The sequence below is a fragment of the Streptomyces sp. NPDC050509 genome (assembly GCF_044457965.1).
Lineage (GTDB): Bacteria > Actinomycetota > Actinomycetes > Streptomycetales > Streptomycetaceae > Streptomyces.
In genome coordinates this window covers 340,750-454,775 of sequence record NZ_JBITHL010000007.1, presented here as the reverse complement: position 1 = coordinate 454,775, position 114,026 = coordinate 340,750, and the positions used below count along the sequence as shown (strand labels likewise).

96 protein-coding genes (1 of these 96 running past the window's edge) are annotated in these 114,026 nt (G+C 71.5%); 54 read left to right on the top strand and 42 right to left on the bottom strand.

Annotation, left to right across the window (positions count from 1 at the left end):
- Positions 1-61 precede the first annotated feature (61 nt).
- Complete coding sequence (locus tag ACIBJC_RS22400; protein WP_399295074.1) at positions 62-1,273, top strand: acyl-CoA dehydrogenase family protein; 1,212 nt, start codon at positions 62-64, stop codon at positions 1,271-1,273.
- Between the two features lie 10 nt (positions 1,274-1,283).
- Here ACIBJC_RS22400 and ACIBJC_RS22395 read toward each other — a convergent pair whose 3' ends face one another.
- Positions 1,284-1,721, bottom strand: coding sequence for a cell division protein SepF (locus ACIBJC_RS22395; protein WP_329824618.1), 438 nt, complete (start codon positions 1,719-1,721; stop codon positions 1,284-1,286).
- Between the two features lie 276 nt (positions 1,722-1,997).
- Here ACIBJC_RS22395 and ACIBJC_RS22390 point away from each other — a divergent pair, with 276 nt between their 5' ends.
- From ACIBJC_RS22390 to ACIBJC_RS22360, 7 genes are all read left to right on the top strand, one after another.
- A complete protein-coding gene (locus ACIBJC_RS22390) occupies positions 1,998-3,191 on the top strand; it encodes a DUF5685 family protein (protein ID WP_399295072.1) in 1,194 nt (397 codons plus the stop codon).
- Between the two features lie 423 nt (positions 3,192-3,614).
- Positions 3,615-5,651, top strand: coding sequence for an FAD/NAD(P)-binding protein (locus ACIBJC_RS22385; RefSeq protein WP_399295070.1), 2,037 nt, complete (start codon positions 3,615-3,617; stop codon positions 5,649-5,651).
- 7 nt (positions 5,652-5,658) lie between these two features.
- Positions 5,659-6,741, top strand: coding sequence for an LLM class flavin-dependent oxidoreductase (locus tag ACIBJC_RS22380; RefSeq protein WP_399295068.1), 1,083 nt, complete (start codon positions 5,659-5,661; stop codon positions 6,739-6,741).
- Positions 6,738-8,111 carry an NtaA/DmoA family FMN-dependent monooxygenase gene (locus tag ACIBJC_RS22375; protein ID WP_399295066.1) on the top strand — a complete coding sequence of 458 codons (1,374 nt, stop codon included), beginning with the start codon at positions 6,738-6,740 and terminating at the stop codon, positions 8,109-8,111. Before ACIBJC_RS22380 ends, ACIBJC_RS22375 begins: the two co-directional genes overlap by 4 nt.
- Entirely contained in the window at positions 8,108-8,911 is an 804-nt protein-coding gene (locus ACIBJC_RS22370) for a DUF1684 domain-containing protein (protein ID WP_399295064.1), read from the top strand. Before ACIBJC_RS22375 ends, ACIBJC_RS22370 begins: the two co-directional genes overlap by 4 nt.
- Before the next feature lie 249 nt (positions 8,912-9,160).
- Complete coding sequence (locus ACIBJC_RS22365) at positions 9,161-10,060, top strand: S1 family peptidase (RefSeq protein ID WP_399295062.1); 900 nt, start codon at positions 9,161-9,163, stop codon at positions 10,058-10,060.
- Positions 10,061-10,212: 152 nt separating this feature from the next.
- Positions 10,213-10,692, top strand: coding sequence for a hypothetical protein (locus ACIBJC_RS22360; protein ID WP_399295060.1), 480 nt, complete (start codon positions 10,213-10,215; stop codon positions 10,690-10,692).
- Positions 10,693-10,743: 51 nt separating this feature from the next.
- Here the strand turns inward: ACIBJC_RS22360 and ACIBJC_RS22355 are convergent, their stop codons facing one another.
- Positions 10,744-11,664 (bottom strand): DUF4231 domain-containing protein, encoded by a 921-nt coding sequence (locus tag ACIBJC_RS22355; RefSeq protein ID WP_399295058.1) that lies wholly within the window; start codon positions 11,662-11,664, stop codon positions 10,744-10,746.
- Positions 11,665-11,894: 230 nt separating this feature from the next.
- On the opposite strand from ACIBJC_RS22355, the gene ACIBJC_RS22350 reads away from it, so the two are divergent.
- The 5 genes from ACIBJC_RS22350 to fxsT all read left to right on the top strand — a co-directional run bounded on the left by ACIBJC_RS22350 (position 11,895) and on the right by fxsT (position 20,490).
- Positions 11,895-12,059 (top strand): FXSXX-COOH protein, encoded by a 165-nt coding sequence (locus ACIBJC_RS22350; protein WP_329824610.1) that lies wholly within the window; start codon positions 11,895-11,897, stop codon positions 12,057-12,059.
- Positions 12,060-12,120: 61 nt separating this feature from the next.
- The gene (gene fxsBH, locus ACIBJC_RS22345; RefSeq protein ID WP_399295055.1) at positions 12,121-14,394 is read left to right on the top strand and encodes a radical SAM/SPASM protein FxsBH, inactivated beta-hydroxylase extension form; all 2,274 of its coding nucleotides are present in this window, start codon (positions 12,121-12,123) and stop codon (positions 14,392-14,394) included.
- Entirely contained in the window at positions 14,387-15,184 is a 798-nt protein-coding gene (locus tag ACIBJC_RS22340) for an aminoglycoside N(3)-acetyltransferase (protein WP_399295053.1), read from the top strand. Before fxsBH ends, ACIBJC_RS22340 begins: the two co-directional genes overlap by 8 nt.
- A 34-nt stretch (positions 15,185-15,218) precedes the next feature.
- Positions 15,219-16,550 (top strand): FxsC protein, encoded by a 1,332-nt coding sequence (gene fsxC / locus ACIBJC_RS22335; protein ID WP_399295051.1) that lies wholly within the window; start codon positions 15,219-15,221, stop codon positions 16,548-16,550.
- Entirely contained in the window at positions 16,534-20,490 is a 3,957-nt protein-coding gene (fxsT, locus tag ACIBJC_RS22330; RefSeq protein ID WP_399295049.1) for an FxSxx-COOH system tetratricopeptide repeat protein, read from the top strand. The genes fsxC and fxsT overlap by 17 nt, the downstream gene beginning before the upstream one ends.
- A gap of 56 nt (positions 20,491-20,546) precedes the next feature.
- Here the strand turns inward: fxsT and ACIBJC_RS22325 are convergent, their stop codons facing one another.
- Positions 20,547-21,413, bottom strand: a complete 867-nt coding sequence (locus ACIBJC_RS22325; RefSeq protein WP_399295047.1) for an alpha/beta fold hydrolase — start codon at positions 21,411-21,413, stop codon at positions 20,547-20,549.
- Between the two features lie 508 nt (positions 21,414-21,921).
- On the opposite strand from ACIBJC_RS22325, the gene ACIBJC_RS22320 reads away from it, so the two are divergent.
- The gene (locus ACIBJC_RS22320) at positions 21,922-23,037 is read left to right on the top strand and encodes a S1 family peptidase (RefSeq protein ID WP_399295045.1); all 1,116 of its coding nucleotides are present in this window, start codon (positions 21,922-21,924) and stop codon (positions 23,035-23,037) included.
- A 68-nt stretch (positions 23,038-23,105) separates the two neighbouring features.
- Here the strand turns inward: ACIBJC_RS22320 and ACIBJC_RS22315 are convergent, their stop codons facing one another.
- Positions 23,106-24,248 (bottom strand): DUF3533 domain-containing protein, encoded by a 1,143-nt coding sequence (locus ACIBJC_RS22315; RefSeq protein ID WP_399295043.1) that lies wholly within the window; start codon positions 24,246-24,248, stop codon positions 23,106-23,108.
- Between the two features lie 296 nt (positions 24,249-24,544).
- Here ACIBJC_RS22315 and ACIBJC_RS22310 point away from each other — a divergent pair, with 296 nt between their 5' ends.
- Positions 24,545-25,423: an esterase/lipase family protein gene (locus ACIBJC_RS22310; RefSeq protein WP_399295041.1), complete on the top strand. Its 879-nt coding sequence runs from the start codon at positions 24,545-24,547 to the stop codon at positions 25,421-25,423.
- A 41-nt stretch (positions 25,424-25,464) separates the two neighbouring features.
- On the opposite strand, the gene ACIBJC_RS22305 is transcribed toward ACIBJC_RS22310, so the two are convergent.
- Entirely contained in the window at positions 25,465-26,523 is a 1,059-nt protein-coding gene (locus tag ACIBJC_RS22305) for a lytic polysaccharide monooxygenase (protein ID WP_399295039.1), read from the bottom strand.
- Positions 26,524-26,920: 397 nt separating this feature from the next.
- Here ACIBJC_RS22305 and ACIBJC_RS22300 point away from each other — a divergent pair, with 397 nt between their 5' ends.
- Complete coding sequence (locus tag ACIBJC_RS22300) at positions 26,921-27,736, top strand: putative protein N(5)-glutamine methyltransferase (protein WP_399295037.1); 816 nt, start codon at positions 26,921-26,923, stop codon at positions 27,734-27,736.
- Between the two features lie 170 nt (positions 27,737-27,906).
- Here ACIBJC_RS22300 and ACIBJC_RS22295 read toward each other — a convergent pair whose 3' ends face one another.
- The 12 genes from ACIBJC_RS22295 to ACIBJC_RS22240 all read right to left on the bottom strand — a co-directional run bounded on the left by ACIBJC_RS22295 (position 27,907) and on the right by ACIBJC_RS22240 (position 43,055).
- Positions 27,907-29,244 (bottom strand): polysaccharide lyase family 1 protein, encoded by a 1,338-nt coding sequence (locus ACIBJC_RS22295; protein WP_399295035.1) that lies wholly within the window; start codon positions 29,242-29,244, stop codon positions 27,907-27,909.
- A gap of 76 nt (positions 29,245-29,320) precedes the next feature.
- The gene (locus tag ACIBJC_RS22290; RefSeq protein ID WP_399295033.1) at positions 29,321-30,184 is read right to left on the bottom strand and encodes a rhamnogalacturonan acetylesterase; all 864 of its coding nucleotides are present in this window, start codon (positions 30,182-30,184) and stop codon (positions 29,321-29,323) included.
- Positions 30,185-30,311: 127 nt separating this feature from the next.
- Positions 30,312-31,649, bottom strand: coding sequence for an ABC transporter substrate-binding protein (locus tag ACIBJC_RS22285; protein WP_399295031.1), 1,338 nt, complete (start codon positions 31,647-31,649; stop codon positions 30,312-30,314).
- 56 nt (positions 31,650-31,705) lie between these two features.
- Positions 31,706-33,748 (bottom strand): pectinesterase family protein, encoded by a 2,043-nt coding sequence (locus ACIBJC_RS22280; protein WP_399295029.1) that lies wholly within the window; start codon positions 33,746-33,748, stop codon positions 31,706-31,708.
- A gap of 154 nt (positions 33,749-33,902) precedes the next feature.
- A complete protein-coding gene (locus ACIBJC_RS22275; RefSeq protein ID WP_399295027.1) occupies positions 33,903-35,450 on the bottom strand; it encodes a family 43 glycosylhydrolase in 1,548 nt (515 codons plus the stop codon).
- Positions 35,447-36,322 carry a PmoA family protein gene (locus tag ACIBJC_RS22270; protein ID WP_399295025.1) on the bottom strand — a complete coding sequence of 292 codons (876 nt, stop codon included), beginning with the start codon at positions 36,320-36,322 and terminating at the stop codon, positions 35,447-35,449. The genes ACIBJC_RS22275 and ACIBJC_RS22270 overlap by 4 nt, the downstream gene beginning before the upstream one ends.
- Positions 36,319-37,572, bottom strand: a complete 1,254-nt coding sequence (locus tag ACIBJC_RS22265) for a Gfo/Idh/MocA family protein (RefSeq protein ID WP_399295023.1) — start codon at positions 37,570-37,572, stop codon at positions 36,319-36,321. Before ACIBJC_RS22265 ends, ACIBJC_RS22270 begins: the two co-directional genes overlap by 4 nt.
- Positions 37,569-38,474: a carbohydrate ABC transporter permease gene (locus ACIBJC_RS22260; protein WP_399295021.1), complete on the bottom strand. Its 906-nt coding sequence runs from the start codon at positions 38,472-38,474 to the stop codon at positions 37,569-37,571. The genes ACIBJC_RS22265 and ACIBJC_RS22260 overlap by 4 nt, the downstream gene beginning before the upstream one ends.
- Positions 38,471-39,424: a carbohydrate ABC transporter permease gene (locus ACIBJC_RS22255; protein WP_399295019.1), complete on the bottom strand. Its 954-nt coding sequence runs from the start codon at positions 39,422-39,424 to the stop codon at positions 38,471-38,473. Before ACIBJC_RS22255 ends, ACIBJC_RS22260 begins: the two co-directional genes overlap by 4 nt.
- Positions 39,425-39,722: 298 nt before the next feature.
- Positions 39,723-41,504 carry an L-arabinonate dehydratase gene (gene araD, locus ACIBJC_RS22250; RefSeq protein WP_399295017.1) on the bottom strand — a complete coding sequence of 594 codons (1,782 nt, stop codon included), beginning with the start codon at positions 41,502-41,504 and terminating at the stop codon, positions 39,723-39,725.
- A complete protein-coding gene (locus tag ACIBJC_RS22245; RefSeq protein ID WP_399295015.1) occupies positions 41,501-42,412 on the bottom strand; it encodes a dihydrodipicolinate synthase family protein in 912 nt (303 codons plus the stop codon). The genes araD and ACIBJC_RS22245 overlap by 4 nt, the downstream gene beginning before the upstream one ends.
- Positions 42,399-43,055, bottom strand: coding sequence for a GntR family transcriptional regulator (locus ACIBJC_RS22240; protein ID WP_399295013.1), 657 nt, complete (start codon positions 43,053-43,055; stop codon positions 42,399-42,401). Before ACIBJC_RS22240 ends, ACIBJC_RS22245 begins: the two co-directional genes overlap by 14 nt.
- Positions 43,056-43,269: 214 nt before the next feature.
- Between ACIBJC_RS22240 and ACIBJC_RS22235 the strand changes: the two genes are divergently transcribed.
- The 7 genes from ACIBJC_RS22235 to ACIBJC_RS22205 all read left to right on the top strand — a co-directional run bounded on the left by ACIBJC_RS22235 (position 43,270) and on the right by ACIBJC_RS22205 (position 52,183).
- Entirely contained in the window at positions 43,270-44,553 is a 1,284-nt protein-coding gene (locus ACIBJC_RS22235) for an ABC transporter substrate-binding protein (protein WP_399295011.1), read from the top strand.
- Positions 44,553-45,554 (top strand): carbohydrate ABC transporter permease, encoded by a 1,002-nt coding sequence (locus ACIBJC_RS22230; protein WP_399295009.1) that lies wholly within the window; start codon positions 44,553-44,555, stop codon positions 45,552-45,554. The genes ACIBJC_RS22235 and ACIBJC_RS22230 overlap by 1 nt, the downstream gene beginning before the upstream one ends.
- The gene (locus ACIBJC_RS22225; protein ID WP_399295007.1) at positions 45,551-46,498 is read left to right on the top strand and encodes a carbohydrate ABC transporter permease; all 948 of its coding nucleotides are present in this window, start codon (positions 45,551-45,553) and stop codon (positions 46,496-46,498) included. The genes ACIBJC_RS22230 and ACIBJC_RS22225 overlap by 4 nt, the downstream gene beginning before the upstream one ends.
- A 9-nt stretch (positions 46,499-46,507) precedes the next feature.
- Positions 46,508-47,128: a hypothetical protein gene (locus ACIBJC_RS22220; protein ID WP_399295005.1), complete on the top strand. Its 621-nt coding sequence runs from the start codon at positions 46,508-46,510 to the stop codon at positions 47,126-47,128.
- 133 nt (positions 47,129-47,261) lie between these two features.
- The gene (locus ACIBJC_RS22215) at positions 47,262-50,036 is read left to right on the top strand and encodes a Tat pathway signal sequence domain protein (protein WP_399295003.1); all 2,775 of its coding nucleotides are present in this window, start codon (positions 47,262-47,264) and stop codon (positions 50,034-50,036) included.
- A 13-nt stretch (positions 50,037-50,049) separates the two neighbouring features.
- Complete coding sequence (locus tag ACIBJC_RS22210; RefSeq protein WP_399295002.1) at positions 50,050-51,132, top strand: rhamnogalacturonan acetylesterase; 1,083 nt, start codon at positions 50,050-50,052, stop codon at positions 51,130-51,132.
- A gap of 136 nt (positions 51,133-51,268) precedes the next feature.
- On the top strand, positions 51,269-52,183 hold the full coding sequence (locus ACIBJC_RS22205) for an SDR family oxidoreductase (RefSeq protein WP_399295000.1): 915 nt from the start codon (positions 51,269-51,271) through the stop codon (positions 52,181-52,183).
- Between the two features lie 38 nt (positions 52,184-52,221).
- On the opposite strand, the gene ACIBJC_RS22200 is transcribed toward ACIBJC_RS22205, so the two are convergent.
- Positions 52,222-52,905 (bottom strand): response regulator, encoded by a 684-nt coding sequence (locus tag ACIBJC_RS22200; RefSeq protein ID WP_399295189.1) that lies wholly within the window; start codon positions 52,903-52,905, stop codon positions 52,222-52,224.
- A 289-nt stretch (positions 52,906-53,194) separates the two neighbouring features.
- On the opposite strand from ACIBJC_RS22200, the gene ACIBJC_RS22195 reads away from it, so the two are divergent.
- The 3 genes from ACIBJC_RS22195 to ACIBJC_RS22185 all read left to right on the top strand — a co-directional run bounded on the left by ACIBJC_RS22195 (position 53,195) and on the right by ACIBJC_RS22185 (position 56,271).
- Entirely contained in the window at positions 53,195-54,178 is a 984-nt protein-coding gene (locus tag ACIBJC_RS22195) for a Bug family tripartite tricarboxylate transporter substrate binding protein (RefSeq protein ID WP_399294998.1), read from the top strand.
- Between the two features lie 110 nt (positions 54,179-54,288).
- Positions 54,289-54,771 (top strand): tripartite tricarboxylate transporter TctB family protein, encoded by a 483-nt coding sequence (locus ACIBJC_RS22190; RefSeq protein ID WP_399295187.1) that lies wholly within the window; start codon positions 54,289-54,291, stop codon positions 54,769-54,771.
- A gap of 3 nt (positions 54,772-54,774) precedes the next feature.
- Positions 54,775-56,271 carry a tripartite tricarboxylate transporter permease gene (locus ACIBJC_RS22185; RefSeq protein WP_399294996.1) on the top strand — a complete coding sequence of 499 codons (1,497 nt, stop codon included), beginning with the start codon at positions 54,775-54,777 and terminating at the stop codon, positions 56,269-56,271.
- A 150-nt stretch (positions 56,272-56,421) separates the two neighbouring features.
- On the opposite strand, the gene ACIBJC_RS22180 is transcribed toward ACIBJC_RS22185, so the two are convergent.
- Complete coding sequence (locus tag ACIBJC_RS22180) at positions 56,422-57,102, bottom strand: HAD family hydrolase (protein ID WP_399294994.1); 681 nt, start codon at positions 57,100-57,102, stop codon at positions 56,422-56,424.
- Between the two features lie 106 nt (positions 57,103-57,208).
- On the opposite strand from ACIBJC_RS22180, the gene ACIBJC_RS22175 reads away from it, so the two are divergent.
- The 7 genes from ACIBJC_RS22175 to ACIBJC_RS22145 all read left to right on the top strand — a co-directional run bounded on the left by ACIBJC_RS22175 (position 57,209) and on the right by ACIBJC_RS22145 (position 67,041).
- The gene (locus ACIBJC_RS22175) at positions 57,209-58,420 is read left to right on the top strand and encodes a helix-turn-helix domain-containing protein (RefSeq protein WP_399294992.1); all 1,212 of its coding nucleotides are present in this window, start codon (positions 57,209-57,211) and stop codon (positions 58,418-58,420) included.
- 550 nt (positions 58,421-58,970) lie between these two features.
- Positions 58,971-59,393 (top strand): ATP-binding protein, encoded by a 423-nt coding sequence (locus tag ACIBJC_RS22170; RefSeq protein ID WP_399294990.1) that lies wholly within the window; start codon positions 58,971-58,973, stop codon positions 59,391-59,393.
- 181 nt (positions 59,394-59,574) lie between these two features.
- Positions 59,575-60,774, top strand: coding sequence for a hypothetical protein (locus ACIBJC_RS22165; RefSeq protein ID WP_399294988.1), 1,200 nt, complete (start codon positions 59,575-59,577; stop codon positions 60,772-60,774).
- Entirely contained in the window at positions 60,771-61,676 is a 906-nt protein-coding gene (locus ACIBJC_RS22160) for an NAD-binding protein (protein WP_399294986.1), read from the top strand. Before ACIBJC_RS22165 ends, ACIBJC_RS22160 begins: the two co-directional genes overlap by 4 nt.
- On the top strand, positions 61,673-62,806 hold the full coding sequence (locus ACIBJC_RS22155) for a hypothetical protein (RefSeq protein ID WP_399294984.1): 1,134 nt from the start codon (positions 61,673-61,675) through the stop codon (positions 62,804-62,806). The genes ACIBJC_RS22160 and ACIBJC_RS22155 overlap by 4 nt, the downstream gene beginning before the upstream one ends.
- A 504-nt stretch (positions 62,807-63,310) precedes the next feature.
- Positions 63,311-64,555, top strand: a complete 1,245-nt coding sequence (locus tag ACIBJC_RS22150) for a tyrosine-type recombinase/integrase (protein WP_399294982.1) — start codon at positions 63,311-63,313, stop codon at positions 64,553-64,555.
- Positions 64,552-67,041: a tyrosine-type recombinase/integrase gene (locus ACIBJC_RS22145; protein WP_399294980.1), complete on the top strand. Its 2,490-nt coding sequence runs from the start codon at positions 64,552-64,554 to the stop codon at positions 67,039-67,041. Before ACIBJC_RS22150 ends, ACIBJC_RS22145 begins: the two co-directional genes overlap by 4 nt.
- A gap of 13 nt (positions 67,042-67,054) precedes the next feature.
- Here the strand turns inward: ACIBJC_RS22145 and ACIBJC_RS22140 are convergent, their stop codons facing one another.
- Positions 67,055-68,416: a hypothetical protein gene (locus ACIBJC_RS22140; protein WP_399294978.1), complete on the bottom strand. Its 1,362-nt coding sequence runs from the start codon at positions 68,414-68,416 to the stop codon at positions 67,055-67,057.
- A gap of 64 nt (positions 68,417-68,480) precedes the next feature.
- On the opposite strand from ACIBJC_RS22140, the gene ACIBJC_RS22135 reads away from it, so the two are divergent.
- Positions 68,481-69,596: a methyltransferase domain-containing protein gene (locus tag ACIBJC_RS22135; RefSeq protein ID WP_399294976.1), complete on the top strand. Its 1,116-nt coding sequence runs from the start codon at positions 68,481-68,483 to the stop codon at positions 69,594-69,596.
- Here ACIBJC_RS22135 and ACIBJC_RS22130 read toward each other — a convergent pair.
- Positions 69,575-70,498, bottom strand: a complete 924-nt coding sequence (locus tag ACIBJC_RS22130) for a GNAT family N-acetyltransferase (protein WP_399294974.1) — start codon at positions 70,496-70,498, stop codon at positions 69,575-69,577. The genes ACIBJC_RS22135 and ACIBJC_RS22130 overlap by 22 nt on opposite strands.
- A 116-nt stretch (positions 70,499-70,614) precedes the next feature.
- Here ACIBJC_RS22130 and ACIBJC_RS22125 point away from each other — a divergent pair, with 116 nt between their 5' ends.
- Positions 70,615-70,989: a GntR family transcriptional regulator gene (locus tag ACIBJC_RS22125; RefSeq protein WP_329824572.1), complete on the top strand. Its 375-nt coding sequence runs from the start codon at positions 70,615-70,617 to the stop codon at positions 70,987-70,989.
- A gap of 113 nt (positions 70,990-71,102) precedes the next feature.
- On the opposite strand, the gene ACIBJC_RS22120 is transcribed toward ACIBJC_RS22125, so the two are convergent.
- The 4 genes from ACIBJC_RS22120 to ACIBJC_RS22105 all read right to left on the bottom strand — a co-directional run bounded on the left by ACIBJC_RS22120 (position 71,103) and on the right by ACIBJC_RS22105 (position 75,167).
- On the bottom strand, positions 71,103-72,212 hold the full coding sequence (locus tag ACIBJC_RS22120; protein ID WP_399294972.1) for a DUF5925 domain-containing protein: 1,110 nt from the start codon (positions 72,210-72,212) through the stop codon (positions 71,103-71,105).
- A 68-nt stretch (positions 72,213-72,280) separates the two neighbouring features.
- Complete coding sequence (locus ACIBJC_RS22115) at positions 72,281-73,063, bottom strand: polysaccharide deacetylase family protein (RefSeq protein WP_399295185.1); 783 nt, start codon at positions 73,061-73,063, stop codon at positions 72,281-72,283.
- A gap of 104 nt (positions 73,064-73,167) precedes the next feature.
- Complete coding sequence (locus tag ACIBJC_RS22110) at positions 73,168-74,244, bottom strand: glycosyltransferase family 2 protein (RefSeq protein WP_399294970.1); 1,077 nt, start codon at positions 74,242-74,244, stop codon at positions 73,168-73,170.
- A complete protein-coding gene (locus ACIBJC_RS22105) occupies positions 74,241-75,167 on the bottom strand; it encodes a glycosyltransferase family 2 protein (RefSeq protein WP_399294968.1) in 927 nt (308 codons plus the stop codon). Before ACIBJC_RS22105 ends, ACIBJC_RS22110 begins: the two co-directional genes overlap by 4 nt.
- A 534-nt stretch (positions 75,168-75,701) precedes the next feature.
- On the opposite strand from ACIBJC_RS22105, the gene ACIBJC_RS22100 reads away from it, so the two are divergent.
- Both ACIBJC_RS22100 and ACIBJC_RS22095 read left to right on the top strand, forming a co-directional pair.
- Positions 75,702-76,514 (top strand): SGNH/GDSL hydrolase family protein, encoded by an 813-nt coding sequence (locus tag ACIBJC_RS22100; protein ID WP_399294966.1) that lies wholly within the window; start codon positions 75,702-75,704, stop codon positions 76,512-76,514.
- A gap of 175 nt (positions 76,515-76,689) precedes the next feature.
- Positions 76,690-76,953, top strand: coding sequence for a hypothetical protein (locus tag ACIBJC_RS22095; RefSeq protein ID WP_399294964.1), 264 nt, complete (start codon positions 76,690-76,692; stop codon positions 76,951-76,953).
- A gap of 206 nt (positions 76,954-77,159) precedes the next feature.
- On the opposite strand, the gene ACIBJC_RS22090 is transcribed toward ACIBJC_RS22095, so the two are convergent.
- Together ACIBJC_RS22090 and ACIBJC_RS22085 are read right to left on the bottom strand one after the other, a co-directional pair.
- Positions 77,160-77,942, bottom strand: a complete 783-nt coding sequence (locus ACIBJC_RS22090; RefSeq protein WP_399294962.1) for an ABC transporter permease — start codon at positions 77,940-77,942, stop codon at positions 77,160-77,162.
- On the bottom strand, positions 77,939-78,982 hold the full coding sequence (locus tag ACIBJC_RS22085) for an ATP-binding cassette domain-containing protein (RefSeq protein WP_399294960.1): 1,044 nt from the start codon (positions 78,980-78,982) through the stop codon (positions 77,939-77,941). The genes ACIBJC_RS22090 and ACIBJC_RS22085 overlap by 4 nt, the downstream gene beginning before the upstream one ends.
- A gap of 63 nt (positions 78,983-79,045) precedes the next feature.
- On the opposite strand from ACIBJC_RS22085, the gene ACIBJC_RS22080 reads away from it, so the two are divergent.
- Positions 79,046-79,783, top strand: a complete 738-nt coding sequence (locus ACIBJC_RS22080) for a TetR/AcrR family transcriptional regulator (protein ID WP_399294958.1) — start codon at positions 79,046-79,048, stop codon at positions 79,781-79,783.
- Between the two features lie 11 nt (positions 79,784-79,794).
- On the opposite strand, the gene ACIBJC_RS22075 is transcribed toward ACIBJC_RS22080, so the two are convergent.
- The 3 genes from ACIBJC_RS22075 to hmgA are packed head-to-tail and all read right to left on the bottom strand — an operon-like array spanning position 79,795 to position 83,220.
- On the bottom strand, positions 79,795-81,030 hold the full coding sequence (locus tag ACIBJC_RS22075) for a type ISP restriction/modification enzyme (RefSeq protein ID WP_399294956.1): 1,236 nt from the start codon (positions 81,028-81,030) through the stop codon (positions 79,795-79,797).
- Between the two features lie 49 nt (positions 81,031-81,079).
- A complete protein-coding gene (locus tag ACIBJC_RS22070; protein ID WP_399294954.1) occupies positions 81,080-81,871 on the bottom strand; it encodes a GntR family transcriptional regulator in 792 nt (263 codons plus the stop codon).
- Between the two features lie 20 nt (positions 81,872-81,891).
- Positions 81,892-83,220, bottom strand: coding sequence for a homogentisate 1,2-dioxygenase (gene hmgA, locus ACIBJC_RS22065; protein WP_399294952.1), 1,329 nt, complete (start codon positions 83,218-83,220; stop codon positions 81,892-81,894).
- Between the two features lie 136 nt (positions 83,221-83,356).
- Here hmgA and ACIBJC_RS22060 point away from each other — a divergent pair, with 136 nt between their 5' ends.
- The 5 genes from ACIBJC_RS22060 (at position 83,357) to ACIBJC_RS22040 (ending at position 91,031) form a co-directional block, all read left to right on the top strand.
- Positions 83,357-84,061 (top strand): TetR family transcriptional regulator, encoded by a 705-nt coding sequence (locus ACIBJC_RS22060; protein WP_399294950.1) that lies wholly within the window; start codon positions 83,357-83,359, stop codon positions 84,059-84,061.
- A 204-nt stretch (positions 84,062-84,265) separates the two neighbouring features.
- The gene (locus ACIBJC_RS22055) at positions 84,266-86,593 is read left to right on the top strand and encodes a molybdopterin oxidoreductase family protein (RefSeq protein WP_399294948.1); all 2,328 of its coding nucleotides are present in this window, start codon (positions 84,266-84,268) and stop codon (positions 86,591-86,593) included.
- 151 nt (positions 86,594-86,744) lie between these two features.
- Complete coding sequence (locus tag ACIBJC_RS22050) at positions 86,745-88,277, top strand: CitMHS family transporter (protein WP_399294946.1); 1,533 nt, start codon at positions 86,745-86,747, stop codon at positions 88,275-88,277.
- Positions 88,277-89,620, top strand: coding sequence for an MFS transporter (locus ACIBJC_RS22045; RefSeq protein ID WP_399294944.1), 1,344 nt, complete (start codon positions 88,277-88,279; stop codon positions 89,618-89,620). Before ACIBJC_RS22050 ends, ACIBJC_RS22045 begins: the two co-directional genes overlap by 1 nt.
- Before the next feature lie 58 nt (positions 89,621-89,678).
- A complete protein-coding gene (locus tag ACIBJC_RS22040; protein ID WP_399294942.1) occupies positions 89,679-91,031 on the top strand; it encodes an ABC transporter ATP-binding protein in 1,353 nt (450 codons plus the stop codon).
- Between the two features lie 196 nt (positions 91,032-91,227).
- On the opposite strand, the gene ACIBJC_RS22035 is transcribed toward ACIBJC_RS22040, so the two are convergent.
- Together ACIBJC_RS22035 and ACIBJC_RS22030 are read right to left on the bottom strand one after the other, a co-directional pair.
- The gene (locus tag ACIBJC_RS22035; protein ID WP_399294940.1) at positions 91,228-92,265 is read right to left on the bottom strand and encodes a DMT family transporter; all 1,038 of its coding nucleotides are present in this window, start codon (positions 92,263-92,265) and stop codon (positions 91,228-91,230) included.
- Positions 92,266-92,354: 89 nt separating this feature from the next.
- Positions 92,355-93,479, bottom strand: a complete 1,125-nt coding sequence (locus ACIBJC_RS22030; protein ID WP_399294938.1) for an asparaginase — start codon at positions 93,477-93,479, stop codon at positions 92,355-92,357.
- A gap of 213 nt (positions 93,480-93,692) precedes the next feature.
- Between ACIBJC_RS22030 and ACIBJC_RS22025 the strand changes: the two genes are divergently transcribed.
- Both ACIBJC_RS22025 and ACIBJC_RS22020 read left to right on the top strand, forming a co-directional pair.
- Positions 93,693-93,980, top strand: a complete 288-nt coding sequence (locus tag ACIBJC_RS22025) for a YiaA/YiaB family inner membrane protein (protein WP_399294936.1) — start codon at positions 93,693-93,695, stop codon at positions 93,978-93,980.
- 68 nt (positions 93,981-94,048) lie between these two features.
- A complete protein-coding gene (locus ACIBJC_RS22020; protein ID WP_399294934.1) occupies positions 94,049-94,681 on the top strand; it encodes a TetR/AcrR family transcriptional regulator in 633 nt (210 codons plus the stop codon).
- Positions 94,682-94,767: 86 nt separating this feature from the next.
- Here ACIBJC_RS22020 and ACIBJC_RS22015 read toward each other — a convergent pair whose 3' ends face one another.
- Positions 94,768-95,229: a MaoC family dehydratase gene (locus ACIBJC_RS22015; RefSeq protein WP_399294932.1), complete on the bottom strand. Its 462-nt coding sequence runs from the start codon at positions 95,227-95,229 to the stop codon at positions 94,768-94,770.
- 161 nt (positions 95,230-95,390) lie between these two features.
- Between ACIBJC_RS22015 and soxR the strand changes: the two genes are divergently transcribed.
- Positions 95,391-95,894: a redox-sensitive transcriptional activator SoxR gene (soxR, locus tag ACIBJC_RS22010; protein WP_399294930.1), complete on the top strand. Its 504-nt coding sequence runs from the start codon at positions 95,391-95,393 to the stop codon at positions 95,892-95,894.
- 106 nt (positions 95,895-96,000) lie between these two features.
- Here the strand turns inward: soxR and ACIBJC_RS22005 are convergent, their stop codons facing one another.
- Positions 96,001-96,612 carry a hypothetical protein gene (locus tag ACIBJC_RS22005; protein WP_329824547.1) on the bottom strand — a complete coding sequence of 204 codons (612 nt, stop codon included), beginning with the start codon at positions 96,610-96,612 and terminating at the stop codon, positions 96,001-96,003.
- Positions 96,613-96,864: 252 nt separating this feature from the next.
- Here ACIBJC_RS22005 and ACIBJC_RS22000 point away from each other — a divergent pair, with 252 nt between their 5' ends.
- Positions 96,865-99,711 (top strand): penicillin acylase family protein, encoded by a 2,847-nt coding sequence (locus tag ACIBJC_RS22000; RefSeq protein WP_399294925.1) that lies wholly within the window; start codon positions 96,865-96,867, stop codon positions 99,709-99,711.
- A gap of 92 nt (positions 99,712-99,803) precedes the next feature.
- On the opposite strand, the gene ACIBJC_RS21995 is transcribed toward ACIBJC_RS22000, so the two are convergent.
- Together ACIBJC_RS21995 and ACIBJC_RS21990 are read right to left on the bottom strand one after the other, a co-directional pair.
- A complete protein-coding gene (locus ACIBJC_RS21995) occupies positions 99,804-101,120 on the bottom strand; it encodes an MFS transporter (RefSeq protein ID WP_399295183.1) in 1,317 nt (438 codons plus the stop codon).
- Positions 101,121-101,311: 191 nt separating this feature from the next.
- Positions 101,312-102,667: an exo-beta-N-acetylmuramidase NamZ domain-containing protein gene (locus tag ACIBJC_RS21990; RefSeq protein WP_399294923.1), complete on the bottom strand. Its 1,356-nt coding sequence runs from the start codon at positions 102,665-102,667 to the stop codon at positions 101,312-101,314.
- Between the two features lie 196 nt (positions 102,668-102,863).
- Here ACIBJC_RS21990 and ACIBJC_RS21985 point away from each other — a divergent pair, with 196 nt between their 5' ends.
- The 5 genes from ACIBJC_RS21985 to ACIBJC_RS21965 all read left to right on the top strand — a co-directional run bounded on the left by ACIBJC_RS21985 (position 102,864) and on the right by ACIBJC_RS21965 (position 107,870).
- Positions 102,864-103,628: an SDR family oxidoreductase gene (locus tag ACIBJC_RS21985; protein WP_399294921.1), complete on the top strand. Its 765-nt coding sequence runs from the start codon at positions 102,864-102,866 to the stop codon at positions 103,626-103,628.
- A complete protein-coding gene (locus tag ACIBJC_RS21980; protein WP_399294919.1) occupies positions 103,625-105,283 on the top strand; it encodes a class I adenylate-forming enzyme family protein in 1,659 nt (552 codons plus the stop codon). Before ACIBJC_RS21985 ends, ACIBJC_RS21980 begins: the two co-directional genes overlap by 4 nt.
- Before the next feature lie 82 nt (positions 105,284-105,365).
- Positions 105,366-105,959, top strand: a complete 594-nt coding sequence (locus ACIBJC_RS21975) for a TetR/AcrR family transcriptional regulator (RefSeq protein WP_399294917.1) — start codon at positions 105,366-105,368, stop codon at positions 105,957-105,959.
- A 258-nt stretch (positions 105,960-106,217) separates the two neighbouring features.
- The gene (locus ACIBJC_RS21970; RefSeq protein ID WP_399294915.1) at positions 106,218-106,787 is read left to right on the top strand and encodes a hypothetical protein; all 570 of its coding nucleotides are present in this window, start codon (positions 106,218-106,220) and stop codon (positions 106,785-106,787) included.
- Positions 106,788-106,967: 180 nt separating this feature from the next.
- On the top strand, positions 106,968-107,870 hold the full coding sequence (locus tag ACIBJC_RS21965; protein ID WP_399294913.1) for a response regulator transcription factor: 903 nt from the start codon (positions 106,968-106,970) through the stop codon (positions 107,868-107,870).
- Between the two features lie 8 nt (positions 107,871-107,878).
- Here ACIBJC_RS21965 and ACIBJC_RS21960 read toward each other — a convergent pair whose 3' ends face one another.
- From ACIBJC_RS21960 to ACIBJC_RS21950, 3 genes are all read right to left on the bottom strand, one after another.
- On the bottom strand, positions 107,879-109,111 hold the full coding sequence (locus ACIBJC_RS21960) for an acyl-CoA dehydrogenase family protein (protein ID WP_399294911.1): 1,233 nt from the start codon (positions 109,109-109,111) through the stop codon (positions 107,879-107,881).
- Positions 109,112-109,120: 9 nt separating this feature from the next.
- Entirely contained in the window at positions 109,121-110,143 is a 1,023-nt protein-coding gene (locus tag ACIBJC_RS21955; protein ID WP_399294909.1) for a phosphotransferase family protein, read from the bottom strand.
- Between the two features lie 177 nt (positions 110,144-110,320).
- Positions 110,321-111,232, bottom strand: coding sequence for an MBL fold metallo-hydrolase (locus ACIBJC_RS21950; RefSeq protein WP_399294907.1), 912 nt, complete (start codon positions 111,230-111,232; stop codon positions 110,321-110,323).
- 90 nt (positions 111,233-111,322) lie between these two features.
- Here ACIBJC_RS21950 and ACIBJC_RS21945 point away from each other — a divergent pair, with 90 nt between their 5' ends.
- Positions 111,323-112,021 carry an NADPH-dependent F420 reductase gene (locus ACIBJC_RS21945; protein WP_399294905.1) on the top strand — a complete coding sequence of 233 codons (699 nt, stop codon included), beginning with the start codon at positions 111,323-111,325 and terminating at the stop codon, positions 112,019-112,021.
- A 21-nt stretch (positions 112,022-112,042) separates the two neighbouring features.
- Positions 112,043-112,969 (top strand): NADP-dependent oxidoreductase, encoded by a 927-nt coding sequence (locus ACIBJC_RS21940; protein ID WP_399294903.1) that lies wholly within the window; start codon positions 112,043-112,045, stop codon positions 112,967-112,969.
- 184 nt (positions 112,970-113,153) lie between these two features.
- Here the strand turns inward: ACIBJC_RS21940 and ACIBJC_RS21935 are convergent, their stop codons facing one another.
- The 3 genes in view from ACIBJC_RS21935 to ACIBJC_RS21925 are tightly spaced (at most 10 nt apart) and all read right to left on the bottom strand, a layout consistent with a single transcriptional unit that may run on beyond the window.
- Positions 113,154-113,477, bottom strand: coding sequence for a DUF202 domain-containing protein (locus ACIBJC_RS21935; RefSeq protein ID WP_399294901.1), 324 nt, complete (start codon positions 113,475-113,477; stop codon positions 113,154-113,156).
- Complete coding sequence (locus ACIBJC_RS21930; protein ID WP_384924835.1) at positions 113,474-113,866, bottom strand: YidH family protein; 393 nt, start codon at positions 113,864-113,866, stop codon at positions 113,474-113,476. The genes ACIBJC_RS21935 and ACIBJC_RS21930 overlap by 4 nt, the downstream gene beginning before the upstream one ends.
- A 10-nt stretch (positions 113,867-113,876) precedes the next feature.
- Positions 113,877-114,026, bottom strand: the 3' portion of a protein-coding gene (locus tag ACIBJC_RS21925; RefSeq protein ID WP_399294899.1) for an NUDIX domain-containing protein. It continues 423 nt past the right edge of the window; only the last 150 of its 573 coding nucleotides appear in the window; its start codon lies beyond the right edge, outside the window; its stop codon occupies positions 113,877-113,879.

Here is a 114,026-nt window from a genome sequence, read left to right as displayed (position 1 = left end):
CGGCTCACCGTCCGTTCCCGTCCGTTCCCGTCCGTTCCGTGCGAGCCGCCGGAGGCGTGCCGTGTCCGTACCCTCAGCCGCCAAGCCGCCGCCCTTCGACCCGGGCGACCCTCTCGGGCTCGACGACCTGCTCGACCCGGAGGAGCTGGCGATCCGGGACACCGTGCGCGCCTGGGCCGCCGACCGGGTGCTGCCGTACGTCGCCGAGTGGTACGAACGCGGCGAACTGCCCGGCATCCGCGAACTGGCCAAGGAACTCGGCTCCCTCGGCGCGCTCGGCATGTCCCTGACGGGGTACGGCTGCGCGGGCGCGAGCGCCGTCCAGTACGGACTGGCCTGTCTGGAGCTGGAGGCCGCCGACTCCGGCATCCGCTCCCTGGTCTCCGTACAGGGCTCGCTCGCCATGTACGCGATCCACCGGTACGGCTCCGAGGAGCAGAAGGAGCGGTGGCTGCCCGGGATGGCGGCGGGCGACACCCTCGGCTGCTTCGGTCTCACCGAGCCCGACCACGGCTCCGACCCGTCGGGCATGCGGACGTACGCCCGGCGCGACGGCGCCGACTGGGTGCTCGACGGACGCAAGATGTGGATCACCAACGGCTCGGTGGCGGGCGTCGCCGTCGTCTGGGCGCAGACCGACCGCGACGGCGGCGGCGCCGGGATCAGGGGCTTCCTCGTGCCGGCCGGGACCCCCGGCTTCTCCGCCCCCGAGATCCGTCACAAGTGGTCGCTGCGCGCCTCGGTCACCAGCGAACTGGTCCTGGACGGCGTACGGCTGCCCGCCGACGCCGCACTCCCCGGGGTCACCGGGTTGCGCGGACCGCTGAGCTGTCTGAGCCACGCGCGCTACGGCATCGTCTGGGGCTCGATGGGCGCCGCGCGCGCCAGTTTCGAGGCGGCGCTCGGCTACGCGCGGACGCGGGAGCAGTTCGGCCGGCCGATCGGCGGCTTCCAGCTCACCCAGGCCAAACTCGCCGACATGGCGCTCGAACTGCACAAGGGGATCCTGCTCGCCCACCATCTGGGGCGGCGGATGGACGCGGGCCGGCTCCGCGCCGAACAGGTCAGCTTCGGCAAGCTGAACAACGTGCGGGAGGCGATCGAGATCTGCCGGACCGCGCGGACGATTCTCGGCGCCAACGGGATCTCGCTGGAGTATCCCGTGATGCGCCATGCGACCAACCTCGAATCGGTGCTCACCTACGAGGGCACCGTCGAGATGCATCAGCTCGTGCTGGGCAAGGCGCTCACCGGGCTCGACGCGTTCCGGTGAGCCGCCCCGCTCAGCTCTGGTTGAAGAAGCCGTCCTGCGGGCGGCCGACGGCGTCACCGGTGACGATCTCGGTGTCGGCCGGGCTGAGCAGGAAGACCCGGGTGGCGACCCGGTCGATCGAACCGCGCAGGCCGAAGATCAGCCCGGCGGCGAAGTCCACCACACGCTTGGCGTCGGCGGGCTCCATGGCCGTGAGGTTCATGATGACGGGGGTGCCGGCCCGGAAGAGTTCGCCGATGGCACGGGCGTCCCGGAAGGACTCCGGGGAGACCGTGGCGATTCTGCGGTCCTGCTCCTGGGCGGTGGACTCGGGGGCGACCCGCATGCGGGGCTCGCTCCGCCAGGTCTCGCCGCTCTCAGCACCCTCGGCGTACTCGTCGTCGTAGTAACGCTCGTCGTTGTCCTCGACGAGGCCCAGCCAGGCACTCGCCTTGCGCACCGATCCCATGGACGCCTCCTTTCACCGCGGTCACTTGACGTTCCCTATCCCTATCGTCGTCCATCATGCGGATCGCGCGCCAAGGGGATAGTCGGCGCGCAGGCGATTCGTGACGGTACTGGTGCAGAAGATGTGGCGATTCGTCAAGGTTCTTCCAGGATACGGGCCCTGAGATGGTGCAAAATATTACGTTCCGGCCAGATGGGTGACGTTGACGTCGTCCGAGTGAATGGATCACTCGATACGATGCGTCGCCCACCAACGAACGACACTCGGGGGAACGTCGTGTTCGGAATCGTCAGACCCTGCACACATCGGCTCGGCAGCGGACTCAAGGCCGAGTGGACGGCCCATCTCTGCGGGCTCTGCCTGGCACTTCGCTCCGATCACGGGCAGCTCGCCCGGATCGTCACCAACTACGACGGCCTGATCGTCTCGGTCCTGACGGAGGCTCAGGCCGGCCGCACCCCGGAGCTGCGCCGCACCGCCGGGCCCTGCCCGCTGCGCGGCATGCGGACCGCGCCGGTCGCGCGCGGCGAGGGCGCGCGGCTCGCCGCCGCCGTCTCGCTCGTGCTGGCCTCGGCGAAGGTACGGGACCACGTCGCCGACGGGGACGGGCTGTTGCGGCGCAGGCCGCTGGCCGCCGCCGCGCGCCGGGTCGCCACCGGCTGGGACCGGGCGGGCGCGCGGACCGGCGCGGAGCTGGGCTTCGACACCGCAGTCCTGGTCGACGCCGTCGACCGGCAGCCGGGGATCGAGGCGCTCGCCGGGCCCGGCACCCCGCTGCTCACCGTCACGGAACCGACCGAGACCGCCACCGCCGCGGCCTTCGCGTACACCGCCGTACTGGCCGGGCGGCCGGGGAACCGGGCGCCGCTGGCCGAGGCGGGGCGGCTCTTCGGACGGCTCGCCCATCTGCTGGACGCCGTGGAGGACCAGGGAACTGACGCCGCCTCAGGCGCGTGGAACCCGCTCACCGCGACGGGCACCTCCCGGGCGGAGGCCCGCCGTCTCGCCGACGACGCGGTGCACGGCATCCGGCTCGCGCTGCGCGACGCGGAGTTCACCGACGACCGCCTGGCGCATGTACTGCTCGCCCACGAACTGGGCGCCTCGGTCGACCGCGCCTTCGGCACGCCGGCGTGCGCGCACACCACCGGAGGAGGCAACCCGTACGGGGCTCCGGGCGGGCTCCCGCCGGGCTTCCCGGGGGACTTCCCCGGGGGCCCGGGGAGGCCGCCCGAGAAGCGCGGGTTCCTGGCCGGCTGTGCGGTCTTCACCGGGCTGTGCTGCACCTGCCAAATGTGCTGTGCGAAGGAGTACGAGGGCCCCTGGTCGCGGGAGAAACACGAGGGTCTCTGCCGCGACGGCGACTGCTGCGAGGCGTGCGGTGATTGCTGTGACGGCTGCGGTAATTGCTGTAGCTGCGGCGAGAGCTGTGGCAACTGCTGTAGCTGCTGCGACTGCGGGGGTGTCTGACAGCGCCTGAAGGCGCGCGTCGGACGACGGTACGAAGGGGCGGTACGAGGGGAGGGGGAAGAGCCTGGAGCGCTGCGTGTGAAGGCACGCGGGGAACGGCGCGGCGAGCGCCGGGAGAACAGGGGCGGAGCAGGGCGTCAGCTCAACAGGAAGAGGACCACACGCGACCGAAGTCGATGTGGGAGCGCGTGACGAGCCACTGCTTCGCATGCATGAATCAAGTGGAACAGGCATCCGTTTCTGAGTCAACCGGCCCCGCGTCACGCTGAGACGGACGGCTCACAGTACGGACAAGCTTGACAACAGGCCGTACACCCCGCATAGCCTCATCCCCGCAGACGGACCCCGCTGAGGGGCTCGGTCCGTCCGCGTTCCGCGTGAAGGCACCCCCGTGTTCGATCTCTGCATCCACGGAGCCTTCCCATGCCCCCGTCACCGGATCCGGTCACCCTCCGCACGCCCCCCGTCACCCCGTCCGTCGTCGTGGTCGGCGCGGGCCCGCGCGGCACCGGCTTCCTGGAGCGGATCGCCGCCAACGCGCCGTCCCTGTACGACGGTCTGCCGCTGGACATCCACCTCGTCGACCCGTTCCCGCCCGGCGCGGGCCGGATATGGCGCCGCGACCAGTCCCCGCTGCTCTGGATGAACTCCATGGCCGAGGACGTGACGATGTTCACCGACGACTCGGTCGTGCTGGAGGGCCCCGTACGCGCCGGGCCCGCGCTCGACGCCTGGGCCCGCGACATCACGGCGGGCCGCACCCACCTCGCCGCCGGGACCGGAGCCTCCCCCGCCGGGGCGGCCGATTCCCCCGCCGAGTCAGCGGCGGACCGGGCCGGGCTCCTGGCCGAGATCGCCGCCCTCACCGGACAGAGCTTCCCCAGCCGCCGGGTCCAGAGCGCCTATCTGAGCTGGGTGTACGAGCGGACGGTGGCCGCCCTGCCGTCCGGCGTCCGGGTCCATCTCCACCCCACCCACGCGCTGCGCGTCTCCGGGTCGCGCGAAGGCCGCCAGCGCGTGCTGCTCGCCGGCCGCGCCGCACCGCTGGAGGCCGATCTCGTTGTCCTGACCCTCGGCCATCTCGACGCCGAACCCGACCGGGAACAGGTGGAGCTGGCCGGATTCGCGCGCCGCCACGGGCTGCGCCACCTGCCGCCGGACTTCACCGCCGACAGCGACCTCTCCGCCCTGCCCGCCGGTGACCCCGTCATCGTGCGCGGCTTCGGGCTCGCCTTCGTCGACCTGATGGTGCTGCTCACCGAAGGGCGCGGCGGCCACTACACCGGGGGCGGGGACCCCTCCGACGAGCTGGTCTACCATCCGTCGGGGCGCGAGCCCGTCCTCCACGTCGGCTCGCGGCGCGGTGTCCCGTACCACTCCAAGATCGGTTACGGGCTGGCCGGTGAACGGCCCCCGCTGCCGCGCTTCCTCGGGCCCGCGCAGATCGACGCCCTGCTGGCGCGGGCCGAGCGGCCCGACTACGCCCGCGACATCCGGCCACTGGTCGAGAAGGAGCTGGGCTTCGCCCACTACCACCGGCTCTTCACCGCCCACCCCGGGCGCACCCGCGTCGCCTGGGCGGACTTCGAGGAGGCGTACGCGGCGGCCGACCCCGGGGGCCCCGAACTGGACGCCCTGGTGAGCGCCGCCGTACCCGACCCCGCCGACCGGCTCGACCTCGCCGTGCTCGACCGGCCGCTGGACGGGGCGCGCTTCACCTCGTACGACGCGCTCCAGGGCGGTCTGCGTGCCTACATCACCCATGACCTGGCCCGCCGGCACGATCCGGCCCACAGCGCGGACCTCGGGGTCTTCCTCGGGCTGCTCTCCGTCTACGGCCAGCTCGTCCGCCTCGGCGACCTCGGTGACCCCGGCGGGCGGTGGCACGGCTTCTTCAGCTATCTCGCCTCCGGCCCGCCGGGCCCCCGGCTGCGGCAGCTCCTCGCGCTCTCCCGGGCCGGTGTCGTCCGCTTCCTCGGCGCGGGCACCACCGTCGAGGCCGACGAACGCTGGGGTGTCTTCAGGGCCGGCAGCGCCTCCGTACCGGGGGAGTACGTCGAGGCCCGCGCCCTGGTCGAGGCCCGGCTCCCCGACCCCTCGCCGGAGCGCACCCTCAGTCCGCTGCTGCGCTCCCTGTACGACGAGGGGGCCGTCGCGATCTCCGCCGCCGGGCTGGTCCGGGTCGACCCCGGGGACGGCAGGCTCGTGGAACGCGACGGCCGCCCGCACCCGCGCCGCTTCTCGCTCGGCCCGTACACCACCGCGCGCTCCAGCGGGGCGTTCACCCGGCCGCGTACCGGCGGACCCGCGTTCCGCCAGAACGACGCCACCGCGCGGACCGCCCTCACCCTGCTCGCCGAGGCGTCCGCCCGCACGGTCCGCGCGCCGTCCCCGGACGCCGCGCGCCGTCTCCTCACTCGACGAACGGGCCCGACCAGCCCGTCGGAAGCCGGAAGGTAGGCCCGTCATGTCCGCCACCCGTCCTCTCCACCTCGCCGCCGAGATCGGCGGCCCGCCCCGGTACGACGCCGCGTCGTACGGGGACCTCGCCCGGCTCGCCGAGCGCGGCTCCCTCGACTTCGTGACGCTCAGGGACTCCTTCGAGCGCCCGGGCCTCGACGCGCTCGCCGTGCTCGCGCGGGTCGCCCCCGCCACCGAACGCGTCGGCCTCGTCCCGACCGTCACCACCACCCACACCGAGCCGTTCCACCTCTCCACTGCCGTCGCCACCCTGGACTGGGTGAGCCACGGCCGGGCGGGATGGCTTGTCGATGTGTCGACCACCGCCGCACAGGCCCGGCTCTTCGGCCGCCGCCCCGCCGCGCCCGCGTCCGCGCTCTGGCGGGAGGCGGGCGAGGTCGCCGACGTCTCCGCCCGGCTCTGGGACAGTTGGGAGGACGACGCCGAGATCCGCGACACATCGACAGGGCGCTTCATCGACCGCGACAAGCTCCACCATGTCGACTTCCAGGGCACCACGTTCAGCGTGCGCGGCCCGTCCATCGTGCCGAGGCCGCCCCAGGGGCACCCCGTCACCGTGGTCGACATAGCGACCGGACGCACCCCCGCCCTCACCGATGCCGCCGCCCGGCACGCCGATGTCGTCCTGGTCAGGGCGGGCCGGCCCGAGGAGGCGGCGGCCCTCCGTGAGCGGCTGCGGGCCCGCGCCGCCGCCCACGGCCGCGCCCCCGGCACCCTGCGGGTGCTGGCCGCGCTCACCCTCGACTTCCACGACGGCGAACGCCCGCCGGAAGCGGGCCCGGTGAACGGGGCGCACACCGCCGCCGGCGCGGCGGGCGCGTACTACCGGGGCGGCCCCGTAGACCTCGCCGACCTCATCACCCGCTGGCACGCCGGCGGCGCCGTCGACGGCTTCCACCTCACCCCCGTCGAGCCCCACCGCGACCTCGAACGCCTGGTCAACGGCACCGTCGCACTCCTCCAGCACCGCAGCCTCTTCCGCACCTTCCACCCGGGCGGCACCCTCCGCGAACACCTGGGCCTCGCCCGGCCCGCCAACCAGTACACGACCACCGGGGGAGCGTCATGAGCACCGAACCGACACGGCGGACCGGGGCCACCTCGCCCGCGCGCCCCGGGGCGCGCAAGCGGATCCATCTCGCCGCGCACTTCCCCGGGGTCAACAGCACCACCGTCTGGACCGACCCCCGCTCCCGCTCCCAGATCGACTTCGCCTCCTTCGAGGCGCTGGCCAGGACCGCCGAGCGCGGCACCTTCGACTTCTTCTTCCTCGCCGAGGGGCTGCGGCTGCGCGAACACAACGGCCTCATCCACGATCTGGACGTCGTCGGCCGCCCCGAATCGCTCACCGTCCTGAACGCGCTGGCCGCCGTCACCGACCGGCTCGGCCTCGCCGCCACCGTGAACGCCACCTTCAACGAGCCGTTCGAACTGGCCCGCAGGCTCGCCACCCTCGACCACCTCAGCGCCGGCCGCGCCGCCTGGAACGTGGTCACCTCCTCCGACGCCTTCACCGGGGAGAACTTCCGGCGCGGCGGCTATCTCGACCGGGCCGACCGCTACACCCGGGCCGCCGAGTTCGTCCGTACCGCCCGCGAGCTGTGGGACTCCTGGACCCCGCCGGCACCCGGCGCCCCGCACGGCACGCCCCGGCCCTTCGCGCACTCCGGGCCGCAGTTCGACATCGCGGGCGAGTTCACCGTCCCGCGCTCCCCGCAGGGCCACCCCGTGATCATCCAGGCGGGCGACTCCGACGAGGGCCGCGAGTTCGCCGCCTCCACCGCCGATGTGATCTTCACCCGGCACGGCACGCTGGAGGCGGGCCGCGCCTTCTACGCCGACACCAAGGGGCGGCTGGCCGCGTACGGCAGGAAGCCGGACGACCTCAAGATCATGCCCGGGGTCACCGTCGTCCTCGGCGACAGCGACGCCGAGGCGCGGGAGCACGCCGCCGCGATCCGCGCACAGCAGGTCTCCCCGCAGAACGCGCTGCTCGCCCTGGAACAGGTCTGGGGCCGCGACCTCTCCGGGTACGACCCGGACGGACCGCTGCCGGCGATCGACCCCGACCCGGACTCCACGCTGGTCCAGGGCCGGGTACGGGTCGGTGACCCGCTCGCGGTGGCCGCCAGGTGGCGGGCGCTGTCCGAGGCCAAGGGGCTGTCCATCCGCCAGACCGTCATCGAGACCACGGCGCGCCAGTCCTTCGTCGGCGCCCCGGAGACCGTCGCCGAGGAGATGCACGCCTTCGTCTCCGGTGACGCGGCCGACGGCTTCATCCTTGTACCCCATCTCACCCCGGGAGGGCTCGACGACTTCGTCGACCGGGTGGTCCCGCTGCTCCGGGAGCGCGGCGCGTTCCGTACGGAATACGAGGGCACCACCCTGCGCTCCCACCTCGGGCTCCCCGACCCCGTATGGAAAGGTGCAACAGCATGACAACGGAACCATCGCCCGCTTCTTCCGCCCAGGAGTGGGCGAGCTGGCACGCACACCGCATCGTCACGGTCGCCGCCCCGTACGGACCGCTCGCCCTCACCGGCACCCACTGGCTCGCCGACCACCCCGACGGGACCCTGCCCGGGCTCCCGGGGGTGTGGCGCGAGGACGGCGACGCGATCGTGCTGAGCGCGGCGGCCGGGGACGGGCTGACCGCCGACGGCGCGCCCCTCACCGGTGCGATCGAACTCGGCGCCGACAGCGGCCCCTTCGAGGAGTCCCGGATCGCGGCCGGCCCGCGCAGGCTGGTCGTGCTGCGCCGCGAAGGGCTGTGGGCGGTACGGGACGTCGACCCGGAGTCGGCCGCGCGCCGCGCCTTCCGCGCCATCGACGCCACCCCGTACGACCCGGCCTGGACGCTGCCGGGCCGCTTCCGGCCGTACGGGGCGAGCCGCACCGTACGGGTCGGGAACGCCGACGGCCGGGAGCGGGGCCTCGGGCTCGGCGGCGAGATCGCCTTCACCGCCGGCGGTACGGAACACACCCTCCAGGTCGCGGTGGAGCCCGACGGCTCGCTGTGGGCGGTCTTCGCCGACGCCACCAGCGGTCACGGCACCTTCCCCTTCCGCTTTCTGCGCCCCGCAGCCCCGGCCCCCGACGGGACGGTGACGGTCGACTTCAACCGCTCACTGCTCCCGCCGTGCGCCTTCGCCGACCACTTCATCTGCCCGTTCCCGCCCCCGGGCAACACCCTGCCGATCGCCGTCCCGGCGGGCGAACGCGCGGTCCTCACCGACTGACCCCCGACCCGTGTCCCGCGCCGGGGCGCCACCCCACGCGGCGCCCCGGCACCGTACGCCCCACTGGTCGCCGGGGCGGCCAAATCCCGCCCTTGCGGGGGGAGTTGAGGCCGCCAATACTCCCGTGCAGCGCCGGTCGGGGCGCGGTGTCCCCGGGTGACCCCCGGGACCTCCCGCGCCGTCGGCCGCGCCTCACGGGCCCCTGAACCCCACCAACGGGCCCCCGATTCCCTTCGGGAGGAACGACCAGTGAGGATCAAGCGCACCACCCCCCTCAGCGGCGTGGCAAGACGCGTACGCCTGATCGCCGTCACCACCGGAATAGCCGCGGCGGCGGCCCTCGCGATACCCACCGCGAACGCATCCCAGCCCACCACGTTCAGCGCGAGCCAGCTCACCGCGGCGAGCGAGGCCGTGCTGGAGGCCGATGTCGCGGGCACCGCCTGGGCCGTCGACCCGGCGACCAAGTCCCTTGTCGTCCAGGCCGACTCCACCGTCACCGAAGACGACATCGACTCCATCGAGCGGGCCGCGGGCGCCAACGCGGGCGCGCTGCGCGTCGAACGCACCACGGGCACGCTCTCCAAGCTCATCTCGGGCGGCGACGCCGTCTACGCCACGAGCTGGCGCTGCTCGGCCGGGTTCAACGTGCGCAGCGGCACCACGTACTACTTCCTGACGGCGGGCCACTGCACCGAGGGCCTGCCGCCCTGGTACACCAACTCCGCGCACACCACGAGCATCGGCCCCTCGGCCGGCACCAGCTTCCCCGGCAACGACTACGGCCTCGTGCGGTACGCGAACACCGCGCTGGCCCACCCGGGCACCGTCGGCAGTGTCACCATCACGGGCGCGGCCAACGCCACCAACGGGATGTCCGTCACGCGCCGCGGCTCCACGACCGGCATCCACAGCGGTTCGGTGACGGGCCTCAACTACACGGTGAACTACGGGAGCGGCGATGTCGTCAGTGGTCTGATCCGCACCACCGTCTGCGCCGAACCGGGTGACAGCGGCGGGGCGCTCTACTCCGGCTCGCTCGCCATCGGACTCACCTCGGGCGGCAGCGGGAACTGCACCTCGGGCGGCACCACGTACTTCCAGCCGGTGACGGAGGCCCTGAGCGCCTACGGGGTCACGCTCGTCTAGGGTCCGTCGTTCGGGTCCGGCTGTCGTCCGGGTCCGGCTGGATCAGTCGCGCGGGGCGAGTCTCCGTCCGGATCGCCGGGCGGGGGCTCGCCTCCCTGTCTCTGAGACAATGCCAGGGTGTGCGCCGCAGAGGAACCGGGGGCCGTGAAGCAGTGAAACGCATCGGAGTGACCGGCCACCGCGACATCCCGGCCGAGGCGTACGCGCACATCAGGGCCGCCATCGTGGCCGTACTGCACGGCCAGAGCGGGTCGATGGAGGCGCTCTCCAGCCTCGCGGCGGGCGCCGACCAGCTCTTCGCGGTCCTCGCCCTGGACCACGGCGCGGAGCTGACCGTGGTCATCCCCAGCGGCGACTACGAGGACGGCTTCGAGGACCCGGCCGAACTCGACGGCTACTTGAGGCTCAAGGACCGGGCCACGCTGGAGGTCCGGATGGCCTACCCGCACTCCACCGACGAGGCGTACTACGCGGCGGGCACCTACATCGCCGACAAATGCGACCGGTTGCTCGCCGTCTGGGACGGCCGCCCGGCCCGCGGTCTCGGTGGAACGGGCGACATCGTGCGGTACGCGCGCGAGCGCGGGAAGCCGGTCACGGTGATCTGGTGCGAGGGCGTCGAGCGCGCCTGAGGCGGCGCGCGCGGGCGGGCGGCTCACCCGCGCCGCGCCCGGACGGGCGGCTCAACTGCCGTGCCGTACCAGCCAGTCCGTGTGCTGCGGCGAGACGATCCGCTCGGTCTCGTACACCGCGTTGGCCCACTGCTCCTCGGTCACCATCGTCTCCATCGCCGTGTGCATCGCCGCCAGGTCCTCCTCCACCAACGAGTGCGCGGAGATGAGGGGTTGGTGGCGTCGTATCTCGCTCCACGCCAGACATGCAGCCGCCGACGCCGACAACAGCCCGAGGAAAGCACCGGAGTCGGTGACCGAGAACGTCCGCAGCACGGCGAGCAACAGCGCCAGCAGGGTCAGCAGCGCGATGGTGGCCGACCAGAGGGTGGTGGCCCGGCGGGAGACGACCGTTCTGCGGTGGTACCAGTTCCGCTGCTCGATCAGCCGGTCCCTGACGTACGTCTCCTTGCGGGCGCCGAAGGGCTTGTCCCGCAGCATCCGCATCGCGGGCGTGATGAGTTCCCCGGAGGCGCCCCCTCCCGTGTCCGCCCCTTCCTGAGGGCTCTCCCGGGGGTCCTCCCACCCCACCTTCCGCAACTCCGCGAGCCCCGCCTCCATCCGGGTGGCGAACAGCTCGGCGGCTCCGGCGGCCCCGGAGTCGAAGGGCGCGCCGTGCACCGCGTAGCGCCAGGACAGTGACTTGATGAACTCCGCGGCGGAGCGGTTGAGTTGCCAGTGCGACTTTGCTCGCTGGCCCGCGGAGCGGAACGTGACCAGAAGCACACCCGCGTACGCCAACGCGCCCAGTGCGCTGAGGAGTTGGAACGATCCCCCGACCTTCCCCTGCCAGGGCAGCGAGGTCAGCAGCGCGCCCAGCACCAGCAGCAGGAGCTGGCGGCGGGTGGCGTTGACCGCCTCGCGCTGGCGGCGGACGGCGATCGCGTCCGCGTGATGGAAGAGAACCGGCAGATCGGCGTTTCGGAAGACCATGCTGTGCAGTGGTCCGCGTAAGTCGGCCATGCGCGCCCCCGTCTGCTGTTTTGTTGTCACTCGATCAGCGGAACGATCAGCTCCGCACCCGTTCGTGAACTCCCGGCAACGCTTTCGTCTCGTCCCCACGTGCCGAGTTGCCGCACGGGTTCATGAGAGTAAAGTCGAGCCGCTGACACTGCAACGGTGCGGTGTCTCCTGTACGACCGACATGATCAAGGACGGCCGCCGTGACCTCTCAGACCTCTGTCGCCTTCGCCACCGCGAAGAAGAACCGCGTCCCCCTCGCAGAGATCGATGTACGCGACGCCGGTGTCGCCAAGAAGCTCGGCCGTGTACTGCCCATGCCCAGCGGCCGTGTCGCGCGTGTGTCGAGCTTTAACTCGGCGCTCTAGTCAGGGTTCTTCCGCGCTCTTGAGCGTTCTGGACTGGCGAAACGCGTTCTAGACTGGCGGAATGACAGGACCCCTGGTCCCTTTCCGCGAGATCGTTCTGAAGGTCCACAGCAGGTGCGATCTTGCGTGTGACCACTGCTACATCTATGAACACGCTGATCAGAGCTGGCGTACCCGCCCCAAAGCGATCTCTGACGAAGCGATTTCCCGGACAGCTCTGCGACTGGCCGAGCATGCCACCACCCACGCCCTGCCCTCCGTGTCAGTGATCCTGCACGGAGGGGAGCCACTGCTCGCCGGCCCCGCCCGGCTCAGGCGCGTGTGCGAGGAACTCCACCACGCCCTCGACGGCGTCGCCGACCTCGACTTACGCATCCACACCAACGGGCTCCAGCTCTCGCCCCGCTATCTCGACCTCTTCGACGAGTTCGGCGTCCGGGTGGGCATCTCCCTCGACGGCGACCGTACGGCCAACGACCGCCACCGCCGCTTCGCGGACGGCCGCAGCAGCCACCCCCTGGTCCTCAAGGCCGTCGAACTCCTCCGGCAGGACCGCTACCGCCATCTCGACCTCGGGCTGCTCTGCACGATCGACGCCGCCAACGACCCCGTCGCCGTGTACGACGCGCTGGACGCGCTCGACCCACCGCGCATCGATTTCCTGCTGCCGCACGCCACCTGGGACGAGCCGCCGCCGCGCCCGGACGGCTCGCCCACCGCGTACGCCGACTGGCTGCTCGCCGTCTTCGACCGCTGGGACGCGCGGGGCAGGCCGATGCCCGTACGCCTCTTCGACTCGGTGCTCTCCACCCTGACCGGCGGCCCGAGCCTCACCGAATCGCTCGGCCTCGCCCCCACCGATCTCGTCGTCGTGGAGACCGACGGCACCCTGGAGCAGGTCGACTCCCTCAAGAGCGCCTACGAGGGCGCCGCCGCCACCGGGTTCGACGTCTTCGCGCACTCCCTCGACGAGGTCGCCGCCCACCCCGGCGTGCGGAGCAGACAGCTCGGGCTCGCCGGTGTGAGCGAGGAGTGCCGGCGCTGCCCGGTCGTCCGCTCCTGCGGCGGCGGGCTCTACACCCACCGCTACCGGTCGCGGCCCGGGACGTCCCCCGACGGCCCGGGCGGCCCCGGCGGATTCGACAACCCCTCCGTGTACTGCGCCGACCTGGCCGCCCTCATCGGCGGGATCGAGTCCCGGACCCGCGCCGAGACCGTCCCGCCCGCCGTCGGCCACCCCGCTGAACTCCTCGACGCCCAGCACGAGCTGACCCGCTCCATGCTGGCCGAGCTGCACGCCGCGCTCGACGGCCGGGGCGGCGAGCCCTGGCAGGAGGCGTGGGAGCTGGCGAACGCCGTCGAACGGCGCTCCGACGGGCTCGACACCCTCTTCGCCCACCCCTACACCCGCACCTGGCTGGCCGAGGCGATCGCCGCCGCCCGCGACGGGCGGCCCGAAGCGCCCGGCCTCGCGCGCCGGGTACAGGCGTACGTCGCCGCCGCCGTCCTGCGGGGCGGTCTGGACACACCCGTACGGGTCCACCACCGGGACGGCGTGCTCGTCCTGCCCACCCTCGGCGCGCTGCGGCTCGGACCGCCCGGCGGGAGCGGCGAGGCCGAGGTACGCCTCGCCGAGAAGGGGTTCGTGGTGCGCACCGGCACCACGGAGCTGCGGGTCGTACGCGCCGACGAGACCGCAGGACCCTGGCGCCCCGTGCGCCGCCTCGGCCGGGACGGGGCGCCCGACCTCGCCCTGGACGACATCGACCCGTACCGCGACACCTTCGACGCCCCCGCCCACCCGGGGCTCGGCCGGGACGAGGCCGCCGACTGGAGCGGCCGGCTCGCGGCGGCCTGGGCGCTGCTGCGCGACGCCGTCCCCGACCAGGCCGCGCAGGCCGCCGTCACCCTGTCCACGCTGACGCCCCTCGCGCCCGCGGTGGCCCCGCGGGGCTCCGCCGGACGGGGGATCCGCGCGGGGAGCCCCGCGTACGGCTACGGGGCGCTGGGCGTCCCCGTGGCGGGCGACCCCGCGGCCCTGGCGCCCGCCCTGCTGCGCGGCTTCCGCCGGGCCACCCTGCGGGCGCTGACCGAGGTCACCGATCTCTACGCGCTGGACGGCGCGTGGCAGCGCCCCGCGCCCTGGCGGGAGCGGCCGGTGCCCGTCTCCGAACTGCTCGCCGGGGCCCACGAACGCGTGGGACTCGCCGCCTACGACCGTCGCCACCGGGACCACGCCCTGCGGGCGCTGGACACCCTTCAGGACGCGGCGGAACTCACCGTCGGCGGGAAGAGCCTGCTGACCACACTGCGCGCGGAGGCCGAGCGTGTCTGACACCCCCCTTGATACGGAAACCCGGTCCACCGCCGAGGAGTTGGCCCGTGAGCTGGCCGACCTGGGGGTGACCCCCGGGACGACCCTGCTCGTCCACGCCTCGCTGCGCGGCACCGGTCTGGAGGCAGACACCCTGCGCACGGCCCTGCTGACGGCGCTGGGGGAGGACGGCACCCTGGTCGTGCCGGCCTTCACCGAGGAGAACTCCGACTCCTCCACCGCCCACCGGGCACGCATCTCCGGACTGACCCGCCGCCAGGCCGCCGCGTTCCGCGCCCGGATGCCCGCCTTCGACGCGGAGACCACCCCCTGCACGGCGATGGGCCGGCTGGCCGAGTCCGTACGCACCGCCGAGGGGGCCGTACGGAGCACCCACCCGCAGACCTCGTTCGCCGCGCTCGGGGCGCGCGCGGCCGAACTCCTGGCGGACCACCCGCTGCACAGCCACCTCGGCCCGGAATCCCCGCTCGGCGCGCTGGCCGGGGCCGACGCCCGGGTTCTGCTGGTCAATGTGGGGTACGGCGCCTGCACCGCGTTCCATCTCGCCGAGTACCGGCCCGGCGCGACCACACGTTCTTATCACTGTGTGGTGAAAGCGCCGGACGGATCACCGCGCTGGGTGGAATATGAGGATGTGCACCTCGACGACAGTGATTTCGCAGCGATTGGGGCCGCGTTCCCCTGGGGACTTGAGCAGAAGGGACGACTGGGCGGGGTGGTCGGGCGCCTCTTCCCGATGAAGGACGCGGTGGCGCACGCCACGGTGTGGATGGCCGGGAAACGGCGTTGAGCGACGTGGGTGTTCACCACAGGACGGGGGTCGTGTGCACGCGTCACCGCAGCAGCGAGCGGTCGACCATCGGCCGTACTTCTTCCTGAGCTACGCGCACACACCGAGGGACGGCGCCTCCGGGGCCGACCCGGACATGTGGGTGCAGAAGCTCTTCCGGGATCTGTCCGAGCACGTGATGGCCATGACGGATCTGCCCGCCGGGGCCCAGGCCGGATTCATCGACCGCGAGATGCGGTCGGGCGAGGGCTGGTCGGAGCGGCTCGCCGATGTGCTCGCCACCTGCCGGGTGTTCGTGCCGCTGTTCTCGCCGCGCTACTTCGCCAGCGAGATGTGCGGCAAGGAGTGGTACGCCTTCGCCCAGCGCGTCATCTACGAGCAGGCCAAGAACAACACCACGGCCGAGGCGATCGTCCCGGCCCTCTGGGTGCCCGTACCGCCCCGGCACCTGCCGGGCCCCGCCGAGCGGTTGCAGTTCAACCACCGGGACTTCGGGGACCGTTACGTCACCGACGGACTGTACGGGCTGATCAAACTCCGGATATTCGAGGACGAGTACCAGCGGGCCGTCTACGAACTCGCCAAGCGCATCGTCAGCGTCGCCGACACCGCCGCGATAGGCCCCGGGCGCCCCGTCGACTACCGCAGCGCGCCCAGCGCCTTCGGCGCCAGCGGCGGGCCCCGCCCGATGCAGGTCACCGTGGCCGCGCCCACCCGGCACGGGCTGCCGGAGGGCCGTACGGCCGACTACTACGGGGGCATGGCCCAGGACTGGAACCCCTACCACCCGGACTCGGCACGGCCGTTGGCGTATGTCGCCCGGGACCTGGTGCGCTCCCTCAACTACCAGGCGGACATCGTCTCGTTCGACGAGGTGTCGGTACCCCACGAAGGCAAACAGGCCCCCGTACGGCCGGAGATACTGCTGGTCGACCGATGGGCCCTGAACGACGAGGAACAGCGCGAGCGGCTCGCCGCGTTCGACGCCGAACACCGGCCCTGGGTGAGCGTCGTCGTCCCGTGGAACCGTGAGGACGAACAGAGCCGGGCGGCCCAGGCCGAGTTGAGCGAGAAACTCGAACGGACCATGCCCAGGAACATGGGGCAGGGGCGCGCCGCCTGCCGGGCCGCCGCCAAGGGCGTGCCCAGCATGGAGGCGTTCGGCCAGATACTGCCCCAGGTCGTCGAAGCGGCGGCCCAGCAGTACCTGCGGCACGCGGAGGTCTATCCGCCGGCCGGCGGCAGCCACACCGAACGGCCGAGACTGCGCGGCCCGATGGCCGCCGAGTACGCCACGACGCACTACGTTCCCCAGACGCACGACCTGGCGCCCGATGCGGAGGACACGGATGACAGCACGTCGTGACGGACGCATCGTCACCTTCTACTCGTACAAAGGCGGTACGGGCCGCACCATGGCCCTCGCCAACACGGCCTGGATCCTGGCCGCCAACGGAAAGCGCGTCCTCGCGGTCGACTGGGACCTCGAAGCACCGGGCCTGCACCGCTTCTTCCACCCCTTCCTCGACCCCTCGACCCTCGGCGCGACCACCGGGGTCATCGACCTGATCACCGAGTACGCCTGGGCCGCGACCAGCCCCGTGGACCGCCCCGACGACTGGCACCGCGAGTACGCGCGGATCCAGCCGCACGCCGTCTCGCTCACCCCGGAACACCTCGGCTGGGAGTTCCCCGACGGCGGCACCCTCGACTTCGTCTCCGCCGGACGGCAGAACCGCGAGTACTCCGCGACCGTCTCCACCTTCGACTGGGACAACTTCTACGACCGGCTCGGCGGCGGCCACTTCTTCGACGCGCTGCGCGAGGACATGAAGGCCCACTACGACTACGTCCTCATCGACAGCCGCACCGGGCTCAGCGACATCGCCGACATCTGCACCGTCCACCTGCCCGACGTCCTCGTCGACTGCTTCACCCTCAGCGACCAGTCCATCGACGGCGCCGCCGCCGTGGCCCGCCAGATCGACGAACGCTACGGCGGCCGGGGCATCCGGATCTTCCCCGTACCGATGCGGATCGACGAGGGCGAGAAGGAGAAGGCGGACGCCGGACGCGCCCTGGCCCGGCTGAAGTTCGACCGGTTCCCCGCCGGACTCACCGGGGAGCGCCTCACCGCCTACTGGGGCGCGGTGGAGATCCCGTACCGCCCCTACTACGCGTACGAGGAGACCCTGGCGACCTTCGGTGACGAGGCGGGGCTCTCCAACTCCCTGCTCTCCGCCTTCGAACGGCTCACCGCCTATGTCACCGAGGGCGCCGTCACCACGATGCCCGCCGTCGGCGACGAGGCCAGGCTGCGGATCAGGGACGCCTTCACCCGGCGCAGGCCCGCCCTCCCCGCCGACCTCCACCTCAGCTACGTGGCCGAGAACCGGATGTGGGCCGACTGGATCGAATCCGTCCTCACCCGGGCCGGGTTCCGCGTCGTACCGCGCGACGTCTCCGCCGAACCGCCCGCCGGGCCCAAGGGCGGCGACACCGGCTCGCTCTCGATCCACTACGACAACGCCACCCGCACGGTCGTGCTGCTCTCCGCCGCCTACCTCAAGTCCGCGCGGGCCGTGGAGGTCTTCTCGCGCTCCGCCTCCGAGGACCCCGGCGGCGCCCGGCGCCGGCTGCTCCCGGTGCGCGTCGGTGACGTACGGCTCACCGCCCCGTACATCGACCGCAACCCCGTCGACCTCTTCCGCCTGGACGAGACCCACGCCACCACCGCGCTGCTGCGCGCCCTGGAACGGCCCGTCCAGCTCGCCGACGCCGTCGCGCCGGGGCCGCGCTTCCCCGGCACCGTACCCAAGATCTGGAACGCGCCGGCCCGCAACCCCGGCTTCACCGGGCGCTCCGCCGTACTGGAGCGGATGCGCGACCAGCTCGGCGGCGGCATGGCCGTCGTCCTGCCGCAGCCGCAGACCCTGTACGGACTCGGCGGCATCGGCAAGACCCAGGTGGCGCTGGAGTACGTGCACCGCTTCATGGCCGACTACGACCTGGTCTGGTGGATCTCCTCGGAACAGACCGCCGACGTGGTCGCCTCCCTCGCGGAGCTGGCCGTACGGCTCGGCGCCCGGGGCGGCGACGACATGGCCGCCGCCTCGATGGAGGCCGTCGACCTGCTGCGGCGCGGTGTGCCGTCCACCCGCTGGCTGCTGGTGTTCGACAACGCGGACGACCCCGAGCTGGTCCAGCGCTACTTCCCGCCCGGCGGCCCCGGCCATGTCCTGGTCACCTCCCGCAACCAGACCTGGTCGCAGTACGGTGACGCGCTGCCCGTCGACGTGTTCCTGCGGGAGGAGTCCGTCGAACACCTCCAGCGGCGCGCCCCCGGGCTGAACCTCGTGGACGCCGACAAGGTGGCCACCGCCGTCGGGGACCTGCCGCTCGCCGTCGAACAGGCCGCCGCCTGGATCGCGGAGACCGCCACGCCCGTCTCGGAGTACCTGGACCAACTGGGCCAGCAGGCGGCCGGGGTGCTCTCCCTCAACCAGCCCGCCGGCTACCCGGAGCCCGTCGCCGCGACCTGGAACATCTCCATCGACCGGCTCAAGGAGCGCTCACCGGCCGCGGTACGGCTCCTCCAGCTCTGCGCCTTCTTCGCCCCCGAGCCGATCTCCGCGAACCTCCTCTACAGCAAGGAGATGATCGAGGCGCTCAAGCCGTACGACGTCTCGCTCCAGGAGACGCTGGTGCTGGGCCGGGTCATCCGGGAGATCGGCCGGTTCGCGCTGGCCAAGGTGGACCAGGTCGGCAACAGCATCCAGGTGCACCGGCTGGTCCAGGCGATCATCCGCGCCCAGCTCACCGAGGAGGAGCAGCGCGACGCCCGGCACGCCGTCCACCGGATCCTCGCGGGCGCCAGGCCCGACGGCGACGAGCCGATCGACAACCCCGGCACCTGGGACCGGTTCAACACGATCTGGCCGCATCTCATCACCTCGGAGGCGAGCCTCTGCAAGCGCCCCGAGACCCGCCGGCTGCTGATCGACCGGGTGCGCTACCTGTGGAAGCGCGGCGATCTGCCGGCCGCCTTCGAACTCGCCGGCGAACTGCGCGACCTCTGGCGCGAGACGCTCGGCAACGACGACCCGCAGTATCTGTACCTGCGCTTCCACCTCTCCAACATCCTCCGCTCGCAGGGCCGTTACGTGGAGGCGCGGGAGCTGGACGAGGAGACCCTGACCCGGCAGCGCAGGGTGCTCGGGTCGACGCATCCGCACACGTACATGACCACCAGCGGCCTCGCGATGGACCTCGGCACGCTCGGCGAGTACGCCAAGGCGATGGAGCTGGCGACCGAGGCGCACGAGGGGTTCAGCGGGATCTTCCACGAGTCCCACCCGAGGACGCTCGCCGCCGCCAACAACCGGGCGCTGAACCTGCGCATGGTCGGCCGGTACGCCCAGGCGCGCGAGATGGACCAGGAGGTCTTCGACCGGAGGACCGAGGTGCTGGGCCCCGAGCACCCGTACACGCTCTCCTCCGCCACCAGCCTCGGGCGCGACCTGCGGGAGATCGGCCGGTACGAGGACTCGGTCGCGGTGCTCAGCCGGACGTACGCCCTCTACAAGGAGCGGATGGGGCGGGCGTTCCCCGGCACCCTGGCGGCGGCCAAGAGCCTGGCCGTGTCGCTGCGCAGGGCGGGGCTGCTGGAGGACGCGCGGCGGCTGACCACGGCCACCAGGAACCGCTACCGGGCCAAGTACGGCGCGGACGTCAACCCGGACACGCTCGCCTGCGATCTCAACATGGCGGCCGACCACTTCGCCGCCGGGGAGCCGGTGGCGGCCAGGGACCTGACGCAGGAGGTCGTCGACCAGTATCTGCGGGTGCCGGGCGCCCGCCACCCGTACACCCTCGCCGCGATCAACAACCTCGGCCTCTTCCACTGGGGGTGCGGGGCACCGGAGTTGGCCCAGCAGCTTCTCCAGGGCGCGCTGCGGACGATGCGGGAGGTGCTGGGCGACGAACATCCGCACACGCTCTTCTGCACGGTCAGCCTCGCCAACGCCAAGGCGGACCTGGGCGAGTTGGACGAGGCGCTGGTGACCGAGCGGAGCGCCGTCGCCGGGCTGCGCGTCTCGCTGGGCGCGCGCCATCCGGAGACGCTGGCCGTCACCTCCAACATGTGCGTCACGCTGGGGGCGCTGGGCCGCAAGGGCGAGGCGGCGCAGCTCCGGGTGGAGACCGTGGAGGAACTGGTCAGGCTGCTCGGCGAGGAGCACGCGCTGACCCGCTTCGCACGGGACGACCGGCGGGTCTACCGCGACCTGGAGCCACTGGCGGTGTGAGACCTGCCAGGGGTACGGCGCCGGGCCCGCGCCCGGCGCCGTACTTCTCGGCCCGCTCAGTCGGCCAGGAGCCAGGTGAGGCTTCTGGGCAGGGCGTGCAGGGAGGCGAAGTGCGCCGCGGTCGGCTCCAGGACGACCGTCGCGCCCGGGATGCGCTCCCCGAGCCAGCGGGCGTGGCCGACCGGTGAGAAGACGTCCTTCTCGCCGTGCCAGAGCAGCACCGGCGTGCGGATGTCGGCGGGGTCGAACCCCCACGGGCTGGCGAAGGCCACCGCGTCGTCGATCCAGCCGTACGCCGAATCGCTCAGCCCCTCCTGGTAGTTGCGCAGCAGCATCATTCTGAGCCCGGCGTCCGAGACCACCATGCGGTCCGAGTCGGTCAGCTCTCTGCGCAGATCGTCCAGCAGTTGCACCGGGTTCTCGCGGATGGCGGCGGCGCGCGGGATGAGCCGCGCCGCCACGCCCGCCGGGTCCTTGGCCGCGGTGGTGTACGCCGCGACGTTGGACGCTGCCATGCCCTCGAACCAGTCGAGGCCGTCCGCGTCCCAGGGCGCGAGCGGCACCAGTGCGGCGGCCCGGGTCACCCGGTCCGGCATCAGCGCGGCGCACGCCAGGGCGTGCGGGGCGCCGCCGGAGCGGCCCGCGACGGCGAACCGGTCGAGGCCGAGGGCGTCGGCGATCGTCGCCACGTCCTGGGCCACATCGGCCACACTGCGCCCTTCGAGCCGGTCGGAACCGCCGTAACCCGGCCGGTCGTAGGCGATGAGCTGCATGCCCCGCTGGTACAGCACCATGCCGCGCGGCGCGGGTCCGAGCCTGCTGCCCGGCGTGCCGTGCAGCAGGAAGACCGGTCTGCCCCGCGGATCCCCCAGACGCTCCACCATCAGATGCCGCCCGTCCGCCGCGCGCACCCGACGTCGCAACCCCCTGCCCCTTTCTTCCGGCGTGCTCCGATGTACATGCCCCATGCAGGCACCGTGACCCTGCATTCCCCGCCGCCGTGGTGCTTATCCCTCGGCGCCCATGACCGGCTCGAATCCCCCGTAGGAGAGCCTGGTTCAGGACGATTGTCCCGGCTCGGAGCTGATTGCGTAAGGGCGGCCTGAGCGAACGCGCCGGTGGTACCGCCGTGAACGGTGTGCGGAAGTGGCGGGAGTTGTTTCCGGACAGGTCCAGTCCTTACCCGTGGGTGATGTGGCGGTTGCGGCAGGTGTTCGCGAAACGGAACGGAGAGTCAGGGGTACATGTCATGCCCCTGCCATGTGCGTGTCGTTGCGTCGCGCGAAGGGCGCCCCGACGGGGCTCTCGGCCGCGGCCGAATACGCCGGAGCGCAATGTGTCGGTCATGTGTGCGTCCTGAAGTCGACCTTGTGTGCGACAGCCCGATCTCGGAATAGTAGGCGCCTCGTCCTCCGTGCCGGTGCACCCCACATGGACCGGCACGGTCCCCACAGGAGGTTGACGTTGAACCATCGGCGTATGTCCAAGAAGCGCACCACGATCGCGGGCGGCGCGGCGATCGCCGTGATAGCCGCGGGTTTCACCTTGCAAAATGCGAACGCCAGTGAGGAAACCCCTCAGTTCACCGTGAAGACCCTGACGGCGACGGCGGCCGGAAAGCTCGGCTCGACCCTCGGCAAGGACCTCGGTGACGCCACGGCCGGTTCGTACTACGACGCCACGGCCAAGGCGCTCGTGGTGAATGTCGTCGACGAGCAGGCGGCCGAGAGCGTCCGTCAGGCGGGCGGCAGGGCGAGACTGGTCCAGAACACCCTCGCCGACCTGAAGAGCGCCCGGCAGACCCTCACCGCCGACGCGTCCGTCCCGGGCACGTCGTGGGCCTTCGACCCGGTGGCCAACAAGGTGGTCGTCACCGCCGACCGTACGGTCAAGGGCGCGGCCTGGGAGAAGCTCAGCGGCGTGGTGGAGAAGCTCGGCGCCAAGGCCCAACTGAAGAAGACCGCCGGGGAGTTCAAGCCGTACGTCGCGGGCGGCGACGCCATCACGGGCGGCGGCTCGCGCTGCTCGCTCGGCTTCAACGTGGTCAAGGACGGCGAGCCGTACTTCGTGACCGCCGGGCACTGCACGGAGTCCATCCAGAGCTGGTCCGACACGCAGGGCGAGGCGATCGGGACGACCGAGGGCTCCACCTTCCCGGGCAGCGACTTCGGTCTGGTCAAGTACACCGCCGAGGTGGACCACCCGAGCGAGGTGAACCTGTACGACGGCAGCAGCCAGGAGATCACGCGGGCGGGCGACGCGACGGTCGGCCAGCAGGTCGTCCGCAGCGGCTCCACGACGCAGGTGCACGACGGCGAGGTCACCGGTCTCGACGCCACCGTGAACTACGGCAACGGCGACATCGTCAACGGCCTCATCCAGACCACCGTCTGCGCCGAGCCGGGCGACAGCGGCGGCTCGCTCTTCGCCGGGGACACCGCGCTCGGACTGACCTCGGGCGGCAGCGGTGACTGCACCTCGGGCGGCGAGACGTTCTTCCAGCCGGTGACGGCGGCGCTCGCCGAGTACGGCGCCGAGATCGGCTGACCGTACGGCACGGAACGGCGGAGGGCTCGGCACACCGAAGGGGTGTGCCGGGCCCTCCCGCACGTCGGTCAGACGGAAGGCCCGGCGGCGGTCGCGCCATCAGTGCCGGTGCCGGTGCCAGGGCCGGTTCCGGTGCCGCCGCCGGTGCCGGGACCTGTTCCGGGGCCCGTGCCTGTTCCGGCGCCAGGGTGCGCCCCGCGGTCCGGCCCGGCCGGGCGGCCCTTCGTACGGAACGCCGACCTGACCAGCGTGACCGCCGTACCGGCCACCGCCCAGGCGGAGAGCACCAGCAGCGGTCCGGTGATCGCGTTGCCCCGGAAGTACGCGATCGACCGGGCGACCCAGGTGGCCGCGCCCGGCGGCAGCGCGGGGCTGATCGCCCGCCAGGAGTCCGGCAGCATGGGCGGCGGGTAGGCGCCGCCCGCGCTCGGGTTCCCGGCGATCACGACGATCAGCACGGCCAGCCCGATCCCGACGACCCCGCAGAGCGCCTGGAGCGCCAGGGTGAGCGCGCCGACCGCGAAGACGGTGAGCGCCCCGAGCCCCCACAGGCCCGCCACACTGCCCGGCAGCGCCCCCAGCACCGGGCCGGTGATCACCGCGCCGAGCAGGCCGCCGACGATCGCGTACGCCGCCAGCGCGGCCAGCCGGATCACGGCCCTGCTGAGGTTGGCCGGCCGGGCCCCGTGGCTGATCGCGAGGACGGCGGCGCACAGATAGCCGCCGACGCACCAGCCGACCGCCAGGTAGAAGGACGAGAGGCTGCCCGCGTCCCGGGCGGAGGCCGGTGCGATGTCCGTCAGCCTGAGGGAGCGCTGCTGCTGCGACTCCAGGCTCTCGAAGATGTTCACCAGGGCCCGGGTCTCGTTGGTGCCCTGACCGGTGGCCACCAGCAGCGTGTCGCTGATCGACTTCGGCCGGACGACGAGCGCGGCGTCGATGTCGCGGTTCATGATCTGCTGCCGCGCGGTCTTCTCGTCGGGGAGCGTGCGCGGGTCCAGCGGCTTGCCCGGCAGCCCCTTCAGCGCGGTGGTGAGCTGGCCGGCGCTCCGGCCAGGGGCGACGACGGCGACCTTGACCTCCGTGGGCTTCGGGCTGTGCAGCGCGCCCACGTAGGACGCGATGAACAGGAGCTGCAGCGCGAGCACACCGAGGACGAGCAGGGCGGTCCGTACGGAGACGGCGTTCTTCACCTCGTCGACGAAAGTCATGCCCCCACGCTCCGGGGCCGACGGTGTGCGCGCAGGCGGGAGGGGGCTGAATGGCCGAGGGCCGGGTGTGTGGCCAGGACGGTGTGCCGACCGGACGGGAGGGCGACGGGAGGGCGGGCGGCGCCGTAGCGAACTACGGCGGGTCGCGCCGGGGTGCGCCGTCATCTTTTACCGACGCGTAACTTCCTTCTTCACCTTACTCCTGCGTAACTTGACGGTAGTTCACCCCTCAGTGTGGTCCGGGCCACAGGGCTGACAGTCATCGCCATTCCCTTGAGCCGCAAGGAGATCGCCCGATGCTGCCCTGGAAACGTGTGCTCGGACCGGTGGCCACCCTGCTGCTGGCCGTCACCGTCACGGTCACCCCCGCCGTGGCCGCCACCCCCACCGCCGCACCCGCCGCCGCTGCCGTCACCAGCAGCGGCTGGAACGACTTCTCGTGCAAGCCCTCCACCGCCCATCCCCGCCCGATAGTCCTCGTCCACGGCACCCTGGCCAACTCCGTCGACAACTGGCTCGGACTCGCCCCGTACCTGGTGAACCGCGGATACTGCGTCTTCTCCCTCGACTACGGCCAGCTCCCCGGCGTCCCCCTGCTTCATGGGCTGGGCCCCATCGACGCCTCGGCCGCACAACTCGCCACGTACGTCGACAAGGTGCTCGCGGCCACCGGCGCGCCGAAGGCCGATCTCGTCGGCCACTCCCAGGGCGGCATGATGCCGCGCTACTACCTGAAGTTCCTGGGCGGCGCGGCGAAGGTGAACGCCCTCGTCGGGATCGCGCCCTCCAACCGGGGCACCACCCTGCTCGGGCTGACCAAGCTGCTGGAGTACGTCCCCGGGGCGAAGGACCTGCTGGTCGAGAAGACCCCCGCGCTCGCCGACCAGATCGCCGGATCGCCCTTCCTCACCAAGCTCAACGCGGGCGGCGACACGGTGCCCGGGGTCCGCTACACCGTCATCTCCACGCGGTACGACGAGATCGTCACGCCGTACCGGTCACAGTTCCTGACCGGTCCCGACGTGCGCAACGTGCTGATCCAGGACCTGTGCGCGGTCGACGTGTCCGAGCACGCGACGCTCGGACTCGTCGACCGGATCGCCTTCCACGAGGTGGCCAACGCGCTGGACCCGGCCCGGGCGACGCCGACCACCTGCGCGTCGGTGATCGGCTGACCCGGCCTCGTCAGCCGTACGTCCTGGTACGGACGGATGGCTCAGCGGCCGTGGCGTCCCGTCGTGGCCGCCCGGCGCCGCACCGTACCGAACGTCACCGCGGCGCCGAGGGCGAGGGCCGCCGCTCCGCCGACCGCGAGATACGGGGTGGTGGCGTTGCCGCCGGTCTCGGCGAGGTTCACCTGGCCGCCCGCGGGCTGCTGCGCCGACTGCGCCGACGGGGCGCCGGCGGCCTTCACCTCCGGCGCGCCGTCGGCGTCGTCGGACTCCGCCTTGTCGGCCTCGGGGGCCGGGGCCGCGGCCTCCGAGGCGGGCGCCTTCTCGGGGGCCGCGGTGTGACCGGCGTCCCCGCCATGGCCGTTGTGGTCGACGGAGGACTTGTCCGTCCCCTCCTCGATCGTCCGGTCCGTCGGCGCGGAAGCGACCGGGGCGGCGGTGGGGGCGGCACCAGCCGCGCCGCCGCCGCCCTGGCCGAAGACCACGTCGGAGCAGGTGTAGAACGCCTCCGGGCTGTCGGAGCGCTGCCAGATCGAGTAGAGGAGGTGCCGGCCCGAGCGGTTCGGCACCACACCGTCGAAGACGTAGGCGCCGTCCTCCAGCTTCGGGTCGTTGACCGTCAGGAAGGGCTTCTCCTCCAGGTCCGACCACTTCAGCGGCTGCGTGGGGTCGTAACCGTCCTTGGTGAGGTACAGCTCGAAGGAACCCTTGTGCGGCGCGGTGGCCTTGTAACGGAAGGTGCGGTTGCCCGCGTTCATCGGCGACGACGGCCAGTCGGCGCGCGCCAGGTCGAGCCCCTTGTACTTGTCACGGCCCGCGCCGCACAGCGCGCCGTCCGGGATGATCTGCCGGTGGTTCCCGGCGGCGTTCGGGATGTTGACCTCGTTCCAGTCGTAGAACGCCTGCGTCCCACTGGCCGCGACAGCCGCCTTGCACGCCTCGGAGCGCGGACTCTCGGGCCCCTCGGCGAAACACGCGGCGACCCGGCTGACCGGGTCCGTCATCGAACCGTGGGCGGAAGCGGGCGCGGCGGCGAGACCGGCCAGCGCGAGCGGGGCGAGGCCGAGGACGACGATCCCGGTGGCCGTGCGTCGAGCGGTCATGGAAGGGAACTCCTTCGGAGGGGGACGAGCGTGAGACCGCCGGAGCGGCAGGCGGCCTCCCCGCCGCCATGCCGCTCCAGCGCTCAGAAAGCTAGCCGCTCGAAACCCCGGAATCGCCGGTGAGAAGGGCGCGGAGCCCATCCTTATGCCGCAATTAAGGTGTGGCTAAGAGGGGCCTGAGAGTAGGGGCCTGGGAAAGGGCCGCCGCGCATCCACGCGCGGCCCGGGGCCGCCTCGGGTAAGGTGTCCGACGCACACAGTGATGTACCCACCACCACCGAAGGAGGCGAGACCCATCACCGCTGTACCAGGTCGGGCGCTCCTCTCCCACGGCCGTGCGGTTCATCAGGCATAGGTGACCGCCGGGAGTGCCCATCGGCATCCCGAAAGGCTCCCCGTGTCGTCTGCTTCTTCCCCTTCCTCCTCCGCTTCCCCGGCCTCGGCGGCCGTTCCGCCCTCCGAGGTCGTCGCCCGGCTCCGGGCCGCCGGCTGTGTCTTCGCCGAGGACGAGGCGCGGCTGCTCGTCTCCACCGCGCGGACCCCGGACGACCTCGCCGCCATGGTCGACCGCAGGGTCGGCGGGCTGCCCCTGGAACACGTGCTCGGCTGGGCCGAGTTCCACGGGCTGCGGGTCGCCGTCGACCCCGGGGTCTTCGTGCCCCGCCGCCGTACGGAGTTCCTGGTCGACCGGGCCGCCGCGCTCGCCCCGCCCCGGGCGGTCGTCGTCGACCTGTGCTGCGGCTCGGGCGCGCTCGGCGCGGCGCTGGCCGCCGCACTCGACGGGGCCGAGCTGTACGCCGCCGACATCGACCCCGCCGCCGTACGGTGCGCCCGGCGCAATGTGCCCGCCGGGGCGCGGGTGTACGAGGGCGATCTCTACGCCCCGCTGCCCGCCGCGCTGCGCGGCCGGGTCGACGTCCTCCTCGCCAATGTGCCGTACGTTCCCACCGAGGAGGTCGGACTGCTGCCCCCGGAGGCCCGGATACACGAGGCGCGGGTGGCGCTCGACGGCGGCGCGGACGGGCTCGACGTGCTGCGCCGGGTCACGGCGGAGGCGTCCGGGTGGCTGGCCCCTGGCGGCTCCCTGCTGGTCGAGACGAGCGAGCGCCAGGCGGCGGGCGCCGCCCGGACGTTCGCGGGGAGCGGGCTGGTGCCGCGCGTGGCCACCTCGGAGGAGCTGTACGCCACGGTGGTCATCGGGACCCGGCCGTAGCCGGCCGCGTCCGCGAACTCCCGTCGCGCGGCGACCGATGAGCCTGGGCATCGGCGTCACCACCGCGTACATCAACGGCCGTCCGGACCGGGGCCGGCTTTCTGAGCGCCGGGTACGGGGTACGGGCGCCCGTACCCCGTACCCGCCGCTCACAGCGGTACGGGATCCGCTCAGCGCAGCTTTCCGGCGCCCGCACCGGAGTCGACCACGCGCGGCACCGCGCGCGGTGAGTCGACGGCGGTACGCAGCGTGGGCGTCCAGCCCGCGTCGGGGCGCAGGGTCTCCTCGGGGATCCCCGCGTTGTGGACGGCGAGGAGGTCAACGGGCCGCCCGTTGACGTAGTTGTCCGCGGTGGTGACCGGCGCGTCGCTCCACTTCTTCAGGATCTTCGCCGGGTTCACCCCCGCCGCCAGCGTGAACGCGTTCTTCTCCACGAACAGTTGGGACTCGAAGCCCACACCGAAGGAGTAGCCGTGGTCCGCCGGCTTCTGGGCCACGTAGTGGTTGTTGTACGTGTCCACCTGGCCGAAGCGGACCCGGGGCGCCCGCTCGACGACGTTCCTGAACTGGTTGTGGTGCAGGGTGACCTTGAGCTTGCCCCGGTCGGTGGCCGCCGCGCCGTCACTGTTGCCGATCAGCATGGTCTTGTCGTGGTCGGCGAAGACGTTCCACGAGACGGTGACCAGGTCGGCGCCCCGGACGATGTCCAGCTCCCCGTCGTGCTGCTGGTACAACCGGCCGAAGTAGTGCGGCTGTTCACTGTCCGGGTGGCGGCCGTCGGTGAAGGTGTTGTGATCCACCCAGACATGCGTGGTGCCGTACACCACCATGTTGTCGTACTCGGAGTTCCACTCGCCGAGGTCGCCGTCGGTCGGATCCCACTGCGGGAAGCAGTCGTAGGTGTCCTCGAAGGTCAGATTGCGGACGATGACGTTGTCGACGTTCCTGATCTGGAGGCTGCCGCCGAGGATCCGTGCGTCCTTGCCGACGCCGATGACCGTCGTGTCGGCCGGGACGTACGCCATGATCTGCGCGGACTGCCGCTTGGCGGACGCGGCCCGCAGATCCTCCTGCGCGCCGCTCACCGGGTTCTCGTACCCCCAGACCGCCGGGTCGTAGTCGGCGAGGTACTGGTCGAAGGAGTAGCCGGGAGCCGCGTAGTCGTCGCAGGTACGGGCGTTGCCCTGCTCGTCCGAGAGCGCGTCGAGGGTGCCCTTGACCCGGATGATCGACGGGGCGTCGGCGGCCTTAGCCAGCGCCGTTCTGAACTGGGCCCAGGTGGTGACGGTGTAGACGTGCTCGGCGTCGGCGGCCCGGCCGCCGGTGGTGCCGGAGCCGGAGGAGGCCCAGCCGTCGCCCGGGGCGAGGGCCGCGCGCTCCGCGGAGCCACCCGCCGCACCCGGGCCCGGGCCGGCCTGCGCCGGGGCGGCGAACGTGGCCAGAGCCAGGGTCGTACCGCACACCACGGCGGTGGCGGCGAGCCGTGCATGACGTCCAAAGGTGCGCATCACTGCTTCTCCTCGGTCGGTGCCATGTCCATGAGGTTCAGGTCGAGTGGTGTCGAGTGGAGTGGTGGGGCGGGGCTCAGTCGTCCAGCCAGGTGAGCCAGGACTCCGGGATCTCCTCCCGGAGGCGGCGCACCTCGCGGGGTGCCAGCACCCGCTCGTCCCGCAGCCCGCGGGCCACCAGACGGGCCACCGCGACGGCGCCGCGCGGCCGGAAGTGGGTGTTGTCCGAGACCCCGTCGGGGTAGTTCGGGGACTCGCCCGGGGCGAGCCAGTTGAAGTACGTCTTCGACTCCGCCACGCCCAGCCGCTGCCACAGAGCCAGCGTCGCGGCCTGGAGATCCAGCAGCGGGACCCGCTCCGCCGCCGCCAGCGCGCGCATCGCCGCCGGGTAATCGCCGTGCGTGGGTACGGAGTTGCCCGCCGCGTCGAACCTCCGGCGCTCCACTGAGGTGAGCAGCACGGGACGCGCCCCGGCCTCCCTCGCGCCCGCCACATAGCGTCGCAGGCACTCCTGGTAGGTGGACCAGGGCTCGGTGTAGCGCGTGGGGTCGGTGTCCTTCTCGTCGTTGTGCCCGAACTGGACGAGGAGCAGATCGCCGGGGCGCAGGGCGTCGAGGATCGGGGCGAGCCGTCCCTCGTCCAAAAAGCTCTTGGAACTGCGGCCGTTCACGGCGTGGTTGGCGACCGTGAGGTGTTTCCCGAGGAAGAACGGGAGGGCCGTGCCCCAGCCGCTCTCGGGGGCGGCACCGAGGTATTTGTCCGCGGCCGTGGAGTCGCCCGCGATGTAGAGAGTCCGGGCGCGGACCGGGTGGGGCGGGGAGGGGGACGCCCCCGCCGCCGAGGACGCCGCGACGGCGGTCCCGGGGAGAGCGGCCAGGGGGAGGCCGGTCAGAGGTAAGACGGAGAGGGCCGCTGCGGCCTGTCTCCTGGAGATCGGCATGACGGTGTGCCTCGCTTTCCTTTTCCGTGCAGAAGTCCGTGCAGAAGAGGGGGAGGCGGCCGGCGGCGGGGCCGGTGGGCGAACGCGCCCCACCGCCGGACCGGTTGGTCAGCTCATCGGCCGTGGCTCAGCTCTTGGTCTGCTCTTTCCACTCCGCCTGGGCTTCGTTCAGCTCCTTGGCGATCTTGTCAGCGAACTCCTTCGCGGACATGTCACCGAGCAGCACCTTCTGGAAGTTCGGCTCGTTGCCGCTCTTGCTGATGGTGTTCCAGTCGGGCAGGTAGTACGGCAGGTTGACGAGCTTGGTCGAACCGTCGCTCAGCGCCTTCATCGCGGTGGCCGTCGGCGCGGCGTCCTTGATCCAGGCGTCCTCGGCGGCGTCGGTGTTCGCCGGGATGGAGCCCGCCGACGCGTTCCACGCGCTGTTGGACTTGTGGGACGCGGCGAACTCGATGAGCTTCCAGGCCGCCGCCTTGTTCTTGCTGCTCTTGAACAGCCCGAGCCCGTCGACCGGGTTGGAGACCTGGACGCGGCTGCCGTCCTCCAGCGCCGGGTAGGGCAGGCCCTTGAACTTCTCGTTGCCGAGCGCCTTCACATGGTCCTGGTACGAGGCCAGGTTGTGGGTCAGCATCCCGATGGAGCCGTTGTCCCACTGCGCGACCATCTTGATGAAGTCGTTGTTGACGTCGGCCGACGGTGTCACCTTCTTGTACAGGGCGACGTACTTCTCCAGGGCGGCCACGTTCTTCGGGTCGTTGACCGTGGTCTTGTCACCGTTCCAGAAGGACGTGATGCCGGACTGCCCGTACATCGCGTCCATCGCCGGCGCGATGGACCCCGCGCCGCCCCGGATCGTGTAGCCGAACTGGTTCTTGCCGGCGTCGGTCAGCTTCTTCGCCGCGTCGTAGAACGCCGCCCAGGTGGTGGGCGGTTGGAGACCCGCCGCCGAGAACAGGTCCGTGCGGTACCAGAGCGTGCCGTTGTTGGTGGAGGTCGGCACGGAGTACATGTTGTCCCGGCCGCCCGCCGCCTTGACACTGTCCACCATGGCCGGGACGAGCTTGCCCTTGAGCGCGCCGTCGTCGATGCGCTGGTCGACCGGGTCCAGGACATCGCGTACCACCAGGTTGGAGAGGTACGCCGTACCCACACCGCCGACGTCCGGCAGCCCGCCGCCGTCGATCGCCGTGTCGTACTTCGCCTGGACCTGGTCGATCGGGAGCCCGACGTACTTGACCTTGATGTCCGGGTTCTGCGACTCGAAGTCCTTGATGATCTGCGCCCAGATGTCCCTGCGCTCACCGGTGTTGTTGTCCCAGAGGGTGATCTCACCCTTGCCCGAGCCCTCGCCGCCGCTGCCGCCGCCGTCGTCACCGCACGCGGTCGCCGTCAGGGCGAGGACGGCGGTCAGGGCGACGGCGGCGGAGGTCCGTCCTCTGCCGCCGGATGCCATGGGGATTCTCATGTCAGGCTCTTCTCTCTCGTCGTTGAGTTGAGTGGAGGGTGGAGTTCGGTGGGAGTTCAGTGCCGCGTCAGCGGCGGGGTGCGGTGCGGCGCCCAGCCGTCCTGCCCCGCGAGGTAGTCGGCGACCTGGTGGCGGGCCGCGTCGGCGTCCGTCATCTGCGGACGGTCCGGTGTCACGGCCGCTCCAGGACCGTAGGTGCGGTACTCGGAGAAGCGGGCGTCCCGCCACGGGAAGCCGCTCATGTCCGTCCACGGCGACGATTTGATCGCCGCGGGCAGCTCGGTGTCCCTGATCAGCACCTGGGCGATCGCGTCCGGCTCCCCGCCCGGATGCCAGGGCCGGCCGAGGTGGAAGGACTGGGCGGGGGCGTCGCTGACGATCCGGCTGCCGGTGATCAGGAAGCCGTACGGGTTGCCCTTCCACGTCGAAGCGGCCGTCACATAGCCGTTGTTGGTGGCGGAGCCCCGGCTGAGCGCCCTGATCAGGGAGCGCTCGATGACGGTGGTGGCCCGCCCGTAGATGAAGTCGACATCGCCCTCGACATAGCTGTCGCGGACGTAGACCCTGCTGATCCGGGTCAGTTGGGGGCTGTCCGTCATCAGGGTGTCCTGGTTGCCCTTGAAGGCGGTGTTCTCGAAGACGATCCGGTCGCCGGTCGTCTTCATCGCCAGCGCCTGCTCGCTGTTCAGCTCGTGCGCCGCCTCGTCGAAGTCGTTGACGAAGGTCAGATTGCGGGCGGTGACGTCGTTGGCGGCGATCAGCACGGTGGCGCTGCCGCTCGAACCGCCGTACTCGTTGGGGGTGTCGTAGACGATCACCGCCTTGGACCGGTCGCTCCCGGTGCCCCGGAGGTCCAGCAGGGGCTTGGTCGCGGGCACCCGGACCTGCTCCCGGTACGTACCGGGAGCGATCGCCACGGTGATCCGGCCGTCGTTGCCCGCGGGGACGGCGTCCACGGCCGACTGCACGGTCCGGTAGTCCGCCGGTACGTTCAGCACGGTGTCCGTCCCGATCGACGCCTGCGGTCCCGCGTACTTCTTCACCAGCGCGGGCACGGCCGCCGCCGGGTCCAGCCGGTACGGGTAGAAGTCGCGCGGCCGGAAGGCGGTGCCCCACGTGTCCCGGCGGCCCGTCGTGTTCCTGAGGATCGAGCCGCGCTGCACCAACTCGGCGGTCCCGTCGGCCTGATAGGGGTGCTGGACGTCCTCGTAGAAGCTGTTCTCGATCACCATCTTCGTCCGGCCGCGCGCCCAGTTGCCGTAACTCCACACCGGATCGCCGTCGGCGACCTGCGCGGAGAGGTAGTTGTTGTAGAGGTGGGCGTAGGCGCAGTTGTCGGCGGACGGGTTGCGCTGCTTGGTGCCGCTGAACCAGTTGTGGTCGATGGTGATCTGGGTCTTCGCGTTCTCGGTCCAGCCGATCCCGAACGCCTTGTTGTGATCGTCGAAACGGTTGTACGAGACGGTGATGTACTCGCTGTCCTTGCGGATGTCGAGCAGCCCGTCGCCCATGTGCGTGAACCGGTTGTGGTCGATCCAGACATGGTGGACGGAGTCCATCTGGATGCCGTCGAAGTCCTGGGTCTTGCCGTCCCAGTCGCCCTCGACGTACGAGTCCCTGATGGTGAGGTTCCGGATGATCACGTTGTGGGTGCCGGGCCGCAGATGCAGCTCGCCGTGGACGATCTCGCCGGCCGTCCCGACCCCGACGATCGTCTTGTCCGAGGCCACCACGATGTCCGAGCCGAACGGCGCGACCTCGATCGCCCCGGCGACCCGGATGATGTACGGCTCGGCCGCGGCGGCGTAGCGGGCCAGATCGGCCTGGGTCCGCACGGTGACGACCTGGCCGCCCCGGCCGCCCGTGGTGGAGCCCGCGAGGGAGGCGAAGCCGTGCGGCTCCTCGGAGATCCGGTCCTGGACCCGGCCGGAGGGGCCGGGGGAGGGGGCCCCGGAGACGGCGGCGGGCGCGGGGGCGGGGCCGTAGGGGGCGGCGGGCGCCGCGACGGCGGGGGTCGTGGCGACCCCCGCGAACAGGGTGAGCAGGGCGGACGCGAAGGCGGCTGCCCCGATGCGAAAGCGCTTACGGCGGTGCGTCATGTGCGGCTCTCTCCTCACGGGCTTGCGTCGGAAGGCGGATCAGGCGGATCAGGCGGATCAGGCGGAGCGGGTGAATCGGGCGGATCTGGCGGATCTGGCGGATCTGGTGTGTCGGGCGGTCAGGCGGGTCGTACAGGTCGGTCGGTCCTGCGGGTCACGCGGTCGTACGGAACGTGGCGAAGGCGGCTGTCCCGGCCGCCCCCTCCCCACCGGGCGGCGCCGTGGCGAACAGCCCCAGCAGCGCGCCGACCCAGCGCCAGGGCGTGGCCGCGAAGACCTGGCCCGAGGGGCGGAAGCCGTCCCCCGTATCCGCGGCGAAGCGGCAGCGCGCGCCCGGGGCGACCTCGATCCGCAGCACGGCGTGTCCGCCGGGCGCCGGGCGCGGGGCGGCGGCGTCCCGTTCGTGCGGCGCGCCGGTCTCCGCGAAGCGGTGGACGAGGGTGACCGAGCCGTCGGCGCCGCGTTCGAGGCCGATCCAGGAGAAGGCGTCACCGAGCACGGCGAGACCTGCCTTCGCCCCGTGCTCGGTGGACTCCAGGGAGAGTCCGACGGTGACCGTGAACGTCTCGGCGGGCAGCCGCTGCACCAGCACACCGGGAAGCAGCCGCAGATCGTGCGCGTCCGCCGTCCGCAGGCAGGCCAGCCGCAGCCCGTCCCCCGGGTGCGGGTGCGTCCAGCCGGGCCGCGGGTTCGCGGTCCACTGCCACTGCGGCCCGAAGCGTCCGCCGGGGAAGTCGTCGTCACTGGCGGGCGCCTCCACGGGCGGCGTGGCCGCACGCGCGGGGAGGGCGGGCTTCGGGTGGACGAGGACGGGCTCGCCGTCCGCCCCGACGACCGGCCAGCCGTCGTCGTCCCAGCGCAGCGGCTGGAGGTGCACGACCCGCCCGTACGCGCCGCGTTCCTGGAAGTGCAGGAACCAGTCGCCGTCGCCCGTGGCGCCCGTCACCCAGGCGCCCTGGTGCGGTCCGTTGATCTCCGTACGCCCCTGGGCGAGGACGACCCGCTCCTCGTACGGTCCGAAGAACTCCCGGGCCCGGAAGGCCCCTTGCCAGCCGGTGGTGACCCCGCCGGCGGGCGCCAGAATCCAGTACCAGCCGTCGCGTCGGTAGAGCTTCGGCCCCTCCAGGGTGAACCAGCCGGGCAGCCGGTCCCCGTCCACCACCGTCCTGCCCTCGTCGAGCAGTTCCCGTCCGTCCGGGCTCATCCGGTGTCCGGTCAGCCGGTTCTTCACCCCCGACCGGGACTTGGCCCAGGCGTGCACGAGATACGCCTCGCCGGTCTCCTCGTCCCACAGCGGGCAGGCGTCGATCAGGCCCTTGCCCGCCTTGAGGAGGTGCGGGCTGCTCCAAGGCCCCGTTATGTCAGGGGCGTTGATCTGGAAGACGCCGTGGTCCGGGTCGCCCCAGAAGATCCAGAACCGGCCGTCGTGGTGCCGGAGCGCGGGCGCCCACACCCCGCAGTCGTGCCGGGGCACGGCGAACGCCTCGGCCGGCTCCAGCCGCTCCAACGCATGCCCCACCAGCGACCAGTTGACGAGATCGCGGGAGTGCAGCAGCGGCAGTCCCGGCACCCGGCCGAAGCTGGAGGCGGTGAGGTAGTAGTCGTCCCCGACCCGGATCACGTCCGGGTCGGACCAGTCGGAGGCCAGCACCGGGTTGCGGTACGTGCCGTCGCCGAGGTCCGCCGTCCACGGCAGGCTCATGCCGCCACCGCCTTACGGGCCAGGGCCGCCGCGTCCTGGCGGCCGAGCCGGCCGTCCGCGACGACCGTGACGATCCGCCGCGACAGGCTGCCGCCCGCGGCCAGCGGCAGCCGCCGTCCCCAGGCCAGCGAGGAGCCCACCCCCGGGTACTGGCCGGTGCGGACGAACCAGGGGTCCTGCCGGGTCTCCTCGTTGGCCCCGGCGAAGACCAGCGTCCACTCCCGTCCCGCGAGCGCCAGCCACTCCGCGGTGGTCCCGTGCACCGCGGCCTCCCCGGAAGCGGCCTGGGTGAACACCTCGGGCTCCGGGTCCGCCGCGTCCTCCTTCGGGGCCCGCCAGAAGAAGCCGCCGTACCCCGCGCCCGGCCGCCCGTTGGTGGCCGGGCTGCCGAAGGACAGGTCCCCGCCGGAGACGTTGGTCAGCGCCGAGGTGAAGTCGAGGGCCCAGGCACTGGCGGAGAGCGCGAGCACACTGATCGTGCGCCGCTCCTTGAGGAGTTCACGCCCCTCCCGTGTCCAGGACAGCTCCTGCACACAGCCGTCCGGGTCCCGCAGCAGCCAGCCGGTGTGCTCCTGCGCGCCGTGGTTGTCGAGCGCCACAGGACCCTCGTCGCGTACGTACGTCCGGCCGCCCCAGAAGTTGACGCCCGACACGTCCGGCACGGCCATCGACACCCCGAGGTGGTGTGCGTGGTCGGCGGGGCGCAGCTCGGTGACGGTGACGCCGCCGAGGGTCCGTACGGGGTGCAGGTACGGGCGGGGTGCGAGCGTCGCCGGGAGCGCCGCGGGCCGGTGGTGGTAACCGGCCACCGGGCGGGTGTCGCAGCGCAGCGTCGTGACCGCGGGGGCTCGGGAGACCTGTGCCTCGCTCATCGGGGGTGCACCTCCGTCGGTGGCGTGGCCCAGGCCGCGCCCAGTTCGGAAAAGGTGGAGAGGGTGTCCGCGCTCGCCGCGACCAGCGCGTCGATGCCCTTGACGACGCGGCGCGGCGCCTTCTCGCCCGGCACGCCGTACCAGGCGTCCGCGGGCAGCGGGGTGGGCAGCGGGCCGGTCCTGATGGCCTCGACGATCCGCATGAAGGCGCCGGTGCGCGGGGCCGGTACCAGCAGTTCCGTACCGTCACGCAGATGCGCGACCAGGTTCTCCAGCAGGTCCGTACGGCCGTGGACGGTCCCGGCCGCCGGATCCGTTGCGGAGCCACTGCCCAGGCCCACGCCCGCGCCCGCCCCGCCGTCCCCGCCCGCACCGCCGGCCGTGCCGCCGTCCGTACGTTCCACCAGGACCCGGTCCTCCTTGTACCAGAAGGTGATCCGGCCCCGGCTGCCGTGCACCACGACGTACGGCTCCCCGGCCCGCTCCGCGCAGAGGGTGACGGCGACCGTGATCCGGGTGCCCCTGGCCGTCCGTACCCGCAGACAGCTCGTGTCGTCTGCCTCGATGTCGTTGGCCCGGAACTGCTCCAGCTCGATCTCGGCGATGTCCTCGGCCCGTTCGCTGCCGTCGAGGCGCAGCGCGGTCGCGACGGCGTGGGCGAGCGGGTTGGTGAGCACCCCGTCCACGACGTCCCGCCCGTTCAGGGAGCGCCGTCCGGCCCATGGCACCCGGCGGTGGTACGCGTCGTCCCGTACCCACGCACCGGCCGCGCCGATCCCGCGTACGGCACCGATCGCGCCGTCCGCGACGAGGCGCGCGATGGCGTCGAGGGCGTGCGAGCCGAGCGACTGGAAACCGACCTGGCAGGCGGTGCCCCGCTCGGCCAGCCCGGCGAGGAGCCGCTCGTACTCCCCGTACGACGGTGTGGTCGGCTTCTCCAGCAGGGTGTGCACCCCGTGGTCGGCTGCGACGAGCGCGAGTTCGGTGTGCGTGTGGATGGGGGTGCACAGCACGGCGATCCGCGCGCCCGTACGCTCCAGCAGCCCGGCGAAGTCGTCCGACTGCTCGGGGGCGCCGAAGCCGGCCAGCTCCTCCTCGCTCAGCGGTTTCAGCTCGCAGATGCCCACGAGCCGTACCAGACCGGCCTGTTCGAGCCGGTGGATGTTGACGAGGTGGGTACGGCCGTGGCCGCGCGCCCCGGCCAGGACGACGGGCAGCGGGCCGGTCTGCGGGGCAACGGGGTGGCTCATCCCTTCACCGCCCCCGCGCTGAAGCCGCTGATCAGCCACTTCTGGATGAACGCGAAGACGATGACGACCGGCACCGCGGAGATCACACCGCCCGCCGCCAGCGCGCCGAAGTCCACACTGTCCGAGCCGATGAGGGTGGAGAGCCCGACCGGGATCGTCTGCTTGTCCTGGTCCATCAGGAACATCAGCGCGAAGAGGAAGTGGTTCCAACTGTGCACGAAGGCGAAGGAGCCCACGGCGATCAGCCCAGGACGCAGCATCGGCAGCACGACGATGCGGAACGCCTGGAGCCGCGAGCAGCCGTCCACCCAGGCCGCCTCCTCCAGGGAGTACGGGACGTTCTTGATGAAGCCGCTGATCAGGATGATCGACAGCGGGAGCTGGAAGACCGTCTCCGCGAGGACCACGCTCACGGGTGAGTTGATGAGCTGGAGGTTCTTGAAGATCTGGAAGAGCGGCACCAGCATCAGCGCGCCCGGGATGAACTGCGAGCAGAGCAGCGCCAGCATGAAGCCCTGCTTGATACGGAAGTTGAAGCGGGCCAGGGCGTAACCGCCGGCCAGTGCGACCCCCGTCGTACAGATCAGGGTGAAGACGCCGATCAGCGCGCTGTTCTGGAAGAAGACGGAGAAACTGCGCTCGTTCCAGACCTTCTCGAAGTGGTCGAAGGTCATCGGCCAGGGCACCAGCGAGGTGGATCCGGCGGGCCGCAGCGAGAACAGCACCATCCAGTAGAACGGCACGAGGGTGAAGAGGAGATAGAGGCCGAGCGGCAGATAGATCTGCCACCGGGGGACGTCGTCGAACCGGCGTTCGCGGCGTCGGCGCCGCCGGGGCGGGGGCACCGGGCCGTCGCTCGCGGACACGTCGCTCAGGCCTTTCTCGGCGAGGGCGGTGGTCACTTGTGATCGCCTCCGAACTTGCTCAGGCGCAGATAGAGAATCGAGCAGAAGAGGAGGATCGCGAAGGCGACGGTGGTCAGCGCGGTGGCATAGCCGAAGTCGTGTGCCTCGAAACCGGTGACCGCGACATACAGCGGCAGTGTGGTGGTGACACCGGCGGGACCGCCCTTGGTGAGGGTGAGCAGCAGGTCCACGTTGTTGAACTCCCACACCGCCCTGAGCAGGGTGGAGAGGATGATCGCGTCCCTGAGGTGGGGCAGTGTGATGTGGATGAACTGCTGGAACCGGTTGGCGCCGTCGACCGAGGCGGCCTCGTACAGATCGCCCGGGATGGACTGGAGGTCCGCGAGGATGAGGATCGCGAAGAACGGTACGCCGCGCCAGAGTTCGGCGAGGACGGCCGCCCAGAAGACGGTCCCGGTGTCGGAGAGCACGGAGGAGCCGTACTCGCCGATGCCCGCGTCCGCGAGGTAACGCCCCACGCCCGTCGAGGGGTTGTAGAGCAGCAGCCAGATCGTGGTGGTCAGGACGCCGGAGACCGCCCACGGTGAGAAGACCAGCGCGCGGGCCACGGCCCGGCCCAGGAACGTCTGGTTGACCAGCAGCGCCAGGATCAGACCGAAGGCCAGTTGGAGACTGACCTCGGTGACGACCCACTTGCCGCTGAAGATCAGACTGTCCCAGAACAGCGGGTCGTCGGTGAAGATCCGCCGGAAGTTGTCGAGGCCCGCGAAACCGTTCCGCCAGGGCTTGGTGGCGTTGTAGTTCTGGAGGCTGTAGTAGAAGACGCTGAGCATCGGATAGGCGATGAAGCCCAGCATCAGCAGTCCGGCGGGGGCGATCAGCAGATACGGGAGGCGGCGTGGTGTCGCTCCGGTACGGCGCCCCGGCTTACGGGGCCGGGGGGCCTGGGGCGGCGCCCCTGAGTCCTGCGCCACAGCAGAGGCCATGACTTGCTTCTCCGTTCGGTGGGTGAAGCGCTTTCGCAGACAGGGTCCGACGGATCGGACCCGGCGGTGTGCGGGGATGGTCGCGCGGGGCGACGTGGTGGTCGGCTCGGCCGACCGGCGACGCTGCGGTCGGCTCAGAGCCTGTCGGGTGACCTCTGACCGGGCGGCCACGCCCTGGCACGCACGCTTCCGGCGTTGTCGTCAGTCGCCGACGCTCCGCGTCGACTCCTTTCTCCGCCTTGGAATCGCACGCACCAGGCCGCGTCCGCTATCCGATCGAAGGTCATCCGAAAGCCTCTCAGCCGACGTACGGGTCGGGCACCTCGCCCGGCCTGGCGAGAAAGGCGAAGTCGCAGCCGGTGTCGGCCTGCGTGATCTGCTCGTCGTAGAGGGCGCCGTAACCGCGCTGGTAGCGGGGCTCGGGCGCGGTCCACCCGTCCCGGCGCAGTGCCAACTCCTCGTCACTCACGTGCAGATGGAGGCTGCGGGCGGCGACGTCCAGGGTGATGAGGTCGCCGGTGCGGACCAGGGCGAGCGGCCCGCCGACGTACGACTCGGGCGCGATGTGCAGGACACAGGCGCCGTAACTCGTGCCGCTCATCCGGGCGTCGGAGAGCCGCACCATGTCCCGTACACCCTGCTTGAGCAGGTAGTCGGGGATCGGCAGCATCCCGTACTCGGGCATCCCCGGGCCGCCCTTGGGCCCGGAGTTGCGCAGCACCAGCACATGGTCGGGGGTGATCGCGAGCGCGGGGTCGTTGATGGTCCGCTGCATGGTCCGGTAGTCGTCGAAGACCACGGCGGGACCGGTGTGTTCGAGGAGTCCCGGCTCGGCGGCGATGTGTTTGATGACCGCGCCGTCGGGGCAGAGATTGCCTCGCAGCACCGCCACCCCGCCCTCGGACGCGAGCGGCTTCTCCCGGGGGCGGATCACCTCCGGGTTGTGGACGAGCGCGCCGGCGAGCTGTTCCCGCATGGTGGTGTGGGCGACGGTCGGCCGGTCCAGGTGCAGGACATCGGTGAGCCGGCTCAGGAAGGCGGGCAGGCCGCCCGCGAAGTAGAAGTCCTCCATGAGGTACTGGCCGCCGGGCCGGAGGTTCGCGAGTACCGGTACGGTCCTGGCGATCCGGTCGAAGTCGTCGAGCGTGAGCCGCAGTCCCGAGCGGCCCGCCATCGCGATGAGATGGATGACCGCGTTGGTGGAGCCGCCCAGCGCGAGCACCGTGGCGACCGCGTCCTCGTACGCCTCCCGGGTCAGCAGCTTCGACAGCCGCAGACCGCTGCGGACCAGCTCGACGATCCGCCGCCCGGAGGCGGCGGCCATCCGGTCGTGCCCGGAGTCGACGGCCGGGATCGAGGAGGCCCCCGGCATCGTCACCCCGAGCGCTTCGGCGGCGGCGGTGAGCGTGGAGGCCGTCCCCATCGTCATACAGGTGCCGGGGGAGCGGGCGAGACTGTTCTCCAGCTCGGCCATCTCGGCGTCGCCGATCAGTCCGGCCCGCTTGTCGTCCCAGTACTTCCACATGTCGGTGCCCGAGCCGAGGACCTCGTTGCGCCAGTGCCCCGGCAGCATCGGCCCCGCCGGGACGAACACGGTCGGCAGATCCACACTCGCCGCGCCCATCAGCAGCGCGGGCGTCGACTTGTCGCAGCCGCCGAGCAGCACCGCGCCGTCGACGGGGTACGAGCGCAGCAGCTCCTCCGTCTCCATCGCCAGCATGTTGCGGTAGAGCATCGGCGTCGGCTTCTGGAACGTCTCGGAGAGCGTCGCGACGGGGAACTCCAGCGGGAAGCCGCCCGCCTGCCACACTCCGCGCTTCACCGCCTGGGCGCGGTCCCGCAGATGGACATGGCACGGGTTGATGTCGGACCAGGTGTTGAGGATCGCGACGACCGGCTTGCCCAGGTGCTCCTCGGGGAGGTAGCCGAGCTGGCGGGTGCGGGCGCGGTGGCTGAACGAGCGCAGCCCGTCCGTCCCCCACCACTGGTGGCTGCGCAGTTCCTCGGGGCGTACGGCGGCTTCCTCCCCGGCCGTCTCCCCGGTCGCTTCCCCGGCGGCGGGTCCCGGGTCGCGGGTCATATCGCCCACCCCGCGATCAGCGAAGCGACCGCCGACCGCTGCTCCTCGGGCAGGGCCCGGCTCGGCGGGCGGATGTCCCGACGGCACAGGTCCAGCGCGGCCAGCGCCTCCTTGACCACCGTCACGTTGTCGGCGGACTGGTGCGCGGCCCGCAGCTCCTCGAAGGGCCTGATCTGCTCCCAGACCTTCATGGCGCCCGCGTAGTCCCCGGCGCGCAGCGCCTCCAGCATCCCCAGCGAGACCGCGGGGGCGACATTGACGAGACCGGAGGTGAAGCCGGTCGCGCCGCCCGCGAAGTAGGAGGGGGCGTACAGCTCGGCGAGGCCCGCGACCCACACGAAGCGTTCGAGCCCCGCGTCCCGGGCGAAGGCGGCGAACCGCGCGGCGTCCGGCACGGCGTACTTCGCGCCGATGACATTGGGGCACAACTCCCCGAGCCGGGCGAGGGTTTCGCCGCTGAGCAGCGGGTTGCGGATGTACGGTACGACGCCCAGCTCCGGTACGGCGTCGGCGATCGCGCGGTGGTAGTCGATCCAGCCGTCCTGCGAGACATAGGGGTGGACGGGCTGGTGGACCATCACCATCCCGGCGCCCGCGGCGCGCGCGTGCTCGGCGGCGGCCACGGCGGTCGGCACATCGAGGCCGATACCGACGAGGATCGCGGCCTCGCCCGCGGCCTCCTCGACGGTCAGCTCCGTGACGGCGCGCCGCTCGTCGGGGCTGAGCGCGTAGTACTCGCCGGTGTTGCCGTTCGGGGTGAGGGTGCGGACACCGCCGTCGAGCAGCCGGCGGAGCAGGGCGCGGTGTGCCGCGGTGTCGATGGTGTCGTCGGCGGTGAACGGTGTCACGGGGATCGCCACGACATCGGCGAGCGCGTCCCGCGACGATGTGAGATCAGGGCTCTTCATGCGTGGTCTCTCCTTCGGGGAACGCCCGGTGCAGGAACGAGGCGATGTGGTCGTGGAGGGCGCCGGACGCGCCGTCGATGTCACCGGCGAGGGCGAGCCGCAGGATCTCGCGGTGCTCGCCCGCCTCCCGTTCCCAGGACGGGACGGTGGCCCAGGCCACCGTGGAGACGAGGGCCGCCTGGTCGCGCACATCGTCGAGCATCCTGGCCAGCAGCGGATTGCCGCAGGGCAGATAGAGCGACCGGTGGAACTCCCGGTTGGCCAGGGAGCGTTCGGCCCGGTCGGCCGCCTGGTCCGCGCGCAGGAGGGCTTCCCTGGCGGGCTCCAGCGAGGCGCCGCGGCCCAGGGAGCGCCGGAGCGCCGCCGGTTCCAGCAGCAGCCGTACGTCGTAGACCTCGTGGGCCATCGCGGCATCGACCGTACGGACGGTGGCGCCCTTGTACTGGCTCATGACGACCAGGCCGGTGCCGGCCAGGGTCTTGAGGGCTTCGCGCACCGGTGTCTTCGACACCCCGAACCGCGCGGCCAGCTCGGTCTCGACCAGGGGCTGACCTGGACTGAGCCCGCCGGTCAGGATGGCGTGCTTGACCGCCTCCTGGACGTACTGGGTTCGGGAGGGGATCGGACTCGGGGCGAAGGCCATGGGCGCTCTCAGATCTCGCGTCTCATATATGACGTACGAAGTACGACGCGATGAAGCTAAGTCCGCGTTCATGTTTCGTCAATGCTTCCGACGGAAGTAGTAAGCGCTTTGACGGATATCGTCCGAACCATTGACGTGCGGCTTCCAGGTCCTTAATTTCTAGCGGCAAGCGCTTACCTAAAACGATTCAATTTTTCGGAGTGAGGGGCGAGCTATGCCTACGTCGGGGAGCGTCGACAGACGCGGCCTGCTCAAAATCGCGGGCGGCTCACTGGCCGCACTCGGCCTCACAGCGGCCGGCTGCGGTTCCGGAAGTGGATCGAGCGGCGGGAACGTCACCATCCGGTACGCGTGGTGGGGCTCCGAGGACCGCGCGAAGCGGATCAACCGGACGATCGCCCTCTTCGAGGAGAAGTACCCGAAGATCAAGGTCAAGACGGACTTCCAGCCCTACCTGGACTTCTGGAAGAAGTTCAACACCCAGGCCTCCGGCGGCAATCCGCCCGACGTCTTCCAGAACGCCGTCGGCTTCCTGCGCAAGTACGACCAGAAGAACGTCCTGCTCGACCTGAAGCAGCAGGTGAGCGCGGGCAACCTCAGCATGGACGGCTTCCGGGCCGGTCTCGACACCTTCGGCGAGGTGGACGGCAAGCTCCTCGGGGTGCCGGTCGGCAGCAACTCCATGGCGCTGGTCATCGACGAGAAGGTGTACGAGAAGGCGGGCATCGCCCCCAAGCCCGGCTGGACCTGGGACGACTTCGACGCCGCGATGCGCAAGATCCGCGACACCCAGGGCATGGCGGGCGACAGCGGGATGTACGGCGTCATGTACCTCTACGACCTCTACCTCCGCCAGCACGGCAAGGCGTTCTTCACCGAGGACGGGCTCGGGTTCACCGAGGCCGACCTCACCCAGTGGTGGACCAAGGCGTACGACGGGGTGAAGTCGGGCGTCTACACGGACCCGAAGAAGATCGCGCAGATCAAGCCCAAGTCCGCGGTGGCCGCCCAACTGGCCGCCGGGGAGTTCACCTGGGACAACTTCACCGTCCGCTACACCGCCGAGGGCAAGAGCGACTACGGTCTCGCCCCGATCCCCACGACCGACGGCAAGAAGACGGGCCAGTACCTCGGCTCGCTGATGCTGAGCGGGTCCCGGCGGACCAAGCACCCCAAGGAAGTCGCCCAGTTCATCAACTTCATGGTGCACGACCCCGAGGTCGCGAAGATCATGGGCTACGACCGCGGTGTGCCCACGACCACCGCCCAGTACGAGGCGTTCAAGCCCACCGACGAGGTGAACCAGCGGATCGCCGCGTACGAGCAGCAGCTCGTCGACACCGGCGTGCTGGAGCCGATCACCCCGCACCCGGCGGGCGCGGACGTCGCCGAGTCGGCCTTCCTGCGGATCGCCGAGGAACTCGCCCTGGGCAAGCGGCCGGTGGACGACGCGGTGAAGCAGTTCTTCACCGAGTCGAACACGGCGCTCGGCTCCTGATGGGACCCACGGTGGTGAGCGGGGTGCCCACCGCGGCGGAGCCCGGAGCCCGGGACCGCGCGGCCACATGGGCCGGCCAGGACAGCCCCGGACCCCCCGCCGCCCGACGGCGGGGCCGCCGGGAGAACCTGGCCGGCCTGCTCTTCATGTCCCCCTGGATCGCGGGCTTCCTGATCCTCACGGCGGGGCCGATGATCGCCTCGCTCTACTTCGCCTTCACCGACTACAACCTCTTCGACGCCCCGAAGTGGATCGGGTTCGACAACTTCACCGAGATGTTCGGGGACGCCCGCTGGCGCCACTCGGTCTCCCTGACGCTGTGGTACGTGGTCGTCGGCACCCCGCTCAAACTGGCGGCGGCCCTCGGCGTCGCGCTGCTCCTCAGCCAGAAACGCCGCGGACAGGCCTTCTACCGCGCCGCGTTCTACGCCCCGTCCCTGATCGGGGCGAGCGTCTCCATCGCCATCGTCTGGAAGGCGATCTTCTCGGACGACGCCGTGGTCGACCGGGCGCAGCGGCTCTTCGGCCTTCCGGCGGGCGGCTGGGTCGGCGACCCGGACATGATCGTGTACAGCCTGGTGGCGCTCACCGTCTGGCAGTTCGGCGCGCCCATGGTGATCTTCCTCGCCGGGCTGAAGCAGGTGCCGGTCTCGCTCTACGAGGCCGCGGAGGTCGACGGCGCGGGACCGCTGCGCCGGTTCTGGAACATCACCCTGCCGATGATCTCGCCGGTGCTCTTCTTCAACGTCCTGCTGGAGACCATCCACTCGTTCCAGATCTTCGGCTCCGCCTACATCCTCGGTGGCGCGGGCGGCACCTGCGGCCCGGCCGACGGCACGCTCGTCTACACCTGTTACCTCTACATCCAGGGCTTCGAGAACAGCCGGATGGGGATGGCCTCGGCCATGGCCTGGATGCTGCTGCTCGCGGTCGGACTGGTGACCGCGGTGCTGTTCTGGTCCCAGAAACGCTGGGTGCACTACGAGGAGGCGAGCCGATGAGCACACCGCGTACGCAGTCGTCCCCGCGCCCGGCGCCCGGCCCGGCCGTACCGCCCGGATCGCCCGGGCCGGGTCCGGACCCGGCCGAGGCCGTACGGGCGGCCTTCCGTCGCCGGAGCGCCGGCTCGCTGGCCTGGCACCTCGGCTCGCTGGCCGTCCTCGCGATCGTCCTCTACCCGGTGTTCTGGGTGATCGGCGGCTCGTTCAAGCCGAACGACCAGATCGTGGGCAGCCTGGACCTCTTCCCGGTGGCCCCCATCACCGAGAACTACACGCGCCTCGCCGACGGTATCGCGGACATCCCGATCACCACCTTCTTCGTCAACTCGACGGTCCTCGCCCTGGGTTCCGTCGCCGGGGTGCTGATCTCGTGCTCACTGGCGGCCTATGCCTTCGCCCGGATCCGGTTCGCGGGGCGCAACCTGCTCTTCGCGCTCATGATCGGGACGCTGCTGCTGCCGTACCACGTACTGCTGATCCCGCAGTACGTGCTCTTCCAGAAGCTCGAACTCATCAACACCTACACGCCGTTGCTGCTGGGCAAGTATCTGGCCACGGACGCCTTCTTCGTCTTCCTGATGATGCAGTTCATGCGGAACCTGCCGAAGGAGCTGGACGAGGCGGCGCGGCTGGACGGCTGCGGACACGCGCGGATCTACTGGTCGATCGTGCTGCCGCTCTGCCGGCCCGCCCTGATCACCAGCGCGATCTTCACCTTCATCAACGCGTGGAACGACTTCATGGGCCCGCTGATCTATCTCAACGAGCCCGAGAAGTACACCGTTTCCCTCGGACTGAAGATGTTCGTCGACCAGGACGGGGTCGCCAACTACGGCGGCATGATCGCGATGTCGCTCATCGCCCTGCTCCCCGTGCTGCTCTTCTTCCTGGCGTTCCAGCGCTACCTGATCGACGGCATGGCGACCTCCGGACTGAAGGGCTGAGCCGCTGCGATGAGCCAGACCGTCCACCTCTCCGAGGCCCGGGCCGAGCGGCGCCGTACGGCCCGCCAGGACTCCCGCTTCCTGCGGGCGTTCGCCGTGTTCGCCGAGGCCCTGCTCACCGGCGTGTGGATCGCGCTGGCCTCGCTGCCCCTGCTCACCTTCCCCGCGGCGTTCGCCGCCGGCGCCTCCCACCTGCGCCGGGTGCTGGACCACGAGGCCGCCACCCGGCGGGAGTTCCTGGCGGACCTGCGCTCCGCCGCCCGGCGCGGCTGGCTCGTCGGGGCGGTCGGCTGGGCGGCCCTCTGGCTGCTCTGGGCCGATCTCACCGTGGTACGGGCCGGGCTGCCCGGCGGCGCCTTCGCCGGCACGGTCGGGGTGCTCGCCTTCCTCGGCGTGTGCGTCGCCGGACTGCGGGCCGCCGCGTCATGGCGGCCCGGAGCGTCGTGGCGGGTCCTGCTGCGCGCGGCGGCCCGCCGTACGGTCGCGGACCCCGCCGGGTCGCTGCTGCTGATCTGCGGCCTCGCCGTCGTACCGGTCTCGGCGTGGTTCGCCACCCCGCTGGCGGCGCCCGCACTCGGCGTGGTGACGGCCGCGGCGCTGGCCGTGGAGCGCCGCCACCGTACCGGCTGACCTCCCTGCCGCAACCGAACCCGCGACCGCAAACCGCGACCGCAAACCGCAACCGCGCCCCGCGCCCCGGTCGGCGCGGGGCGCGCGTCTCCGCATATGTCATGTGCATGCAAATGCCGAGGAAGGATTGCCGATGTCACCGATCCCTCGCAGGTCCCTGCTCAAGGCCGCCACCGTCGCGGGCGCGGCCACGCAGTTCAGTTGGGCGCTCGGCGGGAGCCAGGCCCAGGCCGCGGAGGCCTCCGCCGCGGCGGCCGACGCCCCCGTCACGGTCCGCTGGCTGGAGGACGAGGGCCCCGGGGCCGCGCCAGGATCCACCTTCGGTGTGCCGTGGCCCCGCGGCGCCCACCCGGCCGGCACGGCGTTCGCCCTCGCCACCGGGGACGGCGAGGCCGTCCCCGTACAGACCTGGCCCACCGCCTACTGGCCCGACGGCTCCCTCAAGTGGACCGCCCACGCCGTCGGCATCGAGTCCACGGACCCCGGCGTGGTCGCCGCCGCCGAGCGCTTCACCCTCGCCGCGGGCCGGCCCGCCGCCCCCGCGAAGAAGGTCACCGTCACCGAGACCCGGCGGAAGATCACCGTCGACACCGGTGTCGTCAAGGCCGTCATCCGCAGGGACGGCGACCAGCTCGTCGAGTCCCTGACCCGGGGCACCACGAGGATCGCCACCGACGGCCGCCTGGTCCTGCTGCGCCAGGGCGAACTGGGCAATCTGGACCTCGACGACGCGGGCAGCGCCAAGTGGGAGCGGTTCGACGGCGAGATCGGCGCCGCCGAGGTGGAACAGGACGGCCCCGTCAGGGCGGTGGTCCGCATCGACGGCAAACACCGCCGGGGGAGCCGCGGTTGGCTGCCCTTCAGCGTCCGGCTCTACTTCTACGCCAACGCCGACTCCTTCCGTATGGTCCACACCATCACCTACGACGGCGAGCAGACCGCGGGCCGTACGAAGGGCGACTTCATCCGCGGCCTCGGCGTCCGCTTCTCCGTACCGATGCGCGACGCCGCGTACGACCGCCACATCCGTGTCGCCGGCGAGGGCAAGGGCTTCCTCACCGAGGCCGTCCAGGGCATCACGGGACTGCGCCGCGACCCGGGCGCCGCCGTCAGAGCCGCGCAGGTCAAGGGCGAGAAGCTGCCCGACCCGGCCACCTGGGACCAGCGGGTCACCACCCGCCTGCAGTACATCCCCACCTGGGGCGACTACACCCTCTCCCAGCTCTCCGCCGACGGCTTCACCCTGCGCAAGCGCACCAAACCGGGCCACGGCTGGATCACGGCGGGCGGCGGCGGCCGGGCCTCCGGCTTCGGTTACGTCGGCGGGGCGAGCGGCGGACTCTCCTTCGGGCTCCGCGACTTCTGGCAGAAGCACCCCGCGCAGCTCGACATCCGGGGCGCGGCGGGCGACGAGGCCGAGGTCACCCTCTGGCTCTGGTCGCCCGAGGCCCGCCCCATGGACCTGCGCTTCTACCACGACGGGATGGGCCAGGACACCTATCCCGAACAGATCGAGGGCCTCAACATCACGTACGAGGACTACGAGCCGGGCTTCGGCACCCCGTACGGCATCGCCCGCACCAGCGAGCTGATGTTCTGGGCCAACGCGGCCACCCCCACCGCCGCCGAACTCGTCGCCCAGTCGCAGGCCGTACGCACCCCGCCGCAGCTCGCCGCGAGCGCCGAAGACCTCAGCAGGGCAGGGGTGTTCGGCGGACTGTTCGCCCCCGTCGACCGCTCGGAACCCGCGAAGGCGAAGATCGAGGACCAGCTCGACTTCCTCTTCACCTACTACCAGGAGCAGGTCGAGCAGCGCCGCTGGTACGGCTTCTGGGACTACGGCGACTTCATGCACAGCTACGACGAGAACCGCCACCAGTGGCGGTACGACGTCGGCGGCTACGCCTGGGACAACTCCGAACTCTCGCCCGACCTCTGGCTCTGGTACGCCTATCTCCGCTCGGGCCGCTCCGACATCTTCCGCTTCGCCGAGGCGCTGACCCGGCACACCGGCGAGGTCGACGTCTACCACCTCGGCCAGTGGGCGGGACTGGGCACGCGCCACGGCGTCCAGCACTACGCGGACAGCGCCAAGCAGCAGCGCATCTCCACCGCCGTCTACCGCCGCCCGTACTACTTCCTCACGGCGGACGAACGGGTCGGCGACCTGATGCGCGCGCAGGTCGACTCCGACGAGACCTTCCTCGTCCTCGACCCCATCCGCAAGATCCGCACCGAGCCGTACGAGCCCGACCGCAACGCCCTGTCGATCGGCTTCGGCACCGACTGGAGCGGGCTCGCGGCGGGCTGGCTCACGGAGTGGGAACGCCGGGGCCCGCAGGCGGCCAAGGCCGAGGCGCGGCTGCGCTCCACCATGGAGACGATCGCCGCGCAGCCCAACGGCTTCGTCCAGGGCTCGGGGCTCTACGACCTGGACACCGGGAAGTTCGCGGTCCCCGGCACACCCGTGGTCAGCGTCTCCCACCTCTCCTCGATGTTCGGCCTCGTCGAGATGTGCGCGGAGCTGATCGGCCTCATCGACCTGCCGGCGTTCAAGGACGCCTGGCTGGACTACTGCCGCTACTTCAACGCGACCAAGGCCGAACAGCGCGAACGGTACGGCTCCGACTTCGGCAGCCTGCTCCTCTTCCAGGGCCACTCGCGCCAGGACGCCTACGCGGCGGCCCAGTTGGGCGACGAGAAGCTGGCGGCGCGCGCCTGGCAGAAGTTCTACGACAGCGACGCGTACACCTCGGCGATGGTCTGGGACAAGAAGCGCATCGAGGGCCCGGACGTGCTCGAACCGGGCTGGGAGAACCTGCGGGTCAACAGCAACGAGACGGCGCTGTTCGGGCTGGCGGCGATCCAGAACCTGGCACTGGTGGGCGACAGCATCCCGAAGAAGTAGGGGAGGGGACCCCATGGAAGAGGAACAGGAACGCGCACGAGCGAGGAGACGCGGCACCCTCGCCCGGCACACCGGCGCGCTGGTGCTGGCCGCCCTCACGGCGGCGACGGCCCTGTCGTCCCCCGCCCAGGCCCGCCCACCGCGCCTGCCCGCCGGGTGCGCGGGCACCTCCCCGGTGGTCTGCCACATCGACGTGCCACCGGGTACGTACGAGGTGTCGGCCCTGCTCGGCGGCGCCACGGCGGGCTCAACCGGCGTCTCGGCGGAGACCCGCCGGACGATGCTGGACGAAACGGCGACCGCGGCGGGCCGGACCGTACGGCGCGGCTTCACCGTGGACGTACGCGAACCCGAGGGCGAACCCACGGGCCCGAGCGGCACCCCCGGGCTCGACCTGCGCTTCGACGGCGCGGCGCCCCTCCTGGCGGGGCTCCGGGTCACCCCGGCGCCCCGTACGCCCCAGCTCTTCCTGGCCGGTGACTCGACGGTCTGCGACCAGGCGGGCGAACCGTACACGGGATGGGGCCAGCAGCTCCCGCAGTACCTCCGCAGCGGCATCTCGGTCGCCAACTACTCGGATTCGGGGGAGGGTTCGCAGTCCTTCCTGGACACGCCCGCGCTCTTCCCCGCCGTCGAGTCCCGGGTGGGCCGCGGCGACCTGGTCCTCGTCCAGCTCGCCCACAACGACAAGCAGACGCCCGCCGACGTCTACCGCGCCAACCTCACGGAGCTGACGGACCGGGTCAGGGCCAGGGGCGGCCGGCCCGTCCTGGTCACCCCGATCGTCCGCCGCTGGTTCAACGCCGACGGGACGCTCGACAACGGCACGGCCCTGAACGTGAACGGCCTGGGCGTCGACCTCCCGGCCGAGATGCGCGCCCTCGCCAGGGACCGGAACATCCCCCTCGTCGACCTCACGGCGCTCACCAAACACCGGGTGGAGGAGCTGGGCCCCGAGGCGTCCAAGGCGCTCTTCCTCTACGACGAGAAACGCGACAACACGCACACCTCGGTCAGGGGAGCGACGGAGTTCGCCTCCCTCGTCCTCGGGGAGCTGCGCGCACAGCGGCTGATCCCGGCAAGGGTGGTGCGCTGACCGCCGGCATCCCGACCCGCGGGTCCGCGTGAATACCTGACAGAAGATGTCGGGTATTCACGCCATCATCGTGCTGGCGCCGCCACTTCAGGCGCCGGCACGACAGTGGTACGTGGACACGGAAGGACAGACACACATGTCAGCAAGGCTGGACGGCAAGGTCGCGCTCGTCGCGGGAGCGACCCGGGGAGCGGGCCGGGGCATCGCGGTGGAACTCGGCGCGGCAGGCGCCACGGTCTACGTGACCGGCCGCAGCACCCGCAAGCAGCGCTCGGATTACGACCGCCCCGAGACCATCGAGGACACCGCCGACCTCGTGACCGAGGCGGGCGGCCACGGCATCGCCGTCCCGACCGACCACCTGGTCCCTTCCCAGGTCCGCGCCCTGGTGGACCGCATCGCGTCCGAACAGGGCCGGCTCGACCTCCTCGTCAACGACATCTGGGGCGGCGAGAACCTCTTCGAGTGGGACGTCCCCGTATGGGAGCACGACCTCGACAACGGGCTGCGGCTGCTCCGGCTCGCGGTGGAGACCCACGCGATCACCAGCCACCACGCCCTTCCCCTCCTCCTGCGGAACGAAGGCGGCCTGGTGGTCGAGATGACCGACGGCACCGCGGAGTACAACCGCGACACCTACCGGAACTCGTTCTTCTACGACGTCGCCAAGGCCGCCGTCCTGCGGATGGCCTTCGCGCTGGGCCACGAACTGGGATCACGCGGCGGTACGGCGGTGGCCCTGACGCCCGGGTGGATGCGGTCGGAGATCATGCTGGAGCAGTTCGGCGTGACCGAGGGATCATGGCGCGACGCACTGGAGCAGGTGCCGCACTTCTGCATCTCCGAGACCCCGCGCTACGTCGGACGGGCCGTGACCGCCCTGGCCGCCGACCCCGCGGTGAACCGGTGGAACGGGCAGTCGCTGTCGAGCGGCGGGCTCGCGGAGGTCTACGGCTTCACGGACGTCGACGGCAGCCGGCCGGACGCCTTCCGCTACCTCGTCGAGGTACAGGACGCCGACAAGCCCGCCGACGCGAGCGGCTACCGCTGAGCGGGCCCGCACGGTGACCCGTTCGTGCCGGTGACCCCTCACCCCGTCCAGCGGTAGCGGCGCTCCGGGCGGCCCGTACCGCCGTAGCGCAGGGAGATCTCAGCGCGGCCCGTCGTCGCGAAGTACTCCAGGTAGCGGCGGGCGCTCACCCGGGAGAGGGCTCCCGCCGCCGCGCACTCGGTGGCGGAGAGCCCCTCGGTGTTCTCCCGCAGGACGCGTTCCACCAGCTCCGCCGTGTGCGGGGCCAGGCCCTTCGGGAGGCCACGGCTGCCCGGCGGGCGGGCGCCGAAGATGTGGTCGACGTCCTCCTGGCGCGCCTCGCCCAGACCGGCCAGCCGGCTCCGCAGCGACGCCACGTGCTGAAGCTGCTCCTGGAGCGCCGTCCGGTGGAACGGCTTGATCAGATAGTGCAGCGCGCCCGCCCGCAGCGCCGCGCGGATCAGCTCCGCGTCCCGTGCCGCCGTGATGAACAGGGCGTCGACCGTGCCGGCCCGGCCGTCCCGCTCCTCCGCCGCCCGCAGCTCCCGCAGGACCGCGATCCCGTCCATGTCGGGCAGGTAGATGTCGAGCAGCACCAGGTCGGGCCGGAGCCGTTCGGCCGCGCGCAGCGCCTCGGCGCCGCTGTGCGCCACACCGACGACCGTAAAGCCGTCCATCGCGGACACATAGCGGCTGTGCAGCTTGGCGACCATGAAGTCGTCGTCCACCACCAGCACTTTCATCACGCGCACACGCCAGGGCCTGCTCCGGGTTTCCCCGCGGCGTCGCGAAGCCTGGCACGCGCGCTCGCGGCGTTGCCGAAACGCCCACGTAGCTCCGCTACGAGGACGCTCCAGCGCCTTGCGATCGCACGCACCAGACACCGCTCCTTCTCCCACGGGGAAACCCGGAACAGACCCTAAGCCGCGACCACAACGACCACAACGTCCGTTGATTCCGGAAGAGAGACAGCTTGTTAACGCGCAGGCAACATGTGGCCCACTTCACACCACCTTCCGAAGGGCGGCACACGTGCGATTGCGCACCCCTCTGGCCCTGCTCGGGTCGGCACTGCTGGTGCTGGTGGGGCCGCCGCTGCTCACCTCGGGCAGTGGCACCGACACCGGCACGCAGATACCCGGCCTGCGTTTCATGGTCCCCAACACCCCCGGCGGCGGCTACGACATCACGGCCCGCACCATGGCCAAGAACGCCGAGGACGCCGAACTCACCCACAACATCGAGGTCTTCAACCTGCCCGGCGCGGGTGGCACCGTAGGGCTCACCCGGCTCGTCGGTGAGCACGGCAACGGCAAGCTCGCGATGTCCATGGGCCTCGGGGTGGTCGGCGCCGTCCACACCAACAAGTCGCCCAAGACCCTCGCCGACACCACTCCGATCGCCCGGATCACCGAGGAGTCGGACATCGTCGTCGTCGGCAAGGACTCCCCGTACCGGACGATGGACGACCTGGTCACGGCCTGGAAGGCCAACCCCGCCAAGGTCCCGGTCGGCGGCGGCTCCTCGCCCGGCGGGCCCGACCATCTCGCCCCGATGCTGATGGCGAAGGCCGCCGGTATCGCGCCGAAGACCGTCAACTACGTACCGTTCGACGGCGGCGGCGAACTCCTCGCCTCCATCCTCGGCAACAAGGTCGCCTTCGGCGTCTCCGGCGTCGGCGAGTACCTCGACCAGATCGAGTCCGGGGAGCTGCGGCTCCTCGCCGTCACCGGACCCGAGCGGCTGCCGGGCCTGGACGCCCCCACCCTGCGCGAGGCCGGTCTCGACACCGACTTCACCAACTGGCGCGGCATCGTCGCACCGCCCGGCCTCTCCGGCGCCGAACGCGACAAGCTGCTGGCCTTCTTCGAGAAGCTGCACGACTCGCCCCAGTGGCGGGAGTCGCTCAAGAAGAACGGCTGGGCCGACGCCTTCCTCACCGGCGACGAGTTCGGTGACTTCCTCGCGAAGGAAGACCGGCGCGTCGACTCCGTTCTCAAGGAGCTGGGACTGTGACACCGCCCACCGACACCCCGGACACGCCGAACGCCCCTGACGCCCCGGGCACTCCGAACACGCCTGGCGCCGTCGCGGCCACGGCAGGCCCCCGCGACGCCCGCTCCTGGCTGCGCGAACACTCCGAGCTCGGCGTCGGCCTGCTGCTGCTCGCCCTCGGCGTCCTCGTCCTCACCGACGCCCTCACCATGACCGTCGACCTCACCCAGCGCGGCCCCGTCGGCCCGAAGACCGTCCCCGTCGTCGTGGGCACCGGGCTGCTCGTGGTCGCCGTACTCCTCACCCTCGATGTGCTGCGCGGCGGCCGGGGCGAGGCCGAGGGCGGCGAGGACATCGACCTCGCCGAGCCCAGCGACTGGCGCACCGTCCTGCTGCTCGCCGGGGTCTTCCTCGCCAACGCCGTCCTCATCGGCCCGCTCGGCTTCCCCATCTCCGGCGCCCTGCTCTTCTGGGGCTCGGCGTACGCGCTGGGCAGCCGCCACTACGACCGCGACCCGCTGATCGCCGCGGGGCTCTCCCTCCTCACCTACTTCGTCTTCAACAACCTGCTCGGTGTCCCCCTCCCCGGTGGCCCGCTGATGGGGGTGCTGTAACCGATGGACTCCCTCAACTCCCTCATCGACGGCTTCGGTACCGCGCTCACGCCGATGAACCTGCTCTGGGCCGCGATCGGCGTGCTGCTCGGCACCGCGATCGGCGTCCTGCCCGGCATCGGCCCCGCCATGGCGGTCGCGCTGCTGCTCCCGGTGACGTACGGACTCGAACCGACCGGCGCGTTCATCATGTTCGCCGGCATCTACTACGGCGCCATGTTCGGCGGCTCCACCACCTCCATCCTGCTCAACACCCCGGGGGAGAGCGCCGCCGTCGTGGCGGCGATCGAGGGCAACCCGATGGCCAAGGCGGGCCGGGGCGCCCAGGCGCTCGCCGCGGCGGCCGGCGGGCACTTCGCGGGCGGCATGATCGGCACGATCCTGCTGGTCGTCCTCGCCCCGACCGTCGCCTCGCTCGCCGTCGACATCGGCGCCCCCGACTACTTCGCGATCATGGTGCTCGCCTTCATCGCCGTGACGTCCGTCCTCGGCTCGTCCCGGATCCGCGGCCTCGCCTCCCTCCTCATCGGCCTCACCCTCGGACTGGTCGGGCTCGACCAGATGACCGGCCAGCAGCGGCTCACCTTCGGAACCCTCCAACTCGCCGACGGCATCGACGTGGTGATCGTCGCGGTCGGCCTCTTCGCGATCGGCGAGGCCCTGTGGGTCGCCGCCCATCTGCGCCGCACCTCGGGCGAGGCGATCCCGGTCGGCCGCCCCTGGCTGGCGAAGAAGGACCTCCGCCGCACCTGGCGGCCGTGGCTGCGCGGGCCGCTCATCGGCTTCCCGTTCGGGGCGATCCCGGCCGGCGGCGCGGAGATCCCCACCTTCCTCTCCTACGTCACCGAGAAGCGGCTCTCCCGGCACAAGGACGAGTTCGGCAAGGGCGCCATCGAAGGCGTGGCGGGCCCCGAGTCGGCCGCGTCCGCCTCGGCGGCCGGCACGCTGGTCTCGATGCTCACCCTCGGACTGCCCACGACGGCCGTCGCCGCGGTGATGCTCGCCGCCTTCCAGCAGTACGGCATCCAGCCGGGACCGCTGCTCTTCGAACGTGAACCCGACCTGGTCTGGGGGCTGATCGCCTCCCTCTTCGTCGGCATGGTGCTGCTGCTCGCGCTCAACCTCCCGCTCGCTCCGGTCTGGGCCAAGCTGCTGCGCATCCCGCGCCCGTACCTCTACGCGGGGATCCTCTTCTTCGCGGCGGTCGGCGCGTACGCGGTCGGCGGCGAGGCGCTCGACCTGGTCATCCTGCTGATCATCGGCCTGATCGGCTTCGGGATGCGGCGCTACGGCCTGCCCGTGCTGCCCGCCGTCATCGGCGTCATCCTGGGCCCGGCCGCCGAACAACAGTTGCGGCGCGCGCTCCAGATCAGCGACGGGAGCGTGACCGGCCTGGTCAACACCCCGTTCTCGGTCACGGTGTACGCGGTGATCGTGCTGCTCCTGGCCTGGCCGGGGATACGGAAGCTGATCGCGGCGCGCCGGAGGCCGGCGTCGTAACGTAGCGGTGTGACTCCCGTCGCGGGTGTCCCACCGACGGGAGTGCCCGTCCGACGGAACGCCCGCCCCTACGACTCCGGGGCGGGCGTTCTCCCTTCGGGGACGTGGCCGAGCTCGGCGTGCGGGGTGCTGTTGCCGATCGCACGGAGTTCATGTCTGCATGCGGTCCGTGACTAGTCTGAGGAGGAGGTCGATGTCGGTCAGGTCGGTCAGGACGACATCGGCGCCCGCCTCGCGCAGACTGGCCGCGGAGTTTCGGCCTGTGGCGATGGCGATGGTCCGGACGCCGTTCTCTCGCCCGCCCTGGACGTCCGCCGGGGTGTCGCCGATCAGTACCGCGTCCGCCGCCGTGGCGGATGAGCGGGCGAGAGCGAGGCTGACGAGAGAGGGGCGGAGATCCGCGTCCTCTCCGTACGCGCCGACGTCCCAGTCGATGTGTGTGTCGAGGCCGAAGACGTTCAGCTTGATCTCTGCGACCGCGCGGACGTTGCCCGTCACTACGGTCTGTTGGACCTTCGCCGCCGCGAGGGCGTCAAGTGCGGCTGCCGCACCGGCGAGCGCGGAACCACGCTCCCTCAACTCCGCGGCGTGCTGCACGTGCTGCTCGGTGAGAGCCTGCGCGAACCGCTCGAAGTCGCTGCGGTTCGTTGTAAGGCCGTGCATCATCGCGGTCTCACGGAAGATCACGGCCTCCGTGATGCCGTCGATCTTCGCTTGGTCCCGCATGGGCCGACCGGTCACCTGCTCGAAAGCCGCAGCGGACAGTTCACGCCCCACGCCGCGTGACTCGATGAGCGTGTGGTCGATGTCCCACAAGACCAGATGAGGCATACGTGGTGCTCCTCCCCAATTTTGCATCACAATCAGTCCCACGATAGTGCGGAACGTCCCCAATGCGGAGAGTCCCGCCCTGCGCTGGCGTAACACGGGAGAGCGGATGGCGGAAACTCCGAAGCTGCCTATCGGGGCACGGATCAGGTACTACCGGAAGAAGCACGGCAACCGATCGCTGGTGGCTGTCGCGGGGCTGTGCTCGATCTCCGAGCGGTACCTCTCGATGATCGAAAACGGAAAGCGCACCCCCTCGCCCAAGTTGCTGGCGCGGATAGCTGCCGAGCTCGACGTCCCGGTTGCGGCCCTCCTGTCCGATGAGACGCCCGTGAAATCGCCACCGTCCCTCACGACTGCGCCGGATGTCGCCCGGGCCCTCATGGGGTACGGCTCGACACGCTCAGCCCCCGCCGCAGGGCCGGCGGAATTACGGGAGCGCGTTGAGACCGCCTGGCGGGTCTGGCAGACCAGTGCGGAGCGTTTCGTCGAGATCGAGACCATGCTTCCTGCCCTCATCGAGGACGTCGAGCACTCTGTCCGGGCGCACCGCACGTCAAGCGACGTGACAGCCCGACGTGACATCCTCCGCTTGGCGGCTGACTTGTACGGCCTCCTGCGCTCCTACTGTCGCCGGTCCGGCCGTCTCGACCTCTCCCTCATGGCCGCGGACCGGGCGCGCCGAGCCGCGGAGGAGGCGGACGACCCGATCCGACTGGCAGCCGCACACTGGAACCTGGGGCACTGTCTCCTGTCCCAGGACGGCGGCGCGCAAGAAGCGGAAGAGGTCGCCCGCATCGCGGTCGACGCACTCCAAGCCGTCCCGGACAGTGCGGACAAGGCTGCGATGCAAGGGGCACTGGAACTCGTCCGCGTCGTCGCGGAAGCGCAGAGCAAGAAATGGTGGGACGCCCGCGAGCGCCTGCTCCAGGAGGCGACTCCGCTCGGCGAGAGAGCCGGAGACTCCAACACCATGTGGACCGTATTCGGCCCGACAAATATCCACCTGCACGCCCTCAGCATCGAAATGCTTGCTGGTCACAGCGCCGAGGGGTTGCGCCTGGCAGACGAGGTCGACATCTCCCGACTCCCGAGCCGAGAGCGGCAGTTCACGTTCACCCTCGACCTTGCGCGCTGCTACGACCTTCGGAGGGATGACGCGGCTGTTCTCGTGCACCTCCTGGACCTGGAGAAGCTGAGCAGTGAGGACATGGCCCGAAGCCCCCTCGCCGTCGAGATGGTGACGGGCCTCCTCCAGCGCGTACGCCCGACCTACCGGCGGCAGGTTTCCAACCTCGCCGAACGCCTCGGCATCGCGTAAACACCCCGAACCAGGAGTGCCCCCGAACTCTCAGTTCGGGGCGTCGGCGCGAATGCGACGTAACTTCCTTCTCGCCATAGTCGCCGACGAGATGAGAACCCAGGTGATGACAGGGCCACCGTCCGTGCCGTCACGCTCCAGGGATGCTGTTGTGTCCCCGAGCTGGGAGGCAATCAGGGTCGCCCGGTACTTCGGGTTGCGGGCCCTTTCCTGCTTGAACCTTCCCGGAACTGTGATTGTGGATCCGCGCGGCCCGGCGTGGTGACGCACCGACAAGGGGCTCTGCTCCTGCTCCCGGCGCCGGAGCTCACCGCGCCCCCGGACGACGGTGGTCCGTGGTGGGTGTCGCCGCTCGACGGCCCGGCCCTGCTCTGTCCCCCGGCACGCATCGCCGCCCTGACCGCTCTCGGCCGAGACGTTTTCTCCAGTTCGAAGGGTCGTCACGATGGTTGAGGCGCACGCCTTTGCCCCTTCCCCTTATGCGGTGCTGCCGCACTCGGGGACGGCCGGCAGAAGACCCTCCAGGCCCATCAGGATTGGTTCGCTCGTCATGGTCGAGACCGGAACGGGCACGCTGCCCGCGTACACCGAGACCCTACCGAGGGCCCCGGAATCCGCGTACGGCGCGCGGCGCCTCCTCCACCTGGCCTTGGACGTCTGGGGTATGAACAGCGTCCGGGATACGGCCGAGGTCGTCATCAGTGAACTCGTGACCAACGCGATCGCGCATGCACGACGGGACTCCGTCCGGGTGACCGTGACGCGGCTCAGCGATGAGCGGGTCCAGGTCGCGGTCGTGGACCTGTCGCGGGAGCACCCCAAGCCCCGGCCTGCCGGACCGGATGAGGAAACCGGGCGAGGTATGGAGATCGTCGAGGCGCTGAGCGGCGGCCGGTGGGGCGTCGAGCCGCTGCCGTGGGGGAAGCGCGTATGGGCGGAGCTGGGCCTGCTGGAGGCCGAGCCCGGTGAGTGAGCCCACCCGCCAGGTCCTCTACGTGGTGAGTCTTGCAGCGCTGCTCGCCGCGCTCGTCGTCGGCGGTACGAGCAGATAGCCCAGGACCCCAGCACGCGCCGCGCACGGACGGGACGGCCGTCGCCATCTCGTCAGTGCGGCGAGCCCTCGAAGGAAGCGCGATCCCACAAGGAGGCGGTCGGTGACCACTATGAGCGGTACGACGGTGAGTGCGGCGCTGCTGCACACCGCGACCCGGCGGACCATCATCCGCGCGGTTGAAGACCTGTGGCCGGACAAGGACATCGTTCTCGGCCCGCAGTGCCCGAGCGTCACGTCGTACGTCTGCCGGGTCACGGTGGACGGGGCCGAGCTGATGGCCAAGTACAGCTGGCTGGGCATGTCCTTGGTGTCTCTCCTGCGGGGCGCCGGAGGGACGTGGGAGGAGGTACAGGAAACACAGCGAGCATACGTCCGCGGCACCGATCTGCTGACGGCGCGCGAGGCACGCCACTTGGAAGCACTTCGCAGGCTCGAACGCCCCCGCGTGTGTGAGACGGCCGGCCTGCGTGACGGCGTACTCCTCACTCGGATGGTGGAGGGAATGCCCCTGGCTGACGCCGTGTGGGCTCGTCCGTGGGAGACGGGCGAGCTTCTGGACGCGACTCTCCTCACTCTCCGCGATCTGCACGGACCGGCCGGCGCGGAGTGCCTGCGCGGAGCGGCACCCATCGGCGAACGGTCCGTCGCAGCCGTCTTCCGCAGAAAGTTCAACGGCTTGAGCGCCAACGCCTACCTCCGGGAGCTGGGCCGGGACTGCGGGCTCCCGGAGCACGGGCGCCAAGAGGTTGTGGAGCTGCTCCGGAGTGCGGTGTGGCGGCTGCACCGGATGGCCGATGCGATCTCGTTTCGCCGTAACACCACGGTGTTCGGTGACCTCAAACCGGAGCACGTCTACATTGATGGCCCGCGCCTCCGCTTCATTGACCCGGCAGTGCACTGGGCTGCCGGTCCGGAACCGGATGTCGCGAAGCTCACGGGCCGGACGGTGCTTCTCGCTATCGGAAATTCCGAGTGGCGCGCTGCTCGGGCGATCGTGCAAGGAGTCGCATCGACGCTCGCCCGTCATGCTGCGGCGCTGCCTGCACGCGATCGAGCGGCGCGAGTCCGCGAGGTGATGATCCTGTGGCTCATGGACATCGTGAGCATCCTGAGCACGTGCCTCAGCGCCCCTCGGGGCCTTCCGCTCGCTCCTCATCAACAGTCCCTCGTCGCGCACGCCCGTACGGTGGCGGGCATCGTGGACCGGGTGAGTGCCCTCCTCGTCGGGGCGATGACCGGTCATCGGCTCCTGGACGCGGTCTTCTCCGAGGTGGACCACGCTGCCGGGGGCACTCGGTGAGCGGTCCGATGGTGGGGATCGTCGGGGCGGGGGCCGTCGGGCGGACGCTCGCCGCCGTCCTCGCAGCCGCCGCAGTGCCGGGACAACTCCTTGTGGTGTCCCGGCAGCCGGACCAGGTCCATGGCTTGACCACCGACCTCCAGGACCTTGCGCACGCAGCCGGGTCGCGTACGAAGGTCGAGGTCGGCGAAGTCGCTGACCTCCACGGTTGTGACGCGGTGGTGATCGCCCTCCGTGCCGACTTCAAGAACACCGCCGAGCGGGACATCCGGCGCGGCGGCGCAGTGGCGAATGCCACTGCTCTCGGCGCCCTTGCACGGGATCTGCGCGGGTACGGCGGCCTCGCCATCGTCGTGACGAACCCTGTTGATCTGATGACTCGAAGGTTCGCCGAGGTGTCCGGTTGTGCCCGGGTCTTCGGGATCGGGTCGAACCTGGACTCGGCCCGGTACCGGCTCCTGCTGGCCCGGCACGCTCAGGTGTCCCCGGACCTCGTGCGCGGCCACGTGATCGGCGAGCACGGTGACTGCGCAGTCGTGTGCGTATCCACGACGACCGTCGCCAGTCGCCCGGTCCCGGTCGCGATACATGCGGTCATGGGAGAACTCCAACAACGACCAGCACTGATCCGTAGGGGAATCGGTCGTACCCGCTGCGGGCCCGCCGGCGCCGTGTTGTCGACCCTCCGCAAGGCCCTCGGCCTGGTCGACGGTATCGAGGAGCTGTCCGTGCCGTACGGGGACGTCTGGCTCGGAATTCCGATGCGCTTCACCGACGGTCAGGCCGTGCCGTGCCTGCCCCGACTCACTCGATCCGAACGCCTTCGGCTGGACTCCGCAGCCAGCAGTCTCCGTGACGCCTACGCCCATCTCCCTGCTCACACCGAGAGGATCATTCCGTGATCAGTGCTACCCGACTCGAGGCCGCTGCGGCGGCCGTGACGGTACTCAGCGACCAGCCGGAGGTGACCAACTGGGCCCTGCGCTACTTCGGACCATGGTGGAACGCCACGTCGGTGGACGCGTCCGGCGTACCCGCCGACGACGTGGTGACCGCACGTGTCGACCGTGCCGGCTACGAAGCGATCACGTGCCTCGTCCGTGACGGCCGGCCCACGGAGGCCGTGGAGTACGCGAAGTACCCGCTGCTGGCGGCGCGCGACGGCGAGGACGTCATCGCGATGTCGCCGGACGAGGTCATCGCGTACCGCAGCACCCCGTCCACCGGCCGCGTCGTCCTTGTGGGCGCAGAGGCTCAACCGCTTGCTCTGGCCGCCGCGCGCCTCGCGCGGGAGGCGATCCGTGGTCAGCTTCTGCGAGACGGCTGGGCCGTGCTCCACTCCTCTGCGGTCGTGCGGCCGGACGACGGGGCGACGCTTCTCACCTTCGGTGACAAGGGGGCCGGGAAGACGACCACGGCCCTGTTGCTCGCCTCGCACGGCTGGCAGCTACTCGCCAACGACCGGGTCCTGATCCGGCCGACCGGCGAGCGGGACGTCGAGGTCGTGCCCTGGCCGTCCGCCGCCGCGCTCGGCCTCGGTCTCCTCCACTCGCTGGGCTGGGACGCCATCGCTCGCGAACACCTGCGGGCCGGGGGCACGTTCCATCCGACTCAGCACCCGGATGTGACGGAGGCACTGCTTGCCCGGGACCACACGCCGCTGTGGGACAGCAAGGGGAAGGAGCGGAAGGTTCAGGTGTTTCCGGACCAGTTCCCGGACCTGTTTGACGTGCCTCTGGCCACGGGCGGCCGGGCGGCTGGAGTGCTCTTCCCTCAGGTCGACGTCAACTCGACGCCCGACATCATCGACGTCGCTCGCACGCTGGGGGACGGCGACTTCATGTCGGGCCCGACGGAGGACCGGTATCCGGACGTCTTCGGGCTGGCGCAGGGCGTGGACGGTGGCGGCAAGGCGAGCGCTCGCGCCGAGGTGGTGTCGCGTCTCGCAGCGTTACCGCACCGTGCCGTGCGGCTCAGCCACGATGTCTCGGCCGACGCCGCTGTGCTGGGCAAGGTCGCCAACACAGTCTGAACGCCGGCCGTGAACAGGACGTGGATCAATGGCCTCTGCTGGTGCAGCGAGTAGCGCAACGTGCCCGTTCTGTGGTCCAGCAGCTCATCGACCGCGTCCTGCCATCCTGACCCTCCGAATGCTGCTCTGGACGGCACGAGGACGACGACCCGATCGCCCACACTCCGGACACCGACCGGTCCACCGTCCTGCCGGGCACGCGCGGAGAAGCATGCCGGGGCTCCCGCTGAGCTGGACACCGGGGGGAGAGAGACGCCGGAAGTCAGCTCAGCTCGCGGACATGACGTTTCCCGGACGCGCAGATCCGGAAGCCGATCGCACTGTGGGGCGGCCCTTGCGCGGCGTCGCGGCCCCGGAGGGCGACGGCGGGCCCGTTGTCAGTGGCGGCTGTCACCATCGAGTCATTGACCGGACTACGGAAGGACTCGCCGGGCGGATCCGCATCCCTCGCTTGGTCTAGTCGGTAGACGTTGCGTATCCCGACGACGAAGGAGCGCAACGGAGTTGAACGAGCAATCCCGTGACGTCCGCGCCATCCAACTCCCGCGCTGGGGGCGGGTGGCTACGGACCCAGGTGTGGTGCCCTGGCTGGTTTTCGATGAGGAGGGGAAGGTCGTGCAGCCGGTCCGCAGGTTCCTGATCGACTTCATCGCCCGGGACAACCGGACCGGCAGCGTGCGCAGCTACGCCTACGACCTGCTGCGCTGGTGGCGGTGGCTGCGGGTGGTCGAGGTCGAGTGGAACCGCGCGACCTCGGCGGAGGTGCGGGACTTCGTGCTGTGGCTCAGGGCCGCGACGAAGCCGCGCAGGTCGGCGCGTACGCACTCCGCGTCGACCGCGGGGACTACGAATCCGATCACGAAGAAGACGTACCTGGACGACCGCTACAAGCCGCGGACGATCCGGCACAGCAACGCGGTACTGCGCAGTTTCTACGACTTCTGGATCGAGTCGGGCGGCGGTCCGCTGGTCAACCCGGTACCGCTGGCGCGGTCCGACCGGCGTCGGCCGCATGCTCATCACAACCCGCTGGAGCCCTTCCGACGGGGTGAGGGGCGCCTGCGCTACAACCCGAAGGTTCCCCGGCGAAGGCCCCGGCAGATGCCGGACGAGCGGTGGAACGAGCTGTTCGGGACTCTTCGCTCGAACCGCGACCGGGCGATCCTGGCCCTGGCGGTCAGCAACGGCGCCCGCGCGTCGGAGCTGCTGGGTGTTCGCGGAGTCGACCTCGACTGGGGCGACCAGCTCATGCGGGTCGTGCGCAAGGGCACCTTGGCAGAGCAGTGGTTGCCGACCAGCCCGGAGGCATTCGTCTGGACCCGCCTCTACCTCGCCGAAGGACCGCCGGCCGATCCCCAGCTCCCACTGTGGTGGACCCTTCGCCGCCGGGACCACGGTGAGGGGCTGGCCTACCAGCCCATGAACTACGAGGCTCTGCGCGCGGTGTTCCGCAGGGTCAACGCGCTGCTGGGCACGAACTGGTCGATGCACGACCTGCGGCACACTGCCGCCCTGCGGATGGCTCGCGACGAGAGCTTGTCGCTGCGGGACGTGCAGACCATCCTCGGTCACGCCCACCTGAGTACGACGGCCGACGTCTACCTGGTGGAAGAAGATTCCCAGGTCATCCGACGTGTTCAAGAGCACCTGGCCGAGCTCAAGGAACGAGCGAATCGACCCGCCCCACCCGTCGCAGTGGGCTACGACGCGGGCGATCTGGACGTTCTCTTCGGCGGGGGTGTGGCATGACCCGCCAGGCACCACGCCGCGCCAACTCGATTCGACGAGCCGGGACCGGCCCTACGCCGCCGCGGCGGCTGTTCGTCGAGCACGATCTGAAGGCTGACGAGGATCGCATCGGCCCGCACGACCGGCTCTGCCGGGACGAGGTTCTCGCCCTGCTGCCCACCCTGCCGGCCTGGCCGCAGCGAACGTACAGCCGCGGGGTTGCTCCCGGCACTCGGCGTCTCGCCGGAGCGGCGAAGATTCTCGACTGGCTGTTGACCCACCCCGGGGAGGGCTGGCAGGCACGCTGGCTGGCCGCCGATGCCGACCGAGGCAAGGAGTGGGTCGGCGCCCTGACCGCGGGCGACTCACGCTGCGAAGAGTCCCGGCGCAGCGAAATCCTCATGGGTCTGAACAGCCTGATGATCAGCAAGATCGTGCTGCCCCGCCACGGCTTCCTCCGCCGCTTCAAGGCTCTGACGCTGCTCAAGGACGTCCAGCGGATGTTCCCCGCTGGCCGACTCGACCGCATGCGTGAGTACGGGGCCGAACTCGGCATGACGCCACGGCACATCGACGAGGGCCTGCGGGTGATCTCCGCGATCATCCTGCACACCGGACGTGACCTGGAAGAACTCACCGGCGAAGACATCTTCCACCTGCGTGCTGTCGCCCGCCGGGACCGCGGCGAAGCCTATGTGGGCACCCACCCCGCCTGGGACCTGTTGCGCGGCATCGGCGTCATCGACTCCAAGGACACCCTCAAGGACGCGCTGCGACACGGCCAGCGCCCCACCGCGGAGCTGGTCGACGCCTACAACCTCCAGTCCACGCCCATCCGCAACATGCTGGTCCGCTACCTCGAAGAGCGCCGTCCGGGCGTCGACTACGGGACCTTCCGCGGGCTGGTGAGCGAGTTGACGGGTGTCTTCTGGGCGGACATCGAGGCCCACCATCCCGGCATCGACACCCTGCGCCTGCCCCGGGACGTTGTCGACGGGTGGAAAGAACGGCTGACGACCTACACCGACAAGAGCGGGCAGGTGCGTGAGCGCCGCTCCCGCATCGACGTGATGATGCGTGTCCGCGGCTTCTACCTGGACATCCAAGAATGGGCCCACGACGACCCGTTCTGGGCTCAGTGGGCAGTCCCCAGCCCGATCACCCGCGGCGACGGCGCGGGCAACCACAAGATCGTCGCCCAGGTCCACTCCCGGATGCACCAGCGCGTCCGTGAACGCCTGCCCCATCTGCCGGTCCTGCTGGAGACCGCAGAGCGCGTCCGCAGCGAGGCAGCCGCGCTGCTGGAAGCCGCCCGAGCCACCCCCTTCGAAGAGGTCTTCGAGCACGAGGGCACCCGCTACCTGCGCATCCTGCCCAAGGTCAACCAGATCCCCAGCCGCCTGGATCACGGCTCCCAGCACGTCTACATCAAGGAGGTCGACAGCACCGGACGCCGGATCAACCAGAGCATCGTCGAAGACGACGCCTTCTGGGCCTGGGCAGCCATCGAGACCCTCCGACACACTGGCGTCCGTGCTGAAGAACTGACCGAGCTGACCCACCTCGCCCTGGTCTCCTACAAGCTCCCCGACACCAGCGAGATCGTCCCACTGCTCCAGATTGTGCCGTCCAAGAGCAACGAGGAACGGCTCCTGCTCGTCAGCCCCGAGCTGGCCAGCGTCCTGGCCACCATCGTCAAGCGCCTGCGCGATGCGAACGACGGCAAGATCCCACTGGTCGCCCGTTACGACCACCACGAGCGCGTCACCGGCCCGCAGCTCCCCCACCTCTTCCAGCGCCGGCCCTACTGGCAGGCCCAGGTCTTGAACGAGACCAGCATCAAACGTCTCCTCGACCGCACCCTCGTGGCCACCGGCCTACGCGACGCTGCCGGAGAGCCCCTGCGCTACACCCCGCACGACTTTCGCCGAATGTTCGCCACCGAAGCCGTAACAGGGGGCCTGCCCGTCCACATCGCCGCCCGCATCCTCGGGCACAAGACGCTGACCACCACCCAGGCATACCTCGCCGTCTTCCAAGACGACCTGGTGCGGACCTACCGCAGCTTCCTGGACCGGCGCCGGGCCGACCGGCCCCAGGAGGAGTACCGCGAGCCCACCGAGCAGGAGTGGCGCGAATTCCAGCAGCACTTCGAGCTGCGCAAGGTCTCCCTCGGTACCTGCGGACGGCCCTACGGCACCCCGTGCAAGCATGAACACGCCTGCATCCGCTGCCCTGTCCTCCAGATCGACCCCCGCCAACGGGGCCGCCTCATCGAGATCATCCAGAACCTCCGCGAACGCATCCGCGAAGCCCGCGGCAACGGCTGGCTCGGAGAAGTCGAAGGGCTCCAGGTCAGCCTCGACGCCGCTACCGCCAAGCTCAACAGCCTCAGTCGGGCCCCGGCCGACGGCCGACCCCAACTGGTCGACCTCGGCATGCCCGTCTTCACCGACGCTGCACCGCCGCCTCCGCGAGAACCAGGAGAACACGGGGCCCGGGCCTGAGCCTCTCGTGGAGTCACAAGCCAGCAGCGGTGAGCATCCGATACATCTGGGTCGGCCGCAGCGCGGGGTTGGCAGCGGCATCGTCGACTACCTGGGGGTCTGGGTCAGAGAGCAGATGCTCCAGCAACGCGTCCGTGATGTTGGGGTGACGGGCGACCCCGCGGCGCAGGAAGGACTCGGCAGCGGCGGCGAGTTGCTGAAGGTCTGGCACAGGTAGTTCTGGGTCTTGCAGGGCGAGGTAGCGCACGTTCGGGCTTGGTTCGTCAACGAACGTGCGCAGCATGTGACGGGGGAAGTTGGGGTGTTCGACGAGTAGCGGTCGGATGTGGAATACGTCGCCGTGTGCGCGTACCAGTCCTTCCAGGACCTCCGGTGGTGTGGTCGGCCGGCGGGCGGCAGCACGACGGACCGCGAGTTCCGGGTCGTTGTCCAGCCGACGCCATGCCTCTTCGGGTAGGTCATGGCAGGAGGCCAGTACGCTCCGGAATGTCGTGTACTGGCAGTCCAGGTAGGTCATCCGCTCGTTGAGGGGCGCTTCGCGCAGCCAGTCCGGTTCGGCGAAGTTCCAGTTCAGAGCCACCTCGGCCTCGATGCTTCCGTCCGCGCGTTCGGCTTCTACGAGCGCATACAGTCGGTCCCGGGTTTCGGCGTCTACATGGCGACTCTGCGCCGCCGCGACCCGCACGAGCGGGTCGGCGATGTCCAGTAGCCGGGCAACCATCTCTGCCGATAGATGAGGGTTCCCGGCGACAGCCTGATGGACCTCCTCTTCCTCGCTCCGAATGAGCTGCGCAAACTGCTCCGACGTGAGCGGGACGTAGCGCGCCACGTTGACGCGCACAGCAGCGTCGGCAAGGCAACGCTCCCTCCACTCAGGCGGGACACCCGGTTGCTTGCGCTCGGTGGCGGCTGCACGGACCTGCGGATCCGGGTCGGCGAGTAGTTCCACTTGCACGGCGAGAGGCCGGTCGTACCAGGCTCGCGCCACCGCGGCGCGCAGGCTCGGACTCGGCGCGCTGACGAGTGCCGTCCGAGGCTGGCCGTAGGCTTCCTCCAGACCATCGATCCCGATCGACACTTCGCGATCCACCATGTCGCGGACAAAGCCTGTGTAAGCGTCACGGATCGCCGGATCGGGATGCTCGGCGATTCTTCGGTGCATCTCCGGGGAAATCCGGTCCCCGTGAAGGCTCACTGCGGTGTTGTCGTCGCCGTGCGTGAGCAGAGCCTCGACTACAGCGTCCTCCAGCCGCCCGCGACGCAGCGATATCCCGTGTCGGCCGGCCTTGTGTGTGGCCAGGCGTATCAGGACGTCTTGAGGGGCTGTTGCGTTCCGCCCCAGCCCGGACAGCTGGGGGTGATCGAGGCTTGTCATGCGCTCAACCTAGTCGGGCCGCTGCATGCCAGCCTTCCATCGGTCCTTAGTCCGGAAAAGGACCATGACCACCACCGACTGGGACGCCGCCGCTGACACCTTCGACCAGGAGCCCGACCACGGGCTCCTGGACCCCACCGTGCGCGCCGCCTGGGCGACCAGGATGGCGGAGTGGCTGCCCGCCGCGCCGTCCCGGGTGCTCGATCTCGGGTGCGGTACGGGCAGCCTCGCCCTGCTCGCCGCCGAGCGGGGACACCGGGTGACCGCCGTCGATCTCTCCCCGCGGATGACGGCTCTCGCCCGGGAGAAGCTGGCGGGCACCGGCGCGGAGGTCCTGACCGGTGACGCGGCCCGGCCGCCGGTGGGGGAGGAGCGCTTCGACGTGGTGCTGGCCCGTCACGTGCTCTGGCTGCTGCCCGATCCCGAGGGGACGCTGCGCCACTGGGCGGCGCTGCTGCGGCCCGGGGGCCGGCTGATCCTGGTCGAGGGGGTCTGGTCCGGCACCGGCCTGCCCGCCTCCCGGCTGACCGCGGCCCTGGCCCCGCTCACCGAACGCGTCCAGTACGAACGGCTCTCGGCGGACCCCGCGCTCTGGGGCCGCCCGGTCGACGACGAGCGGTACGCGCTGATCACGACGCCCTCCCCGGCCGCCCGCCACCGCGAAGTGGTCGACGTCCATCTCGTCCTGCGCAGAGGGGACGAGGTGCTGCTCGCCCGCAGGGCCGGGACGGGGTACGCCGATGGGCTGCTCAACTGCCCCTCCGGGCATGTGGAGTCCGGCGAGGACGTCCGTACGGCCATGATCCGGGAGGCGGCCGAGGAGATCGGGGTCGAACTGGCCCCCGGGGATCTGCGCGTCGCCCTGGTCATGCAGCATCGCGGGCCGGGTGGCGCGCCGCGGATCGGATGGTTCTTCGAGGCGGCGTACGGCGCCGGTGGTGAGCCGTACAACCGGGAGCCGGACAAGTGCTCGGGCCTTTCCTGGCACCCCTTGTCCGGCCTCCCCGACGACCTGGTCGCCTACGGCCGCGCGGGTCTCGACGCCTACCGCGCGGGCGAGCGCTTCGTTCTGCACTGGCACGAGGACGACGACCCGATCGCCCACACCACGGAGACCGACCGCTCCGTCGTCCTGCCCGCGACCTGCGGGGACGGGCCTCAGACCAGGTTGCGCACGTGACGTACCTCGGACGCGCAGATCTGGTAGCCGAGCCACCGGTTGACGGCCAGCATCGGGCCGTTGTCCGCGTCGTTCGCGGTGAACGCCTCCTGATACCCGGCCGCGCGGGCGCGCAGGAGCGAGTCCGTCTTGGCGAGTTTCGCCAGGCCGCGCCCCCGGAACGCGCGGCGCGTGCCCGTCATGGCCGTCAGATAGCGGGTGGCGCCGTCGGTGTGGGCCGCCGTGAACGCGGCGACCTGGCCGTCCACCTCCACCACCGTCGTCAGCGTGCGGTCCAGACACGGGTGGTTCCAGGTGTGGTTCAGCCAGTCCTGGTAGTCGTCCAGGCCGGTGCTGATGTCGCTCGGCTCGTCGGAGGTCACCTCCGCGTCCGCCTCGAAGAGCGGGCGCGGATCGGCCGCGTACTCCGCCGCCGTACGCAGCGCCACCCCGGCGGGGAGCTCCGCCGGCGGCTCGGGCAGGACACCGTCGGCCAGATCCAGACGCTGGAAGTGCGCCGGGCGCGTCGGGCGGTACCCGTGGCGCTCGGCGAAGGCGAGGCTGGACGGCTCGTCCAGCACCCAGGAGTAGACGCTCGTCGCGCCGTGCGCCGCGAGATGCTCCTCGGCGGTACGGAGGATCAGCGACCCCGCGCCGCGCCCCCGGTGACCGGGGCGGACCTGCGGGGTGACGGAGGACTGGCCCGGCTCCTCGCTGTCGTACGCGATCCCCACATGCGCCGCTCCGATCATCTCACCGTCCTCCTCGGCCACCAGGAGGCGGTACTTCTTGGCCGGATTGGCGGTCGCCACCTCGAAGAGGACGGCCTCCTCGGTCACGATGAGGAACGGAACACAGGCACGGCGCAGCTCGACGACGGCAGGGGCGTCCTCGGTGCGGAAATCACGGACAGTCACAGTCATGGGGAGTGACCCTACGTGCGCGTTCCACCGGTCCGCCTCTCCTTTTTCCCGTCGCGTTCCGGCCAGCTCTGCCGCGTGTCACTCGGCGCCCGCGGCTCGTGGGGGAGAATCGCTCCGTGACGTTGAAGATCGTGATCGACCCGGCCTCCGTGACCGCTCCGTACGAGCAACTGCGTACCCAGATCTCCGCGAAGGCCCGCTCAGGGCTGCTGCCGGTCGGGTACAAGCTCCCCACCGTACGAGGGCTCGCCGAGGAGCTGGGACTGGCCGCCAATACCGTCGCCAAGGCCTACCGCGCGCTGGAGACGGACGGGGTCATCGAGACCCGCGGCAGGAACGGTACGTTCGTCGCCGCGGCCGGTGAGGCCGCCGACCGCGAGGCAGCCTCCGCCGCCCGCGCGTACGCGGAGCGTGCCCGGCGCCTGGGGCTCGGCAGGGCCGCCGCACTCGCCGCGGCGGAGGAAGCCGTACGGGCCGTTTACGCGAAGTGACCGCGCCCGGGACCCGAAGGACGACCGGGACCTGATCCGCGCCCGGAACCCGAAGAGCTACCGGGACTCGAAGAGCTACCGGGACCCGAAGGACGACCGGCCCCCGCCCCGGTTCACAGGTACAGGCCCGCCTCCGCGCCCGCGTGCTGCGCCGGGACCGACGCCGGACCCGTCCCCCGGCGCAGCGCGTACAGCTCCGCCAGGGTCGCGCCCTCCCTGCCCACCGCCGCCTCGCCCTCGCCGTCCTCCCGGCCCAGCCAGGAGACCGCCTCCGCGCGGGTCAGCGAGCCGACCTCGATCCTCGCCAGGCAGCGGCCGGGACGGACCACCGCCGGATGCAGCCGCTCCAGATCCTCGTTGGTCGTCACCCCCACCAGCACGTTCCTGCCCTGCCCGAGCAGACCGTCCGTCAGATTGAGCAGCCGTGACAGCGCCTGGCCCGCCGTGTGCTTGGCCTCGCCGCGGATCAGCTCGTCGCAGTCCTCCAGGAGCAGCAGCCGCCACCGGCCCTTGGCCGAGCCGTCGTCCTCGCCGATCGCGATGTCCATCAGATAGCCGACGTCGTTGAAGAGCCGCTCCGGGTCCAGCACGCAGTCGACCTGGCACCAGTCGCGCCACGAACGGGCCAGCGTCCGCAGCGCGGAGGTCTTTCCGGTGCCCGGCGGACCGTGCAACAGCAGCAGCCGGCCCGCGATGTCGTCCGGCGTCACCTTCATCAGCCGGTCCATCGCCTCGGCCACCGGCGCGGTGTAGTTGGGCCTGACCTCGTCCCACGTACCGGCGGAGATCTGCCGCGTCGTACGGTGCGGCCCGCGCCGCGGCGAGACGTACCAGAACCCCATCGTCACGTTCGACGGCTGAGGCTCCGGATCGTCCCGCGCGCCGTCCGTGGTCTGCTGGTGGATCTTCTCCGCCAGTTCGGTGGAGACGGCCGTCACCGTCACATCGGCGCCGCGGTTCCAGCGGGACACCAGCAGCGTCCAGCCGTCGCCCTCGGCGAGGGTCGCGCTCCGGTCGTCGTCGCGGGCGGAGCGCAGCACGGTGGCGCCGGGCGGCAGCAGACCCGCGCCCGGCTTGACCCGGTCGATGGTGGAGCTGTGGGAGTACGGCTGCTCGCCCGTCGCGAAGCGGCCGAGGAACAGCGCGTCGACCACATCCGAGGGCGAATCGCTGTCGTCGACGGTGAGCCGGATCGGCAGGGCGTCCTGAGGCTTGGCAGACATGTCGCCCATGATCCGGCACGGGGACGGCCGATGCACGGTGTTTTGCCCGGTGGCGGCCGGGCGCGTCGCTACCGTCCGCCGGGCACCGCCCCGCGTGTCACGGCCGCGGCCCGGCGGGCGCGCCGCACCAGCGCGTATCCCTTGGTCAGCGCCCGGTCCCCGGCGAAGGCGCGGGCCAGCCCCCGGCCCTCGACCAGCCGGCCGAACTCCTCGATCCCGGTGGCGCGCCGTACGGTCACCCGTCGCAGCGCGTACGGGCCCTGGCCCCTGCGCGCCACCGCGTTGCCCACGGCCAGCGCCTGGCTGAACCCGGCCGCGCGGACGGCGTGGCGCACCCGCCGGCTGGAGTAACCGTACGGATAGGCGAAGGAGACGGGCGCCGTGCCCAGCTCCCCGGCCAGGATCTCCCGGCAGCGCCCGGTCTCGAAGCGCAGCCGGCCGTCGTCGAGCTGGTCGAGCTGCGGATGGGTGTGGCTGTGGCCGCCGATCTCCGTTCCCGCGGCGGCCAGTTCCCGTACCTGGTCCCAGTCGAGCATGGTGTCCAGGGCGCCGCCCTCGTCGTACGCGCCGCGCAGCCACGCCGTCGAGACGAAGAGCGTCGCCGCGAAGGAGCGCTCAGCGAGCACGGGGAGCGCGTGCCGGTGCACGCCCGCGTAGCCGTCGTCGAACGTGATCAGCACGGGGCGCTGCGGCAGCGGCTTCCCGGTGCGCCAGGCCTCGGCGAGCCGCGCCGTGGTGACCGGGGTGAAGCCGCGCGCGCCGAGCAGCGCCATCTGCGCCGTGAACGCCTCGGGCGAGACGGAGAGCGCGTGGGTGGCGGGCGCGGGCCGGTGCGCGACGGCGTGGTACATCAGGATCGGTACGGCGCCCGCGGCGCCGCCCGCCGCCGTGCCCGGCGCGGCCGAGGGGCCGGAGGGGCCCGGCGCGCGCCGCGCCGGCCCCCTCCCTCCCGTCGTCATACGGCAGCCTCCCACCGGCCGCGCGGCTCCTCCCGCGCGTCGGGCCCGCTCCGTTCGATCGGGCCCGACGAGAACGCCACGTCCCCGCCGCGGGTACGGAAGCGGCCCACCAGATAGCCCGCCGCCGTCAGGGCCGTCCCGGCCACGATCGCCCCGGCGCGGCCGAGACCGCCGGGCCGTCCCCGTACCGCGTCGCGCAGACCGCGCGCGATGCCCGCCGGAAGCACGCGGGTGGTGTAGCGGCGCTCGGACGCGAGCCCCTTGTCCGCCCCCACGCTCCTGGCGACCAGCGCCTTGGACAGCCCTTCGGCGTACGTCCGCGTACGGAAGTAGCCGAACCGCTCGCGGGCCGCCGGGACCCGGTGGTGGATGACCGCGCGGTCGTCGATCAGCAGCACCGCGTCCGGTACGGCCCCGGTGAGCCGGATGCACAGCTCCGTCTCCTCGCAGCCGAGCGGGCGCTTGTCGCCGTCGCGCCCGATGCCCGTCGCGAACCCCCCTGCCGTGTCGAACGCGGTACGCCGGAACGAGGCGTTGCCGCCGAGGACGTTGCGTACCCGCACCAGACCCTCCGGCAGCCCCCGGTACGTACAGCCGACGACCCAGTCGAACTCCTCGGGGAACCAGGCGGGTCTGCGCCCCGAGGCCCAGGCGGGCACCGTCCGCCCGCCCACCGCCAGGATCCGCGGATCGTCCCCGTACGCCTCGTCGAAGCGGCGCAGCCAGTCGCGCTGGGCCACCGCGTCGTCGTCGAGGAACGCCACGAACGCGCCGCGGGCCACCGCGATCCCGGTGTTGCGGCCCGCGGAGAGGCCGCGCGGGCCCGCGTTGGCGAGCACCCGCACCTCACCGCGCGCGGCCCGCTCCGCGTACCGCGCGGCGAGCCGCGCCAGCAGGGCCGGGTTGTGGTCGACCACGAGCAGCGTCTCCAGGGCGGGCAGGGACTGCCCGGCCACCGAGTCGACCGCCGCGAGGATGTCCGCCCAGCGGTCCTCGGTGTAGACGCAGATGACGACCGTGAACGGCCGGTGACGTGAGGGCGCTTCCCCCGGGCGCGCCGGACGTCCGGTCACGACGCCTTCCCGCGCGGCGCCGCCGGAACGCTGATCCGCAGGGCGACCGGCCGGCGGCGGGTCGAGCGGGGCACGCCCCGCTCACGGAGGATGACCTTCAGGACGCGCAGGCCGTCCCGTACGGCTCTCAGATTGCTCACCCCGTGGATCCGGTCGTACTCGTGGCTCGGGATCTCCTGCACCTTCAGCCCGGCCTTGACGACCCGGATGTTCATCAGGGTCTCGACCTCGAAGCCGGTGCAGTCGAGCGTGATCTCGTCCAGGCAGTGGCGCCAGAAGGCGTTGTAGCCGTAGCAGAGATCGGTGTAGCGGGCGCCGAACTTGGCGTTGACGACGGCGCAGAGCACCCGGTTGCCGAGCTTGCGGATCGCCGTCATGTCGTCCGTACCACCGCCGTTGGCGAACCGCGAGCCCTTGGCGAAGTCGGCGCCGGAGACCAGCGCCGACACATAGGAGACGATCTCCTGGCCGTCGGCCGAGCCGTCCGCGTCGACCATCACGATGATGTCGCCGGTGCACGCGGCGAACCCGCTGATCAGGGCGTCGCCCTTGCCCTTGCCGCGCTGCGCGACGACCTTGACGTCCGGCCGTAACGCGCGGGCGACCTCGATCGTGTCGTCGGTGGAGTCACCGTCCACCAGGACGACTTCGTGGATCCACTCGGGCAGGGTCCTGAAGACGTACGGAAGGTTCTGTGCCTCGTTCATCGCCGGTATCACCACACTCACCGGCGGAGTGATCGCGAGATGCGAGGAGATCGGCCGGTACGGCAGCGGCCCCGGGCCCTGACGGGCGATGTCCTGCTGGCCGGCGCCCTGCTGGCCAGTGGTCCGAAGGCCGGTCGCCTGATGGTCGATGTGGCTCTGTGCCGGAAGGTCCAACGGATCGTCGCCCGGTATCGCCGGGCGCAGAAAAGTGCTCACGGATCTCGTTCCCTCTCGTCCGGTGGACCGCCCACCCCCGGGCGGTCCCGCAGTGTTTCCGGTTCGAAAGGGGGGTTCTCACCCCGCCATGACGGCATGGCACATGGAACTCCGTACCGGCCGGGTGAGCTGTGGAACTGGTCGCGCGGCACGCGACTCGGCAGCGCGGAACGCGGTCACCGAGCGCGGCACCCCCCTACCGCGCCCCGCTCCGGGAGCCATCGCGACGCTTGCCTGAGCCCTCCCCTGGAGCCGCTTGCGTGATGGACCGATGCGGGTGGATGTACGACGGTATTGATGATTGGGACTGTATGGCAAGAGGTGGAACCTCGGCACGGGTTTTCCCTTCTTTGGCCGTACTTTGTCAGTCGAATCCGGAACCTCCCTGATCAGTTCTGCTCAATTCCTCATGATTCGTGCGCTCATATCGATCCAGGGGAATCTCTCACCGAACGTTCTTGGCATGAACACTTCCGGTGAACTGTCGTCACTGGTACGACAGTTGTGGCAGAAATCCTGCTAAGGAGAGGTTCTATGAAGAAACTGGCCCGAATCACGGCATTCTCGTCCTCGCTCCTCCTTGGTGCGGTCCTCGCCCTCACCGGGGCATCGGCGGTCTCGGCCGCCGAATCGGCCGCCGCCGTCGACTACGTGGCACTCGGCGACTCGTACTCCTCCGGGGTCGGCTCCGGCGGATACGACAGCGCCAGCGGCGCCTGCAAGCGCACAACCAGGGCCTATCCCGCGCTCTGGGCGGCGGCGCACTCGCCCGCCACGTTCGCGTTCACGGCGTGCGCGGGCGCCCGTACGGGTGATGTGACCGCGGGTCAGCTCGGGCCGCTCAGCACCGCCACCGACCTCGTCTCCCTCTCCATCGGCGGCAACGACGCCGGATTCTCCGATGTCATGACGGTCTGCGTCCTCCAGTCGGAGAGCGCCTGCCTCAACCGGATCGCGCAGGCCCGCGCGTTCGTCGACGCCACCCTGCCCGGCAGCCTCGACACGGTGTACACGGCGATCAGATCCAAGGCGCCCTCGGCCAGGGTCGTCGTCCTCGGGTACCCCCGCTTCTACCAACTCAAGGGGACGTGCGTCGGAGGGCTGAGCGAGGCGAAGCGCACCGCGATCAACAGCGCCTCCGACTACCTCAACGACGCCACCGCCAAGCGCGCCGCCGACCACGGCTTCACCTTCGCCGGTGTCTCCGGGGCCTTCACCGGTCACGAGATCTGCTCCAGCGCCTCCTGGCTGCACAGCCTGAACGTGCTGGACATCGGCGAGTCGTACCACCCCACGGCCGCCGGCCAGACCAACGGTTACCTGCCGGTCTTCACGTCGGCCGCATAGGTTCTTCACGCACGGGCGAACTGTCCAACTCGCCCTGAATTCACATAGATCGAGCTGTGTACATTCCTCCCCGTACGAGTGTGGTTCCGCCCGAAGGCGGGATACACGGGTGTCCTGAAGGGGCGATAGGGTTAACCTGCCCGGACCGGGTGCCCTCGTACGGGTGGGGAGTGAAATGGAACAGATAACGATGCACAGCAGGGCGCGAATCCCTGCGATCACCTGCGGGAGCAGCGCGACCAGTTCGCGCCTCGACCGCCATCTCTCGGTGCTCGGCGGTCCCGCCGTGCCGCAGCGGGAGACGGTCGAGGCGACGTTGCTGATGCGCGAGCTGACCGCACGGGACAGGACGGACACGCACAGGAGCAGGGGTGCGCGGGTCTCGCTCTTCGCGCCGCTCCGGCGGCTGCGTCGCACGCTCTTCGGCAGCCGCCGCTGACGGTTCAGGCTCCTCGCGGCACCACCGCGCTCGGACCACCCACACCCGTTCGGTGGGCCGGCCGAGTGCAGGCCGCCCCCTTCGCGTCTCCTTCTCCGTCCCCTCCGCGGCGGCCCGGCCGGTGAGTCCACTCCCCGACACCGGCCCAGGCCGGCCGCGGTCCCGTCACCACCGCCGGACCGTGCCGGCCGGTCGCCCGTACCGCCTCACTCCCCGCCCCTGGCGTAGCGCCGGACCGCCAGCGGTACGAACAGGCAGAGCAGCGCCAGCGACCACAGCAGCGATCCGGCCACCGGATGCGCGGTCGGCCAAGCGGCGTCCGCCGCCGGAGCCCCGTTCCCGCACAGATCCCTGACCGCCGCGGCGATCGCGCTGATCGGGTTCCACTCCGCGACCGTACGCAGCCAGCCGGGCAGCCCCTCCGACGGGATGTACGCGTTCGACAGCAGCGGCAGGACGAAGGTCGCGGCACCGAGCTGCCCCGCGACCTCCTCGTTGCGGACGAGCAGGCCGATATAGGTGCCGATCCACGCGGCGGCGAACCGGAAGAGCAGCAGCAGCCCCACCGCGCCGAGCGCGCCGGCCACACCGCTCTCGATCCGCCAGCCCACCGCGAGCCCCACGAGCAGCAGCGGCACGATCCCCACGAGAGTGGTGAGCAGATCGGCCAGGGTCTGTCCCAGTGGTACGGCGACCCGGCTCATCGGCAGCGACAGGAACCGGTCGGTGACGCCGCGCTGCGCGTCGTACGACGCCTGGAACATCCCCGTCATCAGACCGCCCGCGGCCGTCGCGGCGAGCAGCCCGGGGACGAGGTAGGCGCGGTACTGCTCGCCCGGCATCGCGAGCGCGCTGCCGAAGACGTAGCCGAAGAACAGCAGCATGTTGATCGGCATGGACTGGGTGAGGATCACCACGCCCGGCGCGTGCCTGATCCGCTGGAGGTGGCGGCCCAGGACGGCGCCGCTGTCGTACGCGAGTGTGCTCATGCGACCTGCTCCTCGGTGAGAGAACGGACGGTTCGGTCGGTGCGGTCGGAGTGGCCCGTGCGGTCGGAGTGGCCCGTGCGGTCGGTCAGGCGGAGGAAGACCTCGTCGAGCGTCGGCGGTCGCAGGCTCACGTCGACCACCGGCACACCCGCCGCGTCCAGTTCCCGGACGAGCCGGGGCAGGGTCAGCGTGGGGTCCGTGGTCACGGCGCCGACCGCGCGGCGCTCCCGGTCGAACACCGGCTCGGCGCCGGTGAGCTGGTCGAGCACGCCCGCCGCGGCGAGAAGCGCCGTCTCCGCCGCGTCGCCCGTCACCACCTCGGAGAGGACGGCCTCCGCGTACGAGCCGATCCGTGCCTTGAGTTCGGCGGGGGTGCCGCTGTGGGCGGCCCTGCCCCGGTCGATCAGCACGATGTCGTCGGCGAGCCGGTCGGCCTCCTCCAGGTACTGCGTGGTCAGCAGGACGGTGGTGCCCTCGGCCGCGAGCGCGCGCACGGCGGCCCAGATCTGGCCCCGGCTGTGCGGGTCGAGCCCGGTGGTCGGCTCGTCCAGGAAGAGCACCCGGGGCCGGGTCAGGAGGCTGACGGCCAGGTCGAGGCGGCGCCTCATCCCGCCCGAGTAGGTCCGTGCGACGCGGCCCGCGGCGTCCGTCAGCTCGAAGCGCTCCAGCAGTTCGTCGGCGCGCGCCCGGCCCGCCGCGCCCCGGACGCCGAGCAGCCGGGCGAAGAGCCGGAGGTTCTCCCGGCCCGTCAGCTCGCCGTCGACGGCGGCGTACTGGCCGGTGACCCCGATCGCCCGGCGTACCGCGCCCGGCTCGCGCACGATGTCGTGTCCCGCCACCCGCGCGCTGCCGGCGTCCGGCGCGCTGAGGGTGGTCAGTATCCGTACGGCGGTGGTCTTGCCCGCGCCGTTCGGCCCGAGCACCCCGCAGACGGTGCCCTCGGCCACGGCCAGATCCAGCCCGCGCAGGGCGGCCACGCCACCGGCGCCGCCGAAGCGCTTCTCCAGACCTTCACTAAGTACAGCGTACGTAGTTGTCATGGGGCTACCGTAGCGCACTACGTACGCCGTACGTAACTAGGATGGTGGGCGAGGTGATGATCCATGGCGGGGCGACCTGCTGAACCCGGAGTGATCTGGTCCCGCCCCGAGCGGGCCGGGCGCGGACCGAAGGCGGCCTACAGCCGCTCCGACATCGCGTCCGCCGCCGTCCGGATCGCGGACGCGGGCGGCATCGGCGCCGTGACCATGCGGCACGTGGCGGGCGAGCTGGGCTGCGGCACGATGTCGCTGTACAACTACATCCCGCGCAAGGAGGACCTGTACGAGCTGATGGTCGACGCGGTCGCGGGCGCCTACCCGCTGCCCGAGGCGCCGTCCGGCGACTGGCGCGCCGACCTGACACATCTCGCGTACCGCGCGCGCACGATGATGCGGGAGCACCCCTGGATGGCCGGGCTGATGTCGAGCGCCTACGGATTCAGCCCGAACGTGATCAGCTTCCTCGAATACAGCCTGCACTGCCTGGACGCGCTCGACGTCACCTACGGCGAGAAGATGGAGCTGGTCGCGATGGTCAACGGGGTGGTGACCACGTACGTGGCCAATGAGCTGCACACCGCGGAACGCGTGCGGTCACTGCCCTGGTCCGCGGAGCGCGAACACGAGGTCCGGATCGCGTACATGGTGAGCGAGCTGTCCACGGGCCGGTACCCGCGGCTGTCGGCGGCGCTCGCGGAGGACGCCGGCCCCATCGACCTGGACGCGGTCTTCGACCGGGCGCTGAGCCGGGTGCTCGACTCGTTCGTACCGCTGGTGGAGCGAACCGGCCGACTGTCTTAGGGCTTGAGGCCCTAGACGAGGGCGAACTGCCCCTCCGGGCCCTCCTCGTGGTGGTCGAGCACCGACGCCGGGCGGCGGGCCGCCGCCCGGACCGGCAGGACGCCGGCCGTACGCAGCTCGGCCCGTCCGATCGCCCCTTCGGCCCCGGCTTCGGTGAGCAGCCTCCGCCGGAGCGGCCGGAGCTCCGTGAGCAGCGCCAGGACCGTGATCAGCTCCAGCAGCTCAGAGGTCCACTCCTGGGGCCAGCCGGCCGGCCGGATCGCCTCCAGCGTGCCCGGCTCCGGCGGGTCCGCGACGCGGGCGCGGCGCTCGAACCACAGCTCCAGCATCCGTACCCCGCCGACCGTGAAGTCCCACGCCTCGGCCGGTACGGGCGAGATGCGGCCCGTGCCGACGCACAGCGCCTCGTCCGCCGTGTCGTACGTCAGGGACGCGGGCCGGTCCGGCACGGCGGCGCGTACGTACGGGCGGCGCCCGCCGGGCAGCCGGGGGCGTTCGCCGCCGCGCGCCCCGCGGAGCTGGATCCCGGTCATCCGCCGCCCCAGTTCCACCCCCGAGGCCCAGACGCCGGGGTCGGCCGTGAGCGGCACCACGGCCCCGGCGGGCGAGGGGACGGCGGCGGCCACCGCCCACGCCAGCGCCTCCTCCGGGCCGACCTCCTGGCCGAGACGCGCGCCCAGCGACTCCGTCAGCCCGGGGGCCAGGTTGGGCTCCCTGCCACCGGGGCGCCGGTAGAGCGGCCGGATCCGGCCCGGCCGGCCCGCGGGGGAGTGGCCGTCCGGGAGCACGGCGCTGACCAGCAGCGCGGGCCCCGCCTCGTCCTGGGGCACGTACCCCTGCTCCACGGCGAAGAGCTGCCGGGCGTCGGCGACGCGCCACAGCTCGGGGCGCGCCGCGTCGATCAGCCGGTGGTCGGGAATCAGCCACTGCTCGTCGAACGGCCCGTGCGCCACCCGCAGCGGCCGGGGACAGCGCCCCGTCTCCCGGGCGAACCGTCCGGTGCCCGTGGCCTGCCCGGGCAGCGCGGCGACCGTGCTTCGCGGGGTACGGGCCCGGGTCACCCCGAACAGCGCGTCGCGCTCGGCGCCCTCGGCCCGGACGAGCCGGTCCCAGCGGGCCGTGAGCGAACCGGGGTCCGGTGCCAGCACCCAGGGACGGCCGAGCCGCAACGGCTGCGTCGACCACGGCATCAGCTCACCGAGCAGTGGGGCATCCCCGAACGCCGCGTCGGCCCGCGTCGCCGCCATCCCGGACACCCTCCCCGTCGCCCTCTCTCCGTGCGCCGTCGGCGAAAGCCTAACGGCCCGGGTCAGCGCTCCGGCGTTCGCCCGTCGGGCCGGTGTCCGTCTCCACGGTGACCGAGAAGGAGAACCGGTCGCCCCGGTAGCGGATCCTGGCCACGTCGAGCACCCGGCCGGTCTCGTCGTACGTCACCCCCGTGTAGTGCAGGATCGGGCTCAGCAGCGGCACCCCCAGCAGCTCCGCCGTGGCCGGGTCCGCCAGCCGGGCCTCGACCGTGTCGGTGATCCGGCTGATCCGTATCCCCCGGGTGTCGCGGAGCACCTTCGTCATCGGCCAGCGCTCCAGGTCCGCGACGTCGATGGCCGCAGCGACCTCCGGACGCACCGCGTTCTCCGCCCAGTTGACCGGCTCGCCGCTCTCGCCGTCGCGGCGCAGCCTGCGGTACCCGACCACCTCGTCCAACCCGGGGAAGTACTCGGCGAGTTCACCCGGGACCGGCACCGGGCCATGGTCCAGGACCGTCGTCAGCTCGCCCGACTGCTGCGCCACGATCGCGTCGACCGAGCCGAGGAGCCGGCGCGGGGCGCCGCGCCGCGCGCCCGGCTCGATGAAGGTGCCGCGCCGCCGGTGCCGGCTGATCAGCCCCTCCTGCTCCAGCTCCTTGAGCGCCTGGCGCATGGTCAGCACGCTGACGCCGTAGTGCGCGGCGAGCTGTTCCTCCGTGGGCAGCCGCAGCGGATCGAGCGGACGGCGGCCCAGTATCGAGGCGCGCAGGGACTGCGAGACCTGGTACCAGAGCGGCAGCTTGCGGTTCAGGACCAGCGAGTCGGGGGCGAAGGCGGTCACCGGTGATTTCCCCCAACGGGTCAGGGCCTGAAGTGGCGCTCAAGACCCTGCCACACCTCGTCGTAACCCTGCTGGAGATGGGCCGCCCCCGCCGCCTGACCGGACAGCGTCACCGGCCAGCGGGTCTCGAACATGAACGCCAGCCCGTCGTCGATCTTCTGCGGGCGCAGCTCGGCGGCGCTCGCCCGGTCGAAGGTCTCCCGGTCCGGGCCGTGCGCCGACATCATGTTGTGCAGCGAGCCGCCGCCCGGCACGAACCCGCCCTCACCCGCGGTCTTCGCGTCGTAAGCGCCCTCGATCAGGCCCATGTACTCGCTCATCACGTTGCGGTGGAAGTACGGCGGCCGGAACGTGTCCTCCCCGACCAGCCAGCGCGGCGCGAAGACCACGAAGTCGACGCCCGCGAGACCCGGGGTGTCGGACGGGGACGTCAGCACGGTGAAGATCGACGGATCGGGGTGGTCGTAGCTGATGGACCCGATCACATTGAAGCGGCGCAGGTCGTAGACGTACGGCACATGGTTGCCGTGCCAGGCGACGACATCGAGCGGCGAGTGGTCGTAGGTGGCGGACCACAGGTTGCCGCAGAACTTGTTGATCACCTGGGTCGGCCGCTCGATGTCCTCGTACGCGGCGACGGGCGCGAGGAAGTCCCGCGCGTTGGCCAGGCCGTTGGCCCCGATCGGGCCGAGGTCGGGAAGGACGAACGGCCGCCCGTAGTTCTCGCAGACGTACCCGCGCACCGCCTCGTCCAGCGGCTCGACCCGGAACCGCACCCCGCGTGGGATCAGCGCCACCTCGCCGGGGTGGGCGGCGAGCAGGCCCAGTTCCGTACGGATCAGCAGACCGCCGCGCTCGGGGACGATCAGCAGCTCGCCGTCCGCGTCGCTGAACACCCGGTCCGTCATGGGGGCGTTGGCGTGGTACAGGTGCACCGCCATGCCCGTGCGCCGCCCCGCGTCCCCGTTGCCGCCCAGCGTCCAGAGGCCGGCCAGGAAGTCGGTGCCCGGCGGCGGTTCGGGCAGCGGGTTCCAGCGCAGCCGGTTGGGGTCGGGGAGGACCTCCGTGAACGGGGCGCCGCGCACCGCGCCGCTGTCGATCCGTACGAACGGCGGATGCGCCGCCGAGGGGCGGACCCGGTACAGCCACGAACGGCGGTTGTGGGCCCGGGGCTCGGTGAAGGCGCTGCCGCTGAGCTGCTCCGCGTAGAGCCCGAGCGGCGCGCGCTGCGGTGCGTTGCGGCCGTGCGGCAGCGCCCCTGGTACGGCCTCGGAACTGTGCTCGTTGCCGAAGCCGGGGGAGTGGCCGAGGTCCGTGGCCGCCTTCCGTGCCTGCTCGATGCCGCTCATCGTCCGCTCCCTGGTCGAGGGGGTCCGGGACCTCGCGAACCCCGGAGTCGATCCTATGGACAACCATCAATCCTATGGACAACCGTAGGATTGACTACCCGGCACGTCAACGGGGCCGCGCGGCATCATGGAGCCCGTGTCACGCGACCGTACGAACCACCAGACCGCCGCCGTCCCCGCGGCCGGTGCCGACGACGCCGGGTTACGCCGGGTCCCCGTCCAGCGCCGGAGTACGGAGCGGCTCGCCCGCATCCTCGACGCCTGCGCCGTACTCCTCGACGAGACGGGGTACGAACAGCTCTCCACCCGCGCCGTAGCCGCCCGCGCGGGCGTCCCCATCGGCTCCGTCTACCGCTTCTTCGGCAACAAGCGCGCCATGGCGGACGCCCTCGCCCGCCGCAATCTGGACCGCTACGCCACCCATGTCACGGACCGCCTCGCCCGGCTCGACGCGCGGGACTGGCGCGGCGCCGTCGACGCGCTGCTCGACGAGTACCTGGCCATGAAGCGCACCGTGCCCGGGTTCTCCCTCGTCGACTTCGGCGCCCAACTCCCGCTCGGTGTAAGCCACCCCGCGCCCGCCCCGGCCCCGGCCGCCCCCGGACAGGAGGACCGGGACGCCGACCCCAATTATCGTGTCGCCCGCCGCCTCACCGGGCTGCTCTCCGCGCACCTCGGCCGCACCCCGGACGCGGCGCTGCACCGTACGGTCCTGGTCGCCGTCGAGGCCACCGACGCGCTCCTCCAGCTCGCCTTCCGTACGGACGCCGCGGGTGAACCGGGGATCGTCGCGGAGACCCGGGAGCTGCTGCGCGGCTATCTCGCGAAGACGCTCGACTGAACCGGCGCTCGACCGAACCGGCGCCCGGGCGAATCGGCACCTGACCGAACCGGCGGCGTGTCGCCGGGCGCGGTGCGAACCGCCGCGAGAGTTCTCCCGCGTTCCCCCTTCCGTCATCCGTACCGGTCGGTATGCTCAGGGGGTGCGCGCCGTCCGACCGAGCGCCGCCCGCGCGTCACCGCTGCCGCCGCCCCCGGAGGAATCATGGCCCGTACGGCACCGCGCATATGCCCCCTCTGCGAAGCCACCTGCGGACTGACCCTCACCATCGAGGGCACCACGGTCACCGGCGCGCGGGGCGACCGCGACGACATCTTCAGCCGGGGCTTCATCTGCCCCAAGGGCGCCTCCTTCGGAGAGCTGGACGCCGACCCCGACCGGCTGCGCCTCCCCCTCGTACGCGCGTACGGTCCCGACGGTTCGCGCGGCGAGCTGCGGGAGGCGAGCTGGCAGGAGGCGTACGACCTGATCGCCGCCCGGCTGCGCCCGCTCGCCGAGGAGCACGGCCCGGACTCCGTCGGCGTCGTCCTCGGCAACCCCAATGTCCACACCGTCGCCGGGGCCCTCTACCCGCCGCTCCTGCTGGGCGCGCTGCGCACCCGTAACCTCTTCACCGCCAGCACCGTGGACCAGATGCCCAAGCACGTCTCCAGCGGGCTGCTCTTCGGGGACCCGTTCGCCATCCCCGTACCCGACCTGGACCGTACGGACCATCTGCTGCTCCTCGGCGCCAACCCGCTGGAGTCCAACGGCAGCCTCTGCACCGCACCCGACTTCCCCGGCAAGCTCAGGGCGCTGCGCAAGCGGGGCGGCACGCTCACCGTCGTCGACCCGCGCCGCACCAGGACGGCGCGCCTCGCCGACCGGCACCTGGCGATCCGCCCCGGCACGGACGCCCTGCTGCTCGCCGCGATCGCCCACGTCCTCTTCGAGGAGAAGCTCACCGACCCGGGGCCGCTCGCGGAGCTCGCCGAGGGGATCGACGAGCTACGGGAGGCCGTACGGGACTTCACCGCGGAGGCCGTCGCCCCGGCCTGCGACCTGACCGCCGAGGACATCCGCGCCCTCGCCCGGGAGCTCGCCGAGGCGCCCACCGCCGCCGTCTACGGCCGTATCGGGAGCTGCACGGTCGAGCACGGCACCCTGGCGAGCTGGCTCGTCGACGTACTGAACATCCTCACCGGGAACCTCGACCGGCCCGGTGGCGCGCTCTTCCCCCTCTCCGCCACCGACCGCGCGCCGCGTCCGCCCGGGCCCGGCAAGGGGTTCGCGCTCGGCCGGTGGGCCAGCAGGGTCGCCGGGCACCCGGAGGTCAAGGGCGAGCTGCCGCTCGCCGCGCTCGCCGAGGAGATCGAGACCCCGGGCGAGGGCCGGATCCGCGCGCTGATCGCCCTCGCCGCCAACCCGGTGCTCTCCGCGCCCGACGGCGACCGGCTCGACCGGGCCCTGGCCGGGCTGGACTTCATGGTCAGCGTCGATCCGTACCTCAACGAGACCTCACGTCACGCCGATGTCGTCCTTCCCCCGCCGCCACCCGCCCAGAGCGCCCACTTCGACTTCGCCTTCAACGGCTTCGCCGTACACAACCAGGTCCGCTACACCCGGGCCGCCGTCCCGCTGGAGCAGGGGCGGCTCGACGAGAGCGAGATCCACGCCCGGCTGATCCTCGCGGTGAGCGGGGCGCACGGCGCCGACCCCGCCACCGTGGACGACCTGGCGATCGGCCGGGAACTCGGCAAGGCCGTCGCCGACCCGGGCGCACCGGTCCACGGACGCGACCCCGGCGAGCTGGCCGCGCTCCTCACGGGGGAGAGCGGACCGGAGCGCCGGCTCGACCTGAAGCTGCGCCTCGGCCCGTACGGGGACGGCTTCCGCACCGGTACGGCGGGGGCGAGCGGTGGTACGGCAGGGGCGGGGGGTGGTACGGCGGGCATGGACGCCGGTACGGCGGGGCTCGGCCTGGCGCGGCTGCTGGCGCATCCGCACGGCATCGACCTCGGCCCGCTGCGCCCGCGCCTGCCCGGACCGCTGCGGACCCGCAGCGGACGGATCGAGCTGCTGCCCGCGCCGATCGCCGCCGATCTGCCCCGGCTGCGCGCCGCACTCGCCGGGCGGCCCGCCGGGCTCGTCCTGGTCGGGCGGCGCCACCTCCGCTCCAACAACAGCTGGATGCACAACGTCCCCGCGCTGAACGGCGGTTCCAACCGCTGCACTCTCCAGATCCACCCCGAGGACGCCGCCAGGATCGGACTCCACGACGGCGACCTCGCCAGGATCACCGCCGACGGAGGCGCGCTGGAGGCGCCGGTGGAGATCACCGACGCCGTACGGACCGGTGTGGTGAGCCTGCCGCACGGCTGGGGCCACGACCGCCCCGGCACCAGGACGTCCGTGGCGCGCACCCGGCCCGGCGTCAACGTCAACCAGCTTCTCGACGGCTCCCGGCTCGACCCGCTCTCCGGTACGGCCGTACTCAACGGCTTCCCCGTCGAACTGGCTCCCGCGATCCCCGCCGCACCGGGTGCGCGCTGACCGTGACGCTCCCATCACCCTGCCGTGACCTGGGGTTCTGCTCGTATTGCTCGCATGTCAACATCTTGTTAACGCGCAGAACGGCGCCCTAACGTCATCCGCACCGCCGCCCCCGGCGGCAGTTCAAAGGTGAACGTGAGGGGCCTCCCAAATGCTGACCATCCTCGGCTTCGTCATGATTGCCACCTTCCTGGTGCTGATCATGATGAAGAAGATGTCGCCCATCGCGGCACTGGTGCTCATACCAGCACTCTTCTGCGTCATTGTCGGACAGGGCGCGCAGTTGGGCGACTACGTCATCAAGGGCGTCGGCGACCTCGCGCCCACCGCCGCGATGCTGATGTTCGCCATCGTCTACTTCGGCGTGATGATCGATGTCGGGCTCTTCGACCCGATCGTCCGGGGCATCCTGCGGTTCTGCAAGGCGGACCCGATGCGGATCGTCGTCGGAACGGCGGTGCTCGCCTCGATCGTGTCGCTGGACGGCGACGGCTCCACCACCTTCATGATCACCGTCTCCGCGATGTACCCGCTGTACAAACGGCTCGGGATGAGCCGGGTCGTGATGACCGGCGTCGCCGCCACCGCCAACGGCGTGATGAACACTCTCCCCTGGGGCGGCCCGACGGCCCGCGCCGCCACCGCGCTCAAGGTGGACGCGGGCGACGTGTTCGTCCCGATGATCCCGGCGCTCGCCGTCGGACTGCTCTGCGTGCTGATCCTCGCGTACGTGCTCGGCATCCGGGAGCGCAAGCGGCTGGGCGTGCTGACGCTGGACGAGGCGCTGAAGACGGACACGGTCACCGAGACGCCGGACGAGACGTCCGGGACGAAGACCGAGCAGCTTCTCGTGAAGACCGGTGGCGGCAACGGCACGGGCACGAGCGCCGGTTCGGGTACGGGCTCCGGTACGGGTTCGGGTGCCGGTACGGGTACGGGTACGGGTACGGGTGACGGTGGCGTCTCAGGAGCCGGTACGGCCGGCAGCACCGGCACCGGCACCGGTAGTGCCGACGAGGGCGACGAGGCGGATGACGACGGCTTCCAGGGGCTCGACCCCAACCGCGCCACCCTGCGCCCCCGCCTCTACTGGTTCAACGCCGGGCTGACCATCGCGCTCCTCACCATGATGATCCTGCAACTGATGCCGATCCCGGTGCTCTTCCTCCTCGGCGCGGCCCTCGCCCTCACGGTCAACTACCCCAACATGGCCGAGCAGAAGGCCCGTATCGCCGCCCACGCCGACAACGTCCTCAACGTCTCGGGCATGGTCTTCGCCGCCGCGGTCTTCACCGGTGTCCTCACCGGCACCGGTATGGTCCAGAACATGGCCGACTGGCTCGTGAGCGCCATCCCCGACGGCATGGGCCCGCACATGGCGATCGTCACCGGCGTGCTGAGCCTGCCGCTCACCTACTTCATGTCCAACGACGGCTTCTACTTCGGCGTCCTGCCCGTCCTCGCCGAGGCCGGTGCCGCGCACGGCGTCTCCCCGCTGGAGATCGCTCGCGCCTCCCTCGTCGGCCAGCCGCTGCACATGTCGTCCCCGCTCGTCCCCGCCGTCTACGTCCTCGTCGGCATGGCGAAGGTCGAGTTCGGCGACCACACCCGCTTCACCGTCAAATGGGCCGCGCTCACCGCGCTCGTCGTCCTCGGCGCCGGGATCCTCTTCGGCATCGTCTGATGGCCAAGGCCCGCGCAACGGCCAAGGCCCCCGCACATGATGCGCCGCCCGGTGGGAGAAGCTGGCTGCTGCGCCTCGTCATCGCCTTCGCGTTCGCCCAGGGCGCGGTGTCGATGGCGCGGCCGGCCGTCTCCTACCGGGCGCTGTCGGTCGGCGCCGACGAACGCGCCATCGGCGTGATCACCGCCGTGTACGCGCTGCTGCCCCTCTTCGCCGCCGTACCGCTCGGTCGCAGGACCGACCACGGGCGCTGCGCCCCGCTGCTCGTCATCGGCGTCGTCCTGATCTCCGGCGGGTGCGCCCTCAGCGGACTGGCGGGCTCCCTCACCGAACTCGCCGCCTGGAGCGGGGTGATGGGCCTGGGCCACCTCTGCTTCGTCATCGGCGCCCAGTCGATCGTCGCCCGCCGCAGCGCCCCCGCCGAACAGGACCGCAACTTCGGCCACTTCACCATCGGCGCCTCCCTCGGCCAGCTCGCGGGACCCGCCGCGGCCGGCCTCGCCGTCTCCGGCCAGGGCGGCGAGATGGCTCGTACGAGCGCGCTCGCGCTGCTCTTCGCCGCCGCCGCTGCCGCGGTCTCCTTCACGGCGCTGTGGCGCGTCGAACCCCCTGCCCCCGCCGTCGCGCCGGACCGGAGCGGCGGCCGGGTCCCCGTCCACCGCATCCTGCGCACCAGGGGCGTACCCGCCGGGATCTTCATCAGCCTGGCCGTGCTCTCCGCCACCGACATCCTCACCGCCTATCTGCCGGTCATCGGCGAGGAACGGGGCATCGCGCCCGCCGTGATCGGCGCCCTGCTCAGCCTGCGCGCCGCCGCCACCATCGCCTGCCGCCTGGTGATGCCCCCGATGCTGCGCCTGGTCGGCCGCAGGGTCCTGCTCACCGCCACCTGTCTGCTCGGCGGACTGCTGTGCGCGGGCATCGCCCTGCCCGTACCGGTCCGGGGCCTGGCGCTGATGCTCGCCGCGCTCGGCTTCTGCCTGGGCGTCGGCCAGCCGCTGTCGATGACGACCGTCGTACGGGCCGCCCCGGACGGGGCCCGCTCCACCGCGCTCGCCCTGCGCCTCACCGGCAACCGCCTCGGGCAGGTCGCCGCACCCGCCTCCGCCGGTCTGGTCGCGGGCGTCGCGGGCACGGGCGCGCCGTTCCTGATGCTCGGCGCGCTGCTGGTGGGCGCGGCAGCCCTCGGGCCCCGGAAACCGGAGACGGCGCGGAGCGGAGGTGTGGGCGGAAGTAAGGCCGGACGTAAGGGCGTTGGCGAGGGCGGACGTAGGGGTGGTAGTGGGAGCGGTGGTGGGAGTGGAGTGGAACCTTCGCGCGAATCATTCCCTGACCGCGCGTAGTCGGCTAACTTCAGGCGTTCGCAGCCGCTCCACCTTCCTCTTCCGGGCGGAACCATTCATGACTCGCGCCATTTCCCTGCACAGCGTCGGCAAGGCATACGGACGGACGACCCGCGCGGTCGACCGTTTCTCGCTCGATATCGCGCCCGGCGAGTTCCTGGTGCTCCTCGGCCCCTCGGGGTGCGGTAAATCGACCGTGCTCCGTATGATCGCCGGGCTTGAGGACATCACCGAGGGAGATCTGTTCCTCGACGGTGAATATGCCAATCACATGCCGCCACGGGAACGCCGCATGGCCATGGTGTTCCAGAACTTCGCGCTCTATCCGTCCATGACCAACCGCGAGAACATCGGCTTCCCGCTCAGGCTGGAGAACCCGGGCGAGGACCGCACCGCGCGCGTCGAGGCCACCGCCAGGATGCTCGGCATCGAGAGCGTCCTCGACCGCTATCCGAGCCAGCTCTCCGGCGGCGAGCGCCAGCGCGTCGCGATGGGCCGGGCCATCTCCCGGCGCCCTTCGGCCTTCCTGATGGACGAACCGCTCTCCAACCTCGACGCCAAACTCCGCAGCCATCTGCGCGCCGAGATAGCCCAGCTCACCGCCGAACTCGGCGTCACCACCGTCTACGTGACGCACGACCAGGCGGAGGCGATGTCCCTCGGCGACCGGGTGGCGGTGATGCGCGGCGGGGTGCTTCAGCAGGTCAGCGCGCCGCGCGAGGTGTACGCGCTGCCGGAGAACGTGTTCGTCGCCGCGTTCATCGGCACCCCGCGGATCAACCTGCTCCAGGCCGTCGTCCACGCGCCGCTCGACGGCCGGATGTCCATCGACCTCGGCCGCCAGCGGCTCCCGCTTCCGCAGCCCCTCAGCTCCGACCACCAGTTGCTCCGAATCCAGCAGGGCCGGCAGATCATCGTCGGCCTGCGCTCCGAGGCGGCCAGGATCGCCCCGCCGAGCCAGGCCCGGCCGGGCGAGGTGGCGCTGAGCGGCATCGTCGAGCACATGGAGTACCAGGGGCACGAGGCGCTCGTCCATCTCAACATCGGGTCGCGGCCCGCCGTGGTGGCCGACCTCGAATCGCCCCGCCCCAAGTCCGCGGTACGCCGCCGCAAGAGCGGCCCGGGGCTGCTGGACCGGCTGCGCGGCCGGGCGGCCGGCGGCAACGGCTCGGGCAAGAGCGGCGGCGTGGCCGTGGACGAGCCGATGACCGGGCAGGAGCCCGCCGCGCACAGCCCCGAACGCGCCGCCATCGCCGCGAGCGACCTCGTCGTCCGTACCGGCCCCGACATGCGGCTGCGTACGGGCGCGCAGGTGCCGCTCCTGGTCGACCTGGCCCACCTCTACGTCTTCGACGACTTCGGCCGGCGGATCTGCCCCGCCCCGAGGGATCAGCCCGGACTGGACGCCTGACGCGTGTGGGCCCGGCGCAGGACGGAAGCGCAGGACGGAAGCGCAGGACGGAAGACACCGTCCCGGCCGGCACGGCGGAGGACATCGACGCTTCGAGAACATGCTCGCGGGGCGGGGAGGCCGCGCGCCCTGGTCGTCTTCTGGTCGCCTTCTTCCAGCCACCGTCTTCTAGCCACCGTCTTCCGGTCACCGCCTTCTAGTCACCGGCGGCGCTCCGGCGCGAGTCGGTCGTGGCCGGGGCGGACGTCGCGGCCGTATCCGTATCCGGGCTCGTGTCCGTCGTCTCGGTGCCGCGTGCGACGACGGTGGTACGGCGGCGCGGACGCGAGCGGGACACCGCGACCCCGGCGAGACAGAGCGCGCCGCCGCCGAGCGTCAGCAGCCCCGGCACCTCGTCCAGGACGAGCCAGGCCATCAGCACGACCAGCGCGGGGACGGCGTACGTCGTGGCGCCCATCCGGCCGGCCGTCGTACGGGCCAGGGCGTACGCCCAGGTCGTGAACGCCAGCGCGGTCGGGAACACACCCAGGTAGACCATGTTGAGCGTCGCCGACAGCGGCGCGTCCGCCACGTCGTGGACGAGCTGCCCCGCGAACGGCAGACAGGCGACCGCGCCCGTCAGACAGCCGAAGGTGGTCACCTGGAGCGCGCTCCCGTGTGCCAGCGCGGGCTTCTGGGCCACCACCCCGCCCGCGTACGCGATCGCCGCCAGCACACACAACGCCACCCCGAGCACCGAGGCGTGCCCCTCGCCCGACATCGAGAGACCCACGGCCACGGCGCCCGCGAACGACACCGCCATGCCGGCCAGCAGCCGGGGCGGCAGGCTCTCGCCGAGCAGCCGGCCGCCGAGCAGCGCGATGAGGACCGGGCCTATGTTGACGACCATCGCGGCCGTTCCCGCGTCGACCTCCTGCTCACCCCAGTTGAGCACCACCATGTAGACGCCGAACCAGAGCAGCCCCGAGACGGCGATCCCGGGCCAGGCGGCCCGCGGCGGCAGGCCCTCGCGCCGTACGAGCCAGACCAGGCCGAGCACCAGCGCCCCGGCCAGCAGCCGTCCGAGGGCCAGCGACCCCGGCGCGTACGCCTCTCCCGCGCTGCGGATCGAGACGAAGGCCGAGGCCCAGAGGAGGACCGTCACCCCCGCCGCGGCCAGGGGGAGCCAGGGCAGCCGGGACGGGGGAGAGGCGGGCGGGCCGGAGGAGCCGGGTGAACCGGGCGCAGACGTCATGCGGGGAACGTACGCCGACGGCGCTCCGGTTCTCACCGCAATATCGGGGCAGGCCCCTCGCCCACCCGTCCCGGTGTTCGTAGGCTGGACTACCGCGTGACGAACTGCGCCGTGCCCAGCGTGCCGAACCACTTCCTGATCTGCTTCTGGTCGTCGGTGGCGGCGAGCGAGAGCAGCAGCAGGATGCGGGCCTTCTGCGCGGTCAGGTCCTCCGCCCCGATGACCCCGTCCGTACCGGCGTCGTAGACCGCGCCGGATCCGGTACGGGTGGTCGACGCGAACAGCACGCCCTTCTCGACGCCCTTCTTGCGCGCCTCGGACATGGCCGGGGAGATGCCGCCCGCCCCGGTGCCCGCGGTCACGACTCCGGCCGCCTTCGCGTCGACGAGCGCCTTCAGGGCCTCGCCCCCGGCCTCCTGGTAGCTGTAGGCGATCTCGACCTTCGGCAGCGCCTTGTTCTTCCCTGTGATCCGGTCGAGGTCGAACGGCGTCGCCCAGCTCTTCCTGCCGCAGTTCTCGACGCGGGCCGGGGCCCGGTTCAGCCGGATCCTGTCCTGGTCGACCACGCCCAGCCGGCCGCTGCCGCCGCTGGTGAAGGTGTCCATCCGCAGGGCGTCGGACTTGCGGACCTCGCGCGCCGCCTGGATCTCGTCGTTGAGCATCAGCACCGTGCCGTAACAGGTGGTCCGGCGGCTCGCGGCGAGCTGGATCGCGTTGTAGAGGTTGGCGGGCGCGTCGGTGCCGATCACCGTCCACGGCCGCATCGCGCCGGTGAGGACCACGGGCTTGTCGCTGCGGACCGTCAGGTCCAGCCAGTACGCGAACTCCTCCATCGTGTCCGTGCCGGTGGTGACGACGACCCCGTCGTTCTTCTTCAGCGCGGCGTCGACCGATGCGGTGAGCCGGCGGAAGTCCGCGAGGGTGTAGCCGCTGGAGCCCTTGTTGCCGAACTGCTCGGTGGAGACGTTCGCGACGGCGTCCACCTCGGGCTTCAGATCGCCCACCAGCTTCGAGACGGGCAGCTTGCCCGCCTCGTAGTCCTGGAAGGACACCCGGCTCTTGCTGACCCCGGCGATGGTGCCGCCGGTGCCGATGACGGCTATCTTCGGCAGCCGCTTCTTCTCGGGCTCGGCGCTGGCGACCGAGGCGGTCGTACCCAGGGCGACGGAGAGGAGGGTGAGCAACACGGTGGAACGGCGGGCAAGTCTGCGCATCGGTGAATCGTCTCCTCGGCCAGGACGTGCGGTGGCACCGATCTGCGATCAGGACAGGTGCGCGATGTGACAGGTGTGATGAGAGGAAATTTCCCTTACGCGTGTTGCGGGTGCATTCGGCGATCGTGAACGCGCGATTGCGACGGCCCTGAGTACCGGCTCTGAGTACGGGTACGGATGTGGCCCCCGCCACCACGGCGGAAGCTGTCCCGCATGAGCGACACACCCGTCAAGCAGCAGATCACCCCGGCCTACTACGCGCAGGCCGTCGCCTCCTTCGGCCTCGCCCTCGTGGCCATGGCCGTCGGCATCGTCAAGCTCGACGCCAGCGCCTGGGTGCGGGGCTTCCTCGCCGTCGCCGTCCTCTACCTCACCACCTCGGCGTTCACGCTCGCCAAGGTGATCAGGGACCGCCAGGAGGCCGGACAGCTCGTCAGCCGGGTCGACCAGGCCAGGCTGGAGAAGATCCTCGCCGAGCACGACCCCTTCCAGAAGCTCTAAGCGCTTGCTCACTGCCGGGGTATGGTGTGCGTCCTGTCGAATGGACGGCCGAACGGAAGGGGCGTGCGATGCGCGCGGCGGAGCAGGAGGCGGACGGCGAGAACACGCCGTGGGGTGAGGTCACCCCGGAGGCGGCCAGGAAGCTGCTGGTCGCCGCCGTCGAGGCGTTCGCGGAGCGCGGCTACCACGCCACCACCACCCGCGACATCGCGGGACGCGCGGGGATGAGTCCGGCGGCGCTCTACATCCACTACAAGACGAAGGAAGAGCTGCTCCACCGCATCAGCCGGATCGGCCACGACAGCGCCCTGGGGCTGCTGACGGCGGCGGCCGACGGCGAGGGCTCGGCGGCGGAGCGGCTCTCCGACGCCGTACGCACCTTCGTCCGCTGGCACGCGGAGCGGCACACCACGGCGCGGGTCGTCCAGTACGAGCTGGACGCGCTCGGCGCCGAGCACCGCGCGGAGATCGTCGAACTGCGGCGCAGCAGCAACGCGGCGATACGGCGGATCCTCGTCGACGGCGTACGCGACGGGGAGTTCGATGTCCCCGACGTGCCGGGGACGACGCTCGCGGTGCTCTCGCTCTGCATCGACGTGGCGCGCTGGTTCAACGCGGCGGGCCCCCGGACGCCCGACGAGGTCGGCGCGCTCTACGCCGGCCTCGTCCTGCGCATGGTCGCCGCGCGGAAGGCCGGGTAGACCCGGGGCGCGGCGGTCGGCCCCGGAGGGCCCCGGCGCGTCTCACCGGAGGGCCCCGGCGCGCCTCAAGGGCCCGGCGGCGCGTCTCAGAAGAAGTAGCGCGACACGGACTCCGCCACACAGGCCGGCTTGTCGCCGCCCTCGCGCTCGATGGTGACGAGGGTGGTGATCTGTACGCCGCCGCCCGCCTCCACGACGTCCTTCAGGACGGCCGTCGCGCGCAGCCGCGAGCCGACCGGCACGGTGGAGGGGAAACGGACCTTGTTCGTCCCGTAGTTGATGCCCATCTTCACGTTCTCGACGCGCACGACCTGCGGTACGAGCGCGGGCAGGAGCGACAGCGTCAGATAGCCGTGCGCGATCGTCGTCCCGAACGGGCCCGTCGCGGCGCGCTCCGGGTCCACATGGATCCACTGGTGATCGCCGGTGGCCTCGGCGAAGAGGTCGATCCGCTTCTGGTCGACCTCCAGCCAGTCGCTGTGCCCCAACTGCTCGCCGACCCCGGCGCGCAGCTCCTCGGCTGAGGTGAAGATCCTCGGCTCGGCCATGTCCCTGGTGCCGCCTCTCGAAGGAGCGGAAGACCCGCTCGTGTCTGCCCGTAGGACGTCTGCCCGTACGACGTCTGCCCGCAGGCCTGTCCAAGCGCTTGCTCAGCATGAGCATGTTGCGCGAGCGCGCCGATGTCAACGAGGGCAGTAGGCTCCGAGAGGTGCCACAGATTCCGGAGACGATCAGCGAACTCACGGTCGGACAGTTGTCGGCGCGCAGCGGCGCCGCCGTCTCGGCCCTGCACTTCTACGAGGCCAAAGGGCTGATCACCAGCCGCAGGACGAGCGGCAACCAGCGCCGCTACTGCCGCGACACCCTGCGCCGTGTGGCCTTCGTACGGGCGGCCCAGCGGGTCGGGATCCCGCTCGCGACCATCCGGGACGCCCTGGCGGAACTCCCCGAGGAGCGCACACCGAACCGTGACGACTGGGCCAGGCTCTCGGAGGCCTGGCGCGCGGCGCTGGACGAGCGCATCAAGCAGCTCGGCCGGCTGCGGGACCATCTCACGGACTGCATCGGCTGCGGCTGTCTCTCCCTGGAGACCTGTGTCCTGTCCAACCCCGACGACGTCTTCGGTGACCGCATCACGGGTTCACGCCTGATGCCGGAGCGCCGTGCCACCGGGAACGGCGCCACCGGGAACTCCGGCCCGGCCGCGAGCTGACACCGGGCCGGCGCCGAGCCGACTCCCGAGGTTGACTCCGTAGGGGCGACTCCGCGGGGTCGACACCGTGGGGGCGTGCCGTGTCCCGAACTCGCCCCCACAGGCCCTATGCCACCGACGCCAGATCCCTCAGCCGCATGCGCTTCGCCCGGGCCAGCGCCTCGGACGTGAGGACGGGCAGGGGTACGACGATGCCGCACCCCGTGCAGACCGGTCCCGACCACGGCTCGTTCGAGAGATCGGGCCGCCAGACGAACCCGTGCTCCGCGCAGACGGGGCAGGATGCGCCGGGACCGCTCTTCAGCCCCGAGATCAGCCGGCGCAGTACCTCGGCGAGCGACTCCGACGGATGGACCGCCGGATCGTCGCACCGTGCGACGCCGTTCCCGCCCCACGTCCGCCGATGCCAGTCGTCGCAGCTCCCGGGCCGCCTCAGCCCGTCGTGCTTCTCGCGCCTGCGCCGCTCGGCGAACTCCATCTCGTACGCGAGCCAGACGGCCCGCGCCTCTTCCAGTTCTTCCAGCGCGGCCGTCAGCCGCGCCGGGTCCGGCGCCCTGTCCTCCGGTTCCATGCTGTGCCTCGCGCACAGATGGTCCCAGGTCGCCCGGTGTCCATAAGGGGCGAACCGCTCCAGGCACTTGCGCAGTGAATACCGTCGCAAGGCCAGGTCGCACCGCGGATCGCGCACCTGTCTCGCGAGACTCCGGAATCCGGCCATCGCCTGCCACCTCCGTCGCTGTTCGGCGTTGAGGAATGGACGTACGCCTGCCCCATTCGGCTCCATCAAAAAACAGATGGCAGCCATGGATCTGGTCATTCCGGTTCATATCGAGTGAAGTTCGAATCCGATTCACAGGAACCGTGGTCCCTTTCGGGTGTGAGGATCCGGAAAAGGTGACTGATGTTCACCTTACCGACGGGTCATACCGTCGGTAACCTCCGGCGCACCGGCCTCCCCGAGGAGCACCCCATGCGACGACGCACCGGAAGACTCAACCGCGCCACCCTCACCGCCGCCGCGGTGTTCGCGCTGGGCGCGGCCCTGCTGACGCCCCAGACGCAGGCCACCGCCGCACCCGCCGCGCACCCCGCCAGGACCCCCACCACGGCCGCCGCGGCGGCCGACCCCGATTACTGTCAGGGGCAGTGCGCCGACATCCTGCCGCCGGGACAGAGCGGCAACGCCACCCTCGCCGAGATCCTCGGCAACCGGCTGTTCGGGACGTTCCCCGCCCATGCCTCGGACCAGCTCGGCCGCTACGACTCCCTCGTGGCCGGACAGGACGGTCTCACCGACGCCAAGGTCACCGACTTCTTCAACGACGCCTCCTTCGGCGTACCGTCCGACCAGGTCGAGTCCGTCACCTCGCCGCGCTCCGACGTCACCATCACCCGCGACAAGAAGACCGGCGTCCCGCACATCAAGGGCACCACCCGCTACGGCACCGAGTTCGGTGCCGGCTACGCGGCGGGTCAGGACCGGCTCTGGATGATGGACCTCTTCCGCCACATCGGCCGCGGCGAACTGACCTCCTTTGCCGGTGGCGCCCTCGCCAACCAGGGCCTTGAGCAGCAGTTCTGGCCCGCCGCCCCGTACACCGAAGCCGAGTACGAGGCCCAGATCGAGCGGATCAGGACCACCGAGGGCGCCCGCGGCGAGCAGGCCATGGCCGATGCCCAGGCGTACATCGACGGCATCAACGCCTACCGCCAGAAGGCCAAGGACGGCCGCTACTTCCCCGGCGAGTACGTGCTCACCGGGAAGATCGACTCCATCACCAACGTGGGGGAGATCCAGCCCTTCAAGCTCACCGACCTGATCTCCATCGCGTCCGTCGTCGGCGGTCAGTTCGGCGGCGGAGGCGGCGGTGAGGTGCCGGCCGCGCTCTCCCTCCTCGCCGCCCAGCAGAAGTACGGCGTGGCCGAGGGCACCGCCGTCTGGGAGTCCTTCCGGCAGCGCAACGACCCCGAGGCCGTCCTCACCATCCACGACGGCACCAGCTTCCCGTACGCGCAGAAGCCCGATCAGCCGCGCGGCACCGCCCTGCCCGACGCGGGCTCCGTCACCGCCGAACCCCTCGTGTACGACAGGACCGGCTCGGCCGTCACCCCGGCCCTGGACCCGGTCGACACCCCCGAGAAGCTCAAGCCGCTCCAGGGCATCTTCGACGACGGTGTGCTCCCGGCCGGGTCCCTCTCCGCCAAGCGCGGCATGTCCAACGCGCTGCTGGTCTCCGGCGCGCACACGAAGAGCGGCAACCCGATCGCCGTGTTCGGCCCTCAAACCGGTTATTTCGCGCCACAGTTGATGATGCTCCAGGAACTCCAGGGCCCCGGCATCAGCGCCCGCGGCGTCTCCTTCGCGGGCGTCGGGATGTACGTGCAGATGGGCCGCGGCCAGGACTACGCGTGGAGCGCGACCTCCTCGCAGCAGGACATCACCGACACCTACGCGGTCGAACTGTGCGAGCCGGACGGATCGGCCCCCACCAGGACGTCCACGTCGTACCTCTTCCGCTCCGTCTGCACCCCCATGGAGAAGATGGAGCGCAAGAACGCCTGGAAGCCCACCACCGCCGACTCCACCGCCGAGGGCTCCTACCGGCTCCAGGTCTGGCGCACCAAGTACGGCATGGTCACGCACCGCGCGACCGTCGCCGGCAAGCCCGTCGCGTACACCTCGCTGCGCACCACCTACCGCCACGAGGCCGACTCGATCATCGGCTTCCAGATGTTCAACGACCCCGCGTACCTGACGGACGCGGCGGCCTTCCAGCAGGCCGCGCACAAGGTCGGCTACGCCTTCAACTGGTTCTACGCGGACTCCCGCACCGCCGCCTACTACAACAGCGGCCTGAATCCGGTACGGGCGGCCGGTGTCGACGCCTCGCTCCCGGTGAAGGCGGAGCGCGCGTACGAATGGCAGGGCTTCGACCCGGTGTACAACGAGACCGCGTACACCCCCTTCGCCCAGCACCCGCGGTCGGTCGGGCAGGACTACTACATCTCCTGGAACAACCGGCAGGCCAAGGACTACGATGCCGCCGGATTCGGCTACGGCGCGGTGCACCGGGGCGATCTGCTCGACGACCGGGTGGCGAAACTGGTCGCGGCGGGCGGTGTCACCCGCGCCTCCCTCACCCGCGCGATGGCCAACGCGGCCCTGGCGGACCTGAGGGGCGAGCAGGTGCTGCCCGAGCTGCTGAAGGTGATCCGCTCGGCGCCCGTCACCGACTCCGCGCTCAACACGGTCGTCCAGCAACTGGAGACCTGGCGGACGGCCGGCGCGCTCCGCAAGGAGACCGCGCAGGGCTCGCACACGTACGGCAACGCGGCGGCGGTCCGCACGATGGACGCGTGGTGGCCGAGGCTGGTGGAGGCGCAGTTCAAGCCGGGCCTCGGTGACGGGCTCTACACCGCGCTCACGGCCTCCCTGCCGGTCGACGAGTCCCCGGCCTCCAGTCACGGCCCGACGGGCGCGCACAGCGGCTCGTCGTTCCAGTACGGCTGGTGGGGATATGTCGACAAGGACCTCCGGCAGGTCCTCGGCGACCCCGTCCAGAGCGCGACGCCGAAGACCTACTGCGGCGGCGGCTCGCTGAGCGCCTGCCGTGACGTCCTGCTGACGACCCTGAAGACGGCGGCGGCGGTACCGGCGAACACGGTCTACCCGGGCGACGACTCCTGCTCGGCCGGCGACCAGTGGTGCACGGACACGATCATCCACCGGGCGCTCGGCGGCATCACCCACCCGAAGATCAACTGGCAGAACCGGCCGACGTATCAGCAGGTGGTGGAGTTCCCCTCGCACCGATGAGCCACGTACCGCCGAGGGGATGACCCGTGGGCCGGACCGGACCGGACCGTCCGGCCCGGCCCACGGGGCGCCCCGGGAGCGAACGGCAGAGTTCAGCCCAACTCACGCTCCCGCGTCTCAGGCAGCGCCCGTACACACAGCAGGGACACCACCGCCATCGCGCTCACGTACCAGCCCACCGACGCCGAACCGAACGCCGGCTGGAGGCGCGGCACGACCAACGGGGAGACCGCGCCGCCCAGAACACCACCCAGGTTGTACGCGAGGGACGCGCCCGAGTAGCGGACACGGGCGGGGAACAGCTCCGGCAGGTACGCGCCCATCGGTCCTGACGCCACACCCACGCAGAACGTCGCGCCGCCCAGGGCCAGCGCCATCAGCACCGGCCGCCCGGTGTCGAGCAGCGGGAACAGCAGCAGCCCCCAGACCGCCGCGAGCCCGCAGCCCAGCAGCGCGGGCCGGCGCCGCCCCGCCGAGTCGGAGCGGGTGGCCGCGAGCCAGATACCGGCCGCGAGGAAGAGACAGGCGACCAGGGACAGGCTGAGCATCGTGGTGCGCGGCACGCCCAGGGTCGTCGTCGCGTACGACAGGCTGTAGGTCATCGACGTGTAGAAGAGGGCGTACACGACGGCCATCGCGCCCGCGCCGAGCAGCAACTCCCGCGTATGGCACCGGAAGAGCTCCAGGGTGGGCGCCCTGCTCGCCTCCTGCCTCGCCACGGACCGTGCGAACACCGGGGTTTCGCTGATCTTCAGCCGGACCACCAGACCGACGGCGACCAGGACGAAGGACAGCAGGAACGGAACGCGCCATCCCCAGCTCGCGAAAGCCGCCTCGTCGAGCGACGCGGACACCAGCCAGAAGGCACCGGTGGCCGCGGAGAACCCGACGGGCGGGCCGAGTTGGGGGAACGCCGCGTACAGACCGCGCCGGCCGCGCGGCGCGTGCTCCACGGCGAGCAGCACCGCGCCGCCCCACTCGCCGCCGATGCCGATGCCCTGGAGGCAGCGGAGCAGGACGAGCAGCAGGGGAGCCCACACGCCCAGGGTGGCGTAGCCGGGCAACAGCCCCACCAGCGCGGTCGACAGGCCCATCAGCAGCAGCGAGGCGACCAGGACGGACTTACGGCCGACCCGGTCGCCGAAATGGCCGAAGACGATTGAGCCGATCGGGCGGGCCAGAAAGGCGACCGCGTACGTGGAGAAGGACGCGAGCGTGGCGTTGAGGGGGGAGAGGTTGGGGAAGAAGACGTCGTCGAGGACGAGCGCCGCCGCCATGCCGTAGAGGAAGAAGTCGTAGAGCTCGACGGTGTTGCCGATGAAACTCGCCACGGCCACCCGGTGCGCGCTCTCCGGGCTCGCCGCGCGCTCCGGCGGGTCCGCGGCGGGATCCGAGGACGTGGGGGACAGAGTGTTGTCGATCACACAGGCACTCTCACGGCCGCCGAACGGGACGGTCAACGACGCCTGTTGGGCACGCTCGGAAATCACGGCACTACCGACTGTTATCGGCCGCGCGGTCGTCGCGGGCCCTCGGTGCCTGGCCCGGCGCGACGCGCGGTGCCGGTGTGGGAGGAGGGGTGTTCCCCCTCCTCCTCGGCTCACCGGTAGAGCAGATACCTCCGCCGTACGGCACGGAACGCGGCCAGTTCACTCTGCCAGGCGTCGGCCACCTCGTCCGGCTCCGCACCCGCGTCGATCATCGTGCGGACGTCCGCCGATCCCGTCAGCTTGTCGATCCAGTGGTCGGCGCGCCAGGCGAACCCGCTCCATGTCCGCCGCGCCGTCACCAGCAGCCCGATCCCGGTCAGTACCGGATCGAACGACTCCCGGTCGTGGACGTGGAGTTGGACCCCGCCGATCGTCTTCCCCTGGAACTTGGAGAAGGTCGGCGCGAAGTACGCCTCACGGAAGCGCACCCCCGGCAGCTCCAGCGCGTTCGCCGCCTCGGCCCAGCGCCCGTCGAGGCCCTCAGCGCCCAGCAGTTCGAACGGGCGCGTGGTGCCGCGCCCCTCCGACAGGTTCGTCCCCTCGAAGAGGCAGGTCCCCGCGTACACCAACGCCGTTTCGGGCGTGGGCATGTTGGGGCTCGGCGGCACCCACGGCAGCCCCGTCGCGTCGAAGAAGTCGCCCCGTGCCCACCCTGACATCCGTACGGTCTCCAGCGGGACGGGCCGTGCCAGGAACTCGCCGTTGAAGAGCCGCGCCAGCTCCGTGACCGTCATGCCGTGGGCCTGTGCGATCGGCCTGCGGCCCACGAACGTCGCGAACTCCGGCCGCAGGACCGGGCCGAGGGCCGCCCGGCCGGTGACCGGGTTGGGCCGGTCCAGCACGACGAACCGCTTGCCCGCGAGCGCCGCCGCCTCCATGCAGTCGTACAGCGTCCAGATGTACGTGTAGAAGCGGGCGCCCGCGTCCTGGATGTCGAAGACGACGGTGTCGACGCCGGAGGCGGTGAAGACGTCCGCCAGCGGCTGCCCGCTCTTGAGGTACGTGTCGTAGACCGGCAGCCCGGTCGCCGGATCGTCGTACCGCCCCTCCGAGCCGCCCGCCTGCGCCGTACCCCGGAAGCCGTGCTCCGGGCCGAAGACGGCGGTCAGCCGCACACGGTCGTCCGCGTGCATCACGTCCACGATGTGGCGTACGTCGGCGGTGACCCCGGTCGGGTTGGTGACGACGCCGACCGTGCGGCCGGACAGCAGCCGGTAGCCGTCGGCGGCCAGCCGGTCGAAGCCGGTCCGTACGCGCGTACGGCGCGTGCCGCCGTGTCCGGAGCGCGACGCGACCGGCGGCGCGGGGGCCTCTGCCGCGCCTGTGGTTCCTGCCGCGCCTGCCGCACCGGTGGCTGCTGCGGCTCCTGTGGTTTCTGCCGCGCCGACCGCTCCTGTGGTGCCGACCGCTCCCGTCGCACCGATCGCGCCCCCGGCGGCCAGTAATCCCCGTCTGGACAGGCTCATCGCGCTACCTCCGTGGATCGGCGGTCGTCTGTCATGGCCACGCAGGCTAGCGCCCCGTGCCCGCTGGGGGAACGAGGCCGCCCCGGCGGTTTTCCGCTTCTCTTCCCCGCGACATACCGACCGGTTAGTCTGTTTACGGGAAGTGCGAAGTCCGGAAGTCCGTGACGGAGAACGGAACGCCCGAAAGGCAGGCCCGATGAGCGCGGTGCACGGTGCAGGGGTTGTGGTCACAGGGGCCGGTGGTGGCATCGGCGCCGCCCTGGCCCGCAGATTCGCGGCCGAGGGCGCCCGTGTCGTCGTCAACGACCTCGACGCCGGGAAGGCCGCCGCCGTCGCCGACGAGATCGGCGCCACCGCCGTCCCCGGCGACGCCTCCCTCGTCGTCTCCGAGGCCCGCGACGCCCTCGGCGGCACCGTCGACATCTACTGCGCCAACGCCGGCATCGGCTCCGGCGGCGACGCGTTCGCCGACGAGGACGTCTGGGCGACCGCCTGGGACGTCAACGTCATGGCGCACGTCCGGGCGAGCCGCGTCCTGCTGCCCGACTGGCTGGAGCGCGGCGCGGGCCGGTTCGTCTCCACGGTCTCCGCCGCCGGGCTGCTCACCATGATCGGCGCGGCCCCGTACAGCGTCACCAAGCACGGCGCGCTCGCCTATGCCGAGTGGCTGTCGCTGACCTACCGTCACCGCGGCCTCAAGGTCCACGCCATCTGTCCGCAGGGAGTCCGTACGGACATGCTCGCCGCCACCGGGAGCGCGGGCGAACTCGTCCTCACCCCCACCGCGATCGAACCGGAGGCCGTCGCCGACGCGCTCTTCGACGCCATGGCGGAGGACCGTTTCCTCGTACTGCCGCACCCCGAGGTCGCGGGCTTCTACGAGGCGCGCGCCGGTGACCCCGACCGCTGGCTCTCCACCATGAACCACATACAGCAGAAGTGGGAAGGAGGCGCCAGGTGACCACCGCGTCCATCTACTCCGCCCAGCCCTGGCTCGGCCGGCTCAACGAGGCCCAGCGGGCCCCCCTCGACCCGCCCGCCTCGCTCGTGCACGCCCTGCGCGCCGCCGCCCTGCGCGCCCCGGAGCGCACCGCGCTCGCGTACTTCGACGGGCGGCTCGACTACCGCGAGACCGACGCGCTCTCCGACTCCGTGGCCGGTCATCTCGTCGCCCGGGGTCTCGCGCGCGGCGCCCGCGTCGCGATCATGCTCCAGAACACCCCGCACTTCGTCCTCGCCCTGCTCGGCGCCTGGAAGGCGGGCGCGACCGTCGTCCCGCTCAACCCCATGTACAAGGCCGCCGAGGTCGCCCATGTCCTCGCCGACGCCCAGGTCACGGCCGTGATCTGCGCGGACCGCACCTGGGAGGCGTTCCTGCGCGAGACGGCCGCCACCTCGCCGGTACGGATCGCCCTCACCGCCTGCGAACTGGACTTCCAGACCCGCGACGACCCGCGTGTCCTCGGCTTCCCGCGGCAGCAGCCGCCTGATGACACCGATGACCTGCTGGCCGTCGCCCGCGGCGGATCGGCCGCCCCCGCCGACCGCGACCCGGCCGCCACCGACACCGCCCTGATCAGCTACACCTCCGGTACCAGCGGCAAACCCAAGGGGGCCATGAACTCCCACGCCAACATCATGGTCAACGCCGAGCGCCAGCGGGCCGGCCACCCCCTCGCCGAGGGCGCCTGCTACTTCGCGCTCGCCCCCCTCTTCCACATCACCGGCATGGTCTGCGAACTCGCGGCGTGCGTCGCCAACGCGGGCACCCTGGCCCTCGCGTACCGCTTCCAGCCCGGCGTCGTCCTCGACGCGTTCGCCGAGCACCGGCCCGCGTACACCGTCGGCCCCGCCACCGCCTTCATGGCGCTCGCCGCCCACCCGGACGTCACCCGCGAGCACTTCGGCTCCTTCCAGGTGATCTCCTCGGGCGGCGCGCCGCTGCCGCCCGCGCTGGTCGAGAAGTTCCGCGCGGGGCTCGGTCCGTATCTGCGCAACGGCTACGGCCTCACCGAGTGCACCGCGCCCTGCGCCTCCGTACCGCCCCAGTGGGAGGCCCCGGTGGACCCGGTATCGGGGACGCTCTCGGTCGGGGTGCCGGGTCCTGACACGGTGGTACGGATCCTCGACGAGCAGGGCGACGAGCTTCCGTTCGGGAAACCGGGGGAGATCGCCGTACGAGGCCCCCAGGTCGTCACCGGCTACTGGAACAACCCGGCCGCGACCGCCGAGACGTTCCCGGACGGCGAACTGCGCACCGGCGACATCGGCTTCATGGACCCGGACGGCTGGCTCTACGTCGTCGACCGCAAGAAGGACATGATCAACGCGTCGGGCTTCAAGGTCTGGCCGCGCGAGGTCGAGGACGTGCTCTACACCCATCCGGCGGTGCGCGAGGCCGCGGTGATCGGTGTCCCCGACGCCTATCGGGGCGAGAGCGTCAAGGCGTACGTCAGCACGCGTCCCGGCGCCACGGTGGAGCCCGCCGAGCTGACCGCGTACTGCCGGGAGCGGCTCGCCGCGTACAAGTACCCGCGGGACATCGAGATACTGCCCGAGCTGCCCAAGACCACGAGTGGGAAGATCCTCAGGCGGGAACTGCGTTCCCGCCCATGAGCGTCCCAGGCGGGGACAGCCCCTGGCCGGGCCCGTAAGGGTCCCCCGGGGGTGACACGGAGCGGAAGGCGGGTGGCGGCAGATGGCCAGGACGACGGACGGGCACGGCGAGCCCGTCCCGCGGCGGCTGCTGGCCGCCGCCACCCGGCTCTTCGCGGAGCGCGGATACGACCGGACGTCCGTCCAGGAGATCGTCGAGGCGGCGGGCGTCACCAAGGGCGCGCTCTACCACTACTTCGGCTCCAAGGAGGACCTCCTCCAGGAGGTCTACGCCCGGGTGCTCCGCCTCCAGCAGGAACGGCTCGACGGCTTCGCGAACGCGGACGGGCCGGTGGAGCGGCGGCTGCGGGACGCCGCCGCCGACGTCGTCGTGACGACCATCGACAACCTGGACGACGCCGCGATCTTCTTCCGCTCCATGCACCACCTCAGCCCGGAGAAGAACAAGCAGGTACGGACGGAACGGCGCCGCTACCACGAGCGGTTCCGCGCGCTGATCGAGGAGGGCCAGCGCACCGGGGTCTTCTCCACCGCCACCCCGGCCGACCTGGTGGTCGACTACCACTTCGGCTCCGTCCACCACCTCTCCACGTGGTACCGGCCGGACGGCCCGCTCACCCCGCGCCAGGTCGCCGACCACCTCGCGGACCTGCTGCTGCGCGCGCTGCGCCCGTGAGCCGACCGGGCCGCGGGCGTCCTGCCCGCCGGCGTCCTGCCCGCCGGGCGCCCCGCCGGTGACGCGATCCGTCGGTGACGCGCCCCGCCCGTAACGCGCCTTGCCTGTAACGCACCCTGCATCCCCGGCCACTTCCGCGCCATACGTACTTGTACGCATTGCGGCCCGCCGAACGCGTTCGTCACGATGAGTGCTGTTGGCGCTACGGAACGTCAGGGTTCCGGGCGGGAAGATCAACAGGAAGATCCAGGGGGATCGATGAACAAGATCCGTGCGTTCATGCTGAAGGCCACGGTCGGGGCGGTCGCCGCGGGGGCGCTCGCCATGAGTGTGATGACGGCCCCGGCGGGGGCGCGGACCGCTCCGGACCAGGACCGTCAGACCTATGCGGCCCAGACCGACCGGGCGGGCCTGACCCACGATCAGGCCGCCTCTCTCCAGAACCGGGTCGACGGCTATCTGGGCAGGCTGGCGGGGAGCAGGCAGGTCTCCGCCAACAGGATCACCATGCCGGGCGGTGATGTCACGGTCGCGGCTCCCGGTCAGCGGTCCGCCCGCGACCTCGCCCTGCCGCCGGTGAGCAACCGGCTGCCCGCCGCCTGCGGCTCCGGGCACCTCTGTCTGTACCGGGGCGGTGACACGCTCGACTACTACCGGTGCGGCACCTACAGCCTGTCGTGGACCGGCGACGGGACCTTCAACAACAACCAGACCAGGGGCACCAGGGCCCGGTTCCTGAACTCCGACCGCTCGGAGCGCTGGAGTCATGTGGCGCCGGGTACCGGCACCGCGAGCTGGACCCCGGTCTACTACGTGGTGCCCTGCTGACCGCCGCCGGCTGAGGGGCGGACCGGGGCCGTCCGGGGCCGCGTCGCCGGACGACCCCGGACGGCCCCGCGCGGACGCGGGTGTGTGGGTGTGCGGGTGTGTGGGTGCGGAGAGCGAGGGAAAGGGTACGTACGGTCAAGGTTGGTCAGGCGCTGGTCGTGCGGGCACGGGGGTACATCGATGGGCACTGCCCTGTGGCATGAGTACGCGCAGATGCTGAGCCTGGCCGTCGCCGTGCTGGAGCGCGCCGATCCGGAGCCGCCCTGGCCCCTGGTCCTGGCGGAGCTGACCCGGGGGCTGCACTCCCCGGCGGCGTCCCTCGCCCAGGCCCGCTACGCGGAGCGGACGGGCCGGGTGGAGGCGTGGCGGACGGTGCTCCCGGTCTCCCCGGGCCTGCTCGACTCCCTGATGGACCGCCAGCTCCGCGCCGGCAACCCGCTGGTGGCGCACTACGCGTCCACCCCCGACCGCACTCCCCGTACGGCGAGCGAGATCATGGGCGAGCGGTCCTGGCTGCGCAGCAGGAGCCACCGGCTGGCCCGGGGGACGCTCGGCGCCCATATGCTCGCCATCCCGCTGCCGGCCCCCGCCGGAGTCGTCCGCGGCTTCGTCCTCCACCACGAGTGCGACGACTTCACCGCGGAGGAACGCGCGTACGCGTGCCGCGTGCAGCCCCTCCTCGTCGGCATCGACTGCCACTACCGCGCGCTGGCACGCTGGCGGGCGGCTCCGCACCCGGCCTCGGAGCCGGCTCCGGCTCTGGCCCCGGCCCGTGTCCCGGCCGCTGTCGGCGGCGGCAGCGGCACCGCTACGGGCGCCGTCACGGGCCCCGGTGCCGTGTCCGCGCCGACCGAGCGGGCGATGGAGGCGGGGCTCACGCCACGTCAGCACGCCGTGCTGACCCTGCTCGCCAAAGCCCTGCCCGCCACGGCGATCGCCCACCGGCTCCACATCTCACCGCGCACCGCCCACAAGCACATCGAGGGCATCTACCGCAGGCTGGGCACCTGCGACCGGCTCTCCACCGTCATGCGCGCCCAGTCCCTGGGCCTGCTGCCCCTGCCACAGCCCGTCGACCACTGAACGGAGGCTCACCTGTACTTCTTCAACTCCTGCCGGGCCAGCGACCGCTGGTGCACCTCGTCGGGGCCGTCCGCCAGCCGGAGCGTCCGCGCCGAGGCCCACAGCTCCGCCAGCGGGAAGTCCTGGCTGACGCCGCCCGCGCCGTGCAACTGGACGGCCGAGTCGATGATGTCCACGACCGCGCGCGGGGTCGCGATCTTGATGGCCTGGATCTCGGTGTGCGCCCCGCGGTTGCCGACGGTGTCCATCAGCCAGGCCGTCTTGAGCACGAGCAGCCGGAGCTGTTCGACCGTCACCCGGGCGTCCGCGATCCAGTTCTGGACCACACCCTGGTCGGCGATCGGCTTCCCGAACGCCGTGCGGGCCAGGGCCCGGCGGCACATCAGCTCGATCGCCCGCTCGGCCATGCCGATCAGCCGCATGCAGTGGTGGATACGGCCGGGACCCAGCCTGGCCTGCGCGATGGCGAATCCGCCGCCCTCCTCACCGACGAGGTGCGAGGCGGGCACCCGTACGTTCTCGAAGACGGCCTCGGCATGGCCCCCGTGCGAGTGGTCCTCGTAGCCGTACACCCGCATCGCCCGGCGCACCTCGACGCCCGGGGTGTTCCGGGGGACCAGGATCATCGACTGCTGGCGGCGCGGGTCGGTGCCGTCCGGGTCGGTCTTGCCCATCACGATGAAGACGGCGCAGTCCGGGTTCATCGCCCCGGAGATGTACCACTTGCGGCCGTTGACGACGTACTCGTCGCCGTCGCGCCGGATGCCCGTGCGGATGTTCGTCGCGTCGGACGAGGCGACCTCCGGCTCCGTCATCGCGAACGCCGACCGGATCTCCCCGGCGAGCAGCGGCTCCAGCCACCGTTTGCGCTGCTCCTCCGAGCCGAACTGGGCCAGCAACTCCATGTTTCCGGTGTCGGGGGCCGCGCAGTTCAGCGCGGTGGGGGCCAGTTCGGGGGAGCGGCCGGTGATCTCGGCGAGCGGCGCGTACTGCAGATTGGTCAGCCCGGCCCCGTACGCGCCGTCCGGGAGGCTGTGCTGGTCCACGAAGAAAAGGTTCCACAGCCCCTGCCGGCGCGCCTCGGCCTTCAGCTCCTCGACCATCGCCGGGGTGCCCCACGGGTCGGCCAGCAGGGAGCGCTGCTCGCGCGCGACGGCCTCGGCCGGGTAGATGTGCTCGTCCATGAAGGTGAGCAGCCTGGCCCGCAGCTCTTCGGTGCGGGCGTCGAATGCGAAGTCCATCAGGGGTACTCAGCCTTCCTGGAGGGTGGTGAGACCGTGCTCGATGAAGACGGGGACGAGGGCGCCGATCCGGTCGAAACCCGGCCCCACGGTCTGGTGGAGGGTGTGGCGGTAGTGGATGCCCTCCAGGATCACGGCGAGCTTGAACCAGGCGAACGCCGTGTACCAGGGGATGCCGGACGTGTCCCGCCCCGAGCCCGCCGCGTACCGCTCGATCAGTTCGCCCGGCGTGGGATGGCCCGGGGCCCCGGCCGTTGTACTGATCGGGGAGCCCGTCACCTCCAGGGGCGCGCTGTACATCACCAGCAGCCCGAGGTCGGTGAGCGGGTCGCCGAGCGTGGACATCTCCCAGTCGAGTACGGCGTTGATCCGGTCGTCCGCGCCGAGCAGGACGTTGTCGAGCCGGTAGTCGCCGTGGATCACCGTGGGTGCGGGGGAGGCGGGCAGTGACCGGCCGAGGGCCGCCTGGAGTTCGTCGATGCCGGGCAGCTCGCGGTTCCTGGACGCGTCGAGCTGCTTGCCCCAGCGGCGGAGCTGTCGGCCGAGGAAGCCCTCGGGCCGGCCGAAGTCCCCGAGTCCGACGGCGCCGGGGTCGACGGCGTGCAGGTCGACCAGGGTGTCGACCAGGGCGAGCAGGGCGTCGCGGGTGCGCTCGGGACCGAGCGGGGCGAGCTGTTCGGCCGTACGGTACGGCGTGCCCGCCACGTGTTCCATGACGTAGAACGGGGCGCCGAGCACCGACTCGTCCGCGCAGAACAGCAGCGGTTCGGGGACGGGCACGGCGGTCGGGTGCAGCGCCTCGATCACCCGGTACTCGCGCTTCATGTCGTGCGCGGTGGCCAGCACATGGCCCAGCGGGGGCCTGCGGACCACCCAGCGGCCGGTGCCGTCCGTGACGGCGTACGTCAGGTTCGACCGGCCGCCCTCGATCAGCCGCGCGTCGAGAGGGCCGCCCACCAGGCCGGGGAGCGCGCGGTCGAGATGGCCGCGGAGCCGCTCGGGATCGAGTCCTGGCGTGGGGGCTGGGCTCATCGGGCGTACCTCCGTGGACGGCGGGCGACAGGCAAGCGGGCGGTCGCTCCCATGATGCCGACCAGTCGGTATGTAGTCCAGTGCCCGTTACCCCCGGGGCAGCCCGTCACCCCCGGGGCAGCCCGGAGGCCACCCGGGCCGGCCCGGGCCCCTGGCCCGGCCCCGGAAGGCGGCGCGTCAGGCGTGACAGGCCACCGGCACACCGCCGTTCATCGTCGTCATGTCCGAGAAGATGGTGATCGGATCCAGCGGCGAGCCCTCGGGCTTCCCGTCCAGCTCGGCGTAGGCGCGGTGCAGGTTGGCCACCAGCCGCTCGCTCTCGCGCAGCTTCCCGAACTCCCCGAGATCGGCCTGCCGCGCGGCCTCCAGCGGGGTGAGCCCCTGGGCGTGGCTCTCCTCGGCCACGTCGGCGACGTACCGGAGATAGCGCTCCGTCGCGTCGTACGCCGATGGATCGGTGAGCGGCCCGTGGCCCGGTACGACCACCGTCGCGTCCAGCGAGCGCAGCAGGTCCAGCGCCCGCAGGGAGCCGCGCAGCGAACCCATCGGGACGAACGGCGTGCCGCCCTGGAAGACCAGGTCGCCGGTGAAGACGACGCCGTGCTCCGGCAGATGCACGATCGAGTCCCCGAGCGTGTGCGCCACGCCCGGGTGGATCACCCGTACCTCGGTCCCGCCCACATGAAGGGTGAGCCGGTCGCTGTAGGTCACACTCGGGGGGATGATGCCGACCTCCCCGAAGTCGGTCCCCGGCCAGATCAGATGGAGCTGATGGCCCGCCGCGAGCTGCTCGCTCCGGCACGCGTCATGACCGACGACGGTGGCCTCCGGCAGGAACACGCCGTTGCCGTAGGTGTGGTCGCCGTGGTGGTGCGTGGTGACGATGGTGCGGGGCAGCTCCACCCCCGCCAGCAGGATCGCCTCGCGCAGCAGCCGGGCCCGCCGTTCGGTGGCCGTGGTGTCGACGAGGAGCGTCGCGCCGCCGTCACTGATGAACCCGGCGTTGTTCAGACACCAGCCGCCGTCGGGCTGGACATAGGCGTGGACTCCGGGGGCGAGGCGGACGGTGTACGGATCGGTGGCAGACATCGGAACTCCTGTGGGGGTCGAAAGCTCCCCCTGAGCCTGCCAGTTGACGCGGCGCGCGAGGAAGGCGCCCCTGACCGCGGTCAGCCGCCGGTGTCCCTTCCGTCCCGCCGGCCTCTGTGCCGCCGGCCCCTGTGCCGCTCGGCCTCGTCCCCCTCGTCCCCCTCGTGCCCGTCCTGCTCGTCCCAGCCCTGCGCTGCCACGAACGCGTCTCCGTACTCCACCGACCAGCGGCCCAGCGCCCGTATCGGCCCCGGCGCCCGCCCCGGCACGCCCTCGCAGGCGCTGCTCTTCGGGGACGCGGCGCTCCTCGCCGTGGACCACGGGGCGGTCGCCGGACTCCTGGACGACGCGGGCGCGGCGTCCGGCGCGCTGCGCGGCCGGGTGCTGATCGACTGCACCAACGCCGTCGGCCCCGGCTTCCTCCTCACCACCGGGGAAGGTCCGGGCGCCGCCCGCACCGTCGCGGCGGCGACGGGCGCGCGGGTCGTCAAGGCGTTCAACCACAGCGCCGCGTCCGTCTGGGCGCTCGACCCGCCGGTCTTCGCCGACGGCCCGCTCGCCGTACCGCTCTGCGGTGACGACGAGGCCGCGCTCGCGCTCGTGCGCACCCTGGTCCGCGATCTCGGCTGCATCCCGCTGGACGCGGGCGGCCTCGACCGGGCGGATCAGCTCGAAGCCATGACGGCCTTCCTGATCGGCCTCTGGCACACCGGACAGGACCCGCGCCCGATGCTGCCGCCCTTCGCGGCCGTGGCGGGAACAGATCGTTCCGGCTTGCGCGAGGCGTGAGGGCGGCAGAGGGTGCGGAGTATGAAGGCCATCAGCTACCGCCGTTACGGCGGCCCCGAGGTCCTGGAGTACGGCGACCATCCCGAGCCGAAGGTCGGCCCCGACGCCGTCCTGGTCGAGGTACGGGCCGCGGCCGTGAACCCCGTCGACTGGAAGTGCCGTGAGGGCTATCTCGACGGGATCCTCGACACCGTCTTCCCGGTGATCCCCGGGTGGGACGTGGCCGGCGTGGTCGTGCGGCCCGGTGCGTCGGTCACCGAGTTCGCCGCCGGGGACGAGGTCATCGGGTACGTCCGCGAGGACTTCCTCTCCCGGGGCACCTTCGCGCAGTACGTGGCCGCCCCGGTCAGGACCCTCGCGCACAAGCCCAGCTCGCTCGCGTTCGCGGAGGCGGCCGGGCTGCCGCTGGTCGGACTCACCGCCCACCAGGTGCTCCACCGGGTGCTGCGGGTACGGCCCGGCGAGACCGTGCTCGTCCACGCGGCGGCGGGCGCGGTCGGCTCGGTCGCCGTCCAGCTCGCCCGCCACCTCGGTGCCCGGGTCATCGGCGCCGCCCGCGCGTCCGGCCAGGACCACATCCGGGCGCTCGGCGGCGAGGCGGTCACGTACGGGGACGATCTGGCCGCCCAGGTACGGGCCCTGGCGCCGGACGGGGTGGACGCGGCGTTCGACATCATCGGCGGCGATCTCCTGCGCCTGACGCCGGGACTGCTGGCGCCCGGCGGCCGGCTGGCCTCCATCGCGGACGCCGGCGTCACCGAACTGGGCGGCAGCTACGCCTTCGCCCGTGCCGACGCCGCCGATCTGACGGAGCTGGCGGGCCTGGCGGAGCAGGGCGTGCTGTCGGTGGGGGTGGCGAGGACGTTCCCCCTGGAGCGGGCGGCGGACGCGTTCCGCTTCACGGAGGCGGGTGGAGCGGGCGGCAAGGTGATCGTCACCACGGACTGACCCGCACCAGGAACCGACCCGGCCGGAACCCGACCCGGCCGGAACCCGACCCGGCCGGAACCCGACCCGGCCGGAACCCGACCCGGCCGGAACCCGACCCGGCCGGAACCCGACCCGGCAGAGGCCCGACCCGGCCGGGGATTGGCCGGGCGTCGCCGGGTCGATCGGCCGGGCGACGCCGCCGTCAGACCAGCACCGTCACCGCGAACGCCGCCAGCAGCAGCGCGCAGGCCGCCGCCGTGAGCGCGCCCCGCTCCGAGAGGCGCGGCGGCCTCGTCGCCTCCAGCGCCTTCAGCCGCCGGTGCGCCACGCCCAGGAAGCCGAGCCACACCAGGGCGCTCAGGGCCGCGCCCGTCAGACCTGCCGCCGTGGCGCCGCCGTGGATGGCCTGGCGGGCCCCGAGGATCGCGACCACCGTGCAGGAGAGCGTCGTACGGCGCCACGCCAGCCGGGTGCGTTCCGGCTGGAGGCCCGGGTCGCGTTCCGGGACCGGTGCCGGGGCCGTCATCCGGCCCGGCCCAGGACCACGATCACCAGCATCGCCACCGCGACCAGCCCCACCGCCAGGCTCAGCAGCGTCGGGAAGCCGGAGACCGGCAGATCCTCGCCGCGCCGCATCGCCCGCTCGCACCGCACCCAGTGGTTGACCGCGCGCAGCGCGCACAGCGCCCCCGCCGCGAGCAGCGCCACCGCGAGCCCGGCCCGTACGCCCCAGCGCAGGTCGGGCAGGAACTGGTCCACCGCGAACCCGCCGCCGACCAGCGCGAGCGCCGTACGGATCCAGGCCAGGAACGTCCGCTCGTTGGCCAGCGAGAAGCGGTAGTCCGGGGTCGTGCCCTCCTCGCCGATCCGCCGGGGCGAGAACCACAGCCGGAGGCTCCGTGCAAAGTCGATCACCTGCCGCACCCTACGCGCGCGGAGCGGGCCCCGCGCGCCCCGTGTCCGCCGCGCCCCCCGCGCGCAGCGCCTTGAGGCGTTCGTACGCCTCGACGCCGTCCGGCACCCACTCCCACCCGCCGGGCCCGGCGGCCAGCCGCCGCTCCAGCTCCTCCTCCGG

Excerpts from the sequence above, each read along its gene's own strand:
- ACIBJC_RS22395 (WP_329824618.1), bottom strand. The coding sequence starts at position 1,721 with ATGGGATCGGTGCGCAAGGCGAGTGCCTGGCTGGGCCTCGTCGAGGAC.
- ACIBJC_RS22385 (WP_399295070.1), top strand. The coding sequence starts at position 3,615 with ATGCCCCCGTCACCGGATCCGGTCACCCTCCGCACGCCCCCCGTCACC.
- ACIBJC_RS22380 (WP_399295068.1), top strand. The coding sequence starts at position 5,659 with ATGTCCGCCACCCGTCCTCTCCACCTCGCCGCCGAGATCGGCGGCCCG.
- ACIBJC_RS22375 (WP_399295066.1), top strand. The coding sequence starts at position 6,738 with ATGAGCACCGAACCGACACGGCGGACCGGGGCCACCTCGCCCGCGCGC.
- ACIBJC_RS22370 (WP_399295064.1), top strand. The coding sequence starts at position 8,108 with ATGACAACGGAACCATCGCCCGCTTCTTCCGCCCAGGAGTGGGCGAGC.
- ACIBJC_RS22355 (WP_399295058.1), bottom strand. The coding sequence starts at position 11,664 with ATGGTCTTCCGAAACGCCGATCTGCCGGTTCTCTTCCATCACGCGGAC.
- fxsBH (WP_399295055.1), top strand. The coding sequence starts at position 12,121 with ATGACAGGACCCCTGGTCCCTTTCCGCGAGATCGTTCTGAAGGTCCAC.
- fxsT (WP_399295049.1), top strand. The coding sequence starts at position 16,534 with ATGACAGCACGTCGTGACGGACGCATCGTCACCTTCTACTCGTACAAA.
- ACIBJC_RS22320 (WP_399295045.1), top strand. The coding sequence starts at position 21,922 with ATGGACCGGCACGGTCCCCACAGGAGGTTGACGTTGAACCATCGGCGT.
- ACIBJC_RS22315 (WP_399295043.1), bottom strand. The coding sequence starts at position 24,248 with ATGACTTTCGTCGACGAGGTGAAGAACGCCGTCTCCGTACGGACCGCC.
- ACIBJC_RS22310 (WP_399295041.1), top strand. The coding sequence starts at position 24,545 with ATGCTGCCCTGGAAACGTGTGCTCGGACCGGTGGCCACCCTGCTGCTG.
- ACIBJC_RS22305 (WP_399295039.1), bottom strand. The coding sequence starts at position 26,523 with ATGACCGCTCGACGCACGGCCACCGGGATCGTCGTCCTCGGCCTCGCC.
- ACIBJC_RS22295 (WP_399295035.1), bottom strand. The coding sequence starts at position 29,244 with ATGCGCACCTTTGGACGTCATGCACGGCTCGCCGCCACCGCCGTGGTG.
- ACIBJC_RS22290 (WP_399295033.1), bottom strand. The coding sequence starts at position 30,184 with ATGCCGATCTCCAGGAGACAGGCCGCAGCGGCCCTCTCCGTCTTACCT.
- ACIBJC_RS22285 (WP_399295031.1), bottom strand. The coding sequence starts at position 31,649 with ATGAGAATCCCCATGGCATCCGGCGGCAGAGGACGGACCTCCGCCGCC.
- ACIBJC_RS22280 (WP_399295029.1), bottom strand. The coding sequence starts at position 33,748 with ATGACGCACCGCCGTAAGCGCTTTCGCATCGGGGCAGCCGCCTTCGCG.
- ACIBJC_RS22275 (WP_399295027.1), bottom strand. The coding sequence starts at position 35,450 with ATGAGCCTGCCGTGGACGGCGGACCTCGGCGACGGCACGTACCGCAAC.
- ACIBJC_RS22270 (WP_399295025.1), bottom strand. The coding sequence starts at position 36,322 with ATGAGCGAGGCACAGGTCTCCCGAGCCCCCGCGGTCACGACGCTGCGC.
- ACIBJC_RS22265 (WP_399295023.1), bottom strand. The coding sequence starts at position 37,572 with ATGAGCCACCCCGTTGCCCCGCAGACCGGCCCGCTGCCCGTCGTCCTG.
- ACIBJC_RS22255 (WP_399295019.1), bottom strand. The coding sequence starts at position 39,424 with ATGGCCTCTGCTGTGGCGCAGGACTCAGGGGCGCCGCCCCAGGCCCCC.
- araD (WP_399295017.1), bottom strand. The coding sequence starts at position 41,504 with ATGACCCGCGACCCGGGACCCGCCGCCGGGGAAGCGACCGGGGAGACG.
- ACIBJC_RS22245 (WP_399295015.1), bottom strand. The coding sequence starts at position 42,412 with ATGAAGAGCCCTGATCTCACATCGTCGCGGGACGCGCTCGCCGATGTC.
- ACIBJC_RS22240 (WP_399295013.1), bottom strand. The coding sequence starts at position 43,055 with ATGGCCTTCGCCCCGAGTCCGATCCCCTCCCGAACCCAGTACGTCCAG.
- ACIBJC_RS22235 (WP_399295011.1), top strand. The coding sequence starts at position 43,270 with ATGCCTACGTCGGGGAGCGTCGACAGACGCGGCCTGCTCAAAATCGCG.
- ACIBJC_RS22230 (WP_399295009.1), top strand. The coding sequence starts at position 44,553 with ATGGGACCCACGGTGGTGAGCGGGGTGCCCACCGCGGCGGAGCCCGGA.
- ACIBJC_RS22225 (WP_399295007.1), top strand. The coding sequence starts at position 45,551 with ATGAGCACACCGCGTACGCAGTCGTCCCCGCGCCCGGCGCCCGGCCCG.
- ACIBJC_RS22220 (WP_399295005.1), top strand. The coding sequence starts at position 46,508 with ATGAGCCAGACCGTCCACCTCTCCGAGGCCCGGGCCGAGCGGCGCCGT.
- ACIBJC_RS22215 (WP_399295003.1), top strand. The coding sequence starts at position 47,262 with ATGTCACCGATCCCTCGCAGGTCCCTGCTCAAGGCCGCCACCGTCGCG.
- ACIBJC_RS22210 (WP_399295002.1), top strand. The coding sequence starts at position 50,050 with ATGGAAGAGGAACAGGAACGCGCACGAGCGAGGAGACGCGGCACCCTC.
- ACIBJC_RS22205 (WP_399295000.1), top strand. The coding sequence starts at position 51,269 with ATGTCAGCAAGGCTGGACGGCAAGGTCGCGCTCGTCGCGGGAGCGACC.
- ACIBJC_RS22200 (WP_399295189.1), bottom strand. The coding sequence starts at position 52,905 with ATGAAAGTGCTGGTGGTGGACGACGACTTCATGGTCGCCAAGCTGCAC.
- ACIBJC_RS22185 (WP_399294996.1), top strand. The coding sequence starts at position 54,775 with ATGGACTCCCTCAACTCCCTCATCGACGGCTTCGGTACCGCGCTCACG.
- ACIBJC_RS22180 (WP_399294994.1), bottom strand. The coding sequence starts at position 57,102 with ATGCCTCATCTGGTCTTGTGGGACATCGACCACACGCTCATCGAGTCA.
- ACIBJC_RS22175 (WP_399294992.1), top strand. The coding sequence starts at position 57,209 with ATGGCGGAAACTCCGAAGCTGCCTATCGGGGCACGGATCAGGTACTAC.
- ACIBJC_RS22170 (WP_399294990.1), top strand. The coding sequence starts at position 58,971 with ATGGTCGAGACCGGAACGGGCACGCTGCCCGCGTACACCGAGACCCTA.
- ACIBJC_RS22145 (WP_399294980.1), top strand. The coding sequence starts at position 64,552 with ATGACCCGCCAGGCACCACGCCGCGCCAACTCGATTCGACGAGCCGGG.
- ACIBJC_RS22140 (WP_399294978.1), bottom strand. The coding sequence starts at position 68,416 with ATGACAAGCCTCGATCACCCCCAGCTGTCCGGGCTGGGGCGGAACGCA.
- ACIBJC_RS22135 (WP_399294976.1), top strand. The coding sequence starts at position 68,481 with ATGACCACCACCGACTGGGACGCCGCCGCTGACACCTTCGACCAGGAG.
- ACIBJC_RS22130 (WP_399294974.1), bottom strand. The coding sequence starts at position 70,498 with ATGACTGTGACTGTCCGTGATTTCCGCACCGAGGACGCCCCTGCCGTC.
- ACIBJC_RS22120 (WP_399294972.1), bottom strand. The coding sequence starts at position 72,212 with ATGTCTGCCAAGCCTCAGGACGCCCTGCCGATCCGGCTCACCGTCGAC.
- ACIBJC_RS22115 (WP_399295185.1), bottom strand. The coding sequence starts at position 73,063 with ATGTACCACGCCGTCGCGCACCGGCCCGCGCCCGCCACCCACGCGCTC.
- ACIBJC_RS22100 (WP_399294966.1), top strand. The coding sequence starts at position 75,702 with ATGAAGAAACTGGCCCGAATCACGGCATTCTCGTCCTCGCTCCTCCTT.
- ACIBJC_RS22095 (WP_399294964.1), top strand. The coding sequence starts at position 76,690 with ATGGAACAGATAACGATGCACAGCAGGGCGCGAATCCCTGCGATCACC.
- ACIBJC_RS22090 (WP_399294962.1), bottom strand. The coding sequence starts at position 77,942 with ATGAGCACACTCGCGTACGACAGCGGCGCCGTCCTGGGCCGCCACCTC.
- ACIBJC_RS22085 (WP_399294960.1), bottom strand. The coding sequence starts at position 78,982 with ATGACAACTACGTACGCTGTACTTAGTGAAGGTCTGGAGAAGCGCTTC.
- ACIBJC_RS22080 (WP_399294958.1), top strand. The coding sequence starts at position 79,046 with ATGGCGGGGCGACCTGCTGAACCCGGAGTGATCTGGTCCCGCCCCGAG.
- ACIBJC_RS22075 (WP_399294956.1), bottom strand. The coding sequence starts at position 81,030 with ATGGCGGCGACGCGGGCCGACGCGGCGTTCGGGGATGCCCCACTGCTC.
- hmgA (WP_399294952.1), bottom strand. The coding sequence starts at position 83,220 with ATGAGCGGCATCGAGCAGGCACGGAAGGCGGCCACGGACCTCGGCCAC.
- ACIBJC_RS22055 (WP_399294948.1), top strand. The coding sequence starts at position 84,266 with ATGGCCCGTACGGCACCGCGCATATGCCCCCTCTGCGAAGCCACCTGC.
- ACIBJC_RS22050 (WP_399294946.1), top strand. The coding sequence starts at position 86,745 with ATGCTGACCATCCTCGGCTTCGTCATGATTGCCACCTTCCTGGTGCTG.
- ACIBJC_RS22045 (WP_399294944.1), top strand. The coding sequence starts at position 88,277 with ATGGCCAAGGCCCGCGCAACGGCCAAGGCCCCCGCACATGATGCGCCG.
- ACIBJC_RS22040 (WP_399294942.1), top strand. The coding sequence starts at position 89,679 with ATGACTCGCGCCATTTCCCTGCACAGCGTCGGCAAGGCATACGGACGG.
- ACIBJC_RS22035 (WP_399294940.1), bottom strand. The coding sequence starts at position 92,265 with ATGACGTCTGCGCCCGGTTCACCCGGCTCCTCCGGCCCGCCCGCCTCT.
- ACIBJC_RS22030 (WP_399294938.1), bottom strand. The coding sequence starts at position 93,479 with ATGCGCAGACTTGCCCGCCGTTCCACCGTGTTGCTCACCCTCCTCTCC.
- ACIBJC_RS22025 (WP_399294936.1), top strand. The coding sequence starts at position 93,693 with ATGAGCGACACACCCGTCAAGCAGCAGATCACCCCGGCCTACTACGCG.
- ACIBJC_RS22020 (WP_399294934.1), top strand. The coding sequence starts at position 94,049 with ATGCGCGCGGCGGAGCAGGAGGCGGACGGCGAGAACACGCCGTGGGGT.
- ACIBJC_RS22015 (WP_399294932.1), bottom strand. The coding sequence starts at position 95,229 with ATGGCCGAGCCGAGGATCTTCACCTCAGCCGAGGAGCTGCGCGCCGGG.
- ACIBJC_RS22005 (WP_329824547.1), bottom strand. The coding sequence starts at position 96,612 with ATGGCCGGATTCCGGAGTCTCGCGAGACAGGTGCGCGATCCGCGGTGC.
- ACIBJC_RS22000 (WP_399294925.1), top strand. The coding sequence starts at position 96,865 with ATGCGACGACGCACCGGAAGACTCAACCGCGCCACCCTCACCGCCGCC.
- ACIBJC_RS21990 (WP_399294923.1), bottom strand. The coding sequence starts at position 102,667 with ATGAGCCTGTCCAGACGGGGATTACTGGCCGCCGGGGGCGCGATCGGT.
- ACIBJC_RS21985 (WP_399294921.1), top strand. The coding sequence starts at position 102,864 with ATGAGCGCGGTGCACGGTGCAGGGGTTGTGGTCACAGGGGCCGGTGGT.
- ACIBJC_RS21975 (WP_399294917.1), top strand. The coding sequence starts at position 105,366 with ATGGCCAGGACGACGGACGGGCACGGCGAGCCCGTCCCGCGGCGGCTG.
- ACIBJC_RS21970 (WP_399294915.1), top strand. The coding sequence starts at position 106,218 with ATGAACAAGATCCGTGCGTTCATGCTGAAGGCCACGGTCGGGGCGGTC.
- ACIBJC_RS21965 (WP_399294913.1), top strand. The coding sequence starts at position 106,968 with ATGGGCACTGCCCTGTGGCATGAGTACGCGCAGATGCTGAGCCTGGCC.
- ACIBJC_RS21960 (WP_399294911.1), bottom strand. The coding sequence starts at position 109,111 with ATGGACTTCGCATTCGACGCCCGCACCGAAGAGCTGCGGGCCAGGCTG.
- ACIBJC_RS21955 (WP_399294909.1), bottom strand. The coding sequence starts at position 110,143 with ATGAGCCCAGCCCCCACGCCAGGACTCGATCCCGAGCGGCTCCGCGGC.
- ACIBJC_RS21950 (WP_399294907.1), bottom strand. The coding sequence starts at position 111,232 with ATGTCTGCCACCGATCCGTACACCGTCCGCCTCGCCCCCGGAGTCCAC.
- ACIBJC_RS21940 (WP_399294903.1), top strand. The coding sequence starts at position 112,043 with ATGAAGGCCATCAGCTACCGCCGTTACGGCGGCCCCGAGGTCCTGGAG.
- ACIBJC_RS21935 (WP_399294901.1), bottom strand. The coding sequence starts at position 113,477 with ATGACGGCCCCGGCACCGGTCCCGGAACGCGACCCGGGCCTCCAGCCG.